The organism is Streptomyces sp. NPDC025721, assembly GCF_055558595.1.
The window spans coordinates 94,173-208,115 of record NZ_JBVHMF010000013.1 but is presented as its reverse complement, the minus strand read 5'-3'; the positions used below and the strand labels follow the sequence as shown (position 1 = coordinate 208,115).

Annotated in this window: 102 protein-coding genes, 1 tRNA gene and 3 pseudogenes (2 of these 106 running past the window's edge); 47 read left to right on the top strand and 59 right to left on the bottom strand. The window is 70.5% G+C overall.

The window, feature by feature from the left end; all coding sequences use genetic code 11:
• A protein-coding gene (locus tag ACZ4EF_RS20385; RefSeq protein ID WP_467505786.1) for a BACON domain-containing protein crosses the window boundary here: on the bottom strand, positions 1-26 show its beginning. Its footprint begins 1,873 nt before the window's first position; only the first 26 of its 1,899 coding nucleotides appear in the window; its start codon is at positions 24-26; its stop codon lies off the left edge, out of view.
• A gap of 225 nt (positions 27-251) precedes the next feature.
• Between ACZ4EF_RS20385 and radA the strand changes: the two genes are divergently transcribed.
• Both radA and disA read left to right on the top strand, forming a co-directional pair.
• Positions 252-1,637: a DNA repair protein RadA gene (gene radA, locus ACZ4EF_RS20380; protein ID WP_355342306.1), complete on the top strand. Its 1,386-nt coding sequence runs from the start codon at positions 252-254 to the stop codon at positions 1,635-1,637.
• A 415-nt stretch (positions 1,638-2,052) separates the two neighbouring features.
• Positions 2,053-3,213: a DNA integrity scanning diadenylate cyclase DisA gene (gene disA, locus ACZ4EF_RS20375; protein WP_391049623.1), complete on the top strand. Its 1,161-nt coding sequence runs from the start codon at positions 2,053-2,055 to the stop codon at positions 3,211-3,213.
• Positions 3,214-3,321: 108 nt separating this feature from the next.
• Here the strand turns inward: disA and ACZ4EF_RS20370 are convergent, their stop codons facing one another.
• On the bottom strand, positions 3,322-4,221 hold the full coding sequence (locus tag ACZ4EF_RS20370; RefSeq protein WP_391049625.1) for a hypothetical protein: 900 nt from the start codon (positions 4,219-4,221) through the stop codon (positions 3,322-3,324).
• A gap of 139 nt (positions 4,222-4,360) precedes the next feature.
• Between ACZ4EF_RS20370 and ACZ4EF_RS20365 the strand changes: the two genes are divergently transcribed.
• The 5 genes from ACZ4EF_RS20365 (at position 4,361) to ACZ4EF_RS20345 (ending at position 9,355) form a co-directional block, all read left to right on the top strand.
• Positions 4,361-5,329, top strand: a complete 969-nt coding sequence (locus ACZ4EF_RS20365; RefSeq protein ID WP_391128120.1) for an HhH-GPD family protein — start codon at positions 4,361-4,363, stop codon at positions 5,327-5,329.
• A 459-nt stretch (positions 5,330-5,788) separates the two neighbouring features.
• Positions 5,789-6,520, top strand: a complete 732-nt coding sequence (locus tag ACZ4EF_RS20360; RefSeq protein ID WP_391049628.1) for a SigE family RNA polymerase sigma factor — start codon at positions 5,789-5,791, stop codon at positions 6,518-6,520.
• Positions 6,508-7,305, top strand: coding sequence for a hypothetical protein (locus ACZ4EF_RS20355; RefSeq protein ID WP_467505782.1), 798 nt, complete (start codon positions 6,508-6,510; stop codon positions 7,303-7,305). Before ACZ4EF_RS20360 ends, ACZ4EF_RS20355 begins: the two co-directional genes overlap by 13 nt.
• Before the next feature lie 4 nt (positions 7,306-7,309).
• The gene (cseB, locus tag ACZ4EF_RS20350) at positions 7,310-7,993 is read left to right on the top strand and encodes a two-component system response regulator CseB (RefSeq protein WP_355342294.1); all 684 of its coding nucleotides are present in this window, start codon (positions 7,310-7,312) and stop codon (positions 7,991-7,993) included.
• A 6-nt stretch (positions 7,994-7,999) separates the two neighbouring features.
• Positions 8,000-9,355: a sensor histidine kinase gene (locus ACZ4EF_RS20345; protein WP_467505780.1), complete on the top strand. Its 1,356-nt coding sequence runs from the start codon at positions 8,000-8,002 to the stop codon at positions 9,353-9,355.
• Positions 9,356-9,460: 105 nt separating this feature from the next.
• Here ACZ4EF_RS20345 and ACZ4EF_RS20340 read toward each other — a convergent pair whose 3' ends face one another.
• The gene (locus tag ACZ4EF_RS20340; RefSeq protein WP_467505778.1) at positions 9,461-11,035 is read right to left on the bottom strand and encodes an MDR family MFS transporter; all 1,575 of its coding nucleotides are present in this window, start codon (positions 11,033-11,035) and stop codon (positions 9,461-9,463) included.
• Between the two features lie 234 nt (positions 11,036-11,269).
• Between ACZ4EF_RS20340 and ACZ4EF_RS20335 the strand changes: the two genes are divergently transcribed.
• Complete coding sequence (locus ACZ4EF_RS20335; RefSeq protein WP_355342276.1) at positions 11,270-11,848, top strand: TetR/AcrR family transcriptional regulator; 579 nt, start codon at positions 11,270-11,272, stop codon at positions 11,846-11,848.
• A gap of 173 nt (positions 11,849-12,021) precedes the next feature.
• Here the strand turns inward: ACZ4EF_RS20335 and ACZ4EF_RS20330 are convergent, their stop codons facing one another.
• A complete protein-coding gene (locus tag ACZ4EF_RS20330) occupies positions 12,022-12,759 on the bottom strand; it encodes a M23 family metallopeptidase (RefSeq protein ID WP_355342273.1) in 738 nt (245 codons plus the stop codon).
• Between the two features lie 522 nt (positions 12,760-13,281).
• Here ACZ4EF_RS20330 and ACZ4EF_RS20325 point away from each other — a divergent pair.
• Positions 13,282-13,635 carry a trypco2 family protein gene (locus ACZ4EF_RS20325; RefSeq protein ID WP_391049637.1) on the top strand — a complete coding sequence of 118 codons (354 nt, stop codon included), beginning with the start codon at positions 13,282-13,284 and terminating at the stop codon, positions 13,633-13,635.
• 314 nt (positions 13,636-13,949) lie between these two features.
• Positions 13,950-14,834: pseudogene (locus tag ACZ4EF_RS20320) on the top strand (NACHT domain-containing protein); the annotation flags it as partial.
• A 1,217-nt stretch (positions 14,835-16,051) separates the two neighbouring features.
• Here the strand turns inward: ACZ4EF_RS20320 and ACZ4EF_RS20315 are convergent.
• Positions 16,052-18,571, bottom strand: a complete 2,520-nt coding sequence (locus ACZ4EF_RS20315; protein ID WP_355342267.1) for an ATP-dependent Clp protease ATP-binding subunit — start codon at positions 18,569-18,571, stop codon at positions 16,052-16,054.
• 434 nt (positions 18,572-19,005) lie between these two features.
• Here ACZ4EF_RS20315 and ACZ4EF_RS20310 point away from each other — a divergent pair, with 434 nt between their 5' ends.
• Positions 19,006-19,590: an SCO3374 family protein gene (locus tag ACZ4EF_RS20310; RefSeq protein WP_355342264.1), complete on the top strand. Its 585-nt coding sequence runs from the start codon at positions 19,006-19,008 to the stop codon at positions 19,588-19,590.
• On the opposite strand, the gene ACZ4EF_RS20305 is transcribed toward ACZ4EF_RS20310, so the two are convergent.
• The 10 genes from ACZ4EF_RS20305 to ACZ4EF_RS20260 all read right to left on the bottom strand — a co-directional run bounded on the left by ACZ4EF_RS20305 (position 19,521) and on the right by ACZ4EF_RS20260 (position 27,678).
• Positions 19,521-19,859 (bottom strand): histone-like nucleoid-structuring protein Lsr2, encoded by a 339-nt coding sequence (locus ACZ4EF_RS20305; RefSeq protein ID WP_355342261.1) that lies wholly within the window; start codon positions 19,857-19,859, stop codon positions 19,521-19,523. The two genes, ACZ4EF_RS20310 and ACZ4EF_RS20305, sit on opposite strands and share 70 nt — an antisense overlap.
• 121 nt (positions 19,860-19,980) lie before the next feature.
• A complete protein-coding gene (locus ACZ4EF_RS20300; RefSeq protein ID WP_355342258.1) occupies positions 19,981-20,499 on the bottom strand; it encodes an amino-acid N-acetyltransferase in 519 nt (172 codons plus the stop codon).
• A gap of 9 nt (positions 20,500-20,508) precedes the next feature.
• Positions 20,509-20,904: a BlaI/MecI/CopY family transcriptional regulator gene (locus ACZ4EF_RS20295; RefSeq protein ID WP_355342255.1), complete on the bottom strand. Its 396-nt coding sequence runs from the start codon at positions 20,902-20,904 to the stop codon at positions 20,509-20,511.
• A gap of 166 nt (positions 20,905-21,070) precedes the next feature.
• Positions 21,071-21,247: a hypothetical protein gene (locus ACZ4EF_RS20290; RefSeq protein WP_355342252.1), complete on the bottom strand. Its 177-nt coding sequence runs from the start codon at positions 21,245-21,247 to the stop codon at positions 21,071-21,073.
• Positions 21,248-21,307: 60 nt separating this feature from the next.
• Positions 21,308-22,087 carry a hypothetical protein gene (locus tag ACZ4EF_RS20285; RefSeq protein WP_467505773.1) on the bottom strand — a complete coding sequence of 260 codons (780 nt, stop codon included), beginning with the start codon at positions 22,085-22,087 and terminating at the stop codon, positions 21,308-21,310.
• Between the two features lie 164 nt (positions 22,088-22,251).
• Positions 22,252-23,046 carry a type III pantothenate kinase gene (locus tag ACZ4EF_RS20280; RefSeq protein WP_355342247.1) on the bottom strand — a complete coding sequence of 265 codons (795 nt, stop codon included), beginning with the start codon at positions 23,044-23,046 and terminating at the stop codon, positions 22,252-22,254.
• A gap of 6 nt (positions 23,047-23,052) precedes the next feature.
• Positions 23,053-24,111, bottom strand: coding sequence for a carboxylating nicotinate-nucleotide diphosphorylase (nadC, locus tag ACZ4EF_RS20275; protein ID WP_355342244.1), 1,059 nt, complete (start codon positions 24,109-24,111; stop codon positions 23,053-23,055).
• Positions 24,108-25,955 carry an L-aspartate oxidase gene (locus tag ACZ4EF_RS20270; RefSeq protein ID WP_467505771.1) on the bottom strand — a complete coding sequence of 616 codons (1,848 nt, stop codon included), beginning with the start codon at positions 25,953-25,955 and terminating at the stop codon, positions 24,108-24,110. Before ACZ4EF_RS20270 ends, nadC begins: the two co-directional genes overlap by 4 nt.
• Positions 25,952-26,731, bottom strand: a complete 780-nt coding sequence (panC, locus tag ACZ4EF_RS20265) for a pantoate--beta-alanine ligase (protein WP_391049788.1) — start codon at positions 26,729-26,731, stop codon at positions 25,952-25,954. Before panC ends, ACZ4EF_RS20270 begins: the two co-directional genes overlap by 4 nt.
• A 50-nt stretch (positions 26,732-26,781) precedes the next feature.
• The gene (locus ACZ4EF_RS20260) at positions 26,782-27,678 is read right to left on the bottom strand and encodes a Rossmann-like and DUF2520 domain-containing protein (protein WP_355342364.1); all 897 of its coding nucleotides are present in this window, start codon (positions 27,676-27,678) and stop codon (positions 26,782-26,784) included.
• Positions 27,679-28,442: 764 nt separating this feature from the next.
• Between ACZ4EF_RS20260 and ACZ4EF_RS20255 the strand changes: the two genes are divergently transcribed.
• The gene (locus ACZ4EF_RS20255) at positions 28,443-29,588 is read left to right on the top strand and encodes a threonine aldolase family protein (RefSeq protein ID WP_401856655.1); all 1,146 of its coding nucleotides are present in this window, start codon (positions 28,443-28,445) and stop codon (positions 29,586-29,588) included.
• A gap of 16 nt (positions 29,589-29,604) precedes the next feature.
• Here ACZ4EF_RS20255 and ACZ4EF_RS20250 read toward each other — a convergent pair whose 3' ends face one another.
• The 4 genes from ACZ4EF_RS20250 to cdgB form a co-directional block, all read right to left on the bottom strand.
• Positions 29,605-30,582 (bottom strand): quinone oxidoreductase family protein, encoded by a 978-nt coding sequence (locus tag ACZ4EF_RS20250; protein WP_467505768.1) that lies wholly within the window; start codon positions 30,580-30,582, stop codon positions 29,605-29,607.
• A 113-nt stretch (positions 30,583-30,695) separates the two neighbouring features.
• The gene (locus tag ACZ4EF_RS20245; RefSeq protein ID WP_355342358.1) at positions 30,696-31,385 is read right to left on the bottom strand and encodes a response regulator transcription factor; all 690 of its coding nucleotides are present in this window, start codon (positions 31,383-31,385) and stop codon (positions 30,696-30,698) included.
• Between the two features lie 75 nt (positions 31,386-31,460).
• Positions 31,461-32,660: a sensor histidine kinase gene (locus tag ACZ4EF_RS20240; RefSeq protein ID WP_391049646.1), complete on the bottom strand. Its 1,200-nt coding sequence runs from the start codon at positions 32,658-32,660 to the stop codon at positions 31,461-31,463.
• A gap of 336 nt (positions 32,661-32,996) precedes the next feature.
• Positions 32,997-34,661: a diguanylate cyclase CdgB gene (gene cdgB, locus ACZ4EF_RS20235; protein WP_401724372.1), complete on the bottom strand. Its 1,665-nt coding sequence runs from the start codon at positions 34,659-34,661 to the stop codon at positions 32,997-32,999.
• A 288-nt stretch (positions 34,662-34,949) separates the two neighbouring features.
• Here cdgB and ACZ4EF_RS20230 point away from each other — a divergent pair, with 288 nt between their 5' ends.
• Positions 34,950-35,468: a flavin reductase family protein gene (locus ACZ4EF_RS20230; protein ID WP_355342226.1), complete on the top strand. Its 519-nt coding sequence runs from the start codon at positions 34,950-34,952 to the stop codon at positions 35,466-35,468.
• A 78-nt stretch (positions 35,469-35,546) separates the two neighbouring features.
• On the opposite strand, the gene arfB is transcribed toward ACZ4EF_RS20230, so the two are convergent.
• Positions 35,547-35,984 (bottom strand): alternative ribosome rescue aminoacyl-tRNA hydrolase ArfB, encoded by a 438-nt coding sequence (gene arfB, locus ACZ4EF_RS20225; RefSeq protein WP_355342223.1) that lies wholly within the window; start codon positions 35,982-35,984, stop codon positions 35,547-35,549.
• Positions 35,985-36,161: 177 nt separating this feature from the next.
• Here arfB and ACZ4EF_RS20220 point away from each other — a divergent pair, with 177 nt between their 5' ends.
• The 6 genes from ACZ4EF_RS20220 to ACZ4EF_RS20195 all read left to right on the top strand — a co-directional run bounded on the left by ACZ4EF_RS20220 (position 36,162) and on the right by ACZ4EF_RS20195 (position 41,142).
• Positions 36,162-36,737 (top strand): TerD family protein, encoded by a 576-nt coding sequence (locus ACZ4EF_RS20220; protein WP_355342220.1) that lies wholly within the window; start codon positions 36,162-36,164, stop codon positions 36,735-36,737.
• A gap of 183 nt (positions 36,738-36,920) precedes the next feature.
• A complete protein-coding gene (locus ACZ4EF_RS20215; RefSeq protein WP_391049648.1) occupies positions 36,921-37,409 on the top strand; it encodes a hypothetical protein in 489 nt (162 codons plus the stop codon).
• A gap of 148 nt (positions 37,410-37,557) precedes the next feature.
• Complete coding sequence (locus ACZ4EF_RS20210) at positions 37,558-38,550, top strand: zinc-binding dehydrogenase (RefSeq protein ID WP_467505765.1); 993 nt, start codon at positions 37,558-37,560, stop codon at positions 38,548-38,550.
• A 149-nt stretch (positions 38,551-38,699) separates the two neighbouring features.
• Entirely contained in the window at positions 38,700-39,155 is a 456-nt protein-coding gene (locus ACZ4EF_RS20205) for a tellurite resistance TerB family protein (protein WP_355342211.1), read from the top strand.
• Positions 39,156-39,425: 270 nt separating this feature from the next.
• Positions 39,426-40,214 carry a hypothetical protein gene (locus tag ACZ4EF_RS20200; protein ID WP_467505763.1) on the top strand — a complete coding sequence of 263 codons (789 nt, stop codon included), beginning with the start codon at positions 39,426-39,428 and terminating at the stop codon, positions 40,212-40,214.
• 169 nt (positions 40,215-40,383) lie between these two features.
• Positions 40,384-41,142, top strand: coding sequence for a bestrophin-like domain (locus ACZ4EF_RS20195; protein WP_391049653.1), 759 nt, complete (start codon positions 40,384-40,386; stop codon positions 41,140-41,142).
• A 101-nt stretch (positions 41,143-41,243) separates the two neighbouring features.
• On the opposite strand, the gene ACZ4EF_RS20190 is transcribed toward ACZ4EF_RS20195, so the two are convergent.
• Positions 41,244-42,209, bottom strand: a complete 966-nt coding sequence (locus tag ACZ4EF_RS20190) for an endonuclease/exonuclease/phosphatase family protein (RefSeq protein ID WP_467505761.1) — start codon at positions 42,207-42,209, stop codon at positions 41,244-41,246.
• 579 nt (positions 42,210-42,788) lie between these two features.
• Here ACZ4EF_RS20190 and ACZ4EF_RS20185 point away from each other — a divergent pair.
• Both ACZ4EF_RS20185 and ACZ4EF_RS20180 read left to right on the top strand, forming a co-directional pair.
• Positions 42,789-44,198: a ricin-type beta-trefoil lectin domain protein gene (locus ACZ4EF_RS20185; protein ID WP_467505759.1), complete on the top strand. Its 1,410-nt coding sequence runs from the start codon at positions 42,789-42,791 to the stop codon at positions 44,196-44,198.
• Between the two features lie 152 nt (positions 44,199-44,350).
• Entirely contained in the window at positions 44,351-46,027 is a 1,677-nt protein-coding gene (locus ACZ4EF_RS20180; protein WP_391164061.1) for a beta-1,3-glucanase family protein, read from the top strand.
• A 74-nt stretch (positions 46,028-46,101) separates the two neighbouring features.
• Here the strand turns inward: ACZ4EF_RS20180 and ACZ4EF_RS20175 are convergent, their stop codons facing one another.
• From ACZ4EF_RS20175 to ACZ4EF_RS20160, 4 genes are all read right to left on the bottom strand, one after another.
• Positions 46,102-47,028: a phage baseplate protein gene (locus tag ACZ4EF_RS20175; protein ID WP_467505757.1), complete on the bottom strand. Its 927-nt coding sequence runs from the start codon at positions 47,026-47,028 to the stop codon at positions 46,102-46,104.
• A gap of 145 nt (positions 47,029-47,173) precedes the next feature.
• Positions 47,174-48,037, bottom strand: coding sequence for a nucleotidyltransferase family protein (locus ACZ4EF_RS20170; RefSeq protein WP_391049663.1), 864 nt, complete (start codon positions 48,035-48,037; stop codon positions 47,174-47,176).
• Positions 48,038-48,157: 120 nt separating this feature from the next.
• Entirely contained in the window at positions 48,158-48,586 is a 429-nt protein-coding gene (locus ACZ4EF_RS20165; RefSeq protein WP_188280613.1) for a hypothetical protein, read from the bottom strand.
• Positions 48,587-48,907: 321 nt separating this feature from the next.
• The gene (locus ACZ4EF_RS20160) at positions 48,908-50,038 is read right to left on the bottom strand and encodes an ABC transporter ATP-binding protein (RefSeq protein ID WP_355342187.1); all 1,131 of its coding nucleotides are present in this window, start codon (positions 50,036-50,038) and stop codon (positions 48,908-48,910) included.
• Between the two features lie 183 nt (positions 50,039-50,221).
• Between ACZ4EF_RS20160 and ACZ4EF_RS20155 the strand changes: the two genes are divergently transcribed.
• Positions 50,222-50,295 (top strand) — tRNA-Thr (locus ACZ4EF_RS20155).
• Positions 50,296-50,408: 113 nt separating this feature from the next.
• On the top strand, positions 50,409-50,744 hold the full coding sequence (locus tag ACZ4EF_RS20150) for a hypothetical protein (RefSeq protein ID WP_467505754.1): 336 nt from the start codon (positions 50,409-50,411) through the stop codon (positions 50,742-50,744).
• Between the two features lie 61 nt (positions 50,745-50,805).
• Here the strand turns inward: ACZ4EF_RS20150 and ACZ4EF_RS20145 are convergent, their stop codons facing one another.
• Positions 50,806-51,999 carry a tyrosine-type recombinase/integrase gene (locus tag ACZ4EF_RS20145; RefSeq protein ID WP_467505752.1) on the bottom strand — a complete coding sequence of 398 codons (1,194 nt, stop codon included), beginning with the start codon at positions 51,997-51,999 and terminating at the stop codon, positions 50,806-50,808.
• A 526-nt stretch (positions 52,000-52,525) separates the two neighbouring features.
• On the opposite strand from ACZ4EF_RS20145, the gene ACZ4EF_RS20140 reads away from it, so the two are divergent.
• The 4 genes from ACZ4EF_RS20140 (at position 52,526) to ACZ4EF_RS20125 (ending at position 56,179) form a co-directional block, all read left to right on the top strand.
• The gene (locus tag ACZ4EF_RS20140) at positions 52,526-52,741 is read left to right on the top strand and encodes a helix-turn-helix transcriptional regulator (RefSeq protein ID WP_467505750.1); all 216 of its coding nucleotides are present in this window, start codon (positions 52,526-52,528) and stop codon (positions 52,739-52,741) included.
• A gap of 715 nt (positions 52,742-53,456) precedes the next feature.
• Positions 53,457-54,665 (top strand): DUF3631 domain-containing protein, encoded by a 1,209-nt coding sequence (locus ACZ4EF_RS20135; protein ID WP_467505748.1) that lies wholly within the window; start codon positions 53,457-53,459, stop codon positions 54,663-54,665.
• A 472-nt stretch (positions 54,666-55,137) separates the two neighbouring features.
• On the top strand, positions 55,138-55,608 hold the full coding sequence (locus ACZ4EF_RS20130; RefSeq protein WP_467505746.1) for a hypothetical protein: 471 nt from the start codon (positions 55,138-55,140) through the stop codon (positions 55,606-55,608).
• A 322-nt stretch (positions 55,609-55,930) separates the two neighbouring features.
• Positions 55,931-56,179: a hypothetical protein gene (locus ACZ4EF_RS20125; RefSeq protein ID WP_467505744.1), complete on the top strand. Its 249-nt coding sequence runs from the start codon at positions 55,931-55,933 to the stop codon at positions 56,177-56,179.
• Positions 56,180-56,668: 489 nt separating this feature from the next.
• Here ACZ4EF_RS20125 and ACZ4EF_RS20120 read toward each other — a convergent pair whose 3' ends face one another.
• From ACZ4EF_RS20120 to ACZ4EF_RS20105, 4 genes are all read right to left on the bottom strand, one after another.
• Positions 56,669-59,338 (bottom strand): HelD family protein, encoded by a 2,670-nt coding sequence (locus ACZ4EF_RS20120; protein ID WP_467505742.1) that lies wholly within the window; start codon positions 59,336-59,338, stop codon positions 56,669-56,671.
• 409 nt (positions 59,339-59,747) lie between these two features.
• Entirely contained in the window at positions 59,748-60,692 is a 945-nt protein-coding gene (locus tag ACZ4EF_RS20115; RefSeq protein ID WP_467505740.1) for an FAD-dependent oxidoreductase, read from the bottom strand.
• A gap of 5 nt (positions 60,693-60,697) precedes the next feature.
• On the bottom strand, positions 60,698-61,267 hold the full coding sequence (locus tag ACZ4EF_RS20110; protein ID WP_467505738.1) for a cysteine hydrolase family protein: 570 nt from the start codon (positions 61,265-61,267) through the stop codon (positions 60,698-60,700).
• Between the two features lie 24 nt (positions 61,268-61,291).
• On the bottom strand, positions 61,292-62,431 hold the full coding sequence (locus ACZ4EF_RS20105; RefSeq protein WP_467505736.1) for a helix-turn-helix domain-containing protein: 1,140 nt from the start codon (positions 62,429-62,431) through the stop codon (positions 61,292-61,294).
• A 182-nt stretch (positions 62,432-62,613) separates the two neighbouring features.
• Between ACZ4EF_RS20105 and ACZ4EF_RS20100 the strand changes: the two genes are divergently transcribed.
• The 9 genes from ACZ4EF_RS20100 (at position 62,614) to ACZ4EF_RS20060 (ending at position 72,993) form a co-directional block, all read left to right on the top strand.
• On the top strand, positions 62,614-63,081 hold the full coding sequence (locus tag ACZ4EF_RS20100) for an NUDIX hydrolase (RefSeq protein WP_467505734.1): 468 nt from the start codon (positions 62,614-62,616) through the stop codon (positions 63,079-63,081).
• 15 nt (positions 63,082-63,096) lie between these two features.
• Complete coding sequence (locus tag ACZ4EF_RS20095) at positions 63,097-63,747, top strand: hypothetical protein (protein ID WP_467505732.1); 651 nt, start codon at positions 63,097-63,099, stop codon at positions 63,745-63,747.
• Entirely contained in the window at positions 63,744-65,552 is a 1,809-nt protein-coding gene (locus ACZ4EF_RS20090) for a DUF4254 domain-containing protein (RefSeq protein WP_467505730.1), read from the top strand. Before ACZ4EF_RS20095 ends, ACZ4EF_RS20090 begins: the two co-directional genes overlap by 4 nt.
• 42 nt (positions 65,553-65,594) lie before the next feature.
• A complete protein-coding gene (locus tag ACZ4EF_RS20085; RefSeq protein WP_467505728.1) occupies positions 65,595-66,170 on the top strand; it encodes a phosphoribosyltransferase domain-containing protein in 576 nt (191 codons plus the stop codon).
• Positions 66,167-67,324 (top strand): glycosyltransferase family 9 protein, encoded by a 1,158-nt coding sequence (locus ACZ4EF_RS20080; RefSeq protein ID WP_467505726.1) that lies wholly within the window; start codon positions 66,167-66,169, stop codon positions 67,322-67,324. The genes ACZ4EF_RS20085 and ACZ4EF_RS20080 overlap by 4 nt, the downstream gene beginning before the upstream one ends.
• Positions 67,321-68,460: a hypothetical protein gene (locus ACZ4EF_RS20075; protein WP_467505724.1), complete on the top strand. Its 1,140-nt coding sequence runs from the start codon at positions 67,321-67,323 to the stop codon at positions 68,458-68,460. Before ACZ4EF_RS20080 ends, ACZ4EF_RS20075 begins: the two co-directional genes overlap by 4 nt.
• On the top strand, positions 68,445-69,206 hold the full coding sequence (locus ACZ4EF_RS20070; RefSeq protein WP_467505722.1) for an SDR family NAD(P)-dependent oxidoreductase: 762 nt from the start codon (positions 68,445-68,447) through the stop codon (positions 69,204-69,206). The genes ACZ4EF_RS20075 and ACZ4EF_RS20070 overlap by 16 nt, the downstream gene beginning before the upstream one ends.
• Complete coding sequence (locus ACZ4EF_RS20065) at positions 69,199-69,786, top strand: histidine phosphatase family protein (RefSeq protein WP_467505720.1); 588 nt, start codon at positions 69,199-69,201, stop codon at positions 69,784-69,786. The genes ACZ4EF_RS20070 and ACZ4EF_RS20065 overlap by 8 nt, the downstream gene beginning before the upstream one ends.
• 126 nt (positions 69,787-69,912) lie before the next feature.
• Entirely contained in the window at positions 69,913-72,993 is a 3,081-nt protein-coding gene (locus tag ACZ4EF_RS20060) for an N-6 DNA methylase (protein ID WP_467505718.1), read from the top strand.
• 294 nt (positions 72,994-73,287) lie between these two features.
• Here ACZ4EF_RS20060 and ACZ4EF_RS20055 read toward each other — a convergent pair whose 3' ends face one another.
• From ACZ4EF_RS20055 to ACZ4EF_RS20035, 5 genes are all read right to left on the bottom strand, one after another.
• On the bottom strand, positions 73,288-74,760 hold the full coding sequence (locus tag ACZ4EF_RS20055) for a ThiF family adenylyltransferase (RefSeq protein WP_467505716.1): 1,473 nt from the start codon (positions 74,758-74,760) through the stop codon (positions 73,288-73,290).
• The gene (locus tag ACZ4EF_RS20050) at positions 74,742-75,122 is read right to left on the bottom strand and encodes a hypothetical protein (protein ID WP_467505714.1); all 381 of its coding nucleotides are present in this window, start codon (positions 75,120-75,122) and stop codon (positions 74,742-74,744) included. The genes ACZ4EF_RS20055 and ACZ4EF_RS20050 overlap by 19 nt, the downstream gene beginning before the upstream one ends.
• A gap of 13 nt (positions 75,123-75,135) precedes the next feature.
• Positions 75,136-75,621 (bottom strand): multiubiquitin domain-containing protein, encoded by a 486-nt coding sequence (locus ACZ4EF_RS20045; RefSeq protein WP_467505712.1) that lies wholly within the window; start codon positions 75,619-75,621, stop codon positions 75,136-75,138.
• Between the two features lie 175 nt (positions 75,622-75,796).
• Positions 75,797-76,318 (bottom strand): ImmA/IrrE family metallo-endopeptidase, encoded by a 522-nt coding sequence (locus tag ACZ4EF_RS20040; RefSeq protein ID WP_467505710.1) that lies wholly within the window; start codon positions 76,316-76,318, stop codon positions 75,797-75,799.
• A complete protein-coding gene (locus ACZ4EF_RS20035; protein WP_467505708.1) occupies positions 76,305-76,658 on the bottom strand; it encodes a helix-turn-helix domain-containing protein in 354 nt (117 codons plus the stop codon). Before ACZ4EF_RS20035 ends, ACZ4EF_RS20040 begins: the two co-directional genes overlap by 14 nt.
• A gap of 508 nt (positions 76,659-77,166) precedes the next feature.
• Between ACZ4EF_RS20035 and ACZ4EF_RS20030 the strand changes: the two genes are divergently transcribed.
• Positions 77,167-77,715: a Uma2 family endonuclease gene (locus ACZ4EF_RS20030; protein ID WP_467505706.1), complete on the top strand. Its 549-nt coding sequence runs from the start codon at positions 77,167-77,169 to the stop codon at positions 77,713-77,715.
• A gap of 141 nt (positions 77,716-77,856) precedes the next feature.
• Here ACZ4EF_RS20030 and ACZ4EF_RS20025 read toward each other — a convergent pair whose 3' ends face one another.
• From ACZ4EF_RS20025 to ACZ4EF_RS19995, 7 genes are all read right to left on the bottom strand, one after another.
• A complete protein-coding gene (locus ACZ4EF_RS20025; RefSeq protein WP_391164092.1) occupies positions 77,857-79,428 on the bottom strand; it encodes a DoxX family protein in 1,572 nt (523 codons plus the stop codon).
• Positions 79,429-79,797: 369 nt separating this feature from the next.
• Positions 79,798-80,757: a 23S rRNA (guanosine(2251)-2'-O)-methyltransferase RlmB gene (gene rlmB, locus ACZ4EF_RS20020; protein WP_467505704.1), complete on the bottom strand. Its 960-nt coding sequence runs from the start codon at positions 80,755-80,757 to the stop codon at positions 79,798-79,800.
• Positions 80,758-80,933: 176 nt separating this feature from the next.
• Positions 80,934-82,325 carry a cysteine--tRNA ligase gene (cysS, locus tag ACZ4EF_RS20015; protein WP_355342093.1) on the bottom strand — a complete coding sequence of 464 codons (1,392 nt, stop codon included), beginning with the start codon at positions 82,323-82,325 and terminating at the stop codon, positions 80,934-80,936.
• Positions 82,326-82,507: 182 nt separating this feature from the next.
• Entirely contained in the window at positions 82,508-82,897 is a 390-nt protein-coding gene (locus ACZ4EF_RS20010) for a PPOX class F420-dependent oxidoreductase (RefSeq protein WP_355342090.1), read from the bottom strand.
• 97 nt (positions 82,898-82,994) lie between these two features.
• Positions 82,995-83,585, bottom strand: a complete 591-nt coding sequence (gene ispF / locus ACZ4EF_RS20005) for a 2-C-methyl-D-erythritol 2,4-cyclodiphosphate synthase (protein ID WP_467505702.1) — start codon at positions 83,583-83,585, stop codon at positions 82,995-82,997.
• Positions 83,575-84,306 carry a 2-C-methyl-D-erythritol 4-phosphate cytidylyltransferase gene (gene ispD / locus ACZ4EF_RS20000; RefSeq protein WP_391164090.1) on the bottom strand — a complete coding sequence of 244 codons (732 nt, stop codon included), beginning with the start codon at positions 84,304-84,306 and terminating at the stop codon, positions 83,575-83,577. Before ispD ends, ispF begins: the two co-directional genes overlap by 11 nt.
• A 322-nt stretch (positions 84,307-84,628) precedes the next feature.
• On the bottom strand, positions 84,629-85,111 hold the full coding sequence (locus ACZ4EF_RS19995; RefSeq protein WP_033174074.1) for a CarD family transcriptional regulator: 483 nt from the start codon (positions 85,109-85,111) through the stop codon (positions 84,629-84,631).
• 544 nt (positions 85,112-85,655) lie between these two features.
• Here ACZ4EF_RS19995 and ACZ4EF_RS19990 point away from each other — a divergent pair.
• Positions 85,656-86,273 carry a DUF461 domain-containing protein gene (locus tag ACZ4EF_RS19990; protein ID WP_355342083.1) on the top strand — a complete coding sequence of 206 codons (618 nt, stop codon included), beginning with the start codon at positions 85,656-85,658 and terminating at the stop codon, positions 86,271-86,273.
• 132 nt (positions 86,274-86,405) lie between these two features.
• Here the strand turns inward: ACZ4EF_RS19990 and phoP are convergent, their stop codons facing one another.
• Entirely contained in the window at positions 86,406-87,086 is a 681-nt protein-coding gene (phoP, locus tag ACZ4EF_RS19985) for a two-component system response regulator PhoP (protein ID WP_093716893.1), read from the bottom strand.
• A complete protein-coding gene (phoR, locus tag ACZ4EF_RS19980) occupies positions 87,083-88,429 on the bottom strand; it encodes a two-component system sensor histidine kinase PhoR (protein WP_467505699.1) in 1,347 nt (448 codons plus the stop codon). Before phoR ends, phoP begins: the two co-directional genes overlap by 4 nt.
• A gap of 182 nt (positions 88,430-88,611) precedes the next feature.
• Here phoR and phoU point away from each other — a divergent pair, with 182 nt between their 5' ends.
• Positions 88,612-89,295 carry a phosphate signaling complex protein PhoU gene (gene phoU, locus ACZ4EF_RS19975; protein WP_355342077.1) on the top strand — a complete coding sequence of 228 codons (684 nt, stop codon included), beginning with the start codon at positions 88,612-88,614 and terminating at the stop codon, positions 89,293-89,295.
• A 723-nt stretch (positions 89,296-90,018) separates the two neighbouring features.
• Here the strand turns inward: phoU and ACZ4EF_RS19970 are convergent.
• On the bottom strand, positions 90,019-90,777 hold the full coding sequence (locus tag ACZ4EF_RS19970; protein ID WP_355342074.1) for a phosphoglyceromutase: 759 nt from the start codon (positions 90,775-90,777) through the stop codon (positions 90,019-90,021).
• A 92-nt stretch (positions 90,778-90,869) separates the two neighbouring features.
• On the opposite strand from ACZ4EF_RS19970, the gene ACZ4EF_RS19965 reads away from it, so the two are divergent.
• Positions 90,870-92,282 carry an MDR family MFS transporter gene (locus ACZ4EF_RS19965; RefSeq protein ID WP_467505696.1) on the top strand — a complete coding sequence of 471 codons (1,413 nt, stop codon included), beginning with the start codon at positions 90,870-90,872 and terminating at the stop codon, positions 92,280-92,282.
• Positions 92,283-92,361: 79 nt separating this feature from the next.
• Here ACZ4EF_RS19965 and ACZ4EF_RS19960 read toward each other — a convergent pair whose 3' ends face one another.
• The 3 genes from ACZ4EF_RS19960 to mshA all read right to left on the bottom strand — a co-directional run bounded on the left by ACZ4EF_RS19960 (position 92,362) and on the right by mshA (position 96,098).
• The gene (locus ACZ4EF_RS19960; RefSeq protein ID WP_467505694.1) at positions 92,362-94,104 is read right to left on the bottom strand and encodes a glycosyl hydrolase family 28-related protein; all 1,743 of its coding nucleotides are present in this window, start codon (positions 94,102-94,104) and stop codon (positions 92,362-92,364) included.
• A gap of 115 nt (positions 94,105-94,219) precedes the next feature.
• Positions 94,220-94,810: a type III secretion system chaperone family protein gene (locus ACZ4EF_RS19955; RefSeq protein ID WP_467505692.1), complete on the bottom strand. Its 591-nt coding sequence runs from the start codon at positions 94,808-94,810 to the stop codon at positions 94,220-94,222.
• Entirely contained in the window at positions 94,803-96,098 is a 1,296-nt protein-coding gene (mshA, locus tag ACZ4EF_RS19950; protein ID WP_467505808.1) for a D-inositol-3-phosphate glycosyltransferase, read from the bottom strand. The genes ACZ4EF_RS19955 and mshA overlap by 8 nt, the downstream gene beginning before the upstream one ends.
• Positions 96,099-96,931: 833 nt before the next feature.
• Between mshA and ACZ4EF_RS19945 the strand changes: the two genes are divergently transcribed.
• The 3 genes from ACZ4EF_RS19945 to ACZ4EF_RS19935 all read left to right on the top strand — a co-directional run bounded on the left by ACZ4EF_RS19945 (position 96,932) and on the right by ACZ4EF_RS19935 (position 100,659).
• Complete coding sequence (locus ACZ4EF_RS19945) at positions 96,932-97,720, top strand: methyltransferase domain-containing protein (RefSeq protein WP_467505690.1); 789 nt, start codon at positions 96,932-96,934, stop codon at positions 97,718-97,720.
• A 139-nt stretch (positions 97,721-97,859) separates the two neighbouring features.
• Positions 97,860-98,921, top strand: a complete 1,062-nt coding sequence (locus ACZ4EF_RS19940) for a C40 family peptidase (RefSeq protein ID WP_467505688.1) — start codon at positions 97,860-97,862, stop codon at positions 98,919-98,921.
• Between the two features lie 295 nt (positions 98,922-99,216).
• Positions 99,217-100,659: a PP2C family protein-serine/threonine phosphatase gene (locus ACZ4EF_RS19935; protein ID WP_467505686.1), complete on the top strand. Its 1,443-nt coding sequence runs from the start codon at positions 99,217-99,219 to the stop codon at positions 100,657-100,659.
• A gap of 68 nt (positions 100,660-100,727) precedes the next feature.
• On the opposite strand, the gene ACZ4EF_RS19930 is transcribed toward ACZ4EF_RS19935, so the two are convergent.
• The 3 genes from ACZ4EF_RS19930 to ACZ4EF_RS19920 form a co-directional block, all read right to left on the bottom strand.
• Positions 100,728-101,081: a DUF2516 family protein gene (locus ACZ4EF_RS19930; protein WP_355342053.1), complete on the bottom strand. Its 354-nt coding sequence runs from the start codon at positions 101,079-101,081 to the stop codon at positions 100,728-100,730.
• Positions 101,082-101,205: 124 nt separating this feature from the next.
• The gene (locus tag ACZ4EF_RS19925; RefSeq protein WP_355342050.1) at positions 101,206-101,811 is read right to left on the bottom strand and encodes a hypothetical protein; all 606 of its coding nucleotides are present in this window, start codon (positions 101,809-101,811) and stop codon (positions 101,206-101,208) included.
• Positions 101,808-102,284, bottom strand: coding sequence for a helix-turn-helix domain-containing protein (locus ACZ4EF_RS19920; RefSeq protein ID WP_355342047.1), 477 nt, complete (start codon positions 102,282-102,284; stop codon positions 101,808-101,810). The genes ACZ4EF_RS19925 and ACZ4EF_RS19920 overlap by 4 nt, the downstream gene beginning before the upstream one ends.
• A gap of 296 nt (positions 102,285-102,580) precedes the next feature.
• Here ACZ4EF_RS19920 and ACZ4EF_RS19915 point away from each other — a divergent pair, with 296 nt between their 5' ends.
• Positions 102,581-103,306: a HEAT repeat domain-containing protein gene (locus tag ACZ4EF_RS19915; RefSeq protein ID WP_467505683.1), complete on the top strand. Its 726-nt coding sequence runs from the start codon at positions 102,581-102,583 to the stop codon at positions 103,304-103,306.
• Between the two features lie 164 nt (positions 103,307-103,470).
• Here ACZ4EF_RS19915 and ACZ4EF_RS19910 read toward each other — a convergent pair whose 3' ends face one another.
• Entirely contained in the window at positions 103,471-103,926 is a 456-nt protein-coding gene (locus ACZ4EF_RS19910; protein ID WP_467505681.1) for a DUF6188 family protein, read from the bottom strand.
• 218 nt (positions 103,927-104,144) lie between these two features.
• On the opposite strand from ACZ4EF_RS19910, the gene ACZ4EF_RS19905 reads away from it, so the two are divergent.
• Together ACZ4EF_RS19905 and ACZ4EF_RS19900 are read left to right on the top strand one after the other, a co-directional pair.
• The gene (locus ACZ4EF_RS19905) at positions 104,145-104,492 is read left to right on the top strand and encodes a hypothetical protein (protein ID WP_355342038.1); all 348 of its coding nucleotides are present in this window, start codon (positions 104,145-104,147) and stop codon (positions 104,490-104,492) included.
• A 318-nt stretch (positions 104,493-104,810) separates the two neighbouring features.
• Positions 104,811-105,458, top strand: a complete 648-nt coding sequence (locus tag ACZ4EF_RS19900) for a S1 RNA-binding domain-containing protein (RefSeq protein ID WP_355342349.1) — start codon at positions 104,811-104,813, stop codon at positions 105,456-105,458.
• On the opposite strand, the gene ACZ4EF_RS19895 is transcribed toward ACZ4EF_RS19900, so the two are convergent.
• The 6 genes and pseudogenes from ACZ4EF_RS19895 to ACZ4EF_RS19870 form a co-directional block, all read right to left on the bottom strand.
• Positions 105,455-106,774, bottom strand: a complete 1,320-nt coding sequence (locus ACZ4EF_RS19895) for a hypothetical protein (RefSeq protein WP_467505679.1) — start codon at positions 106,772-106,774, stop codon at positions 105,455-105,457. The two genes, ACZ4EF_RS19900 and ACZ4EF_RS19895, sit on opposite strands and share 4 nt — an antisense overlap.
• Positions 106,775-106,822: 48 nt before the next feature.
• Positions 106,823-107,011: pseudogene (locus ACZ4EF_RS19890) on the bottom strand (TniQ family protein); the annotation flags it as partial.
• Positions 106,989-107,279 (bottom strand): annotated as a pseudogene (locus ACZ4EF_RS19885) (TniQ family protein); the annotation flags it as partial. The pseudogenes ACZ4EF_RS19890 and ACZ4EF_RS19885, both read right to left, overlap by 23 nt.
• A 5-nt stretch (positions 107,280-107,284) precedes the next feature.
• On the bottom strand, positions 107,285-108,553 hold the full coding sequence (locus tag ACZ4EF_RS19880; RefSeq protein ID WP_467505677.1) for a hypothetical protein: 1,269 nt from the start codon (positions 108,551-108,553) through the stop codon (positions 107,285-107,287).
• Positions 108,550-110,748 carry a helix-turn-helix domain-containing protein gene (locus ACZ4EF_RS19875; RefSeq protein WP_467505675.1) on the bottom strand — a complete coding sequence of 733 codons (2,199 nt, stop codon included), beginning with the start codon at positions 110,746-110,748 and terminating at the stop codon, positions 108,550-108,552. Before ACZ4EF_RS19875 ends, ACZ4EF_RS19880 begins: the two co-directional genes overlap by 4 nt.
• The gene (locus ACZ4EF_RS19870) at positions 110,745-111,503 is read right to left on the bottom strand and encodes a TnsA-like heteromeric transposase endonuclease subunit (RefSeq protein ID WP_467505805.1); all 759 of its coding nucleotides are present in this window, start codon (positions 111,501-111,503) and stop codon (positions 110,745-110,747) included. Before ACZ4EF_RS19870 ends, ACZ4EF_RS19875 begins: the two co-directional genes overlap by 4 nt.
• 777 nt (positions 111,504-112,280) lie before the next feature.
• On the opposite strand from ACZ4EF_RS19870, the gene ACZ4EF_RS19865 reads away from it, so the two are divergent.
• On the top strand, positions 112,281-113,513 hold the full coding sequence (locus ACZ4EF_RS19865) for a DNA topoisomerase subunit B (protein ID WP_467505673.1): 1,233 nt from the start codon (positions 112,281-112,283) through the stop codon (positions 113,511-113,513).
• Between the two features lie 47 nt (positions 113,514-113,560).
• Here ACZ4EF_RS19865 and ACZ4EF_RS19860 read toward each other — a convergent pair whose 3' ends face one another.
• Positions 113,561-113,943 carry the final stretch of an MFS transporter gene (locus tag ACZ4EF_RS19860; protein ID WP_467505671.1) on the bottom strand. Its footprint extends 1,228 nt past the window's final position, so only the last 383 of its 1,611 coding nucleotides appear in the window; the start codon falls outside the window, past its right edge; its stop codon occupies positions 113,561-113,563.

The following is a 113,943-nucleotide window of genomic DNA, read 5'->3' as shown; positions in this document are numbered from 1 at the left end:
TGGGTGGGGGTCTCCTGCCTGCTCATCACCGGGCGACGGTAGGCCCGGTACGGCCCCCGGTTCAGCTCTCCTGGCGTGCATTAATCCTTATGGGTAGTGATGCTGCCCAAAAGGGGACAGCTCCGTCATTCTTACGAGTGAACGCACGTGCGCGCGCTCGATGTCCGCGCCGCACGCCCCCTTGAGCGCCCCCGGCAGCCGCAGGAGCCGGTCCGGCCGCCTTGTCGGACCCTCCCGCTACGGTGGGCGACATGGCTGCCCGTAAGACCGTCTCGAAGGACCGTCCCTCCTACCGCTGCACCGAGTGCGGGTGGACGGCGCTGAAGTGGCTGGGCCGCTGCGGCGAGTGCCAGGCGTGGGGGACGGTGGAGGAGTTCGGCGCCGCGCCCGCCGTACGGACCACCGCGCCCGGCCGGGTGACGACGGCGGCGCGGCCGATCGGCCAGGTCGACGGGCGGCAGGCGACCGCGCGCTCCACGGGCGTGCCGGAGCTGGACCGCGTGCTCGGCGGCGGCCTGGTGCCCGGCGCCGTCGTCCTGCTCGCGGGCGAGCCCGGCGTCGGCAAGTCCACGCTGCTGCTCGACGTGGCGGCGAAGGCGTCCAGCGCGCAGGGCGCGACGCTGTACGTGACCGGTGAGGAGTCCGCCTCGCAGGTACGGCTGCGCGCGGACCGGATCGGCGCGCTCGCCGACCATCTGTATCTGGCCGCGGAGACGGATCTTTCGGCCGTTCTCGGTCACCTGGACGACGTGAAGCCGGCGCTGCTGGTGCTGGACTCCGTGCAGACCGTCGCGTCGGCCGAACTGGACGGCGCGCCCGGCGGCACCGCGCAGATCCGCGAGGTCGCGGGCGCGCTGATCCGGGCGTCGAAGGACCGCGGGATGTCGACCATCCTGGTCGGACACGTCACCAAGGACGGCTCGATCGCGGGCCCGCGGCTGCTGGAGCACCTGGTCGACGTGGTGCTCAGCTTCGAGGGCGACCGGCACGCGCGGCTGCGGCTGATCCGCGGCATCAAGAACCGTTACGGCGCCACGGACGAGGTCGGCTGCTTCGAACTGCACGACGAGGGCATCACCGGCCTGGCCGATCCGTCCGGCCTCTTCCTCACCCGGCGCGACGAGCCGGTGCCCGGCACCTGCCTGACCGTGACCCTGGAGGGCCGCCGCCCGCTGGTCGCCGAGGTGCAGGCGCTGACCGTCGACACCCAGATCCCCTCGCCGCGCCGCACCACCTCGGGTCTGGAGAACTCGCGCGTGTCGATGATGCTCGCGGTGCTCGAACAGCGCGGCCGGATCAAGGCCATCGGCAAGCAGGACATCTACACCGCGACCGTGGGCGGTGTGAAGCTCACCGAGCCCGCCGCCGACCTCGCGGTGGCGCTCGCGCTGGCCAGCGCCGCCATCGACACCCCGCTGCCGAAGAACCTGGTGGCGATCGGCGAGGTGGGCCTGGCCGGTGAGGTCAGGCGCGTCACCGGCGTGCAGCGCCGCCTGTCGGAGGCGGCCCGGCTCGGCTTCACCCACGCCCTCGTACCGCCGGACCCCGGCAAGATCCCGGCGGGCATGAAGGTGGTGGAGGTCGCGGACATAGGGGACGCGCTGCGGGCCCTGCCGAAGCGGACCGCACGGTCGTAGCGCCACGGCGTACGCCGGTACGGCCGCGGACGCCGGTGCCCGTACGGCCGTGCAGACGTCCGCGTTCGTACGGCCGTACGGCCGAGGGGTACGGCTGTACGGCCGCGGGCGCCCGGCTCGCGGGCACGGGGGAACGCCCCGCACCCCTTCCCGGAGAACGCCCGGCTCGCGGTTCCGGGGAACACCCGGCACCCGTTCGGGTTGCGCGCGGCGTACAGTCACGGAAGGCCCGGCACACGGTCGTGCGGGGCCTCGCGCGCGCTCCCGGGAGAGCCCGCGCGCCGTCGCGGGACCCCCGTAGGACCGTCGCGGGACCCTGGTAGGAGCCGTCCGGCCCGCGCCGCGCCCCCCGGAAGCCGTAAACTTTGCCCTGGTCTCGCCCATTGGGCATCCGTAGCGACCGGAGGATTGCAGAGTGGCAGCCAATGACCGGGCAGGGGGCCCTCCCCCGGCCCGAAGGGCATCGGGCGACTCCCCCGGCAGGTCCGGCGGGGTTTTCGGCGCCGACGCCGGGCTGATGCGCGCCTCTTTGAGCGCCGTCGCACCCGGCACCTCGCTCCGTGACGGCCTGGAGCGCATCCTGCGCGGCAACACCGGCGGCCTCATCGTGCTGGGCATGGACAAGACCGTGGAGTCACTGTGCTCCGGCGGCTTCGTGATGGACGTGGAGTTCACCGCGACCCGGCTGCGCGAGCTGTGCAAGCTGGACGGCGCGCTGGTCCTCGACAAGGACATGACGAAGATCCTGCGCGCGGGCGTGCAGCTCGTCCCCGATCCGACCATCCCCACCGAGGAGACCGGCACCCGGCACCGCACCGCCGACCGGGTCAGCAAGCAGGTCGGCTTCCCGGTCGTCTCGGTCAGCCAGTCGATGCGGCTGATCGCGCTCTACGTGGACGGGCAGCGCCGCGTCCTGGAGGACTCCGCCGCGATCCTCTCCCGCGCCAACCAGGCACTGGCCACCCTCGAGCGGTACAAGCTGCGCCTCGACGAGGTCGCGGGCACGCTGTCCGCGCTGGAGATCGAGGACCTGGTGACGGTGCGCGATGTCACCGCCGTCGCCCAGCGCCTGGAGATGGTCCGCCGGATCGCCACCGAAATCGCCGAGTACGTCATCGAGTTGGGCACCGACGGACGGCTTCTCGCCCTGCAACTGGACGAGTTGATCGCGGGCGTCGAGCCCGAGCGCGAACTGGTCGCCCGCGACTACGTGCCGGAGCCGACCGCCAAGCGCAGCCGTACGGTCAACGAGGCGATGGCCGAACTCGACTCGCTGCCGCAGAGCGAACTCATCGAACTCACCACCGTGGCACGGGCCCTGGGTTACACCGGCTCCCCCGAATCCCTCGACTCCGCCGTCTCGCCGCGCGGTTACCGGCTCCTCGCCAAGGTGCCCCGGCTGCCCAACACCGTCATCGAGCGCCTGGTCGAGCACTTCGGCGGCCTCCAGAAGCTGCTCGCCGCGAGCGTCGACGACCTCCAGACGGTCGACGGCGTCGGCGAGGCCCGCGCCCGCTCCGTCCGCGAGGGCCTCTCCCGCCTCGCCGAGTCGTCCATCCTGGAGCGGTACGTCTAGACGTACCGCTGGAGGCAGCTGCCTCGGGGACCGGAAGCGCCCCGACCTCGTCCGCCGCCCACACGAAGCGGCGGACCGGGGACGGCCGGGGGGCCGGGCCCCCCGGGATTAGTCCTGGGAGAGGACGAAGGAGACCTGCTTGGCGCCGTAGCCGGAGAGCCGGGCCTGGATCAGGTAGGTGCCGGGCGCGGCAGCGCTCCCCTTGGGGGTCGCGCACTTCGGGGAGCTGGTCTTGGCGTTCCACCGGAGCGTGTACGTCGTGGAGCCGTGGGCGGGCACCTGGAGGAGATAGGAGCCGCTGCCCGCGGTGGGGCAGTCGTCGGAGGCCCAGGTGTGGGCGTTGCCCGCGGTCGAGGTGATCGTGAAGACGGCCTTGGCGGGGCCGAAGTCGACCTTGCAGGAGACGGATCCGGAATTCGCGGCGCGCAGCTCGAAGACGGGGGTCTCGTCCGGCGAGTAGGAGTTCTGGACGCTGCGCAGCGAGAGCTGGACGCTGCCGGGCGAGCAGTCGGGGAGCGTGGAGCCGGCGGGCAGTTGACCGCCCGAGCCGCCGTTGCCCGAGCCGCCGCTGGTGGCGACACCGCCGGAGGCCGCGCCGCCGGACGACGAGGTGCCCGCCGTACCCGACGTACCGCCGTCGTTGCCGCCCGAGGAACCGGCACCGGCCGAACTTCCGTCCGTGGCACCTCCGTTGGAGCCGCCATTCGAGCCGCCGTCGGAGCCGGAGGAGCCCGCGGAGGAACCGGAGGAGCCGCCGCTGTCGCCGCCCGAGGTGTCGCGGCCACCGGGGCGCCCGGTGATGTGCGTACCGGTCGGCTCGGGGCCCGGCGTGATCGTGCCGACCGGCGTGTGGGTGCCCGAGGAGCCGTTGTTGCCGCTACCGCCGCCCCCGCCGGTCGAGTTGACCAGCCAGAAGATCAGCAGGGCGACGAGCGCGAGCACACACAGCGCAACGGCCCGCCGCCGCCAGTAGATGGTCGACGGCAGAGGTCCGACGGGATTGCGCATTGAGCCCACACCCGAACTCTAGGGGAGATCACCCGCGCCTCGCCGCAACACCCGCCGCTCGGCGGCCGGTCTTTGCCGATCATCACGTTTAAGGGGACGGCCGGTCGCTGTCAGTGGCCTGTGCGAGGATCGGGAGGACATGAGCACCGACATCCGCGACGCTTCCGTCAGCACCTCAGCCCGCACGTCCCCGGCCGCCCCCGCGGGTTCGGCGGTCCCCCCGGCTCCCCCGGCCGCCGTCACCGAACTGCACGACCTGGTGATCGACTGGTTCGGCGAGCACGCCCGCGATCTGCCCTGGCGGCGGCCGGACGCGGGCGCGTGGTCGGTGATGGTCAGTGAGTTCATGCTCCAGCAGACGCCGGTCGTCCGGGTGCTGCCGGTGCACCAGGAGTGGCTGGCCCGCTGGCCCCGCCCGGCCGACCTCGCGGCGGAGTCGCCCGGCGAGGCGGTACGCGCCTGGGGGCGGCTCGGCTATCCGCGCCGCGCGCTGCGGCTGCACGCGGCGGCCACCGCCATAGCGGCCCAGCACGACGGCGAAGTACCCGAGGACCACGGCCAGTTGCTGGCCCTGCCCGGTGTCGGGGAGTACACGGCGGCGGCCGTCGCGTCCTTCGCTTACGGGCGGCGGCACATCGTGCTCGACACCAATGTGCGGCGGGTCTTCGCCCGCGCGGTGACCGGCACCGCGTATCCGCCGAACGCGACGACGGCCGCCGAGCGGCGGACCGCCCAGACGCTCCTCCCGGCCGAGGAGCCGGTCGCGGCGCGGTGGGCGGCGGCCACCATGGAGCTGGGCGCGCTGGTGTGCACCGCCCGCTCCCCCGAGTGCGGGCGCTGCCCGATCGCCGCGCGCTGCGTCTGGCGGCTGGCCGGTTCGCCCGCGCACGACGGGCCGCCGCGCCGGGGCCAGACGTACGCCGGGACCGACCGGCAGGTACGCGGCCGGCTGCTGGCCGTCCTGCGCGCCTCCACCGCTCCCGTACCGCAGGCCGCGCTCGACGCCGTGTGGCACGAGCCGGTGCAGCGGGCCCGGGCGCTGGACGGCCTGGTCGAGGACGGCCTGGTCGAGCCGCTGGCGGACGGCGTGTACCGGCTGCCGGTCTAGGGCGTACCCGCCACCGCCGTATCCGCCGCAGCGCCGTATCTGTCACCGCGCGGTATCCGTCACCGCGCCGCATCCGCTTCAGCGCCGCATCCGTCACAGCGCCGTAACCGTCACAGCTCTCCGCCGGGCACGGTCTCCGGATGATCCGGGCCCGGCGGTGCCGCGCGCCCTCCCCCGGCGGTGCCGCGTGCCCGCCCCCGTCCCCACTCCCACCTCGGCTTTCGCGGGCCGCGCCCCCTGTGACGCCTGACTCCCCGGGTCCGCAAATGCCCGTTTCATCGCAGAATGCGCCTATTCATAGCCATTCACGGCTTGCATTCCACCCGTTACAGAACCGATGGGTTGCTGTGAGGCCGCTGTGCGCTCGCGGTGGCGAAAGCCCAACATCCGCTCCGTAGCGTCCTCGATGTCGGCAGGGAACGACGACAGCGGCAGGCAGGCACGGGACGGAGTCACACCATGGCGGGGAACGGCGAGGTACTGGAGTTCGAGGAGTACGTGCGGACTCGGCAGGACGCCCTGCTGCGCAGCGCCCGCCGCCTGGTGCCCAATCCGGTCGACGCGCAGGACCTCGTACAGACCGCGCTGGTGCGGACGTATCCGCGCTGGGAGGGCATCGCCGACAAGACGCTGGCCGACGCGTACATGCGCCGGGTCATGATCAACACCCGTACCGAGTGGTGGCGGAACCGGAAGCTGGAAGAGGTGCCCACGGGCGAGCTGCCGGACGCGAGCGTGGACGACGGCTCGGAGCAGCGCGCGGACCGCGAGATGCTGCTCGACGTGATGACGGTGCTGGCGCCCAAGCAGCGGCAGGTCGTGATGCTGCGGCACTACGGCCAGCTCTCCACCCAGGAGACGGCCCGCGCGCTGGGCATGTCGACCGGTACGGTGAAGAGCACCCTGCACCGGGCGCTGGCCCGGCTGCGGTACGAACTGGAGCACGGCCGCTACGGCTACTCCCGGCTGGACGCGGTGGACCGGGACTCTGCCGGGCGTGACGCGTCCCAACCGGAATCGGCATACTCGACGCACCCGGCTCATTCGACGGACGCGACCGGACCGCTCGGCGCGGCCGCTCCGCTCGGCACGGCCGGCTCGACCGGGTCGGCCGGATCGACCGACCCGCTGGACCCGGCCGCGCTCGGCCGGGAACCGATGGAACGCATGGAGGGCGTGTGGGCCGCGTAGCCTCGACTCTCGCGACGGGCGCGCTGGCGTGCGCGTGCGTCGTGGTCGCAGGCTGCGGTGCGGCCGCCACCGGCGCCCGCCGCGAGGGCCCGGCGCCGGCCGCCACCCGGGTGAAGACCCCGTCCACCGTCGCCCCGGCGATCGTCGCCGACCAGGTGGCGCTGGCCACGATGGTGCGCAAGGACAACAGCGTCAGCGCGGACGTACGCGAGGATCTGACGCCGTGCGTGGGGGCCGGTTACCCGATGGACACCGACTCGGGCGACCTCACGGCGGGCGACGGCCCCGACCTGGTGATCAACGTGACGACGTGCGGCGACGGCCTCGGCATCGCCGCGTACGTGTACCGGATGGTCAACGGCAAGTACCAGAACGTGTTCGCGGACGAGCAGCCGCCGGTCTACGGCAGCGTCGAGGACGGGCGGCTCCAGATCATCCACGAGGTGTACAGGACCGACGACCCGGCGACGTACCCGACCGGGCAGGAGTCGATCACGTACGCCTGGCGCGGGCAGCGCTTCGTCGAGGTCGCGCGGGACTTCTCGGACTTCGGCGCGCGGACGCCGACCGTCTCGCCCGAGCCGACCTCGACCGACCCGGCGCCGCTGCCCAAGTCGGACCCGGTCGACCCCGGCGTGCCGGCGGCGGAGACCACGACCCCGGCGCCGGCCAAATCCCCCTCCTCCGGCGTGTCCGGCAGGCCGAGCAGTCCCGCCGCTCCCGGTTCGACGGCCCCGCAGATGTCGGCCGACGGCGACGCCGTCCAGCACGGCCAGGGACAATAGCCCGGTGGCCGCCACTCATGTCCTGTTCGTCGAGGACGACGACGTCATCCGCGAGGCGACGACTCTCGCGCTGGAACGCGACGGCTTCGAGGTCACGGCCGCGCCCGACGGGCTGGAAGGGCTCACGGCCTTCCGCGCCCGCAGGCCGGACCTCGCGCTGCTCGACGTGATGGTGCCGGGCCTGGACGGCGTGTCGCTGTGCCGCCGGATCAGGGACGAGTCGACGGTGCCGGTGATCATGGTGTCGGCGCGGGCCGACGCCATCGACATCGTGCTCGGCCTGGAGGCCGGGGCCGACGACTACGTGACCAAGCCGTTCGACGGCGCGGTGCTGGTGGCGCGCATCCGCGCCGTACTGCGCCGCTTCCGGGCGGCGGGCGGTGACGACGGGCTGGACGACGCGCCGCAGCTCTCCTTCGGGGACATCGAGATCGACCCCGAGGGCATGGTGGTCACGCGGGCCGGGGAGCGGCTGGCGCTGACCCCGACCGAGATGCGGCTGTTGCTTGAGTTCGCGGGCGCGCCCGGCACCGTGCTCTCCCGCGACCGGCTGCTCCAGCGGGTCTGGGACTACGAGTGGGGCGGCGACACGCGGGTCGTGGACGTCCATGTGCAGCGGCTGCGCGCCAAGATCGGCCAGGACCGGCTGGAGACCGTCCGCGGTTTCGGCTACAAGCTGCGGGCCTGAGGTCGCGTGCCGTCCCGTCCGGCGGACTCGCCGTCCGCCTCCTCGTACCCCGGAGCCCCGCGCCGCTCGCGTACCGGCCCGCGCCGCTTGCGTACCGGCCCGCGCCGCTTCGGTACCGGCCCGCGCTGGTTCCGTGCCGGTCTGCGCTGGAAGATCGCCGCGGCCATCGCCGTGGTGTCGGCGCTGGTCGCGCTCGCGCTGAGCCTGGTCGTGCACAACGCCGCGCGGGTCAGCATGATCAACAGCACCCGTGACGTCCAGGACGAGCGCGTCCAGTCGGCGCTGCGGATCTACGAGACGACCGGGCGGCTGGTCTTCTACGCCAAGATCGACGACCCGGAGCTGCCGCGCGAGCTGAAGGAGTTCGCGGCCAAGGGGCAGCGCGCCACGTATGTGCAGGACACCGGCGGTCACCCGATGGTGTGGGCGGAGACGCCCGCCGCGGACGGCCGGGTGCTGTCGCTGAAGACCGGTTTCACCGACCGCTACTCCGTGCTGGACGACCTCGACCAGGCGCTGGTGGCCGGGTCGCTCGCGGTCGTCGTCGGCGGTACGGCGATCGGCGTGCTGATCGGCGGCCGGATGTCGCGGCGGCTGCGGAAGGCGGCGGTCGCGGCCCGCAAGGTCGCGGACGGCGACACCGAGGTACGGGTGCGCGAGGCGATCGGCGGCCGGCGCGTACGGGACGAGACGGACGAGCTGGCGCGGGCCGTGGACGCGATGGCCGACGCGCTGCAACTGCGGCTGGAGGCCGAGCGGCGGGTGACGGCCGATATCGCGCACGAGCTGCGGACGCCGGTCACCGGTCTGGTCACCGCCGCCGAGCTGCTGCCGCCCGGCCGCCCCTCGGAGCTGGTGCGCGACCGCGTGCACGCGCTGCGGACGCTGGTCGAGGACGTCCTGGAGGTGGCGCGGCTGGACGGCGCCGCGGAACAGGCCGACCTCCAGGAGCTGGTGCTCGGCGAGTTCGTCCGCCGCCGCGTCGTGGCACTGGCGCCGGACGCCTCGGTCACGGTGGCCGAGGAGGCCGTCGTGCCCACCGACCCGCGCCGCCTGGAGCGCATCCTCGGCAATCTGCTCGCCAACGCCGCCCGGCACGGCGGCGCCCCCGTCGAGGTGGTGGTCGACGGCCCCTATCTGCGCGTCCGCGACCACGGGCCCGGCTTCCCCCCGGACCTCCTGCGCGACGGCCCCAACCGCTTCCGTACGGGCTCCGCCGCCCGCTCGGGCGGCGGCCACGGCCTCGGCCTGACGATCGCCACCGGCCAGGCCCGCGTCCTCGGCGCCCGCCTCACCTTCCGCAACGTCCCCGCCGAGGACGGCGGCGGCGCGGTCGCGCAACTGATGCTGCCCCGCGAGTAGCCGTGGGTCCGGCACTTCGCGGGGCAGCGGGTCCGGCCGAGGAGCCGGGGGGAGCGGGTGGCCAGCGGCCGGGGGCCGGGGGCCGGGGCCTTGCCGGTCAGATGATCAGATGGCGTCGGCCAGGACCGGGGGCTGTTCGTCCTCGGAGCTGGCGGTCTTGGGGGCCGCGGCGCGCAGCGGGGTCTCGGTGATGAACCAGGCCGCGGCGAAGCCGACGACGCTGATGACGGCGCCCCACAGGAAGACGGTGTGGGTGCCGTCGGCGACCGCGTGGAAGTACGCGTCCTTCACGGCCGGCGGGAACTTGGCGATGGTGGCCCGGTCGAGCTGGGCACCGGCTCCAGCGGCCCCGGAACCGGCTCCGGCGGCGCTGGAGGCCATGCCGTGGGAGACGGTGTGCGTGAAGAGGGCGCCGAAGAGCGAGACGCCGAAGGAGCCGCCGATCGTGCGGAAGAGGGTGGAGGACGAGGAGCCGACGCCGATGTCCTTCATCTCGACGCTGTTCTGCGCGATCAGCATCGTGATCTGCATGACGAAGCCCATGCCGACGCCGAGTACGGCCATGTAGAGGCCGGAGGTGAAGCGGCTGGTGTTGACGTCCATGGTGGAGAGCAGGAACAGGCCGAAGGTCATGAAGGCGCCGCCGACCAGCGGGAAGATCTTGTACTTGCCGGTGGAGGTGGTGATGCGTCCGGCGACCATGGAGACGACGAGCATGGCGCTGAGCAGCGGCAGCAGCAGGAGTCCCGAGTTGGTCGCGGAGGCGCCCTGGACGGTCTGCTGGTACAGCGGCAGGAAGGTCATCGCGCCGAACATCGTGAAGCCGACGATGAAGCCGACCAGCGAGATCAGCGAGAAGTTGCTGTTGCGGAAGATCCGCAGCGGCAGCACCGGCTCGGCGGCGCGGGTCTCGGCGTAGAGGAAGGCCGCGAGCGAGACGAGGCCGAGCACGAGCAGGCCGATGATCTGCGCGGAGCCCCAGGCGTACTGCGTGCCGCCCCAGGTGGTGAGCAGGACCAGCGAGGTGATCGCGACGGTGAGCAGCGACGCGCCCCAGTAGTCGATACGGCCCGAGCGCCGCTTCTTCGGCAGGTGCAGCACGATGGTGACCATCGCGAGGGCGACGACGCCGATCGGCAGGTTGATGTAGAAGCTCCAGCGCCAGCCCCAGTTGTCGGTGATGCTGCCGCCGACGAGCGGGCCGCCGATCATGGCGATGGCCATGACACCGGCGATCATGCCCTGGTACTTGCCGCGCTCGCGGGGCGGGATCATCTCGCCGATGATCGCCATCACGCCGACCATCAGACCGCCGGCGCCCAGGCCCTGGACGGCGCGGAAGCTGATGAGCTGGTCCATGGTCTGCGACATGCCGGAGAGCGCGGAGCCGAGCAGGAACAGCACGATGGACGTGAGGAAGATGCCCTTGCGGCCGTACATGTCGCCGAGCTTGCCCCAGATGGGGGTGGAGGCGGCGGTGGCCAGCGTGTAGGCGGTGACGACCCACGACAGGTGGTTGAGCCCGCCGAGTTCGCCGACGATCGTCGGCATCGCGGTACCGATGATCATGTTGTCGAGCATCGCGAGCATCATCGCGATCAGCAGGCCCGCCATGACGACGCGCACACTGCGCTGTCGCGGCTCCGCCTTGACGGCGGCGGCGGTGTCGGTCTGGGACATGGCGGTGGGTCCTCCCCCGGTGAGGGCGGTTCTCCGGGTCCGGCGACACTCACTTCGCCGTCCGCTTACTTGCCGCCCGGCTAGCTAGGTACGGAATGAAGGTACGGGCGTAACTAGCCGGGCGTCAAGTAAGTGCGTAGGGTTTGACCAAGGCCGTACCGTCATGCCCCGTACAGCCCGTCGAGCCGGTCGGGCTCCGTCTGCCCGACGCGAGCGCAGCAGGAGTGCACAGCCATGGTCACAGCGCAGACCCGCCGCGGCGACACCCGCCGCCGCATCCAGGACGTCGCCCTCGAACTCTTCGCGGAGCAGGGCTACGAGAAGACCTCACTGCGCGAGATCGCCGAGCATCTGGACGTCACCAAAGCGGCGCTCTACTACCACTTCAAAACCAAGGAAGACATCCTCATCAGCATCGCGCAGGACCTGTCGAAACCGGTCGACGCGCTGATCGCCTGGGGCAACGAGCAGCCGCGCACGCTGGCCACCAAGCAGGAGGTGCTGCGCCGCTACAGCGAGGCGCTGTGGGGCGCGGAGGCGCTGTTCCGGTTCTTCCAGGAGAACCAGGCCACTGTGCGCGAGCTGAGCATCGGCGAGTCCTTCAAGGGCAAGATCGGCTCGCTGAGCGGGCTGCTGAGGGAGCCGGAGTGGCCGATGCCCGCGCAGGTGCGCTGCATGACCGCGCTCTTCGCCATGCACGCCGGGATGTTCGCGATGCGCGACATCGAGGGCGATCCGGCCGCCAAGCGCGCCGCCATTCTCGACGTCGCGCTCGACCTGGTCGCCCAGGCGGAGGCCGAGGCGGGGGTCTGAGGGGGCTGAGCTTGCGAGGGGCTGAGCTTGCGAGGTGCTGAGCTTGCGAGGTGCTGAGGGGCTCTTCCGAGGGGCCTCGCACGGGTAGAGACGGCGGCCGGATGTTGACGGCCGCCGTCTCTCTTGTACGACTGGTGGGATCAGACGTGCGTCGGACGTGCGTCAGACGTACGTCAGACGTGCACGCCGTGCGTGCGCAGGAAGTGCAGCGGCTCGACGGAGGAGCCGTAGTACGGGGTCTTGCGGATCTCGAAGTGCAGGTGCGGACCGGTCGAGTTGCCGGTGGAGCCGGACTTGCCAATCTCCTGGCCGGTGTCCACCTTCTGGCCGACGTGCACGCCGATGTGCGACAGGTGGCCGTACTGCGAGTACGTGTTGTCCGCGTGCTTGATCACGATGTTGTTGCCGTACGCGCCGCCCCAGCCCGCCGTCACGACGGTGCCGGTGTGCGCGGCCCGCACGCTCGTGCCGCTCGGCACGACGAAGTCCTGGCCGGAGTGGGTGTGCGCCCAGTGCGGACCGGCCTGCGCGTACCCCGCGCCGATCACGTAACCGCTGGTCGGGGTCACCCAGGACGCGCTGCGGGCCTTGCGGTCGGCGGCGGCCTTGGCGTCCGCGCGCTTCTTGGCGTCGGCCGCGGCCTTGGCCTTGGCCTCGTTGGCGGCCTTGGTCTTCGCGGCGTCGGCCTTCACCTTGGCCGCGGTGGCCTGCTGGCCGCTGGCCTGCTTCTGCACCACGTCGGAGATGCTGCTCGCCGTCCCGGCGGCGAGGAATCCCTCGTGCTGCGTGTCAGCGGCGATCGCCGCCGTCGAGCCCAGGGCGAGCGCCGCGACCAGTCCGCCCGTCACTACCGCGACACGGCCACGGGTGACGGACTTCGGGGCACGGTTCATCGTCGAGTTCTTGCGCATGAAGAAACAACCTCACTGAAAGGGGGGAGCAACAGGTCCGGAGATCCGAAACATCCGACTGCGGCTCGTTGCCCATCCTTGGTAACGCGGCATTCCGCCGGACCACAAGGACCCCTATTACTAAGCGCGGTCGTAGTGCCGACCTCTCGGATTCCGCCCTTCCCTTCACCCTTTTTACGTCGAATGCCCGGTACGCCCCCGCACTCAAGTCGCACCAAAACGGGCATCAAGGGCCCCGCCCCTTCACTTCCCTGTCCCCCGCCTGTGCGTGATCCACAGGCTCCGCACACCCCGCGAACCCGCCACTATTTCGCTTAGTAAGTGGCCTGGCTCACATGGGGCACATCACCTCGCCACGCGATCCGGCGAATTCCACCGGGACCAAGGACCTGTGACCGCCGCCACTTCCGCCGCCACTTCCCCGCCCCTTCCCCGCCCCTTAGAACCCGCCCCCTTCCACCAATTCGTGGCGCGGGTCACATTCCCGCCCCTATCGTGAGGCCCGGACACAAGGGGGGCTCCATGCCGGATCTGCCGCACACACCGCTCGACGCCATCGACCTGGCCGACGCCGTCGAAGCCGTCCGCCACGGCCTCGTCACGGGCGCCGCCCGCGGCGCGGGCCAAGCCGTCCGCTTCGAGGTCGGCGAGATCCACATGGAATTCGCCGTCACCCTCGAACGCGTCCGCACCGGCCACGGCGGGATCAAGGCCGTGGTCGTCGAAGCGGGCGCCGACACCGCCCGCACCACGGGCCGCACCCACACGGTCTCCTTCACGCTCCGCCCGAAGGACGCGGCGACGGGCCGGCCGGTGGAGATCGCCGCCCCGGACGAGGGCACCCTGCCGGGTGACGCGCCCCGGCCGCCCCGGTGAGCGGGCTCTTACGGGAGCGGCTGACGGTCGTCCGCAGCCGAGGCGTCCAGGGCAGCGGCTACCTGCTGACGCCCACGCTGGTCCTGACGGCCGCGCATCTCGTGGCGGGCACGGACGAGGCCAGGGTCACCGTCCCCGACTGCCAGGCGATCGGCTTCCCCTACGCCCAGCGCGACGCGAGCGGCGGCCTCGACACCGAACAGCTCACCGGTACGTACAAGCCCGGCTCGGGCCTGCTCGGCGGCCGCGACGTACTCACCGTCGACGGCACCCCGCCCGCGCCGCGCCCCGACGGCCTCTCCCCCTGGGCGGGCATGTCCGGCGCCGCCGTCTTCGCGGGTGACGTCCTGATCGGCGTCGTGACCACCGACCCGACCGGCTGGCAGCACGGCCGCGTCACCGTCACACTCCTCCAGCGCCCCTACGACGGCACGGGCCTGCGCAGTGTCCTCAGCCAGCAGGGCTTCACCCCCCTGTTCGTCCCGCCCCCCGGCCAGCTCACCGACCCCCGCTCCACGTTCGAGGCCCGCTACGCCCCCTACCTCGTCAAACGCCACGGCACGCTCCGCATCTTCGGCATCGACCTCACCGACCGCAAACGCGCCACCTGGCCCCTGGACGCCGCCTACTACAGCCTGGAGGCGACACCGACGGCCGATCCGGCCATGGAAGACCTCGCGCCGCGCGCCCACCGCCCGCTCCCCGCGGAGCAGGCGCTCGCCGGGCACGACCGGGTCCTGCTGCGGGGTGTCGCGGGCTCGGGCAAGACCACCCTCGTGCAGTGGCTGGCGGTCGCCACCGCCCGGCAGGACCTGGGCGAGCACCTGGAGCACCTGCGCGGCCTGGTCCCGTACGTCCTCCCGCTCCGTACGATCGCCCGCCGCGACCGGCTGCCCGCGCCCGCCGACTTCCTGAGCGCCGTCGAGGTGCCGCTGAGCCCGCCGTCGCACTGGGCCGAGGACGTCCTGGCCGAACGGCGCGGGCTGGTCCTCATCGACGGCCTGGACGAGATCGACGAACGGTCCCGTGAGCGCGTCGGCGACTGGCTGCGCGGCCTGCTCGCCGCGTATCCCGGCAACCGCTGGCTGGTCACGTCCCGCCCGACGGCCGTCTCCGACTCCTGGCTCGCCGACGAGGGCTTCACCGACCTGACCCTCTCCCCCATGAGCCGGGGCGACATCCGCGCCTTCAGCGAGCGCTGGCACGACGCCGCCCGCGCCAGCGTCCCCGACGAGGAGCCCGAGGAGCGGGCGCGCCTCGACACGTACCAGCGCACCCTCCTCGACGCCCTCCACACCAAGCAGGACCTGGCCCGGCTCGCCACGAACCCGCTCATGTGCGGCCTCATCTGCGCCCTGCACCGCGACCGCAGCGGCTACCTCCCCACCGGCCGCAAGGAGCTGTACGACGCCGCCCTCGGCATGCTGCTGATCCGCCGTGACCGCGAACGCGATCTGGCGACCCCGCTCACCGAGGAACCGCAGATCCAGCTCCTCCAGAAGCTGGCGTACTGGCTGGTGAAGAACGGCCAGGCCGAGATGGACATCTCCGACGCCATGCGCCTGATCTCAGCCGCCCTGCCCGCGATGCCGTCCGCCGCCGCGCTCGGCGACAGCGCCTCCGTCTACTGCCACCTGCGCGACCGCAGCGGGCTGCTGCGCGAGCCCACGCCGGACACGGTCGACTTCATCCACCGCACCTTCCAGGACTTCCTGGCCGCCCGCGCAGCCGTCGAAGACCTCGACTTCGACCTGCTGGCCGCCAACGCCCACCACGACCAGTGGGCCGACGTCATCCGCATGGCCGTCGCCCACGGCCGCCCGGCCGAGCGGGCCAGGCTGCTGCGGAAGCTGATCGAGCGCGGCGACGCGGAGCCGGACCACTCAGCCCGGCTGCACCTGCTGGCGACGGCGTGCCTGGAACACGCCACAGAGCTGGACCCGCGGGTCCGCGCGGAGGTGGTGCATCGTGCGGAGAGGCTCATCCCGCCACGGACGGCCGAGGACGTCCAAGGACTGGTGAGCGTCGGCCCGCTGGTCCTGGAACTGCTTCCGGGCCCGGAAAGGCTGAGCCGCGACGAGGCCTCGGCCGTCGTCCAGGTGGCGTGGTCCATCGGTGGAGACGCCGCGGTCGTTCTTTTGGCTCGGTTCGCAGCTCACGACCGCCATCACGGAAGCGCGTTGCCCCAGGGACCCCGGCCCGGTCGACCTGGCGCCGCTCGCGGCCCTTCCCGCTCTGACCAAGGTCACGGTCACCGGCCCCGGCCCCGTCCTCGACGCCGACCGCATCCCGCGCGTGAAGGTCACCGTCCACGCCCCGAGGTGACAAAAGGGGCGGGCCCCGGACCGTTACCGCTGGTCCGGGGCCCGCCCCTTACTAGGCCGCTGTCGCGGCGGACGCTACCGCGCCGGAGGCGCTACGCGTCCTTGGTCAGATTCGGCCCGCTCGCCGTCTCCACCGGCGGGGCGTCCGCGACCGTGACCTTTTCCTCGCCACGGAACGTGAACTTGGCCGTCTCGCCCTCGCCCTCGACGTCGACCACGACGATGTGACCGGGGCGCAGCTCGCCGAAGAGGATCTTCTCGGAGAGCGAGTCCTCGATCTCGCGCTGGATGGTCCGGCGCAGCGGCCGGGCGCCCAGGACGGGGTCGTAGCCGCGCTTGGAGAGCAGCACCTTGGCGTCGGGGCTGAGCTCGATGCCCATGTCGCGGTCGCGCAGCCGCTCGTCGACCCGGCTGATCATGAGGTCGACGATCTGGAGGATGTCCTCCTCGGTGAGCTGCGGGAAGACGATGACATCGTCGACGCGGTTCAGGAACTCCGGGCGGAAGTGCTGCTTCAGCTCGTCGCTGACCTTGTTCTTCATCCGCTCGTAGTTGGACTTCGTGTCGCCCTGGGCGGCGAAGCCCAGATTGAAGCCCTTGGAGATGTCCCGGGTGCCGAGGTTGGTGGTCATGATGATCACCGTGTTCTTGAAGTCCACGACCCGGCCCTGGGAGTCGGTCAGGCGACCGTCCTCCAGGATCTGCAACAGCGAGTTGAAGATGTCGGGGTGGGCCTTCTCGACCTCGTCGAAGAGGACGACGGAGAACGGCTTGCGGCGCACCTTCTCGGTGAGCTGGCCGCCCTCCTCGTACCCGACGTAGCCGGGAGGCGAGCCGAAGAGCCGCGAGACGGTGTGCTTCTCGCTGAACTCCGACATGTCGAGCGCGATCAGCGCGTCCTCGTCGCCGAAGAGGAACTCGGCGAGCGCCTTGGACAGCTCGGTCTTACCGACGCCGGACGGGCCGGCGAAGATGAACGAGCCGCCGGGACGCTTGGGGTCCTTCAGACCGGCACGCGTGCGTCGGATGGCCTTGGAGAGCGCCTTGACGGCGTCCCGCTGCCCGATGACGCGCTTGTGCAGCTCGTCCTCCATGCGCAGCAGGCGGGAGGACTCCTCCTCGGTCAGCTTGAAGACCGGGATGCCGGTGGCGGTCGCCAGGACCTCGGCGATCAGGTCGTCGTCGACCTCGGCGACGACGTCCATGTCGCCGGCCTTCCACTCCTTCTCCCGCTTGGTCTTCGCGGCGAGGAGCTGCTTCTCGTTGTCCCGGAGCGAGGCCGCCTTCTCGAAGTCCTGCGAGTCGATCGCGGACTCCTTCTCGCGGCGCACGTCGGCGATCTTCTCGTCGAACTCGCGCAGGTCCGGCGGCGCGGTCATCCGGCGGATGCGCATCCGGGAACCGGCCTCGTCGATCAGGTCGATCGCCTTGTCCGGCAGGAAGCGGTCCGAGATGTACCGGTCGGCCAGGGTCGCGGCGGCCACCAGGGCGGAGTCCGTGATGGACACCCGGTGGTGCGCCTCGTACCGGTCGCGCAGGCCCTTGAGGATCTCGATGGTGTGCTGGAGCGACGGCTCCGCGACCTGGATGGGCTGGAAGCGGCGCTCGAGGGCCGCGTCCTTCTCCAGGTACTTGCGGTACTCGTCCAGCGTGGTGGCGCCGATGGTCTGGAGCTCACCGCGGGCCAGCATGGGCTTGAGGATGGAGGCGGCATCGATCGCGCCCTCGGCGGCACCGGCGCCGACCAGGGTGTGCAGCTCGTCGATGAACAGGATGATGTCGCCGCGGGTGCGGATCTCCTTGAGGACCTTCTTCAGGCGCTCCTCGAAGTCACCGCGGTAGCGGGAGCCGGCGACCAGGGCGCCGAGGTCAAGCGTGTAGAGCTGCTTGTCCTTCAGCGTCTCGGGCACCTCGCCCTTGACGATCGCCTGGGCCAGACCCTCGACGACGGCGGTCTTGCCGACGCCGGGCTCGCCGATGAGCACGGGGTTGTTCTTGGTGCGGCGGGACAGCACCTGCATGACCCGCTCGATCTCCTTCTCGCGCCCGATCACCGGGTCGAGCTTGGTCTCACGAGCGGCCTGGGTCAGGTTGCGGCCGAACTGGTCGAGGACGAGCGAGGTCGAGGGGGTGCCCTCGGCCGGGCCGCCTGCCGTGGCCGACTCCTTCCCGCCGGAGTAGCCGGACAGGAGCTGGATGACCTGCTGCCTGACCCGGTTGAGATCGGCGCCCAGCTTCACCAGGACCTGGGCTGCGACGCCCTCGCCCTCGCGGATCAGGCCGAGCAGGATGTGCTCGGTGCCGATGTAGTTGTGGCCGAGCTGGAGGGCCTCGCGGAGCGACAGCTCCAGGACCTTCTTCGCCCGGGGGGTGAAGGGGATGTGGCCGGACGGGGCCTGCTGGCCCTGGCCGATGATCTCCTCCACCTGCTGGCGGACCGCCTCGAGCGAAATCCCGAGGCTCTCCAGGGCCTTAGCGGCGACACCCTCACCCTCGTGGATCAGGCCCAGGAGGATGTGCTCGGTGCCGATGTAGTTGTGGTTGAGCATCCGGGCTTCTTCCTGAGCCAGGACGACAACCCGCCGCGCGCGGTCGGTGAACCTCTCGAACATCGTTAATCGCTCCTCAGAGCGGTCGGGCAGTGAGGGGTCGGTCCCCTCCCTGTCCTTCCGCATGCTAGTCCCGCACAGCGGCGCCGCTCACGTATCCACCCCCGCTCGCGCGAGGAAAGCTGCGCTACCGGCTGACGTCACTCACACAACCTCGATGGTGCGAGACGATGTTCCCGCAGGCCAGGCGAATACCCCTTTATCAAGTACGCCCGTGGCGAACGCACGCCCTCGCCTGCTCGAACACCAGCCCTTCCCACTAGGTACTTCTTACCCTCTGCCCAGGACACTCCATGCCGAAAGCGGCTGGGGAGTGCGCTAAGGGCGAACAACCTTGCGCCGTTACGGACACTTCCGGCCGACACCGAACGTGTTCACCCATCGACGGTACGTGGTCACCGCCGTAACCCCTGCCCCGGCGGGCAGTTGCACACGGCATGGGCTGGTACGAGCACGAACTGGGGTGGCCGACCACCGGGGCGCTGCCGCCGGGTCTGGTCACCGGGGTGCGGTTCGACGCGGTGGACGTGCCCGCGGAGGCGGGTCTGGCGATGCTGAACCGTTTCCCGCGGCCGGGCCAGCTCGGCCCGGTGGCGCTGGACGGCCACCGGATCCGGCTGCTGGTGGCCGCCGGATCCGCCGAGGAGCTGCCGGGGCTGCTGGAGTGGCTGGAGTGGGGCGGTATCCGGCTGGATCTGACGGCGCTGGGGTCCGGCGCTCCGATGCGAGCGCCCGCGCACCCCGAGTGGGGCCGCCGGGAGGCCGCGTACGACCGGTCCGCGCCGGTGTGGCTGCGGCCTCCCCGACCGGGGTGCGAAGTCGAGTCCACGGTGCCCGCGCTGCGTGTCACGGATGGAGCCGATGGAACGGGGGTACCCATCGGGCTCACGGCACTGGTGGCCGCCCTTGCGACGGCCTGCCACCGGATCACGCTGCGGACGCGTAGCCAGGATCAGCCGTGGGCCTTCTCGTACGCCTCACGAATGGTGGCCGGAACACGACCGCGGTCGTTGACCTCGTAACCCTTCTCCTTGGCCCACGCACGGATCTTCGCGGTGTCGGGACCGGAAGCGCCGCCTCCGCGGACCGCCTTGGTACGGCCACGACCGGCTCGTCCGCCGGTACGACGGCCACTGTCCGTGTACGGGTTGAGCAGCCCGCGGAGCTTGTCAGCATTCGCGGTGGTGAGGTCGATCTCGTAGGTCACACCGTCGAGAGCGAACGTGACGGTCTCGTCCGCCTCGCCGCCGTCGAGGTCGTCAACAAGAAGAACCTGGACCTTCTGAGCCACCGGCTTCCCTTTCATCGAAAACGGATTAACGGTAAAAGCAAAGCGCCTTTGCGGGAAAAACACAAACCCCTTGCACGAACGGGCGCCCGCGAGGTAGCGCGATCCGGACAAACCGGAACGGTCAGAGTTGCAGCAGCATGCGGCTGTTGCCCAAGGTGTTCGGTTTCACTCGCTCCAGGTCCAGGAACTCCGCGACACCCTCGTCATTGGAACGGAGGAGCTCGCCGAAGACATCGCCGTCGACCGGCGTCTCCCCGATCTCCACGAAGCCGTGCTTCGCGAAGAAGTCCACTTCGAAGGTGAGGCAGAAAATTCGGCGGACTCCCAGCCAGCGTGCGGTGTGCAGCAACTTTGCCAGCAACTGGTGGCCGACACCCTTGCCGCGCTGCGTCGGGTCCACCGCCAACGTCCTGACCTCGGCCAGGTCCTCCCACATCACGTGCAGGGCGCCGCACGCGACCACGTTCGCGTCCTCGTCCCGTTCCGCGACCCAGAACTCCTGGATGTCCTCATAAAGGGTCACTGTCGGCTTGTCGAGCAGGATGCCGTCACGCACATAGGAGTCGAGCAGCGTCCGTACCGCGGCGACATCGCCGGTGCGCGCCCGGCGGATGGTGACGTCATTCGACATGAGGGGCATGTGCGGACGCTATCGCCCTTCGGGATCCGCAGGACCGGAGGGGTCGACGGACTGGATGATGCGCAATGCGTCACGGACCGCTTCACGCTGTTCCGGAGACATCATGCCGAAGAAGTGGACGAGCGCGGCGGCCGGGTTGTCGCTCGCGGACCACGCTTCGTTCATCAGTGCGGCAGAGTATGCGGCACGCGTCGAAACGGCCTCATAACGATAAGCGCGGCCTTCCTCCTCGCGGCGGAGCCAGCCCTTCTGGCGCAGGTTGTCCATTACGGTCATGACAGTTGTGTACGCGATGGATCGATCCCGTGAGAGATCCTCCAGGACCTCACGAACCGTGACCGGTCGGTTCCACTCCCACACTCGCGTCATGACGGCGTCTTCGAGGTCTCCCAATGGCCGGGGCACATTCCGGATACTAGCCGCAGACGTTCCGCTTATCGGGACCAAACGGGTCGGACCGGCGCACGGCGCCTTGTCGGGCGCCGCGCACCGGTCCGTGGATCGGGCATGGATCTTCGGCCAAGTATCAGATGATATTGATTTTCTTGGCCGTCAAATGCCGCGGCGGGCGTCAGCGGTCCTCGGCGGAGGGCTGGCGCGCGGCCTCGGCGCGGGCGAAGGCGGCGTCCACCGCCGCGTCCTCCTTGGCCTTGTTGGCCCCGCCCTGATTCTTGATGATCGTCACGATGACGGCGATGAAGAGGATCGCCATCACCAGCGGCGGCACGATCGCGGATACGTAGTCCATACCGACCAGCGTAGCCACGCCTCCCGCGCCGCCGACGGCGGGTGGGTGCGGCGGGGCCCGTCAGGCCGAGCGGGCCTCGTCGTCCCGCTTGGGCGCGGCGGGCTTGCGGCCGGGCGGCCAGATCTCGGCGGGCGTCGGCGGGCGCTTGGGCGCGCCCTCGCCGGGCCCCGGCGAGGGGGACGGCGTCGGGGACTTCGGGCGGGGCGAAGGAGCCGGGGACGGCTTCTTCTCCGCCGGGTCCGCGGCGGTGGCGGAACGGGCGCCCGGAAGGGCGAGCAGGCGGCGCGACGTGGTCATATGGGCCTCCAGACGGAGTCGTACGTCGTTCTCTGCGAGGGTTTCGCAGCGGCGCAGCAGTGCGGTGCGCCGCCGGTACTCCGGGGTTCCGCTCGGTGCGGCACGCAGGCGGCGCAGTGCGGCGAGGTCGTCCGCGCCGGGTACGTAGCCGCCGGCGAGCGCGGCGGTGAGCCGTTCCAGATACCCGCCCGCGCTTCCGGGCAGCGCCTGCCGGTACCGGCTCAGCTCGTCCAGCAGGAACGACCGCAGCCGTCCCGCCTCGGCCACCGCGTCGTCCACGGCGTGCACGAGCCGGAGGTATTCCTGTACGTGCTCGGCGGGCCGCGCCGGTACGCGCGCCTGTGCGGCGGGGCGTACGGGTCCGCGGAGCTGTTCCGCCGGGCGTACGTGCTCGGCCGGGCGCGGCGCGAGCACGGCGTCGGCGGCGGCGGTGTCGGTCCGGCCCGCGTAAGGGGACAGGACTTCCGCCAGGGCTCGGCGCAGCACGCGCAGTTCGTCCGCGCTGAACGCCATCCCGCCTCGGTTTCCGTGTGGCGTGGGCATAGCGAAAGATTAGTCTTTAACCGGACAAATCACACGCATCCTCGCGCACTCGGGTGCGTCGCCCGCCCCGTACCGCCGCAAGCCCCCCGTACGGCCCGGAGCCGCCCCGTACCGCCGGGCGACACGGCGAGACACGCCGGGCGACACGGCGTACACCCCGGGCGCTACGACGTCTGGACGTTCCGCTCGTACACCAGCCGCAGTCCGATCAGCGTCAGCCAGGGCTCGTGCTCGTCGATGATCGACGCCTCGCCCAGGACCAGCGGCGCCAGGCCGCCCGTCGCGATCACGGTCACGTCGTCCGGGTCGTCGGCCAGCTCGCGCGCCATCCGCTCGGCGATGCCGTCGGCCTGCCCGGCGAAACCGTAGAGGATGCCGGACTGCATGGCCTCGATCGTGTTCTTGCCGATGACGCTGCGCGGCCTGGCCAGCTCGATCTTGCGCAGCTGCGCCCCGCGCATGCCGAGCGCGTCCACCGAGATCTCGATGCCGGGCGCGATGGCGCCGCCCACGTACTCCCCGCGCGCCGACACCGCGTCGAAGGTGGTCGCCGTGCCGAAGTCCACGACGATGCACGGGCCGCCGTAGAGGTGCACGGCGGCCAGCGAGTTGATGATCCGGTCGGAGCCGACCTCCTTGGGGTGGTCGACCAGGATCGGCACACCGGTCTTGACGCCCGGCTCGACCAGGATCGACGGGACGTCGCCGTAGTAGCGGCGGGTCACCTCGCGCAGCTCGTGCAGCACCGACGGCACCGTCGAGCAGATCGCGATGCCGTCGATGCCGTCGCCGAGGTCGCCGAGCAGCGGGTGCATCCCCATCAGGCCCTGGAGCAGTACGGCCAGTTCGTCGGCGGTACGGCGCGGGTCGGTGGAGATCCGCCAGTGCTCGACGATCTCCTCCCCGTCGAACAGCCCGAGGACGGTGTGGGTGTTGCCGACGTCGATGGTGAGCAGCATGCGCCCCTACGCTTCCGCTCGCCGGCCCGCGGCGTCCGCGCGCAGGTCGAGGCCGATGTCCAGGATCGGGGAGGAGTGGGTGAGGCCGCCGACCGCCAGGTAGTCCACGCCGGTCTCGGCGTAGGCGCGGGCGGTGTCCAGGGTGAGGCGGCCCGAGGACTCCAGCACCGCGCGGCCCGCGACCAGCGCGACGGCCTCCGCGGTCTCGGCCGGGGTGAAGTTGTCCAGCAGGATCAGGTCGGCGCCCGCGTCCAGCACCTCGCGCACCTGGTGCATCGTGTCGACCTCGACCTCGACCGCCAGATCGGGGAACTCCTCGCGGACCAGCTTGAACGCCTGCGCCACGCCGCCCGCCGCGACCACGTGGTTGTCCTTGACCAGCGCCGCGTCCGACAGCGACATCCGGTGGTTGACGCCGCCGCCGCAGCGGACCGCGTACTTCTCCAGCGCCCGCAGGCCCGGTGTCGTCTTGCGGGTGTCGCGGACCTTCGCGGAGGTGCCCTCCAGCACGTCGGCCCACTCGCGGGTGGCGGTGGCGATACCGGAGAGCCTGCACAGCAGATTGAGCGCGCTGCGCTCGGCGGTCAGCAGGTCGCGGGTGCGGGTGCGCACGGTGAGCAGCTTCTGCCCGGCCGCGACCCGGTCGCCGTCCTCCACGTGCCGCTCGACCTCGAACTCGTCGGTGCACACCACCGACAGCACCGCCTCGGTGACCCGCAGGCCCGCCACGGTGCCCGCCTCGCGGGCGGTGAAGTCGCCGGTGGAGAAGGCGTCCTCGGGGACGGTCGCCACGGTCGTGACGTCCACGCCCTGGTCCAGATCCTCCTCGATCGCCATGTGCGCGATGTCCTCGACCTGCACCGGGTCAAGGCCCGCGTCCATCAGGAGCTGCGCCAGGTCGGGGTCGAGGCCGCACTCCAGCGGGTCGAGGCCGTACGCGTCGTCGTACGCCTCGCCCGCGCCGCAGCCGCAGCCGTCACCGCAGCCGCCGCCGGTCACCTCGCTCGGCGGGCCGATCTGCGGCAGCGGGAGGGCGACGGGCCGGGGACGGTCGGGGGTGGTCACGAGGGCTCCTTCGGATTCCGAGCGGCGTGCGGCGGACGGTTCGCGGTACTGGGCGCGGCGTCCGGCGCGGTGCCGTTGGGGGCGGCCCCATCATCCACGATCGGAGCGGTCCCGGGGGCGCCGCCCCGGGTGTCCCCCGTGCCGCCGCCGGTCGGCGGGAAGTCCGTGCCTTCGGTGGTGTGCACCGCGAGCGTGCGGTGCGGGGTGAGGCGTACGACGAGATGCCGGCGCCACGCCCGGTCGTCGCGGTCGGGACGGTCCTCGCGCCAGTGGCAGCCGCGGGTCTCCTCGCGGCGGCGGGCGGCGGCGACCAGCACCCGGGCGACCAGGCCCAGATTGGTCGCCTCCCAGGTCTCGACGCACGGCTCGGCGGTCTTGCCGTCCCTGTCGTACTCCTCGACGGCCGCGGTGTGCAGCCGTTCCAGCGCGCCCGCCGCGGTGGCCAGGCTGTCGGCGCTGCGCAGGACGCCCGCGCCCGCCGACATGATCCGCTGCACCTCGTAGCGCGCCTCGGAGGCCAGCAGCGGGGTGTGCGCGGGCTCCGGGATGACGGGCTCGCCCGGCACCGTCGGGTCGGCGACGATGTCGGCGGCGATCCGCTCGGCGAAGACCAGCCCTTCGAGGAGCGAGTTCGACGCGAGCCGGTTCGCGCCGTGCACGCCCGTACAGGCGACCTCGCCGCACGCGTACAGGCCGGGGACGGTCGTACGGCCGAGGAGGTCGGTACGGACGCCGCCGGACGCGTGGTGCGCGGCGGGCGCGACCGGGATCGGCTCGGTGACGGGGTCGATGCCGTGGGCGCGGCAGGCGGCCAGGATGGTGGGGAAACGCTCCTCCCACATGGTGGCGCCGAAGTGCCGGGCGTCGAGGTACATGTGCTCGGCGCCGGTCTCCTGCATCCGCCGCGTGATGCCCTTGGCGACGATGTCGCGCGGGGCCAGTTCGGCCAGTTCGTGCTGGCCGACCATGAAGCGGACCCCGTCGGCGTCCACCAGGTGCGCGCCCTCGCCGCGTACCGCCTCCGAGACCAGCGGCTGCTGGCCCTCGGCGTCCGGGCCCAGCCACAGCACGGTCGGGTGGAACTGGACGAATTCCAGGTCGCTGACCTCGGCGCCCGCGCGCAGCGCCAGCGCCACGCCGTCGCCCGTCGACACCGCCGGGTTGGTGGTCGCCGAGAACACCTGGCCCATGCCGCCGGTGGCCAGGACGACGGCGCGGGCGCGTACGGCTCCGACGCCGTCGCGCTGCCCGGCGCCCATCACGTGCAGGGTGACGCCCGCGGTGCGGCCCTCGGCGTCGGTGAGCAGGTCGAGGACCAGCGCGTTCTCGACGAAGTCGATATTGGCTTCGCGGACCGCCTCGATCAGCGCGCGGGAGACCTCGGCGCCGGTCGCGTCGCCGCCCGCGTGGACGATCCGGCGGCGGTGGTGGCCGCCCTCGCGGGTCAGCAGGATCTCGCCGCTGGTCTTGTCGGTGTCGAAGTGCGCGCCGGTCGCGATGAGGCGGCGCACCGCGGCGGGGCCCTCGGTGACCAGGGTGGCGACGGCCGTCTCGTCGCAGACGCCCGCGCCCGCGACGAGGGTGTCGGCCAGGTGCTGCTCGGGGGTGTCGCCCTCGCCGAGGGCCGCGGCTATGCCGCCCTGCGCCCAGCGGGTCGAGCCGTCGTCCAGGTGCGCCTTGGTCACGACGGTGACCTTCGCTCCCGCGGCGGCGCAGCGCAGGGCGACGGTGAGGCCCGCGACGCCCGAGCCGACCACGACCACGTCGGAGGTCAGCGTCCAGCCGGGCTCGGCGGCGTACAGGCGGATGCCGGTACTCACGCTTGTGGCTCTGGTTCCGTTCATTCGGCGGCTCCGAACTCCAGCGGGAGGTTGTCGATCAGGCGGGTGGTGCCGGCCTTGGCGGCGACGGCGAGGACGGCGGGGCCCGCGTGGTCCGGCGCGGCTTCGGTGAAGTCGGCGGGGTCGATGAGGGCCAGGTAGTCGACGGCGAGGCCGTCGGCCGTGGCCAGGACGTGGCCTGCCGCCCGTCGTACGGCGTCCGGGCCGCCACCGGCCGCGTCCCGGCCCGCGAACAGGGCGCGGGACAGGGCCAGCGCGTGCTCGCGGTCCCGCTCCGACAGGTAGCGGTTGCGGCTGGACAGCGCCAGGCCGTCCGGCTCGCGCACGGTCGGTACGGCGACGATCTCGACGGGGAAGTTCAGGTCGGTGACCATGCGGCGGATCAGGGCGAGCTGCTGGGCGTCCTTCTGCCCGAAGAAGGCCGCGGCGGGCCGCGTGAGGTGCAGCAGCTTGGCGACGACGGTCAGCATGCCGTCGAAGTGGCCTGGCCGGGACGCGCCCTCGTACCGCTCGCCCATGGGTCCCGCGGTGATACGGACCTGCGGTCGGCCGCCGGGGTAGACCTCGTCGGTGGCGGGCGCGAAGACGTGGTCGGCGCCGGCCTTCTGCGCCAGCACGACGTCGGCTTCGAGGGTGCGGGGGTAGCGGTCGAGGTCCTCGTTCGGCCCGAACTGGAGGGGGTTGACGAAGACGGTGACGGTGACGAGGCCGTCGCCCGCGTAGGCGCGGGCCGCGCGGATCAGGGCGGCGTGGCCCTCGTGCAGCGCGCCCATCGTCATGACGACGGCGGCGGCCGGGGGCAGTTCCGCCGCGGTGTGCACCAGCTCGGTCACGGGGTCCCTCCATTGGCGAGGGCGCCGAGCAGCGCCTCCGCGAACTCCGGTTTCAGCATTCCGTTGGCCAGAGCGCGGTCCGCGGTGGCGCGGGCCATTCCCACGTACGAGGCCACCGTCTCGGGGGCGTGCGCGCGCAGTTCGTCCAGGTGCGCGGTGACGGTGCCGGCGTCGCCGCGGGCGACCGGCCCGGTCAGGGCGGCGTCGCCGGAGCGCAGGGCGTTGTCGAGCGCGGCGCCCAGCAGCGGGCCGAGCATGCGGCCGGGCTCGGCGACGCCCGACGCCTTGAGCAGGTCCATCGACTGGGCCACGAGGGTGACGAGGTGGTTCGCGCCGATGGCCAGTGCCGCGTGGTAGAGCGGGCGGGCGGCCTCCTCGATCCACTCGGGCTCGCCGCCCATCTCGATGACGAGGGCCTCGGCGGCCAGCCGCAGCTCGCCGGGGGCGGTCACGCCGAAGGAGCAGCCCGCCAGGCGCTGCACGTCCACCGGGGTGCCGGAGAAGGTCATCACCGGGTGCAGCGCGAGCGGCAGCGCGCCCGCGCGCAGCGCCGGGTCGAGCACGGACGTGCCGTACCGGCCCGAGGTGTGCACCAGCAGCTGGCCGGGCCGCACCGCGCCGGTCTCCGCGAGGCCCTTGACCAGGTCGGGCAGGGCGTCGTCGGGGACGGTCAGCAGTACGAGGTCGGCGCGTTCGAACACCGCGGCCGGTTCCACCAGGGGGACACCGGGGAGCAGCGCCGCGGCGCGGCGCTTGGACGCCTCGGACACGCCGGACGCCGCCACGGGGCGGTGCCCCGCCATGCGCAGCGCCGCCGCCAGTGCGGGGCCCACTCGGCCGGCTCCCACGACCCCGACGGCCAGTCGCGCCGGCCGCCCCTCCGCCTTGCCCATCTCGTCCACGCGCGCTCCGAGCCTTCCGTTCCAGTCCTCACCGGGGTACCGGACGCCTTCTCGTCAATCCTACGCGAATCCCCTCCGGGGCGGTCAGCCCGTGCGGGGTGCCCCCTGCGAGAGCTTCAGCACACCGCTGCGTCTCTTTGTCTTGTTTCTTTCCCGCCCGCCCACCCGTGCGGGTGCTTTGTCGTCTGCGGGTGCCGCCTGTGCCTGGTCGGTGCCGGGCCGGGGCACCTCCTCGAAATGCGGCTACCTGGCCCCGCGTATCCGGCACCCTTCTTGTCACCGCATTTCTGCGGGGGCACCCCGGCCCGTCCCCTCCTCGCTCGTCGGCGTCCGACGGTCCGCTGTGGTGGCGGAGGGAGGGGGGTCCCTTCGGCGAACCGTCCCGCGTCACCCGACGTCCAGCCGGGGGGCGAAAGGTCTGTCGGAAGGGCGCACCGGCGCAGGGCGGTTCGCCGGAAGGACCCCCCTCCGCCACCCCCACCGGACAGGCGGACGCCGACGTACCGGGAGGGGACGGGCCGGGGTGCCCCCGCAGGGGGACGAACGGAAAGGGGCTGGACGTCATCGAAGTGCGGGCACGTTCGTCGCCCGAGGAGGTGCCCCGGACCGGCACCGACCCAGGCACAGGCGGCACCCGCAGACGAGAAAGCACCCGCACGGGTGGGCGGGTGGGCGGGGAAAGGAGGGAGGGCGGGCACCCGCGCGGGGGGCGATAAGGCGTGGCGGGGGACCGCCCTGGAAGGGAGTATCGGGGGATGGGCGATGACGGCGAGATGCGGGAGAAGGTCGCGGCGGCAGTCGCGAAGTGCGACGGAAGGGTCCTGATGTCCGGCCCCAAGGCGACCCTTGGGGAACGGCTGGCGCGGCTCGCCGAAGAGGCGGCGACGGCGTACGACGTGACGGAACCGGTGGACATCTACGGCGACGGCGTCGTGGCCGCCCTGGAGCGCCGCGTGGCGGAAACCCTCGGCACGCAGGACGCGGCCTTCTTCCCGACGGGCACGATGGCCCAGCAAGTGGCCCTGCGGGCATGGGCGGGCCGCACGGGCAACGCGACGGTGGCGCTGCACCCGATGGCCCACCCGGAGGTGCACGAACGCGGCGCGCTGCACGCGGTGAGCGGCCTGCGCACCGTCCACCCGACGACGGAACCCCGCCTGCCGACCGCGGAAGAGATCCGCGACTTCGAGGAGCCGTTCGGCACCCTGATGCTCGAACTGCCGCTGCGGGACGCCGGTTTCGTGCTGCCGTCGTGGGACGAGCTGACGGCGACGGTGGCCGCCGCCCGCGACCGGGACGCGGTCGTGCACTTCGACGGCGCCCGCCTGTGGGAGTGCACACCCCACTTCGGCCGCCCGCTGCCGGAGATCGCGGCCCTCGCGGACAGCGTGTACGTGAGCTTCTACAAGTCGCTGGACGGCATCTCGGGCGCGGCCCTGGCCGCCTCCGCGGACGTCGTCGCGGAGGCGAAGGCGTGGCGGCACCGGTACGGCGGCATGCTGTTCCAGCAGTTCCCCGCAGCGCTGGCGGCGCTGGCCGGTCTCGACACCGTACTGCCGCGGCTCCCGTCGTTCGTGGCGCACGCCAAGCCGGTCGCGCGGGCCCTGCGCGAGGGCCTGACGGAGGGCGGCGTGCCGTGGCTGCGGGTGCACCCGGAAGAGCCGCAGACCCACCAGTTCCAGCTCTGGCTGCCGTATCCGGCCGACGTCCTGGGTGAGGCGTCACTGCGTCAGGCCGAGGAGACCAGGATCTCCCTCTTCGGCCGCGCCGTCTTCGCGGAGCCGGGCGTGCCCGGCCTGTCCATGACGGAGGTGACGGTCGCGGCCCCGGCGCTCGAATGGACCGAGCAGGACGTCAGGGAGGCGGCGGCGGCCTTCGCGCGCCGCCTCCCCCGGCCGTAGGACCGAGGCCGTCCGCTCAGCCGCCCACCCGCAGCAGCAGCTTCCCCGTGCTCCTGCGCGACTCCAGCAGCCGGTGCGCCTCCGCCGCCCGCTCCAGCGGGAATTCGGCGCTCACCGGCAGCTCCACATCGCCGTCGGTGACGGTACGGAAGGCGGCGTCGGCGATCCGCCGCAACCGCTGCGGCTCCTGCGCGGCCATGCCGAGGACGGAGAAGCCCGAGACGGACAGCCCCAGCGGATACGTGTCGGCGGGCCCGATCCGCCAGGGCTCCTCCGAACCGGCGTTGCCGAAGGAGACGAGGCGGCCGAAGCGGCCGAGCGTGCCGAGGGTGCGGCGGAAGGTCTCGCCGCCGACCGGGTCGAGGGCGATGTCGACGCCCCGCCCGCCGGTCGCCGCCCGGACGTCGGTGTCGAAGGTCGCGGCCGTGAAGACCTCGTCGTAACCGGACTTGAGCGCGTGGTCGGCCTTGTCGAGGCTGGAGACGACGCCGTAGACGGCCGCCGCGCCGCCCAGCCGGGCGAGCTGTCCCGCGACCGTGCCGACGCCGCCCGCCGCGCCCTGGACGAGCACGGTGTCGCCCTCGCGCAGCCGCCCGACCTCGTGCAGCAGCGCGTACGCGGTGGGCAGCACGCTGGGGAGGGTGGCGCCGGTGCGCAGGTCGAGTCCCGCGGGCAGGGCGAAGACGGTGGCGGCGGGCGCGAGGGCGGTCTCGGCGTAGCCGCCGCCGTCGAGGAAGGCGGCGACCTCCTGGCCGGGCGTGAAGTCGGTGACGTCCGGGCCGACCTGGCGGATCAGCCCCGAGACCTCGAGGCCCGGCCGGAAGGGCAGCGCCTCCACCCGGTAGCCCTCGGCCCTGGCCTTGACGTCGGCGAAGTTGACGCCCGCCCAGGCGACGTCGACGGTGACCTCGCCGGGGCCCGGCGAGGGCCGCGGCACGTCCGCGAGGCGCAGTACCTCGGGACCTCCGTACTGCTCGAAAACGATGGCGCGCATGTCGTACTCCCCCGTGCTGTGATCCCTACCGGTCGGTACGGACCTTCCCTGATCGGCCCGGCGTGAACCCGTATCCGCGAACCGCCGGTAACCGCTTCAGGGGTCCGGCCGCCTCAGCCGCCGGCCCGCACCAGGCCCGTCTCGTAGGCCAGGACGACGGCCTGGACGCGGTCGCGCAGGCCCAGTTTGGTGAGGATGCGGCCGACGTGCGTCTTGACCGTGGCCTCCGACAGGACCAGCTTGCGGGCGATCTCGCCGTTGGACAGGCCCTGGGCGACCAGCAGCAGCACCTCGCGCTCGCGCTCGGTCAGCTTGTCGACCTCCTTGTGCTCCTCGGCCGCCGCGGACGGCAGCATCGGGGTGAAGCGGTCGAGCAGCCGCCGGGTGGTGCTGGGCGCCACCACGGCGTCACCGCTGTGCACGGCCCGGATCGCGCCGAGCAGTTCGTCCGGCGGCACGTCCTTGAGCATGAAGCCGCTGGCGCCCGCCTTGAGCGCGGCGAAGGCGTACTCGTCCAGGTCGAAGGTGGTCAGGATGAGGACCCGCGGGCCCTCGCCCTCCCGGCGGACCGCCTCACCGCGGTCGCCCCCGCAGATGTGCCGGGTCGCCTCGACCCCGTCCATCCGCGGCATGCGGACGTCCATCAGCACGACGTCGACCCGCGTGTGCCGCAGCACCTCCAGCGCTTCAGCGCCGTCGCCCGCCTCGGCCACGACCTCCATGTCCGGCTGGGCGGCGAGCACCATCCGGAACCCGGTGCGCAGCAGCACCTGGTCGTCGACGAGCATGACGCGGATCGCCATGTGTCCTGCCTCTCGGTTGTTCTCCGTGGTCACGGCCGCCGGTCCTCGCCGGTCCCGGCCGTGGTGGTCGTCCGGCTAGCCGGTTCTCAGCGGCAGCACCGCGCTGATCCGGAAGCCCCCGCCGGGGCGCGGACCCGCGTCCAGCGTGCCGCCGACCATGCCTATCCGCTCCCGCATGCCGATCAGGCCCTGGCCCAGGCCGTCCCGGCCGCCCTGCTGGTACAGCTCGTGCCGGGCGCCGCGCCCGTCGTCCTCGATCAGCAGGTCGAGCGCCGCGTCGCCGAAGCCCAGCATGACGCTGGCGCTGGCGCCGTCCCCGCCGTGCTTGCGGACGTTCGTCAGCGCCTCCTGCACGATGCGGTACGCGGTCAGCTCGACGCCGCTGGACAGCGGTCTGGCGTCGCCCGCGACCTCGAATCTGACCGGCAGGCCCGCGCCGCGCACCTGGTCGATCAGATCGGCGAGCTGGTCGACGCCGGGCTGCGGCACGTACTCGCCGCCCGCGTCGTCGCCCGCGCGCAGCAGCCCGAGCAGCCGCCGCATCTCGGCGAGGGCCTGTCTGCCGGTGGTGGAGATGGTCGACAGCGCCTGCTTGGCCTGGTCGGGCGCGGCGTCCAGCACATACGCGGCGCCGTCCGCCTGGACGACCATCACCGAGACGTTGTGCGCCACGACGTCGTGCAGCTCGCGGGCGATACGGGCCCGCTCGGCCGCCACCGCCGCCTTGGACTGCGCCTCGCGCTCCCGGTGCAGCCGGGCCGCCCGCTCCTCCAGCTCCGCGTAGTACGCGCGGCGGGTACGGAGGCGGTCGCCTACCACCCACGACAGGGCGAAGATCACCGTCAGGAAGAAGGTCTGGAGCAGCGTCGTCCAGACCGTCGAGTACTCGTCGTGCGGCGGCCAGCGCAGCATCGACAGCGGCGCCGCCGCGAGGCCCGCCAGCAGGGCCAGCCGGGACGACCAGCGCTCGCCGTTGGACGCGCACGTGTAGATGATCGCCAGCATCGCCGCGTCGCCGGGATTGGTCTGCACGCCCAGCGCCAACTGGGTCAGGCCGACCCCGATGGCCAGCAGCAGCATCTTCTCCGGCGCACGGCGGCGCAGCGCCACCACGACCGCCAGCGCGCCGGACAGCGGCACCGCCAGCAGCCGCTCGGGGAACCTCAGGTCGGGGACTTCCAGCACCCACACAGCGCAGACCACGAGCAGGACGAGGGCCCAGAAGCCGTCGACCCACGTCGGGTGTCTGCGGAGAAAGTCGTAGATGCGCTGCACATAACCCAGCGTAGGCAACGGAACCCGTGCCGGGGTCAGCCGCTGGAGCGATCTCCCCTACTCCCCAAGGTGGACCCTCCGGCCGGGTTCCCCCACTCACCTCTACGTCCCGCCGCCCGTGCCCCGCCTCTCCGCGGGAGGGCCCGCCCCGCCCTGGGCGCGGGGAGAGCGCGCCGCCGGCCCCCACCGGCCGGTGGTCCGCAGACCACCGGACTGCCCCGCCGGGGCCGGTGGTGACCTGCGGGAGCACCGTGGCTGAGCGCGCGGTTCCTCCCCCGGCGCAACGGAACCGCCCGGGGCCGGGCCGCGAAGAGCCACGACCCGCGCGGGGAGGGGTCAGCCGGCGCGGCGGTGGCCCGTGCGGGAGCGCGAGCGCTTCTCGACGTACATGCGCTGGTCGGCCGAGTGGAGGACTTCCTCGGCGGTCATCCCGCACCCGGCCCAGCCGATGCCGAAGCTGGCGCCGACGCGGACGGCGCGCCCGTCGACGCGGATGGGCGGGATGATGGCGTTGCGGAGGCGGACGGAGAGGTCGGCGGCGTCGGCGGGCGCCAGCCCGTCGGCGAGGACGACGAACTCGTCGCCGCCGAGGCGGGCGACGGTGTCGCCGTCGCGGACGGCGCCGGTGAGGCGGCGGGCGACCTCGATGAGGACGGCGTCACCGGTGTGGTGCCCGAAGCGGTCGTTGATGGACTTGAAGCCGTCGAGGTCGCAGAAGAGGACGGCGAGGCCCTTGCCCGCGTTCTCGGGGTCGCTCTCGTCGGGCGCGGTGACGTGGGTGTGCGAGTCGTAGCCGAGGGCGCCGAGGGGCGCGGCGAGCTCCTCGGGCCCGTAGCCGTAGCTGAAGGCGAACTCGTCGGGCCCGTCGCCGGGGACGCCGAGGGCGTCGGAGAGGTCGTGGGCGTCGCGGTCCTGGGGCCGCGAACAGAGCCGGGCGGAGAGCCGGGCGCGCAGTTCGGCGCTGTTGGGCAGGCCGGTGAGCGAGTCGTGGCTGGCGCGGTGGGCGAGTTGCAGCTCGCGGCCCTTGCGCTCCTCGATGTCCTCGACGTGGGTGAGCAGGAAGCGCGGCCCGTCGGCGGTGTCGGCGACGACCGAATTGCGCAGCGAGGCCCAGACGTAGCTGCCGTCGCGCCGCGCGAGCCGCAGTTCGGCCCGGCCGCCCTCGGCGGAGGTGCGCAGCAGCAGGCCGACGTCCTCGGGGTGGACGAGGTCGGAGAAGGAGTAGCGGCGCATGGTGGAGGCGGAGCGGCCCAGGAGGCGGCACAGGGCGTCGTTGGCGCGCAGCAGCTTGCCGTGCTGGTCGCCGCCCATCTCGGCGATGGCCATGCCGCTGGGGGCGTACTCGAAGGCCTGCCGGAAGCTCTCCTCGCTGGCGCGCAGTGCCTGCTGGTCGCGTTCGAGCCGGACGAGGGCGCGCTGCATGTTGGCGCGCAGCCGGGCGTTGCTGATGGCTATGCCGGCCTGGAACGCGTACATCTGGAGGGCTTCGCAGCCCCAGGGGCCGGGGTGCCTGCCGCTGGTGGGCTTGTCGACGGATATGACGCCGATCAGCTCGCTGCCGACGGTCTGCGAGGAGTACATGGGGGCGTAGAGGCGGTCGCCGGGGTGCCATTCGTCGGCGAAGCGGGGCAGCGGGCCCTCGGTGTGCCACTGGGGCACGTCGTCGTCGATGAGGACCCAGCCCTCGGTGTGCGGGATGAAGCGCAGGGTGCCCCAGCGCTCGCCCATGGTGAGGCGGCGCTCCCAGGAGGTGCGCGAGCCGATGCGTCCGGCCATGAGGGCCTCGGCCGCGGCGCTGCCCGCGAAGGCGGCCACGATGAGATCGCCGTCGGGGCGTACCAGATTGACGGCGGCCAGCTCGTAGTTCAGCCCTTTGACCACGCCTTCCGCGACGGCCTGAAGGGTGTCCGCGAGACTCCGCGCCGTGTTGAGGTCCGCGACGACCTGGTGCAGCTGACGCAGGGTCGCGAGACGGACATACGGCTCCGACTCGGTGTCCATGCCTCTCTCCGCGCCCTCGACAGCAACTCCTGATAATTTCAAATCAACGGATTACACGGGCCACTGAATCACAGCGAGCTGTGCCCCAGGTACACAGGGTCAACAATTCCTCGCCCTTGTGACTCAAGTCACATCATCATGTAAGCGGTTGAACACACAACGTAGAGCCCTGGTCCTAGGACCGGCCACGGCCCACCTCCGACCGGAGCCCGATGCGCGCGATTCCTACCGCCCCGTAACGTGATGGATGTGCTTGAACCTTCACCCGGACGGCATCCTGGGACCACCATGGGCCTATCCGAGACCGTCGACCTCGACGACTTCCGCGCCGCGATGTCCCGCCTGGCGGCGGGCGTCGTCCTCATCACCGCACACGACTCGGAGGACGAGCCGCGCGGCGAGGACGTCGGCATGACCGCCACCGCCTTCCTCTCCGTCTCGCTCGAACCGCCGCTGGTGATGGTGAGTGTCCGCGAGGGCTCGCGGATGGACGACCTGCTGGAGCGGCAGCCGCGCTGGGCCGCCTCGGTCCTCAGCGAGAGCCAGCGGCACATCGCGGGCCGCTTCGCGATGCGCGGCCGGATCAGCGACCGGCTGCTCTTCGAGGACATCTCGTACTACCGGGGCGAACACTCCGGCGCTCCCGTGCTCGGCGGCGCGCTCGCGATACTCGAGTGCGAGACGCAGCAGCGGGTGCCCGCCGGTGACCACACCCTGGTGGTGGGGCGGGTGCTGACGGCCAGGACGCCGAGCGCCGACGGCGGGCCGCTGACGTACTTCCGCGGCCGGTACCGCTACCTGCGCTGAGCCGTGGGCTCCCGCCCGCGCCGAGCCGTGCGCCGTATACCCGGGTATACGGGTCCCCGGTTACCCGAGGCGGTCCGCTCAGTCCCAGCCGCCGCCGCTGCGGCCCCGCTTGGTCTGACTGCGCTGCTTCTTCACGCGCAGCCGCCGCTCGTTGATCCCGCGCGGGATCTTCGTGGCGCGGCGCGCCTTGGGCGGCGGCGCCGTGGCCTGCGCCAGCAGCGCGGCGAGGCGGGTGAGCGCCGTCTCCCTGTTGCGCCACTGCGAGCGGTGCTCGGACGCCTTGACCGTCAGTACGCCGCCGGTCAGCCGTCCCGCGAGCCGTTCCAGCGCGCGTTCCTTCCACACCGGGGGCAGCGACTCCGTACGTGCGAGGTCGAAGCGCAACTCGACTTGCGAGTCGGAGGTGTTCACATGCTGACCGCCCGGCCCCGAGGAACGCGAGAAACGCCACAGAAGCTCGGCCTCCGGCACGGAGACCGAACCGCGAATGAGAAGTGGCCCGGACATGTGTCCCATGATCCCGCGTCCGGGGCCCGCGCGTCACGGGGTTTTCGACAGCGGCGCAACAGTTTCGGCGGCGGCGCAACAGCACAGTTGCAGGATTACTGAACCGTACGATCCTGTGACCGCGTTCTGGGGAATGACGGTAGTTTCGTCGGAGTACCTATGACAGACCACAAAAGGGGACTCCTCATGGCTGTAAGCCTGTCCAAGGGCGGCAACGTCTCACTGACCAAAGAGGCGCCCGGCCTGACGGCCGTGACTGTCGGCCTCGGCTGGGACGTGCGGACGACCACCGGCACCGACTTCGACCTCGACGCCAGCGCCATCGCCGTGAAGGTGGACGGCAAGGTCTACTCCGACGGCCACTTCGTCTTCTTCAACAACAAGCAGACCCCGGACCAGACCATCGTCCACACCGGCGACAACCGCACCGGTGAGGGCGACGGCGACGACGAGGCGATCAACGTCAACCTCGCGGGCCTGCCCGCCGACATCGACAAGATCGTCTTCCCCGTCTCGATCTACGACGCCGAGGCCCGCAGCCAGAACTTCGGCCAGGTCCGCAACGCGTACATCCGCATCGTCAACCAGGCCGGCGGCGCCGAGATCGCCCGCTACGACCTGAGCGAGGACGCGGCCACCGAGACCGCCATGGTCTTCGGCGAGCTGTACCGCAACGGCGCCGAGTGGAAGTTCCGCGCCGTCGGCCAGGGTTACGCCTCCGGCCTCGTCGGCATCGCGACCGACTTCGGTGTGACCCTCTAACACACGGGTCACCGTCAGAGCCGCCCACCGCACGGCCCCCGCCCCGGACGCTTCCGGGGACCGGGGGCCGTTCGCGTGTCCGGGCGCAGGTTCTCCCGTGTCCGCCTGTCCGCCTGTCCGGGTGTCCGGGTGTCCGCCTGTCCGGGTGTACGGGCCCGCACGCGCGGGTGACACCATCGGTGGGTGATCGACCTCGGATACGCCCTTTCGCGCCGCTTTCCCGACCCGCCGCAGATGGATTACCGGACGGCGGATGTGCGGACCCTGCGGCACGATCTGTTCTGCGGGGATGTGTATGTGGCCGAGGGCGAGCGGGAGTTGTCCACAGGCTGGGGATGGGTGCCGGTGCTGGACTTCGCCTGGGCGTTGTGCGACATCGTGGAGGAACTGGACCGGGACCCGGCGGGGAGCAGAGCGGCGCGGCCGCAATATGCGGAGTTCGACTTCACGGAGTCGGCGGACCGGCTGAGGTTCGTACGGCGTTTCGGCTATGTGGACGTGACGGCCGACTGGGTCGAGGACGAGCCGCCGTTGTCCTTGCACCACGCGGAACTACGGCGGGAGGCGCGGGATTTCCTGCACGATGTGGTGGCCGACCTCACGGATATGCACGAGGGCCTGGACGGAAATCCGGTGATCTGGGATCTGCTGAGCCGTTTCCCGCGGGTGTGAGGCGGGTGTGAGGCGGATGCGGGACGGGCGTGAAGCGGATGGTGTGAGGCGGTCACGGAAGTGAGGGCGCCGCTTGACCTCAAGTCCGCTTGAGGTTGTTGGCTGGGGTCCGCACGCGCCGCGCCCGTACCCCGACAGGAGACCCGCCATGCACGCCGTACGACTGCACGCCTTCGGCCCTCCGGAGAATCTGCGGTACGAGGAGGTGCCGGACCCCGTGCCGGGCGCGGGACAGGTGCGGATCGCGGTCGAGGCGGCCGGAGTGCACCTGGTGGACACCACACTGCGGGCCGGGAAGTACGAGGGCGGCCCGATGCCCGCGCCCGAACTGCCGACGATTCCGGGCCGGGAGGTGGCGGGCACCGTGGACGCGCTCGGGGACGGCACCGATCGGGCGTGGCTCGGCCGCCGCGTCGTCGCGCACCTGGGTATGGTGCCCGGCGGGTACGCGGGGGCCGCGGTCACCGACGCCGCCCGGCTGCACGCGCTCCCCGACGGCCTGGACGCCGCCGCGGCCGTCGCGATGATCGGCACGGGCCGTACGACGGTGGGCATCCTGCGGCTGGCGGAACTGCGGGCGGCCGACACCGTGGTGGTGCTGGCCGCCGCGGGCGGCATCGGGACGCTGGTGGTGCAGTACGCGCGGCAGCTCGGCGCGACCGTCGTCGGCGCGGCGGGCGGCGCGGAGAAGACCGAACGGGTCCGCTCGCTGGGCGCGGGCCTCGCCGTCGACTACGGGCGGCCGGAATGGACGCGGGAGGTGCGGGACTTCCTCGGGGGCGCGGGCGCGACCGTCGTCCTCGACTCCGTGGGCGGCGGCCTCGCGCGCGCCGCGGTCGGCCTGCTGGCGCCCGGCGGCCGGCACCTCGTCTACGGCTGGTCCTCGGGCGAACCGCTGCGTTTCGCCGACAGCGAACTCGCCGAGCGCGGCATCACCTCGCGGGTCGTCGTGGGCCCGGCCCTCCAGAAGTTCACCGGCACCCCGGAAGGGATGCGCGCGCTGGAGACCGAGGCGTTGGCGGCCGCCGCCGACGGCCGGCTGCGGCCCGCCGTACAACGTTTCCCGCTCGCGGACGCCGCCGGGGCGCACCGGGCGCTGGAGTCGCGGGCGACGATGGGCAAGGTCGTCCTGATCCCGTAGCCGGGACTTCGGGCGGGGGACGGCGTACGGCCCGCACACGCGCTCGCCGGGTGCCGTCTTTCCGTCTTGGGAACTCCTTTACGCTCCCCGAGAGTTCTCAGATCGCGTACGGACCACGTACCGAACCCCGCCCGAGGAGAGACCCGCTCATGGCCCTGTGGGACCGCTTGAAAGACTCCACCAAGACGATGCAGACCCAGCTCAACGCGAAGAAGAACGACCTGAAGAGCGGGGCCTTCCGCGATGCCAGCATGGCGATGTGCGCGCTCGTGGCCGCCGCCGACGGCTCCGTCGACCCGTCCGAGCGGCAGCGCGTCGCGTCGCTGATCGCGAGCAACGACGTGTTGCAGAATTTCCCGGCGCCCGACCTCCAGCGCCGTTTCGAGGACTACCTGACCAAGCTCACCGCCGACTTCGCCCTCGGCAAGGTGGCGATCCTCCAGGAGATCGCCAAGGTGCAGAAGAAGCCGACGGAGGCGCGTGCCGTCATCCAGATCGGCATCGTCATCGGCGGCGCCGACGGCGACTTCGACAAGACCGAGCAGGCCGTCGTGCGCGAGGCGTGCTTCGCGGTGGGCCTCAACCCGGCGGAGTTCGACCTCTGACCGGCCCCGCGTGACCGGGGGTCTCCGTCACCGGGGGCTTCCGCGACCGGGGTTCGTGGTCCGGTCGAGTTCGCGATCCGGCGCCCCTGCCTCCGGCGGTGCGCGGCCTGGTGACGGCCGCGCCGCCGGGCGGCACATGCCGCGTGCCCATTTTTGGCCATATTGGGCTGTTCGAATGACATGACCCTCCGCGTCCCCATATCTTCATGCTGATACCAGCGGAAACCGGTACAGCACTGCGCGCCACCGGGCGACTCCTGGGGAAGCGAGGTGCTGACCGTGCCGGTGGAGGGCTCCGCGTGCCGCGCGGCGGCCGTGGCGGTACGAGCCGTCACACCGGTCGCCGTCGCCGTCTTCGCCGTCGCTGTCTTGGCAGGCGTCGTGGCCGGGGCGGGCCGGGCGTCGGCCGCGACGGAAACCGGCAGCGGCGAGGAAGCCGGGAGCGGCGGGCACCAGCCGGTGACCGTGGCGGTGTGCGTCGACGGCAGGATCATCAGCCGACTGCTGCATCTGGATGTCTCCTTACGGCTCCCGGTGGGCCGCCTCACCGTGAAGGTCGGTGAACCCTGCGGCCCGAGGCCGCCGTCCGGCGGGGGCTCGCCGACACCCACGCCGACGTCGTCCCCGACCCCCACCTCTTCCCCCTCCCCCACGTGCACCCCCACCGCGGCCCCGACGGCCTCGGGCCCCGTAGCCGTACCGCCGCCCGTGACGCAGCCGCCCACGAATGGCGCGGGCCGCCCGACACCGTCCCCCGCGGGCTCCGCGCCCGTTCCTCCCCCGTCCGCAGCGCCCGCCGACGCCGCGTCCGCCCGGCACCGTACGGCCGCCGCGTCCGGCGTACGCCCGGCCGCGCCCTTGTCACCGACACCGTCGTCGGCCGGGGACGACGACGCGAAGCCGCGCGGCACGGACGCCGAACCGCCCTTCGGCGCGCAGCCGCCGCCGTCGCCCGGCCCCGACGAGAGCGTGTCGCGCTGGTGGCTGCTGTCGATGCTGGCCGTCCTGTTGCCCGCCGCCCTCGCGGCCCTGCCGCGCTTCGTCGCACGTCGCCGCTGACCTCGGGTCGTCCGGAGCGGTCACGTCGCCCAGAGGTCGCCTCGTCCAGAGGTCACCTCGTCCAGAAGTCACGTCGCCCAGAGGTCGCCTCGTCCAGAGCAGGCGCGCACCCGCGCGCACCGAACCACCTGAGACCTGAGCACCGCCGTACCGAAGCCCCAGGAGTCGTATGTCCATGTACGTCGTCTCGCTGCTGTCCGTTCTCGGCGGTGTCGCCTTCGCCGTCCTGCTGGGCCACTTCCTCGGCCAGGAACAGCGGCTGGCGAGCGTCGAGTTCAACGGTCAGGCGCTGTCGCTCATCGGCGGTGTCCTGCTCAGTTCCTTCATCCTGCTGACCGGTTTCCAGGTCGCCGGCAGCTGGTCCGCGCTGAGCACCGCGCGGTCCCGTACGTACGACGAGGCCAGGGCGCTGGGTGACACGTACTGGGCGGCGGGCGGTCTCGCGAGCCCCGACCGCGTCAAGGTGCGGGCGCTGCTGCGGCAGTACACCTCCGACGTCAGGACCGTGGAGTTCCCCGAACTCGCCCACGGGCACACCAGCCCCGAGGCATGGCATGCCCTCGACCAGGTGCGCGCGGCCATCGGCGCCGCCGCGCCCGGCCACCAGACGGCGAAGTCCGCCGCCACGACGGCGCTGGCCACGGTCTACGAAACGCGCACCGACCGCGCCGCCGAGGTCAAAGCGGGCATGCCCCGGATCACCTGGCTCGCCATGCTGGTCGCCGGCGGCTTCCTCATCGCCTTCCCCCCGGTCCTCGGCCTCACCGCCACCGCCCGCCATCTCGTGGCCCTCTGCTTCGTGGGCGCCGCCATCGCCTTCGCCATCTGCCTCACCGCCCAGCTCAACCACGCCTTCCAGCACCCCTTCGGCGTCCGCGACACCGCCTTCACCTTCGCCGAGTCCCGCTTCCACCAAATGGACGGCTGACGTCCTGCGGACGGCTCGCCGCCGCGAGCGCGCCTCAGCCGTAACGAACGGCAGCCCGTTGCCGCGCGGGTGGACGGCGGGGGCGCTTCAGGGGGCGGGGGTCACCACTGCACGTCCGCCACCAGGGGGCGGTGGTCGGAGAGGGGGGTCAGGGGGGCGGTCGCCGAGGTCAGGGCGGGGCGGACCGAGGAGGGCGGGACGCCGTGGGCCAGGATGTGGTCGAACTGGACGAGGGGGCGGTGGGCGGGGTAGGTGGGGGTGCGGGCGAGGTCGTGCCAGCGCTCGCGGCCGGTGGCGGCGAGGACGGTCCTCGGTACGGCGCCGGTCAGGTTGAAGTCGCCCAGGAGCAGGTAGGGGCGGGGCAGGTCGGCGATCCAGCGGCGTACGGCGGCGAGTTGGCGGGCGTTCCAGCCGGGCACGAAGGACAGGTGCAGGGCGACGGCCGTGAACGGTCCGCCGTTGCCCTCCAGTACGGCGGCCAGCACGGCCCGCGGCTGGTCCCGTACCCATACGAGCCCCGGCCGTCCGGCCACCCGCAGCGGCAGTGCGAAGGGCGCGGGTGCGAGCCGCCGGGCCCGCCAGTGCCGTACCGGTAGCCGGGTGAGCAGGGCGACCCCGTGCGCGGGCGCATCGCCGTACGCCTCCACCCCGCCAGCCGCGCCCGCGTCCGTATCCGTATCCGTATCCGTATCCGCACCCGCACCCGCACCCGCACCCGCACCCGCACCCGCACCCGCACCCGCACCCGCACCCGGTGGACCGTAGACCCGGAGGTCCGGCGCTTTCGGGTCCAGAACCCATCCCTCGCCCGGGACGGACCGGCCGTGGACGGCGGAGGCGAAGCGCCAGTGCGCGGCGCCCATCGCGTCGGCCGCGACCCGCGCCTGGTCGATCCGCCCGGACCGTTCCTGTGCGCGGTCGACCTCCTGGAGTGCCACGACGTCGGCGTCCAGCGCCGCCACGGCCGCGCCCAACGGCTCCCCCGCCGCCTCCCCCACCCCGAACGCCACCGGTCGCCCCCCGGTCATCGCCTGCCCATGCAGCACGTTAAACGTCACAAAGCGCACACTCCGACGATAGCCACACCCCCGGTGACCAGCAGCGCCCGACCGGGGCGGGCCGTATCCGCGAGTCGGGTGCCGCGAACCGCCCGACGCGGACCGAGCCGTCGGTGAACCGGCGGACCGAGCCGTCGGTGAACCCCCTGCCGGTCGGTCGCCCCCCCCGGTGCGCGGACTCCCGCGAGATCACGGACCCGCCGGAGGCCAACAGCCCGCCCTCCCAAGGCCGTTGGAGCCCGGCCCGGCGCCGGGCCGCCCCGCGGGCAGCGTTCCGGCCACCGCGGCCGGCCTCGGTCCCCCCACCCCCGGACAGCAGCCCAGAGAGCGCTCTCACCACATCTTGACGGCAGCGCATGTACACGGGTTCAATCAACTTCGCTCAGTTGTCTACACCACCGGACGCCCCGCCTCCGCGCCGCGACCGGTTCACCGCCGCGCCCGTTGCACCCCCGCTGCATCCGCCGCACTCGTCACACCCCGCCGTACCACCGCATCCGCCGCCGTATCCGCGGCACCGCTCCCGCCTCCGCGTGTTCCCTGGCAACTCTTCCCGTCCGCCGATTGACGGACCGTCAGGAGCTCTCCGTGACCCACCGCTCATCCCCCCACAGCAGATCCCCGCGGTCGGCCTCGCGCGCCCGCGCCTTCTCCGGACCCGCCGCATTCCGCGCCTTCCGCGCCTTCCGCGCATGGCGCGCATGGCGCGCATGGCGTCAACTCGCCCTCGCCACAGCGCTCGGCGCGCTCGCCGTGTTCGCCGTCGGCACCCCGTCCGCGGACGCGGTCACCGTGCCGGGCGCGCCGTCCGGCTGGACCACCGTCTTCAGCGACGACTTCGCCGGCGCGGCGGGCAGCGCGCCGAACGGGTCGAAGTGGACGTACGACACCGGCCCCGGTGCGAACTTCGGGACCGGCGAGATCGAGACGATGACCAACTCGACCAGCAACGTCCACCTGGACGGCAACGGTCACCTCAACATCACCGCGCTCGGCAGCGGCACCAACTGGACGTCGGGCCGCATCCACACGCCCACCGCGGTCGCGGGCGCCCCGGCGGGCGGCAAGTTGCAGGTCACGGCGTCGATCCAGCAGCCCAGCCCGGCCAACGGCCTCGGCTACTGGCCCGCGTTCTGGATGCTCGGCCCCGGCCAGTGGCCCGAGAACGGCGAGATCGACATCATGGAGGACGTCAACGCCCTCTCCCAGGTGGCGGGCACGATCCACTGCGGCACGTACCCCGGCGGTGTCTGCAACGAGGGCAACGGCATCGGCAGCGGCCTGCGCGCGTGTTCCGGCTGCCAGAGCGGCTTCCACACGTACTCGATGATCCTCGACCGGACGAACACGTCCAACGAGTCGATCACCTTCTACCTCGACGGCGCCTCGTACTTCAGCGTCAGCGAGGGCCAGGTCGGCGCGGCCACCTGGCAGGCGGCGTACGACCACAACCTGAACATCATCTTCGACCTCGCGATGGGCGGCGGTTTCCCCAACGGCGTCTGCGGCTGCACCTCGCCGAGTTCGGCGACGACGTCCGGCGGGACGATGAGCGTCGGATACGTGGCCGCGTACACGACGACCGGCGGCGGTACGACCCCGCCGCCGTCCGGCGGCAAGGCCATCACCGGCTACGGCGGCCTGTGCCTGGACGACCGCGCGTCGAGTACCGCCAACTACAACCCCGTCCAGGTCTACACGTGCAACGGCACGGCCGCGCAGCAGTGGACCGTCGTGGAGGCGGGCAGCACCCTGCACGTCCTGGGCAAGTGCCTCGACGTCAACGGCGGCGGCACGGCCAACGGGACGCTGGTCGATCTCTACGACTGCAACAACACCGGTTCGCAGGTGTGGATACCGCAGTCCAACGGGTCGTTGTACAACCCGCAGTCCAACAGGTGCCTGGACGACACCGGTTGGTCGACCACCGCGGGCACCCAGGTGGAGATCTGGGACTGCACGGGCGGGGCCAACCAGGTCTGGCACCTGCCGTCCTGACGGTATTTCAGCTCTTGACGACCTGAGGCCCCGACGGCCTACGGCACTCCAGGCCCCAGGTCCTGACGTTCTTCCAGGCAGTCCCCCCACGCGAGCCGCCGCCCCGACGCACCGACGGCGACGGCCCGCCTGCCACCTCCAAGGAGGAGTACGTGGTCTCCAGACGATCCTTCGTCACCGCGGTCGGCGCGGGCGCCGCCGCCGCGAGTTCCCCGCTGTGGGCGCGCGGCCTGACGTCGCGGGCCGCGGCGGCCGGTCCGTCACTGCCCGTCTCGCTGAAGAACAACTCGGGCAACGGCACGGTCTACGCCTACATCAGCGGCTCCGACAGCTCCGGCTGGCCCGGCTTCGTCACCTCGTCCGGGCACTTCCAGCGGCTGCCCAGCCCCTCGTCCGTCCTGACCCCGATCGCCGACTTCTCCCTCCAGTTGGGCGCCTCGGGCTCGGCCGCCACCACCTTCACGCTCCAGGACTACGTGATCGGCGGCCGGGTCTGGTTCTCGGTCGGCAAGAAGATCCAGTTCTACGTCAACCCGCCCGGCGGCAACGGCGGCGTACCCGGTCTCGTACAGCCCGGTTTCACCAGCAGCGACCCCAACTGGCTGACCAACTGGACCTTCTGCGAGTTCACGTACAACAGCGCCAACCTGTACGCGAACATCAGCTACGTCGACATGGTGGCGCTGCCCGTCTCCATGGCGACGACCGGCAGCGGCGGTTCGCAGTCGGTCAGCCCGCTGCCCTCGGGCGCGCTGGCCTCCATCGCCTCCGGGCTCCAGGCGCAGCACGCCGCCGACGGGGCGCCGTGGGACAAGCTGGTCGCCACCGACTCCTCGGGCGCCGCGCTGCGCATCCTGGCGCCCTCGCACTCGCCGACCGACTTCGGCGGGTACTGGAACAACTACCTGAACAGCGTGTGGAGTTACTACCAGTCGCACACGCTGACCATCAACGGGCAGGGCGGCATCGGCTCGTACTCGGGCACCGTCTCCGGCAACACCCTGGTCTTCTCGGGTCTGAACACCAACGGCGTGCCGTTCACCAAGCCCAGCGCCGTCGACATCTTCGGCTGCGCCAGCGGCCCGCTCTACAACTCCGGCGGCGACGCCCGCGGCGCGGTCGCCGCCCGGCTGGCCGCCGCCCTCAACCGCAGCTCGCTGCTGGTCGGCGGCGGCAACAACCAGCCCGACGGCGTCGCGCCCTCCGCGTACTACACGGACGCGACGACCAACCACTACGCGCGGCTCGTCCACAAGTACGCCAACGTCGGATACGCCTTCCCGTACGACGACGTCGGTCCCACCGGCGCCGCTCCCGTCGACGGTCACATCCAGGACGGCGCGCCGACCTCCTGGACGGTCTCGCTCGGTCCCGGCGCGGGCTCCGGCACCACCCCGCCGCCCGGCGGTGGCGGCACGGGCGCCTACTCGACCGTCCAGGCGGAGTCCTACAGCGCCCAGAGCGGCACCCAGACCGAGGCGTGCACCGACTCCGGCGGCGGCCAGGACGTCGGCTACATCTCCAACGGCGACTGGCTCAAGTACGCGGCCCTCGACTTCGGTTCCTCCTCGCCCTTGCAGTTCACCGCCCGCCTCGCCTCCGGCGCCGACCCCGGCGTCAGCGGCGCCCTCCAGGTCCGCCTCGGCAGCACCACCGGGACCAAGATCGCCGAGATCGACTTCGGCAACAACGGCGGCTGGCAGAACTGGCAGACCGTCCCCGCCAACGTCACCGCCTCCGTCACCGGCACCCACGACGTCTATCTCGTCTTCTCGTCCGGCTCCTCCGCCGACTTCCTCAACATCAACTGGTTCACCTTCACCCACTGATCCGGGTCCGTCCCTCAGCCTCCGCCGGGTCCGGGCCGCGCGATGTGCGGCCCGGCCCCAGCGGGTGGGGAACGTCAGATCAGGACGTTCTTGTAGTAGACGCTCGCGTAGCGGGTGGAGCTGGTCATGGAGGGGCGGGAGGCGAAGCCGAAGCACAGGCGCGGGTTGTCGTTGACGGTCCGGTAGACCATCATCCCCTCGGGCTCGCGGTAGAAGAGGGTCTTGCCTGCCGCGGTGAAGGAGCGCTGGACGACCTTGCCGGTGTTCATGTCGGTGGCCGTCACGTAGGAGTTGATGTCGGCGGGGTCCTCGTGCCCTGTGCCGTCCAGCGTGTAGAGGTAGTTGTCGAGGAACGTGTAGCCCTGGAAGGTCACGGAGCCGTTGCCGAGGGTGGGTTGGGCGAAGTGCGCCAGCGGGGTGGAGAACTTGCCCGCGGCGGCGTCGGCGAGCGAGAACAGGCTGTAGTGCATGCCGCCGCTCTCGCTGCGACGGACCAACAGCCGTTTGTTGACCGGGTCGGTGGCACAGGAGATCGTCTTGCTGCCGGTGAGGAACTTCTTCACCGACGACGGGGTGCCGCCGTTGACGAATTTGAAGCGGGCGAGCGCCGTGCCGCGACCGGCGTCACTGTGCTGGTCGGAGTCGCACTCCATCCAGATGTAGGACGCGGTGCCGACCGGCTCCACCCCGATCGACACACCGTGCCCCGCGTTGCTGACGTGCATGTGGCCGGTCAGGCCGCCGCTGATGCTCAACTGGTTGACGCACAGGTCGTCGCCGTCGCTGCCGTTCTGGATCTGCGCGATGTACAGGCGCCGGTTGACGTTGTCGTAGGCCATGCCCTGCATCGCGTGGTGCGTCTCGTGCAGCGACACCCCGCGGAACCGCTCGTACGACGGTTGCGACAGGTCGAACCGTTGGGAGGCCGGGACGTCGGCCGCTGCCAGTGACTCGCTCAGCGCGACGCCCGCGCCGACTCCGAGCAGGCCGGTACCGGCCACTTTTAACGCCGTGCGGCGCGAGAGGGATCGCGACAGTGATTTCGACATTGCGCCACCCTGGCACCACCCTTCACACCCCGCAATGCCCAGGGCGGAGGCGGGGCGGGCGGTCAGACGGCGGCGGGCGGCTGCACGGGGCGATCGGTCAGACGGCGGCGGGCGGCTGCACGGGGCGGGCGCTGAGTTCCTTGGCCGCCTCCGTGAGGTCCTTGGCGGTGTCGATGGCCCGCCAGTAGGCGCCCTGGGGGATCGGGAAACCGGCCAGCCTCCGCTCGCGGGCCAGCCGCGGGAAGGTGGTGCGCTCGTGGTCGCCCCGGTCCGGGAGCTGGGCGGTGAAGCCGGGCGCGAAGACGTACACGCCCGCGTTGATGAGGAAGGGCGAGGGCGGGGCCTCGATGAAGTCCAGCACCTGGCCGAACTCGTTGGTCTCGACGGCGCCCCACGGGATACGGGGGCGGGCCAGCGCGAGGGTCGCGATCGCGTCGCGCTCACGGTGGAAGGCGGCCATCTCGCGGAGCGAGAAGCGGGTCCAGATGTCGCCGTTGGTGGCGTACCAGGCTTCGTCGGGCCGGGGCAGCGAGGCCGCCGCGTACTTCAACCCGCCGCCGCGGCCCAGCGGTTCGCGCTCGACGACCGTGGTCACGTTCAGCGGCTGCGGGGTGCCGTCCAGCCACTCCTGGAGCACCTCGGCGAGGTGGCCGCAGGACACGACGGCGTCGGTGACGCCCTCGGCGGCGAGCCACGCGAGCTGGTGCCCGATGATCGGCGTCCCGGTGCCGGGGATCTCCACCATCGGCTTGGGGCGGTCGTCGGTGTACGGCCGCAGCCGCGAGCCCTGGCCGCCGGCCAGGAGCACGGCCTGGGTGACCGGCGCGGCGTCGTGGCGCGAGGCGTCATCCGGCGCGGCCGCGTGGCGCGAGGCGTCATCCGGCGCGGCGGCGTGGTGCGTGGCCTCGGCGCGCGAGGCGTCGTGGGCGGTCGAGGGGGAACGGTCGTCGGCGCGCGTCATGCAGCGCACCCTATGCGAAGGCGGCGTACGTCCCGCACCGGGCGGGCCGTACGCCGCAAGGGGTTCCTCGCGCGTGCCGGTGGTGGGAGGCGGCCGGAGAGGCCGCCGTCAACAGCGATGTCAGCCGACCGAGGCGACGCCCGTCGCGAAGGCGGTGTCGCACACCGGGCGCGACCACGCCTGGGCGCGCTGCGTGGCGCCGTCGTACTTGGCGACGGCGGCGCGCCCCAGCGACCGGGCGATCGACGCGCAGTACCGTGCGAGCGACGGCTGACGCGCCATCTCGACCTGCAACTGGGTCAGAGCGGCGCCGGGGTCCTTCTCCTGGAGTTCGTCCAACAGACGGCGGCGCAGCACCTCCTGCGGTGCCTTGGAGGCATCCTGCGCGGCAACCTGCTCCTTCGTCTTCGCGGATGCGGTGAGCACCTGCGAGTCGGAGGAGGAGTCCGCCCACGGGACGCGGGTGACGGCGAGCGTTCCCGACAGCACGAGAACGACCGGAAGAACGAGCGCGAATGTCTTGCCGAGACGGCGAGCTACCTGGTTCACGCATCGGATCGTAGCGACTGGTGATGATTTGGCGACATTTAGTCACCCTGACGAGGGAGTGAAAATCTCGGAGAGGGTGTTCGGGTGTTGACGAACACACCCGAAAGGCCGGATATGCGTATGTATTTGTCGACAACGTGTACGGATGGCGGGGGTGGGGGTGAGGCGGGGCGCGAGGCGGCGACGCGGCTCAGGTAGCGGCGGCTCACGTACCGGCGGCACACGTACCGGCGGCACACGTACCGGTGGCACACGGCGACGGCCCGCCGGTACGTGAGGAGTCACGTACCGGCGGGCCGTCGGCGTGGAGGAACCGGTGGATCAGCGGTTGTCGGTCAGGCGCTCGCCGGAGGAGGTGGCGAAGACGTGCGTCTCACCGGCGCGCGGCACGACGTGCAGCACGGAGCCCTTCTCGGGGATCGCGCGGCCGCCGACGCGGATGACGACGTCCTTGTCCTCGTCGCCGACCTTGGCCGAGCCGTACACGTAACCGTCGGCGCCCAGCTCCTCGACGACGTTGACGGTGACGGCGAGACCCGCCGGGCCCTCCTTCGTCAGCGCCTTGGAGCTGTCGTTCTCGGAGACGATGTCGAAGTGCTCGGGACGGACGCCGACGGTGACCGTACGGTCGCCCTTGTCGGACGCGGCCTGCACCGCTTCGCGCTCGACGTTCACGACCGCGTTGCCGAACTTCACGCCGCCGTCGGTGATCGGCACCTCGATGAGGTTCATCGCCGGGGAGCCGATGAAGCCGGCCACGAAGAGGTTCGCGGGGCGGTCGTACATGTTCCGCGGGCTGTCGACCTGCTGGAGGATGCCGTCCTTGAGGACCGCCACGCGGTCACCCATGGTCATGGCCTCGACCTGGTCGTGCGTCACGTACACGGTCGTGACGCCCAGACGGCGCTGGAGGCTCGCGATCTGCGTACGGGTCTGGACGCGGAGCTTGGCGTCGAGGTTCGACAGCGGCTCGTCCATGAGGAACACCTGCGGCTCACGGACGATCGCGCGGCCCATCGCGACACGCTGGCGCTGACCGCCGGAGAGCGCCTTCGGCTTGCGCGCCAGGTACTCGGTGAGGTCCAGGATCTTCGCGGCTTCCTCGACCCGCTTGCGGATCTCGGCCTTGTTGACGCCCGCGATCTTCAGGGCGAAGCCCATGTTGTCCGCGACGGTCATGTGCGGGTACAGCGCGTAGTTCTGGAACACCATCGCGATGTCCCGGTCCTTCGGCGGCAGGTGCGTGACGTCCCGCTCACCGATCCGGATCGCACCCGCGTTGACGTCCTCGAGACCCGCGAGCATGCGCAGGGAGGTCGACTTGCCGCAACCCGAGGGCCCGACGAGAACCAGGAACTCGCCGTCCCCGACCTCGATCTCCAGGCCGTCCACCGCGGGCTTGTCGCCACCGGGGTAGATGCGGGTCGCCTTGTCGAACGTGACAGTTGCCATGACTGATTACAGTCCCTTCACCGGCAGGAACGTGCCGGACGATCCGAGTAAAGGAAGGATTGGTCCAGTCCACACTGTGTGAACCTTCCCGTGACGCTACCTTGCCCCCCGCCCCTTGTCACCAGCCCCCGCCCCCCACTTTCCCTCCCACCCCCCGATCCGTGCCCGCTACACTTCTCCTGCGCCTCCTTAGCTCAGCTGGCCAGAGCACCGCTCTTGTAAAGCGAAGGTCGTCGGTTCGAATCCGACAGGGGGCTCTCTGTTTGTGCTGGTCAGGTGCCCTACCGTCCTTGTGGGCGGTGGGGCGCTTCCCGTCCGGCACACATTCAGCACACATCGTGTCCCGGACGGGGTGGGGAGGAGGCAGGCGGTGCCTCCCAAGGACGAGCTGGCGAAGCGGCGGTACGACAAGCTCGTGGACCGGGTCGAGACGCTGGTGCGCGCGTCACTGAAGCCGGAGTACCAGGGGTACGGCGGTCAGCTCGTCCTGAACGCCGAGGACATCGAGGAGCTGGGCAGCTCGCCCGACGAGATCCGCCGGGCCGCGCGAGCGGTGGGCCGGCGCCTGGGCTGGAAGACGGTGACCCGTGAGATCGACGGCCGGCTCTTCGTCCTGGACGACCGGGAGCCGCCGCAGGCGGTGCGGGACTTGATGGCGCGGCGCGCGACGGACGCGCTGGACGCCTTCTTGGGCAGGGACGACTGACGGACGCCGCCCTCGCTCGGGAGTGGGGACGACGTCCGGCAGTGAGTGGGTCGGACGGTTGTCAGGGCGGTAGCGCGTTCTCCTCTGTCAGGGCGGCCAACTCCTCGGCGGCCTTCCTGGCTTTGCGTTCCGCCTTGGCGGCCTTCGCCTGGGCCTTGGCGAGGATCATGTTCCGGCGTTTGTGCATCTTCTTGGAGACCTCGTCCAGCCGGTCGGGAAACAGGTGGCCGTAGACGTCGAGCGTGAGAGTCGCGGACTTGTGGCCGAGCATGGTCTGGACGACGTTGACGTCCGCGCCGCTCGCGATGGCGATCGAGGCGGCGGTGTGCCGCAATTTGTGCGGGGTCAGTTGGAGGTGGCCGAGGTCTGCCGCCCCGACCGCTGGGTCGAAGAAGCGCTGGCGGAAGTTGCGGATGCGGAGCGGGCCGCCGTGCGGGGCGGTGAACAGCAGCTCGTCGGGTGCGTGTTCGGCGACGTAGGCCGTGAGGTCGTCCACGAGGAACCGGGGTAGCGGGACGGAGCGTCGCTCGTGGTTCTTGGGCGTGTCCAGGTAGAGCTTGCCGCCGTCGTCCGCGTACGCCTCGGCGATGTAGGCCCGGCGTGCGCCGAGGTCCACTCGGCCGACCTTCAGCGCGGACGCTTCGCCCCAGCGCAGTCCAGTGTAGGCGAGTAGCCGGATGAACAGCCCGTACTCGCCCGCTGCTTCAGCGAGCGCTTCGACCTGTACCTCGTCGAGGTAGACGTGATCGGTGGGGGCGACTTTCGGAAGCGGGACGCCGGCTGCCGGGTTGAAGGCGATCCGGTGTGCCTTCACCGCGAAGCCCAGCACCCGGCTGAGGACGACGTACGCCGTGCGGACGCTGCGTGGGCTCAACTTGCGGCCTTCGGTGGCTTCCCCGGAGAGCAGGTCGGCGAGCCATTGAGCCACGTCGTCGTAGCGGACCCGGTCGAGCGGGGTGCTTCCCCACTTGGGGAGGACGTGGACGTCGAGCACGTTGCGGTAGCGGTTGTGGGTGGAGCGCTTCAGGTGGACCTGCGCGGCGAGCCAGGACTCGGCCACCTCCGCCAGCCGGGCTCGTCCGGCGGACGGGTCGCGGTATGAGCCGTCGCCGAGCCGCGATTCGATCCGCGTCCGCTCGGCCTCGGCGTCCACCTTCCGCTGGACCGTCTTCATCTTCGGCTTGCCGTCCGGGCCGTACCAGCGGACCCGGTATCGGCCGGGCGGGGTCCGTCCTGCCTGCCTCGCTTTTGCCACGGCCTGGGTATAGGCGGCGTGGTCGGCGCGATCCTCTATCCAGACGCGGGCCATCAGGCACCGGTCCGGTGGTGCGGGGTGTTCGTTATGAACAAGCGGTTCTGCTCCCTCTGTATTCGGTTCACGAGCTTGGTAAAGGTACCCGTCGCCCGCTCCGTTGAACATTGGTTCAGGCTTTTTCTTTTTCGCATCCGGGTGCCTGGTCACAGTGTCCGGGGATGAATTTACGACCCCGTTAAGCCTGTCGTTTTGTTGGCGGCACATTCCGTGCTAGCTTCCCGCGCCAGAAGTTCTGGAGCGGCATGTCTCCTGGTGAGGTGATGTGATGGGGCGGCTGGTCGGCGGGTTTGAGTTCTGTACGGTACCTCTGGTCCGGCCGCCGGTCGGCATCCTTCACGATATTTCAGAGCCAAGTGCCGAATTATTTGGTCGGCGGCCTTTCTGCTCCTACGGTTGTGTCCTTCCCGGCCGCTCGTGGCTGGGTTCTGTAACGGCCGCCGTTCGGCGGAGGAGAAAGCGAGAAGGATTGCAGAAGGCGAAGAATGATGCAGCAGGGGTGCGGCGTGCGCTGGCCACTCCGGTGGAGGTGTCGGAGTTCCTGGGCGTGCCGGTGGCCACCCTCTACCAGTGGCGGCACCGGGGCATCGGGCCGAAGGTCCACAAGCTCGGGCGGCACCTGCGCTACCGCTGGACGGAGGTCGAGGCATGGGTGGACGGCCAAGCGGTCGACCTGGCGGCGTGACCCATACCGCCGTAGCGAGCCGATACCGGAGGGCACGGCGACTACCCAAGGAACACCAACGATCGACCTGGGTGGGGACAGGCTGCCGGCCCGTACCCCGCCCTTCGAGGAGTAGTGATGCATGCACGGTAGGAACCCAAGCGCCGGAGGCGCATCCACGAGCCAGGCATGGCCGCCGGTGGCGGTACCGGGTGAGCCGGGACGCGTGACCAGCGGACCACTGGCCGAGGTCAGCAGACCAGTCCGCGAACCGTCCGCCGTCCGGCAGACCGCAGACAGAGCGGGCGGACCGTCCGCCGGACCAGCTCAGGGGACCAGCGGGCACCGGTCCCCTGACGAGCCCACCGGTCTGGCCGGGAACCGAACCGCGAATGGGCGGTCCGCGGACCAGCACACCGGTGAGCGGTCCGCCGCCGGACCAGCGAGCGGACCGGACCGGGAGGCGGACCATCCATGGTCCCCGCAGGTCACGGCCTCCGAGGCAGCGGACTACGGTGGTCCGGGACTCGCAGGGCTGACCGGAACTTCGGGTCAACGGACCGGAAGCGGCGCCCCCGGCGGATCAGCGGGACCGGACCCCGCGCTGCCGGACCAGACGAGCGGACCAGGCGGACCGGACCGCGGACCGGTGGACCAAGCTGGCGGACCGGGCGAGCTGCGGACCGGATCGGCGGACGAACGGCCTCCTGGTCCCGGAGCAGCGGTCCAGGCTGCCATGGACCGAACACTGGGTGAGGGTTCCGGACTGCTGGACGAAATCCGTTCCGCCGTAGCCCGGTACGTGGTTCCGCCGAGTCCGGAGGCGTTGGACGCGATCACGTTGTGGATCGCGGCGACGCATCTTCAGCCGGCGTGGCAGCACGCGCCGCGGCTGGCGATCGTGGCGCCGACGAAGGCGTGCGGGAAGTCGCGGCTGCTTGACGTGCTCCTGGAGACGGTCCATAACCCGTTCATCACGGTGAACTCGTCGCCATCGGCGATCTTCCGGTCGATCACCGAGAAGCCGCCGACGCTGCTGGTGGACGAGGCCGACACGATCTTCGGCAGCGCGAAGGTGGCGGAGAAGAACGAGGAGATGCGCGGTCTGCTCAACGCCGGCCACCAGCGCAACCGCCCGACCACTCGGGTCACGGGGGCGGAGCACAAGCCGATGCAGTTCCCGACGTTCGCGATGGCGGCGATCGCAGGGATCGGCGACCTGCCCGACACGATCATGGACCGGGCCGTCATCATCCGCATGCGCAAGCGCCTGGAGAGCGAGCACGTCGATGACTTCCGCACCCGCACCGCCATCCCGTTCCTGCACGCAGTGCGGGACCGGCTCGCCGACTGGCTGGCACCACTGCTGGACCAGGCGTCCGACCTGGTCCCGGCGATGCCGGTCCGCGATCGGGCCGCGGACACGTGGGAGCCGCTGGTGGCGGTCGCCGACCTGGCCAGCGGCGAGTGGCCGCAGCGGGCCCGTACCGCATGCCGGGTGATGACCGAACGGGAGAAGGGCAACGAGCAGGACCGGGGCGCCAAGGTCCGCATCCTGGCCGACATCCGGGCCGCGTTCGCCTCCCACGGCGACCCGCCGCTGCTGGCCACTGCGGAACTGTTGGATTCCCTGAACGCTGACCCGGAAGCCCCCTGGCACGAGCAAGGACCAGCCGGGCTGACTGCCCGCAAGCTCCAGATGCTGCTGGCGGGCTACGAGATCCATCCCGCCAACCGCCGCTTCTCCGACGGCCAGCGCCGCGGCTACGCGCGGGCAGACTTCACCGACACCTGGAACCGCTACTGCCCCCTGCCCGACAACACCGCGCCTCCTGGGCGTGATGCCCAGGCCGGTCCAGCCCCAGGATCGGCGGCCATGCCCAAGGCGCCGGGTTTGGGCCTTCCTGTCCCGCCGCCCTCGCCTGGTACGGGTCCGCGCCGCTGACCGGCGGCTGACCCTCTGCGACCCGCATCACCCGTCCCGCCGCAGGTCAGCGCGGGACGGGTGGCCCGGCTGTGACGGGTCGACCCGTCACAGCACAGTGACCCGTACCTGGCCTGACCAGCCCCGCAACGGGTGGGACACGTCGCTGACCGTCAACCCACCGGCCCGACCGAGAGGAGCAAGCAAGATATAGCGAGAGCATTGCTCTCGCAGGCCCCCGCGAGCGGGAGCAAGATATCGGCGAAGCTACTCTTCGCCGCTGGCGAAGGCGCCTTCGCTGAGTCCCGCCCCGGGGGTGGCGGGACGGGACCTCTTGGAGGTCCCTGGGCCAAGCAGTGGCCGACCCTCCCCCCTGAAATCAGCGCGCGAAGCGACCTTCCCGTCGTCCGCCCGACGCGACGCGTCCGCCGCGCCACCCACCGAGCACGCCGCAAAAACGCACCCGTCCCTGAATCACCCCGCAAGGAGTTCCTTGACCCACCGCAACATCCGCCTCGACGTCGTCACCCTGCTCTGCGACACGGACTTCCGCCTCCGCCCCGACACCAACAGGTGGTCACACCAAGACGGTCGGCCCTTCACCAAGGCCGAACAGACCCTCGCCTTCAGCGCCACCCGGCAGGAGTTCATGATCGCGGCTGACCAGATCAACCGCGAAGTCGCCTACCACCGCGAGTACGAGGAAGCCGTCGAGGCACTGCCCAAACTGCTGCTTCCCTACTTCGCCGACCTCCCCGACGGCTCCACGGTCAGCGACGTCCTGCCCCTGATGAGCGACCAGGACCGGACCGCCTACGACCGGCTCCGCGACATCCTCGCCCCGACGGCTACCTCTTCGCCCCGACGGACGAGTAGCCCAACTGCCACGCCTACTGGCCAGCCGCCAACTGCTCGGCATCCTGCAGGTGCAAACGGCCAGGATGGCAGTCGTCCTTTGGGATGACTGCATTCCCGTGGGGGGGCTGATGAGCTCTTTGAATTTCCCCACCCGGCGCTCAGGGTTCCGCAAACCTGCTCACCTCGTCTCCCCACCCACGGCGCGCTGGCCCGCGGCCGTGGTGCGGACGGGTGTGGAGCGCCCGGCAGTGCGCGAGCGGTGCTCGACCCGGTCGGCGACCCCTCCCGAGTGGCATTCGAGGACGGCGCGGCGGCCTGCACCGCGGATGGTCAGAAGGCTCGCACTGCCTTGCGCCGAGCAGGGGCAGGTTGCGGCTTAGACGTGGCATGATCCCCCCACCGTTATGAATCGTGGGGGGACCATGCGCTTGACGAGGGAAGTGCGCCAGCAACTTCTAGACCAGAACGAGGGCTTCGAGCTGGAGACCAGCTACGAGGGGAAGAACTTCCGCGAGTACCGGCGGTACCGGATCACGGGAGGGGAATTGAGCATCCGCTCCAGCGGCAAGACTTCATGGGCAGACAGTCGCTTCGACAACGATGAAGTCGCCACTGACGAGCAGACGCACCGGTTCTTGCGGGAGCATCTGGCTGAGCTGAACACCGATGGTCTGTAGGGGAATCTTAAGTCGAACGCGCAGCCGGCCCCGTACCGAAGTCTGGTGCGGGGGCACTGTTGGCCGCTTCCTGGGCCGCAACGACCGCAGCCAGATCACTCGCGTCTTCGACTTCGGCTTCGAACACCCCAACAGCTGCCAGGACGCCTAAGTCGGACGCCGCTGGATCGACAGCATCAGCGTCTCGCACACCCTCGACGGTATGCTCCGCGTCTACTACTTCGACAACACCCGACTGTCACAGATCACTAGGGGCCGTCAGTCTTCAGGTCGGCGGCCCCTTAAGCATGCTCGTAGTCCCCCTTCCCCACGGCGTCCAAATCCGGAACAAGTGAGGAAGAGGGGCAGCTCTGGCCGGTTTCAAAGAGTCTCATCAGGGCGCCGCACCACAGTTCTGATCGTGCCCTCTGGCGGCCCTGCGACAAGACAGCCAGACACTTCGATGTCTGCGCACACAGTGGTATCGCCGCTTATTGACGACCCAGCAGATCACCCATGGCCGGGTACGACGATGTGCGTCTCAGCGCCCTGCCAACTCCCGTCCCACCAGATCACGGAGACGCCGAACGCCCCTTCTACGGCCGCGATCGCCCAGGGTTCGACCGGGGCCGCCGCGCACACGAGGAAGGTGCGGTCGATGGCCCGGGCCAGACTGAAGCGGATCTCCGTTGTGCGCGTCGCCGCCTCGCGCAGATCAAGGTAGGTCGGCTGCTCGGCGCGGAGGACCTCGAAGAGGCGGGTGCCGGTGTCGTCGGAGCAGATGATGTCCGCGGTGATGTCGTTCTCGGGTTGCCCGTTTTCCCAGAGCTGGGCGAGGAGCCGGTGCCGCAGCCGCTCGTGGACGGCCTCCCGGCGGTCGGCTGCGACCGCCGCCTGCAGGAATTCCTGGAAGCCGGATGACGGATGGGAGGTGGCCGATGCAGCAAGTGGGGACGACATGGCAGCTGGTTTTCCCTCGGAGACGGAAACGGCAGGGCGGTCGACTGAGGGGACGGGCGCACTCGGAGTCGGAGGGATACCCCCGAGTACAGCGGGGAGAGCGGCGTGGTGGACGACACCGAGTGTCTGGGTGCAGCGCGTCAGCGCCACGTACAGAGCCCGGGGTCCGGAGGGTGTGCCAGCCGCGATGGCAGCGGGTTCCACCACCACGACGTGGTCGAACTCGATGCCCTTGGCCTCCGCTGGGTGCATGACGGGTACGGGCGTGGCTGGCGACGCCTGAGCGAGCGCTTCCCGCAGGGCGGCCGTGAGCGTGGCGTCCTGCGGGGCGATGACGGCGGTGGATCTCCCGTCCCGCAATTCGGTCAGGCCTATGACGTGCAGTGCAGTTGCCTCCGCGAGCAGGTCGGGGTCCGTCACTTGTTCTATGGTGACGGTCTGGCTGTCGCGCCTGGGACGGACGGACGACGCTACTGGCACGCGGGGTGCGGCGATTCGGGCGAGGGGTGCGACGAAGTCGGCGACCTCCGGGGGCAGCCGGAAGCCGGTCTTCAGGACCTCGACGGTCCACGGCGAGCCGCCGGTGAGCAAAGTGATCAGCTCGCGCCACGACTGATATGCGTGGGGTCCGGAGCCTTGAGCCAGGTCGCCGAGTACGGTGAGCGATCCAGAAGGACAGCGGCGACCCAGGGAGCGCGCCTGCATGGGCGTCAGGTCCTGTGCCTCGTCAACCAGGATGTGGGCGTACCTCCGACGGCCGTCGGATCCGTTGAGTTGCCAGTCCAGTTCATCGAGGCACACGAGATCGGAGGCGGTCCACGGGGATTTCCCAGTTCCCGAGTGCCGGAGCTCGGCCAGTTCCTCTGTGGTGAGGAGCGGCGCGGCGTCTTTGAGAAGCCGCCGACTTTTTAGGAGCTTGGCGTAGACATCGGCGGAGTTCAGCCGTGGCCATACTCGCTGGATGAAGGCGGTGACCTCTTCGCTCGCGAGGATGTCCTGGGGAGTTGCGGTCGGAACGGAGAGCAGGAGGTTGCCCGCGAGGCGCAGCCGGAAGCGGCCCTGACGGACATTGAAGGGACCGGTCTCGCCCATCGCCTCGCGGGCGAACGCGAGCAACGGGGCGACGTCGGTCTCGTACCGGCGGCCCTTGCACGTGAACCAGAACGAGGTCCGATCCCCATGAGCGTTCTCGACCAGGAGCGGGCCCACGCGTGAGCGGAGCGGCTGGCAGTGGGCTTCGACGGCGCGGCGCAGTGTGTCCGCCATCCGATCGTCACCCTTGACGAACTCCGCCTCGGACGAGTCCGCCGCTGTAGCCTTCCGGCTGCTGTCGTCGGCCAGGAGTCGGTCGAGGGTAATCGTCGTCACAGCTCCGCCGCCCAGAGCGGGGAGGACCTGTCCCGCGTAGTCGAGGAATTTCTGGTGGGGGCCGACAACGAGGACCTGGTCGGCCGTGCAGTGTTTGTTGTCGAGCAGCCACATCACCCGATAGAGGCCGACAGCCGTCTTGCCGGTTCCTGGACCGCCCTGGATGACGAGAGCGCCGGGGCGCTGGTGGGCCACTAGCAGGAGCTGTTCGCGTTGCACCGTCTCGACGATGTCGCGCATGGCCCCGTCACGCGGCAGGTTGAGATCGTCGGTCAGCAAATCGCGTAGCGAGGGGCCGGCCGCCTCATCGGTCGGCGCCGGATCCGCCTCCGCCCGGACATCCTCTGCCAGGCTGGGTGTCTCGGACGGCAGAGCGCCTACGACACCCTCGTTTTCCCCCGCCGCGGATAGGAACTCTGGTTTGTAGTCACTCAGCAGAAGTTCATCGAAGTAGCCGCTTACCCGACGCGGTATCCGTTGCGTGAAGCGGAGTTGACGCCGCAGCACGACCTCACCCGGATCGTCCTCGGTCGCCAGGCGCCATTCGACTGCGGCCTGCGCGGCTGAGGACACGACGATCAGATCGCGGACTTCGCTCCACACAGCCTGCCGTCCGATGAGGAACGACTCGTCGGTGCGCGTGCCGACACGCATGAACACCAGGGGGTTGCCGCGGTGTGCCCGCCGGTCCGCCAAAGTGCTCGGTGCGCCCGGTGCGGGCATTTCGTTCTGCTGGCGGTAGTCCGCGTCCACATCGGCGTCACTGATTCCACGCTGGTCAAAGCACGCGTACGCGAGATCCACACCCTGCTGTTCCTGTGCTAGAACTGCGCCCCGCTGGAAATTCGCCATACGTGCGCCTCACTGCCCCTGCTCGGTGGTGATCGCGAGCGGCATCGTCCGCGTCTCGCGGTGATCGTAGATTCCGCCGCACTTCCTCCGCCCGGAAAATGCGGAATCGCTATGAGGTTGCCCATGATCCGAAGCGAGAGCCACGATGGGTATGGCCGAGTCCGCTCTGCTGGGCGTACTACGGCCGCCGGGCCGAGGGACTGCTGTGATCAGCGGCGGATCGGCACGGTCTCGACTTACGCGTTCATCGCGCTCAGCCTGCGGACCGAATGGAGCAAGGACACCTGGGCGTAGACGAAGAGAGAGTCGATCGGGACGTCCTGTCCCCCTCCTTGAGGAGGAGGACCATCGTCTGGGTTCACCCTGCTGGCAGAAAAGGGGCGATCGATGGTCTGGTGGTATCGCCACCTCAATGCGTGATGCGCCGCCACTCTGCGGTCGGCAGGCTCTGCTGAGCGTAGTAGGCGCGGAGGGCGGCTTCGCTGCCGGAGCCGGTGGCGGTCATGATGCGCTGGAAACGGGAGGATCGGAGGTCTCCTGCGCTGAGGATGCGGGGGTGTTGAGACTCGGACGGGCAGTAGCCGGTGCTGTCGGGAATGACGGCGCCTGGTGGGGGTGCGGGGGCGCTGCCCAGGTTCAGGTAGACGGCGTGTGCGGCCTTGCTGCCGGATTGCCCTTGTCTGTCCGCCCATTCTGCGGTGAAGGCGGCGCCGGGGGTGGGACGTACCGACAGGCTCGTCACCGGCAGCAACGTCACGCGGGGATCGTTCCGTACCTCGTCGACCTTGTATTCGTCGCTAGGCGGGTACGCCACCACGACCGTGAAGGAGTGCGCGGGGTGGGCCCGCAGGAAGGTGCCGAGCGGGCGGTCGGCGCCGAGGACAAGCAGCGGGCCAGGCCCGCTGTCGGGGATCTTTGCTCCCCAGAGGGTGGGCAACAACGCGTCCTCGGCGACCGTAAGCCAGGACACGTCGGCCGCCGACAGCGGACCTACGCCGGTGGCCACGACCGCGTAGGCCGCAGTTAGCCGGCGGCCGGTGTCGAGGGTGACGGCGGCGTGTTCGTCGGAGGCGTCGATTCCGGTGGCGCGTACGCCGAGCTCGACCTCGCAGAGGTCGGTGCGGGCGAGGTCTTTCGTGATGGCGGCGGCCAGCTCGGGGCCGCTGGTGTGGCCGCCGGCGACGTTGTTGACCGCCGCGATGTGCTGGAGCTTGCCGCACAGCGCATCCTCCGCCTCAACCAGGACAGACCGCATGCCGACGCTCGCTGCCATCAGAGCCGCGGCGCAGCCCGCCGGGCCTCCGCCGACGATGATCAGGTCGAAGTGGCCGTCGGGGAGAGGGGTGGCTGCCATGACGTCTATTCCAGCACCGGAGCGTGGAGCCGCGGGGCAAGTTGCCGTAGGACGTCGTCCGTCGTGACGAGCTGTCGACGGCCGATGAGGCGGCGCGCCACGACGAGACCAGCGTCGTGGACGGCGGGGCCGGCGTCGCTGGCGGAGGCGTCGGTGACGATCCACGGCGAGTGCCCGCGCTCGAAGGCGTCGGCCGCGGACTTGAGGACGCAGCTCTCGGTGGCGATGCCGCAGAAGACGAGATCCGTCCACCCGGCCCGGTCGATCAGCGCGGCGCCTTCCTCGGTATAGAGCGAGTACGCGGGCTTGTCGATCACGGCGTACGCGGACGCGGCGTGCTCCGCCAGCTCGGCGACGATGTCGGTTTCGGGGGCGTGCTGGAGCCGTGACCAGTCGAAGAACCGCTCGAAAGGGCTGTCAGCGTAGTTGAGGTAGCGGGTGAAGACGACGGGGCGCCCGGCGGCCGACCACCGTTCCACCAGTCCGGTGACGACGGGGACGACGTGTCGGCTGTGGTGGTTGGTGAAGCCGTTCTGCATGTCGATGACGATCAGGGCCGCGTTGTCGATGTCCATGGCTGCGGTGTTCTCCTGTCGTCGTCAGCCGACGCTGTCCCGGAGGGCGTCCTGCGCTGCGCGCAGTCGTTCTGCGAGACCGCTTGTCTTCATGATGGCCTCTCGCATGAGGCAGTGCTGCGCGGTCTCCTGGGCGCGTGCTGTCGTGAGGCGGGAGTATCCGGCGCGTAGGAAGCGCCAGCCGAAGTCGTCGGGGGTGGAGGGATCCTGGCCGTCTTCGACAAGTGTCTGGATCTGGCGGGAGAAGCACCACAGCGCTTGGACGGTGAGTTCGCAGGCCACGAGCTCTTCGATGGTGAGGCTGCGCTCGCTGGAGTGGGCGGCGTAGGCCACTCCGGACCAGCCGGCATAGCCGGTGGAGACTCCGCGGACACCGAAAGAGACGATGTCCGGGTGGTCGAAGCCGGATGCGAGGAGGGATTCCTCGACGGACTGGTGGAGCGGGGAGGCCCCCGACGGTGTGCCGCGATCAACCAGCACGGACGGTGTGGACAGCAGCCTGAGAGCAGCCTCGAACTCGGAGCCCGCCGCCCAGGAACCGGACACCACCCAGTACAGCGAGAGGACGTACTCCGGGTTGACCTGGGTTCCGGGGCTCAGGTCCAAGAGGTCCCGGAGCTTGGCGCCCGCCCAGGGCAGGTCGGACGCGTAGGAGCGGTACCGCCAGACGGCCAGCTCGGTGAGGGACTGCGGTGTCCGGGGCTGTACGAGATGGAAGACGACGACCCCGCAGGCGAAGGCGTGGAGCGTGCACGCGGTCTGCCCGTCCGGATGATCGACGCGCGCCGATGACGACTCCAGCCAGGTGTCGGCCGACGTCTCGCTCATCTCGGCTCGTAACCGCTGGGCGTGCTCGGCGCCGATGAACACGGGCACGAACTTGTGCGAGTCCACGCGTATCTGCCCCGTACTCGGGGCCACGGCCACCGGTCGCCCCAGCGCCTCGGCGAAGCGCGCACGGACCTCGTCAGAAGAGCGGGCAAGAGCCGTGTCGAGCATGGCCTGCGAGTCGGGGCGCGGGCAGTAATCGTCCCCGCCCGCCTCCCACTTGGAGATGACCCGGTCACTGACACCCAGGTGTCCGGCGAAGTCGCGGATGCTCAGCCGCATCGCCGCGCGCAGCAGCCGCGCCTCGCTGCCGGACCAGCTCTGCACGGTGACCATGGCCGGCCCCTCCCCCGCGACACGACGAAATACCCAGCGTAACCAGTTGTGTTCAGCAGCGGTACGGCGTTGGTGCGGCATCCGTACATCACGTAGAGGCATCCGCGTGCAGCATGCTGAATTCCCCGCGATCGGCTCCGGCTGGTCCGACGGACAACACCGCGCCCCAGGGAGACCTCGCCATGCCCGACATCATCAAGCGCAACGCCCGCGCCATCCTGCTCGACGACGACGAGTTGGTCCTCATCAAACGGACCAGGCCCGGCCGCGAACCGTACTGGGTCACTGTCGGCGGAGGCGTCGAGGAGGAGGACAAGAGCATCGAAGCCGCCCTGCACCGTGAGGTGTTCGAGGAACTGGGCGGCAAGCTCGACGGCGCCGAGTTGGTCCACCTGATCACGGACGAGCTGGAGAACGGCATCGGCGTGCAGCACATCTTCGCCGCGCGCCTGGCGAGCATGGATCTGTCCGTGCGGACGGGGACCGAGTTCGCCAAGCCGGAGCGCGGCGGGTACGAGATCGTCCGCATCCCCTTCACGGCCGAGGCGGTCCGCGGGCTCGACCTCATGCCGCCGGAGTTGGCCGATTTCGTTGCCGGCAACATCGACGCAATCGTCTCCGTCCTCGACACGCCCATCCGGAAGAGGTGACGGTCGATGGGGGACATGCCTGACTTCATCAGCCTCAACGGACCCGACAACGTGGGTAAGACGACACAGTTACTGCTCCTGGCCCGGCGCTGGGAGGGGTTTCAGGCGCTGGGCGCCGTTCACGAGCACGACCCCGAGCCTTGGAAGAAGGCCGCAGCGGACGACTACGCGAACTGGTGGTTCGACAAGGCCACGACCGTGGAGTTGACCTCGCTGCTGGTCAACGGCCACGCCAAGCGTGCCGAGGCGCGCGAGTCCGGCCGTACCGGGCTGCTCGACCGTGGCCTGCCCATGCTGATGGCGGTGTCGGCGGCGACCAGCGTGGTCAAGGAAGGACTCTCGGCGCGCGAAGCTCTGTGGACGGTGCGCGAGATAGCCGGACCGATCCCCGTACCGCATGAGATCTCGGTTCTCCTCATGCCCTCGCTCGAACCGGAACGCAGCTACGCGATCACCAGCGCGCGGGAAAGGCGCCCGTGGACGGGGGTCTACCCCTCCTACCAAAGGGTGCTGCACGAGATCTTGCTCCGCCAGGCGGAGGAAGGCGCGTACGACTTGGTCGTGGACTGCGAGCACCTCGAACGTGGCGACGTCCAACGGCAGATCGTTGAGGACCTCGCTTTCTCCTTGCCCGCTGGCGAATCTGACGAGGACGGCAAGCGATGACCCACACCCCCAGCACTCCTCCACCGCTGATCCTCCCGCCGGGCTTCTCCCGCGCAGCCGCGACGCTGCCCGACAAAGACCTCCGTCGCTTCGACGACGCCATCACCCGCCTGCACGCGGTCAACGGCCGCCTGTGGAGAGCCGAGGACCAGGTTCGAGCCACCGGACTCCCGGCCGAACGAGTCGCCGACTGCAAACGGGAGATCGACCAGCTCAACGCCGAGCGCAACGCCCTCGCCGAGCGGGCTGACGAGACCCTCGGGGCCGTCGTCGGTGCCGTGCGGGCAGAAGCGCCACTGCACACCGAGACCCTCGCATCCGTTCTCGACCGGCTGTCGGTCCTGACGCTGCGCATCTGGCACAGCGAACGGGCCTCGGACCGCGACGACTTGGGGAAACGCCGCCTGCCCGCCCTCCACACGCAGCGGGAGGAACTGTGGGCTGCGCTGGACTCCCTCGTCGCTGATGTCCTGGCCGGCACCCGACGCCTTCCGATCGCCGCCCGCCACAAGCTGTACGGCACGGATGCGGCAACGGCCACGGAGATCACGCCGAGCCCACGCCTGGTCCGGGTGATCGCCTTCGGCGGGTTGAGCGAGTGCGGCAAGAGCACCAGCGCCGAGTTCGTCCACCGCGCGTGCGGGGCCCAGAGATTCAAGATCGGCTACCTGCTGAGGCAGGCCGCCGCACGCCACGCCCTCGCCGATCCGTACGCCCTCTCATCCCGTCGCCAGGCCGAACTGCTCTTGGATGAGCTGAACCGCTTCGCTGACACTCACCTGGACAACCGGCTGGTCACCATCGAGTCCGTTCACGACGAGGCGTCGATGGCCGAGCTGAAGCACCTCATGGGCGACCGGCTGCGGATCGCGTACCTGGACGCACCCTTCGCCGTACGAGTACGCCGCTCCGGCATGGCGGCGCACGCAGTCGCCGCCAAGGACGAGATCAAGATGAGCCGGGGAGCACATCAAGTGGCCGCCCTCGCCGACCACTTGATCGACAACTCCGGCAGCATCCTTGACCTGCGCGCCCACCTGCACCGCATCGCCGCACCAGCCGTCCCCGCCAAGCCCCGTATGGCCACACCGTACGGACTCGGCTTGCCCGGATCCGTGGCCGCCGCGACCTCCGACCTCGTTGACGGCCTGCGCTCGTACGGCCGGGACGTGCACCTGGTCGCCCTCACCGGCAGCCCTGGCGGAGGCAACTGGATCGCCGGCTGGTCCGACCTCGATCTGCTGGTGGTCGCCGAACACTCCGCCGCAGAGGCGGTCGGCAGAGCGCTTCACGAGTACAAGCAGGTGCTGGGCGGAGCGGCCGCTGTCAGCCTCACCCTTGCCACGCCGCATGAACTACTCGCTCGACGGCTCACGCCTCGGGTCGCCTTCGCCCTCCACGAACTTCAGGCGGACCGCCCCGTCCTGTACGCCGATCCCCTCCTGGAGCTGCCGCATGTCTCCTCCGCCGAACTCGCTCTGGCAGCCGTTCACGAGTTGCCCCAGGTGATCCTGACCATGCGCCGCCTTCGCGCCGAGGCGGGTCGGGGCTCCTTGCGCCAGCTCTACAAGCACCTCGTGCTCGCCTGCCGCCTTCTGCTCCGCGAGCACGGCATGTGGGAGACGGGCCCCGACCGGATCCTCGCCGCATCCGTACACCTCCCTGGCATGCCGGCCTTCACCGTTCCGACGCTGGCCGAGACGGCGGCCGCCTGGCGTGACGGCGCCCGCGAACAGGTGCTCGCACCGATCACCTCGGCGGTTGACGCACTCCTCGCCTGGTACGCCGCCCAGCTCGCCGCCTGACCTTCCGCACTGCCCCACTCACCCGACACCGGGAGCTTCGCCATGCCCGAAACCCTCACCGTGCCACCCTTCTCGGCCCGCATCGTCGAACGGCTCAGCGTCGGCCCCAACAGCCGCCGCGAGCGCGTCATCCACTCACTCGACGGGCTGGAGAGCGCCGTCCATCCCGACGTGCTCGCGTCGGTCGGCGCGCAACTCTGGCAGCGCGTCCTCGCCGAGATCCCCGGAGCACTCAGCACCGTGGACTTCCTCCTCGGCCTGGACGCGGGCGGCATCCTGCCGACCGTCTCGCTCGCCTCAGCAGCCCAACTCCCTTACAAGATCGCCTGGAAGCTCCATCTGCCGCTGCGCGGCGCCGTCCGTTTCAGCGAGCCGCACGCGATGCGTACCGACGTCTTCGCCTACGGAATCACCGGCGGCCAGCGAATGCTCCTCGTCGACGACGAGATCACCACTGGCCGCACTCTCGCCGACCTGACGCGTCGGCTCCGCGAAGCCGGGGCGCAGCCGGTTGCGGCGGTCTGCCTCGTGGAGGACACGACTCAGGGCGCTCGTGCGCTGCTCGCCGACCTCGGCATCCCGCTGATCGCGCTGACCACGATCGGGGAGGAGCGGTGACGGCGGCGGTATCGACCGGCGTCCGCTTCTGCCCTGGCGGGGAGGTCGTCCCCGCCGACGCTGTGCACACCACGCCGCTCGGGTACGACCGGGACCGGATCGACGTCGGGTCACCGCTGCCGGTCCCGGTATCCGCGGAACTCGTTGACCGGCTGGGCGAATGCGACGGAGTGCTGGTGTCCTTCGACGGCAAGCTCGGTGACTCCCTCCTCGCGCTCTCCGTGGTCCGGGCACTGTCCGACTGGCTCACGCTCAGATCCGGTACGAACCCGCTGCCGGTCGCGGCCGAGGGGCCGTACGCCAAACTGCTCGCCCACAGCGGCCTGATCACCGATCCCGCCGGCCCGCGAGGCAAGTTGGTGGTCATCGGCGACCGGGAGTCCGTCGAACTCCACCGGAAGGACGCGCACGTCAGCGTGCTCTGCGATCCGGCAGCCCCGCCCTGCTGGTCGACCGACGGCAGGGCCTACGCCGATATGCCCGCTCGCTACTACCTCGCGCTGGAGCGTCGCCTGGGGCTCAGGCTGCCCGCCTCCGTTCCCTTCGCTCCCCAACTCACCAGCGGAGCAAGCCAAATCGGGAGGCAGTTGGAGGCGGCAGGCTGGTTCGACGGCCTGACCATCGCCGCCATCACCGCAACGAGTTGGCCGGAGCGCAAGGACTACACGGCCGGGCGCTTCACGGAGGTGGCCGCGCGGATCGCCGAGGCTCGGCACACCGGCGTACGTCTCCTGCTCGTGGGCGGCGCGCACGACGGCTGCGTGCGGGTCACCGCCGCCGATGCCGGTCATGGCGTGCGCGCTCTGCATCTGGACGGACTCCCGGCGAACGACCTGGCCGACGTCTTCCCCCGCTGCGACCTCGTCCTGGGCAATGACACCGGCCTCACCCACCTCGCCGCCCTGACCCGTACGGCCGAGGGCTGCGGACCGCCGGTGCTCGGCCTCTACGCCCGGCACGCGCACAGCAAGTGGCGTACGGGATGGCCGCACCACCATGCCGTGGCCACACCCTTCTCCGACCGCATGCACCAAGGCGACCTCTGCCCCGTACGCGACGCCATCGCCCCGGCTGCCGCGGACCACCTCGACGCGATCACCCCGGCTGCGCTCGCCCGCGTCTGCGGCGAACTGCTGGGCGGAGCCGAAAAATGACCGCCGAACCCCGTTGGCGGCTCGGTCCGTTAAGGCGAGCCACACGCAACGTCCTCCTCCCGCTGAATGTCCACGGCCGCCCGCTGCTGATCAAGTACACGCGCGACTGCGACGAGGCACGCCAGGAAATCCGGGGCCACGCACTCCTGCTCGGCCGCTACCCCGTCCCAGCCCTCCACGCCCACCTGCGCGTACCCGGCGGATACCTGCTGGCGTACGAGCGGCTGCCCTCCGGCCCCGACCGAGGACTGCTGCTCGACCTGCTGAACACGGACGCGCCCACCGCGGAACTCCACCAGTACATGAATCAACTCACCGCCGCGTACCGCGACGTCATCCTGGCAACCGCCCAGGAAGTGCCTCCGGCTGACGTCGTCCGCAAGCTGTACTGGGACCGCGCCGCACCGGGCGGGCGCCTGGACGCGTACTACGAGGACACCGACTTCTCCGTCGCCGATGGCATCATCGACCTGCCGATCACACGCCTCGCCGAATACGTCCCGGTGATCAACGGCCAGCCGCTCAGACTCGGTTGGACGGCTACGTTACGGCGGCTGCGCAGCCACTTCCAGCAGGTCGAACCGGTCTGGGCCGCCCTGACCCAAGGCGACCCCACCGACGTCAACCTCGCCCAACCCTTGGCCTGGCTCGACTACGACACCGCCGGTCTCAACAGCATCCTCGGCGAGTTCGCCAACTTCCTCTGGTACGTCACTGCCCTCGGCGGCTGGCTGGTGCCGACCTACAACCCGGCCGCCTTCGCCGACCACCCCGCCACATTCCGCCGCGTGGAGGCCAACCGGCCCCAACTCCAGCAGGCGTACGCCAACCACTCCGCCCGCACGATCCACATCGACTACACCGCGCGCCTCTCAGCACCCCGTCGAACCGCAGCAGCCGCGTACTGGAACCACCTCGTTCAACCCGTCGCGGACAAGCTCTGGCCTGGCGAAGACCTCGGCGGACTCCTCCGCCCCTACCTGGCCATGCGCATCCTCGCCGTCTACAACCTGGCCGACCTCGCCCCGGGCGACCGGCTTCTGGTCCTGGCACGCCTCGCCGAGGCCATGAGCCCGACCTTTGACCCAGCCACCTACTTCTCCGCCACCGAGGAGGCACCATGCGCGGCCCCCTGAACGGGCGCACGGCCCTGGTCACCGGAGCAACCGGCGGCATCGGAACCGCCATCGCCCGCCGCCTCGCCGCCGATGGCGCCGCCATCGTCATCGCCCACCTCGGTGACTGGGACACTGCCCAGGCCCTCACCGAGGACATCACCAACGACGGCGGAACCGCCCGCCCCCTGGAAGCCGACCTACGAGAACCCCGCGCCATCCACACCCTGTGCACCCAGGCCCACACACGGCTGGGCCCCATCGACATCCTCGTCAGCAACGCCGGCGCCTACCCCCGCACCACCTGGCCGGAGACAACGCCCGACGTGTGGGACGACATGCTGGCCACCAATCTCACCAGCCACTACCTGCTCGCCCACGAACTCACCCCCGGGATGGCGGAGCGCGGCTGGGGCCGCATCATCACCCTCGGCTCCGTCCTCGCCACCACCGGCCGCCACGACCTCGCCGCCTACATCAGCGCCAAGGCCGGCCTCGAAGGACTCACCCGCGCCCTTGCCCGCGAGCTCGGACCCTCCAGCATCACCGCCAACTGCATTGCCCCCGGCTCCATCCACGTCCCCGCCGAAGAAACGGTCGTCACCGACCCCGAAGCCATGACCACCCGCCAACTCGCCCGCCAGTGCATCCAACGCCGCGGCCGCCCCACCGACATCGCCGCAGCCGTCGCCTTCCTCGCCACCAACGACGCCTCCTTCATCACCGGCCAAACCCTCCGCGTCGACGGAGGCTGGCTCCTTGGCTGACATCTGGCTCATGCGCCACGCCGCCTACGAAGGCCACCGCCCCGGCCACCACGCCCCACCCGACGCCCCCCTCTCCGCCGAAGGCCGCGCCCAAATCCACCGCGCCCTCCCGCTCCCCGCCGAGATCACCGCGATCGTCACCAGCCCCCTCCTCCGCGCCCGCCAAACCGCCGACCTGCTCGCCGACCTCACGGGGATCCCCGTCATCGACAGGAGCCCGCTCCTGGCCGAGTGGCGCGCCCCGAGCATCGTGATCGGCCACACTCCCGCGACCTACCCACCGGAATACGTTGCCTGGCGCGAGCAACGCGAGGCCAACCCCTCACTGGCCTGCGAAGACGGCGAAAGCCTTACCGAGTTGCATGAGAGGGCAACCGGCTGCGCCGGCTACCTCGCCGCCGCAGCCGAGAGGCAGAAAGCAGGTGCTGTCCTCGCCGTCTCCCACAAACTGCTCCTGGGCGTCCTCACGGACCTGTCGGCTGGCCCCAGGGCATTTAATGCCGCCACCCAAGCGGCTTGGCCCTTCGTGGGATTGCTTCCTCCTGCCTACTTGGAACACGCACCGAAAGAGGCTCGCTGAGCCAGAGACCACGACGCTGCTTCGTCTGCCAGGACTGTGCGGACACGCACCGCCTGCACGATAATGGGGGCGGGACCACGTATCCCTCGTTGCCCCATGCACCTTGATGCCGTTGGAGCTCTCGCCGTGACGCTCTCCGCCCCTTCTTCGCCTACCGCGCTCGAAACCGTGTTTAAGCGGGTGATAGAGCGCAAGGCCGTCCGCGCTGAAGCGACACTGCAGGCGGACATCCGTCAGTTCCTGCTGGATGCGGACCTCAATCTCGGCGAGCAGGATCTCTTGACCCCTGTGCTGGAAGCCCAGGTGGGCGACGGCACTGGTCACCGCATCGATATTGAGATGGGTGCGACCGTCGTCGAGGTCAAGAAGGACATCAGCCGCCCAAAGATCCGCAAGGACGCGGTCGAGCAACTGGCGAAGTACGTGCGGGCTCGTACAGAGCAACGTGAGCGGCGGCACGTCGGCATCCTCACTGACGGCGCTGACTGGCGTGCCTACGCGCTGGTTAACAACGAGTTGAACGAGGTGAACCGTCTCGATGCGCGGGAACGCAACGTCAAGGCACTGGACCTGGTCCGCTGGCTCGAAGGCGTCCTGGCGACGTCCGAGGGTGCGGTACCCACGCCCGATGCCATCGCGACTCGTCTTGGAGCGGACAGCGTCGCCCACTCCATCGACAAGGCCGTCCTCGCTGCGCTGTACGAAGAGAATAAGAGTCTTCCGACCGTTCGGCTGAAGCGTGACCTGTGGGCGCGTCTGCTGCGGAGCGCCTTGGGCGCCCAGTTCGAGAACAGCGATGACCTGTTCATCGAACACACGCTCCTGGTAAACACAGCTTCGATCATCGCCCACGCGGTGATGGGCATCGATGTGAAGGACACTCCAGCCGCCTCACTGGTCAACGGTCAGTTGTTCACGCAGGCGAGGATCGCGGGTGTGGTCGAGTCGGACTTCTTCGGTTGGCCGCTGGAGACGGAGGGCGGCGAGGGCTTCGTCCAAGACTTGTCTCGTCGCCTCGCTGGCTTCGACTGGTCACGGGTCGAGCACGACGTCCTGAAGGTTCTGTACGAGTCGGTGATCGCCGCGGAGACCCGTAAGAAGCAGGGGGAGTACTACACGCCGGACTGGCTGGCGGAAGCGACGGTGACGGAGGCTGTCTCCGACCCGCTGGCCCAGCGGGTCATGGACCCCTCATGTGGTTCTGGCACGTTCCTCTTCCACGGAGTCAGACGCTACCTGGCCGCCGCGCAGGAGGCTGAGTTGCCATTGCGCGAAGCGCTGGACGGCCTCCACGACCATGTTGCGGGCATCGATCTTCACCCTGTCGCTGTGGCGCTGGCCCGCGTCACCTACCTTCTCGCCATCGGCCGGCAGACACTTACGTCTGAGGAGCGCGGCCCGATAAGCGTTCCCGTTTATCTGGGCGATAGCCTCCAGTGGGACCAGCGCACTGATCTCATCCACCATGGCCACCTCGTCATCCAAACCGGTACGGGAAATCAACTCTTCACCAACGAACTGCGCTTCTCCGAAGCCTTGCTCCATGACGCCAGTCGATTCGACTCGATTGTCAACGAGCTCGCCGACAAGGCGGCAGACCCGCACCGGGCTAAAGGCAAGTTTCCCTCCCTTGTCGCCCTCTTCAACCGGCATGGGGTCTCCAACACGGACGACCGGGACGAGCTGACAGAGAACTTCCGCGTCCTGTGCGAGTTGGTAGACGAGGACCGCAACCACATCTGGTCCTACTACGTTCGAAATCTGGCCCGCCCCATGTGGCTGTCTCGCGCCGAGAATCGTGTCGATGTTCTTGTCGGTAATCCGCCCTGGCTCTCCTATCGGCACATGCCCGAGGACATGCAAAAGACCTTCAAGGCGATGATGCAAGACCGGGGCCTGTGGAAGGGGTTCGAGGTCGCTACCCATCAGGACCTGTCGGGCCTATTCATTGCCCGCGCGATCCAGCAGTACCTGCGTGTGGGCGGTTCGTTCGCTTTCGTCGTGCCCAACCCCGTGCTGGATCGTCCCTACTGGACCGGATTCCGCAGCGGAGATTGGGCTGACCCTGACCACCCCGTCAAGGTCGACTTCACTGGCTCCTGGGACCTGCGCCGATTGCGTCCGCACTTCTTTCCTCGTGCCGCCGCCGTCATCTTCGGCCGTCGGCGTCCCGTCGCTATCGGGCAACAGGGCAACGATGCTGTGCCACTGCCCAGGCAGACCGAGATCTGGACCGGGAAGATCGCCAAGAGTGCCGCTCGCTGGGAACACGCCAAGGGCTGGATCACCCGGAAGGTCGGTGAGCTGCGCTATCCCAAGGAAGGGTTGATCAGCTCGCCGTACCGCGACCGGTTCGAGCAAGGGGCTACCGTCGTCCCCAGGGTCCTCTTCTTCGTTGAGGAACAAGCTGCCAGTCCCCTCGGTCTCGGCGGCGGTCGAGTCTCAGTCCGCTCCCAGCGCAGCACCCTGGAGAAGAAGCCCTGGAAGGGGCTCCCCGACCGGGAAGGATCAGTCGAAAAGCAGTTCGTCAGGCCCGTCCTGCTCGGCGAGCATGTCGTGCCGTACCGGATCATGGGTGCCGACAAGGTCGTCCTGCCCATCGAGGGGACGAAAACCCTCATGGAGGGTGAGCATGATCACCTCGACCGATACCCAGACCTGGCGAAGTGGTGGCGCGACGCCGAACGACTCTGGGATGACAACCGATCCAGCGAACGGCTCTCACTTGCCGAGAGGCTTGACTTTCGCAGAGGGCTGACCGATCAGCTTCCTGGCGCGCCTCTACGGGTGGTGTACGCGAAGGCCGCCATGTACGTCACGGCTGCGCTGGTCGATGACCCGAATGCGGTCATCGACCACAAGCTGTACTGGGGCACTGTCGCAACTCAGCAGGAGGGTATGTACCTGCTCGCGGTGCTCAACGCGCCGTACGCGACCGAAGCAGTGCGCCCGCTCATGTCCTACGGAAAGGACGAACGAGACATCGACAAGGCCGTATGGGAGCTGCCTATTCCGGACTTTGATTCGGCCGACGACAAGCACGCTCGAATCGCGGAGATCGGTGAGGCAGAGTATCAGCGGATCGCGGAGCTGAAGTTCGAGGGCGGAAAGAGCTACATCCAGATCCGCCGCGCCTTGCGCGACTTCCTCCTCAGCTCCCCCGATGCCGAGGAATTGGATCTACTGGTCACTGAACTCCTCGGCTGAGTGGCGTCCCGCACTTCAAAGATTCCGACCCCGTGGTCAACCCTGGAGGGCGGGTAGGGCGGGTCCGTTGCCCGACAACCGGCCTAACTTGCGGGAGCGCTGCGTGAGCGGACCGGCTCGGTATGAGAAGGGACTCGATGCCACGCAAATCCTGACCATACTCCTCAGATCAGTGGTGAGAAGATTCTGCTGCATAATTCGACACTGCCTGAGATGATCTTGCAGATCTTTGGGCGGCGGGTTATAGGACAAGTCGATAAGTCGGCGGAGATGTTGTCGCGGGGCGACTTGGTGTCAGGTGGTGTGGTTCCTCGTGGGCAGGGGGAAGTTGGGGCCCAGGGCGAGGCGGCCTGATTCGGAGCACTCGGTGCACTCAGGGTCGATGCGGGGAATGTCGGATCGGGTGCGTTGGGGTGCTGCCGGGGCCAGCGGGTGGAACCGGCGCCAGCGGGCCTGGTAGTCCGTCGGCAGGAGGCCGGTGACGGTGTGGAGGTAGTCGTCGACGGCGTGGGACGCGGCCACGGCGTTGAGGGTGATGACGCTGGGGGCGGGTACGTCTTCGTCGTCGACGTAGCGCTGGCGGCGTTGCTGCTCGGCGGTGAGGGCTTCTTCCTGGAGCCGGGCGGGGTTGATCAGGCCGTTGCACCACAGGCAGGACTGGCCCGGGATGAGAGGGCGTACGACGCTGAAGATGTCGGTGATGGCGCCGTCGGGTTGGGTCTGCACCTTCGCACCGACCTGCACGCCGGGCACGAGGTACTGGTGGACGATTGTGTTGGTGACCAGCCGTGCTTGCATCGAGTCAGCCGCGAGGAACAGGTAATCGCAGTCGGCAAGGCGCATCGCGGTCGAGTTGTCGGTGATGTCGGCCTGTAGCGGGGTCACGCGGATGGCCGGGTTGGCCTGGCGGGCCACGCGTGCGGCCAGGTCGACTTTGGGCGTGGCGTGCCTGCGCCCCCATGCCTGCAGGAAGCGCGGGCGCGAGGGGTGGGTCATCCAGGTGTGGGCATCGCGGCGGCGGGCGCCGACGAGGCGGGGCAGGTTGGTGCGGTCGACCCGGTCCGGGTCGATGATGACGAGTTCGCCGACGCCCAGGCGGGCGAGGTACTCCACGATGAGGGATCCGGCTCCTCCGGCGCCGATGACGGCCACTTTCTGGCGGGCGAGGATGGCCTGGCCCCGGTCGCCGAAGATGCGGCTCTGCCGGTCGTAGAACGGGTCGGCCGTCGCGGGTGGCACGGGTGCGGCCCGTAGGGACATCGCCGGGCATCCTGTGATCACGGCGTGGTCGAGTTCCGCGCGCCGCCCGCCGGGTAGCCACAGGTCGCCGGCGACGGCTGCGGAGGAGAAGACCAGGCCGCCGGCCACGGCGCAGGACGCAGGCCCGAGGATGTCGAGCAGTGCGGGGTATCCGCGGGCGTGGGAGGCCAGGTCCGTGGAGGAGAACGCGACGCGGTCGCTTCCGCCGTGGCAGTGGACCGCTAGGTAGGCGAGGTTGCGGGTGCGGCAGTCCCGGATGCGGTCACCGACGAACTGTGGTGTCAGCATGCGGTGTCCGCGCTGGCCGGGTACGTAGTCGACGCCGTCGCGCGCAGGATGGAGGGTGCGCGCGAGCAGGCGGGTGCCACGGGGGGTGGTGATCACGCTCGCGGCGATCACCGCGCCGTGTTCGTCGCCGTCGCCGGGGAACAGGTGCGCGTGCAGATCGGCGGCCATGGCCGGCGGCAGGCGCAGCGTCCACGGCCCGGTCAGCGGCTGCGCAGCCATGCCAGGACCTTGTGGAGTTTGATGACGGCGGTGTCGGTTGCCGGGTTGAGGTGGTTGGAGCGGCGGGAGATCTGCACGGCTGGCCTGTTCTCGAAGGTCGTTGCGGTCATGGCCTCACCGAGTGTGGTGCCGTCGGTGCGGGCCAGGTCGCCGCGTACGAAGTGGGGGTAGACGTCGGAGTACGGGTACTGGAAGGTGATCCGGAAGCCGATCCAGGTGGACCGCTGCTCGTACTGAGCACCGGGGTCGATGTCCTCGACGAAGACGACCGCGCCGCCGTCGCTTTCGTCGCGGACGTTGATCTGGATGCCGGGGAAGGCCGCACGGACCTGCTCGACGGCGATGCTGACCAGGGGGGTCACCGGTTGCCGCCGTTCAGGAGTTGTCGTCGCCGGCGACGGCGGTGAACACCGAGTGCTTGTTCACCGTAACCGGGTCGGTGTCGCCGATGATGCGCGTCTCGCCGGAGGGCAGTTCCTCCGAGAGTTGGAAGCCGGTGTCGATCTGCACGCCCTGGGCGATGGCGGCCTCCTTGATCTCCAGGCCCGTCACCCGGTGCCCCTTGACCTTCACCGGCTTGTTGTTGACGGTCACGGTGACGGTGCGGGCCTTGCCGCGCGGCTCGGTGTAGAACCGCATGCCCGGGACGAGGCCGAGCGTCTCATCGGTGCGCAGGAGGCGGTCAGGCGCGTCAAGGACGTCCAGCCACACCTCCCGGTCCTCGGGGATCGCCGGCCGCGGCAGGCGCCGCAGGTCGGCCTCGGTCACCCGCCGCTCGGGCGCTGCGTATTCGTGGCCGTCGATGAAGACTCGAACCTGGCGGTGCTGGAGCCCGGTCTCGTTCTCAGTGGCGTCGGACATGGTCCCTCCCAGGGGAGTTGTCGCAGGTAACACCTGGAACCGGTGGTTCCTGATCTAGGACAGCACTTCTGAAGCGTGTCACGCAATCTTTTAAAGGGACAGTTTAACTGTCGTAGGTTCGCACAAAAACAGGGACCGCTGTGTGCGGCCCCTGCTGCCGTGGTGTCCGGTGGTCTCAGTGGGGGTCGGAGATGACGCCCAGGTTCGTCAGCCGGTTGTTCATGGCCACCCGGCTTATGTTGAAGGTGCGGGCCATTGATTCGACGAGGTCTTCTGCGGTCAGGAGATCCGATCTCCTGACCTCCTGGCGGACCATTTTTTCCGGGGCCAGGAGCGCTGCCGCGAAGCGGTTGGCCTCGATCTCCTCGCGGTCCGTGGCAGTACTGGACAGGCCGTCGCGGCGGTTGATGCTGACGCGCGCCCCTGTGTCGAGGATCAACGGCCGGCCCCGGTGAAGAAGAAGATGGCCGAGTTCGTGCGCCACGGTGAAACGCTGCCGCACCGGTGCGTGATCAGCGTTCACACCGATAACGTTCTGGTCTTCTCCGCGCAGCAGCATGCCGGAGACATCGCTGGTCATCTTCTCTGGAATTACGACGACGCCGAGCTGTGCGGCCAGCCAATGCGTATCTACTGGCGGTGCCACGATGCCGAACCGCGACAGCAGTTCCGCAGCCGCCGTGTCAGCTCTGGCCATCGCGGCCCCGCATCCCTTGTGCCGCCGATGCCACAGCTTCCACGACATCCACCAGATGTGCAGGCAGGCCGTGGGTGGGGCCTGTTTCAATCAGGGACGGCAGCAGCTGCGCCGGCTCTACCCCCAGAGCCGCAGCCAGAAGGGCCAGTCGGTAGGGGGGAGGCGCCTGCGCGCCCGACTCGATATTGGTGATCGAGCCCCGTGTGAGCCCGCTCTGGCGTGCCAGAGCCTCCTGTGTCAGCCCTGCGCCTCCCCGTGCGGCCCGGACCCGCTGCCCGATTCCTACATTGAAGTCGTGCTCGTCCACGCCACTCCCACTAAATGTCAGTCTCGCTGTCATCCCAAGGTAGTGCAGACCGCATAACCGCCACCACAGCGCCTCGGCCCGCAGTCGGAGCAGCCAGCCCCATGGTGACCCGCAAACGGTCCTACGGTTCGGTTGCTGGGCTTGGGCCCCGTCGGCTTCTCAATCAGCAGGCCGCCACGTTCGGCGGCTTGCTCCTGGCAGCACGGATTCAGCACACATGAGCCTGGAAACCGACGCGAACTGACGGCAACCGGTGAACGGTCTTTTGGCTGGTCAGCGGGTCGATACCCGCATCGCCGCAGGCCAGCCACCCGCCCCGAGGGAACTTGTAAAGCGAAGGTCGTCGGTTCGAATTCGACAGGGGGCTCTCTGTGGAGCCCGGCCCAGACAGGATCTGGGCCGGGGTTCTGCGTTGGCGGATGCGGTCGGCCGGGCGGGTGTGGAGAGTCCCGGTCGGAGCCCGTCAACGGTGCGGGCTCTGGGGCGTCAGGTCGGGCTAGGCTGGGAGACCGGTCGGCCCGTTCATGGGAGGCACAGCGGCATGGACCCGCAGCGCTTCGCACTCCTTGATGAGGCCCGCAGGAGTCTGCCGGACGGGTTCAAGACCGAGATCTCCGGCGACACGATCGTGATGATGGTCGGCCTCCCTGGCATCCACCAGCGCAATCTCCTGGTGGTAAGGCGCCAGTTCGACGCACACTGCCCTGGCGACCTGCTGCCGAGCGAGAACACCGACCTCGTCTCTCCCGGTGTGGGCAAGAGCCGCAACCCCGATCTGACGTACCTGCCCGCTGACGTGCTGGAGACCACCGACAATCAGGTCCCCGCGGAGAGCGCGGCCATCGCCGTCGAGCTGGTCTCGCCGTCGAACCCTGAGAACGACTGGGTGGGCAAGGTACGGGACTACCCGATGATGGGAATCCCGCTGTACCTCGTGGTCGACGCGAGGCTGAAGACGGTCACGCTCTTCAGCCATCCCGACGGCAGGAAGTATCACCGTCGCGAAGACGCCGACTTCGGTGAAAGCCTTCGCGTCCCGCAACCGTTCGGCTTCGACCTGGACACTGGGACGCTGCTGCCGTACTCGTGAGGTTCTTTCCCGCGCAGAGGTCCGCGCGTGGCGGTCCACAGGACGCAGAAGCCGGCGGGCAGGCTCGGGCCCGGGGGGATCGGCGCGGCGTGAGGACCGCGCCCTCTGGGGCGGGGGCGCGGTCCTGGGGGTGGGGAAGGGTCAGGAGGTGCGGGTGGGGGACGGGGAGGAGGGGTCTCCGAGGACGTGGAGGCCGAGGAGGCCGCCGATGGCGCCCTGGGTGGGCTTGGGGGCCGGGGCAGACGGGGCGGGAGCCTCCGGCTGGGAGGGCGGGGCGGGCGGCGGGGCCTGCGAAGTCCCGCCGGAGGAACCGCCGCTGGAGGAGGACGTCGAGCCGCTGGTCGGGCGGGAGCCCGCGGAGTGGCCGCCGCCGGTCGACGAGGAGGACGTGGACGACGAGGACGTCGGCGCCTTGGACGTCGGCTGCCCCTTGGCCTTCTTCTTGTCCTCGCCCTTCTTCTTGGACTTCGGCGACGCCGACGGCTTCGGCGACGCGCCCTGCGGCCCGCTGCCGCCCGAGACCTCGGGCAGCGGGGAGCCGGGCAGATTGTTGGTCGGGATGACCGTCGGCCGCTGCGGCCTGTCGTCGTGCGTGCTGGACGCGCGGACGGCGGCGCCGAGCACCGAGCCGATCAGCAGCGTCAGACCGGCGATCACGGTGGCGAGCACCGTGCCGCGCCGCAGCACCCGGCGGCGCAGGTCCCACACCGTGACGCGCGGGCCGAGCCGCCGCCAGGCGTCCCCTGCGAGGTGACCGTCGATGGAGTACACCGGCGCGCCCGCGATGATCAGCGGGCTCCACGCGGCGAGGTAGATGAAGTCCGGGGCGTCGTACACCGGGACGGTCCGCCAGCTCACCGTCACCAGCAGCGCGATCGACAGGCCCGCGCCGAAGAAGGCCGCGACACGCTGCCACAGACCGCAGACGGTCAGGACGCCGACGACCACCTGGAGGAAGGCGATGCTCAGGCCCGCGCCCACCGGGTGGTTGAGCGCGGCGTCGCGCAGCGGCTCCGCGAGGGCCCACGGGTGCAGCGAGTTGAGCCAGGTGACCATCGAGCCGCGCTTGCCGCCGTCGAAGTAGACGGGGTCGCAGAGCTTGCCCATGCCCGCGTAGATCGACACGAAGCCGAGGAAGATCCGCAGCGGGAGCAGCACGATGCCGAGGTTCATCCGGCGGTCGGGGTACCAGGCGTGCTTGGCCGGTTCGCCGTTGCGGGTACGCGGCCTGCGCTCGGCGCCGTCGACGGACGAGGAGTCGCCGACGTAGCCCACCCGCTGCTCGTCGGAACCGCCGTCCGCGCCCTCGTCGTACGCGCCGGTCGCCGGGCGTACGCCGCTGAGCAGGCCGGTCGGCGACTGCGCGCCGCGCTGGCCCACGACGGTCGGCACGGGGGGCGCCGCCGTGGTGTCGTCGATCCGCGGCAGCACCTGGGTGGCCGCGCCGGAGGAGTTCGCGCCGCCGGCCACGCCCGCGCGGCGGACCGCCTGGAGCAGTTCCCCGGCCGCCGGGTCGCCCGGCGTGGAGCGGCCCGACCACACCACCGGCGACAGCTTCCGCCGCCCGGCCGCGCCGGGCCGCGCTTGCGTCACGACGGGGATCTGCGCGGTGTCGTCGAGGCTGAGGGCACGGCCCGGGGTCGCGCCGAGCTGCACCCGGAAGCTCGCGTGATTGACGATGACCTGGGCGGGATCGCTCGGCACCCTGGCCATGCTCAACGGAGCGGGCTCGTCGAAGCCGGGCAACCCTCCCCCCGTAGGAGTGCGGGGTGTTCTGGTGTCCACACTCATCTAACCGAGTGACGGACGTTTAGGACACTGCCTCCGCGCCCCCACGATGTCCGAGACCCGTCAACGCCCGGTCAGCGCCCCGGCGATGACGATTCGAAGACGCGTCCGAGAACGCCTCAGGAAGTGTCACGGGGCTGCTCAGAGCCTGCGCCGCGCAGGCTTTTCAGACCCGGCGCCACGACCCGGCGCCACGACCCGGCGCCACGACCCGCCACAGACGCGGCGCCACAGCCCCGGCGCCACGACCACAGCTCAGGCCCGGCGCCACGACCCCGGCGCCACAACCACCGCTCAGGCCCTGCGCCGCGACGCCTCGTACAGCACAACACCCGCCGCCACACCGGCGTTCAGCGACTCCGCCGCGCCGCCCGGCATCGGAATCCGCACCAGCAGGTCGCACGTCTCGCTGACGAGCCGCGACAGACCCTTGCCCTCGCTGCCCGCGACGATGACGACGGGCCCCGACAGGGCGCCCAGCTCGTGCAGTTCGAGGTCGCCGTCCGCGGCCAGGCCGACGACGGTGAGCCCGGCCTTCTGGTACGACTCCAGGGTGCGGGTGAGGTTGGTGGCGCGCGCCACCGACACCCGCGCCGCCGTACCCGCGGACGTCTTCCACGCACCGGCCGTCATCCCGGCCGCGCGCCGCTCGGGCACGACGACGCCGTGCCCGCCGAAGGCCGCCACCGAGCGGACGACGGCGCCGAGGTTACGGGGGTCGGTGACACCGTCGAGCGCGACGATCAGCGGGTCCTCGCCCGCGTCGTGCGCGGCGGCGGCCAGATCGTCCGGGTGCGCGTACTCGTACGGCGGGATCTGGAGCACCAGGCCCTGGTGATTCAGGCCCGCGGTGAGCCGGTCGAGCTCGGGGCGCGGGGCTTCGAGCAGCGGTACGCCGCGGTCGGTGGCCAGCCGCAGCGCCTCCCGTACCCGGTCGTCGTTCTCGATGAACTGCTGGACGTACACAGCTGTGGCCGGGATGTCGGCGCGCAGCGCCTCCACCACCGGATTGCGGCCGACGACCAGCTCGGAGGTCGACTTGGAGCCGCGGCCCGACGGGCGCCGGGACTGCGAGGAGACGGCCCGCTTGGCCGCGGCGTTGGCGACGCGGTTCTTCTTGTGGCCCTTGCGCGCCTCCGCGGGCGGCGTCGGGCCCTTGCCCTCAAGGCCCCTGCGCCGCTGCCCGCCGCTGCCGACCGTGGCGCCCTTTTTGTTGGATGTACGGCGGTTCCTGCGCTGGCTGTTCCCGGCCATGGGGCACTCTCACTTCGCTTCGGTCATGCTCGCCGGACATGGGTCCGGCGTACGGATATACGGGTCGGGTCGGGTCGACGGGTCGGGCCCGTCGGCCGGGGCCGCGGAGGCGATCCGCCACGAGGCGGTCCGCCACGGAGGCAGTCGGCCGCTGAGGCGGTCGGCCGCGGGATCGGTCAGCCGCGCAGCGTCCAGCGCGAACCCGTCGGTGTGTCCTCGATCTCCAGACCCGCCTGTACGAGCTGGTCGCGGATCGCGTCGGCGGTCGCGTAGTCCTTGCGGGCGCGGGCCGACTGCCGCTGTTCGAGGACCAGCCGGACCAGGGAGTCCACGACGCCGTGCAGGTCGTCGCCGCGGTCGGCGCCCGTCCAGTGCGCGTCGAGCGGGTCGAGGCCCAGCACTCCGAGCATCGCACGGACCTCGGCCAGACGCGCGACCGCGGTCTCCTTGTCGTCCGCCGTCAGCGCGCTGTTGCCCTGCCGGACGGTGGTGTGGATCACGGCGAGCGCCTGCGGCACTCCCAGGTCGTCGTCCATCGCCTCGGCGAAGGCGGGCGGCACCTCGGCGGCGGGCTCGACCGGCCCGGCTTTCTCGATGACCCGCTGCACGAAGCCCTCGATCCGCGCGAAGGCGGACTCCGCCTCGCGCAGCGCCTCCTCGCTGTACTCGATCATCGACCGGTAGTGCGGGGTGCCCAGGTAGTAGCGCAGCACGATCGGCCGCCAGCGCTGCACCATCTCGGAGACCAGCACCGAGTTGCCGAGCGACTTGCTCATCTTCTCGCCGCTCATGGTGACCCAGGCGTTGTGCACCCAGTAGCGGGCGAACTCGTCGCCGTACGCCTTGGCCTGCGCGATCTCGTTGTCGTGGTGCGGGAAGATCAGGTCGATCCCGCCGCCGTGGATGTCGAAGACGCTGCCCAGGTACTTGTGGGCCATCGCCGAGCACTCCAGGTGCCAGCCGGGACGGCCGCGGCCCCACGGGGTCTCCCACGACGGCTCGCCGGGCTTGGTCGACTTCCACATCGCGAAGTCCCGCTGGTCCCGCTTGCCGGTCTCGCCCTCGCCCTCGGGCTGGCGCAGATTGTCCAGCTCCTGGTTGGACAGCTCCAGGTACTCGGGGAACGAGCGCACGTCGAAGTACACGTTCCCGTCGGCCTCGTACGCGTGCCCGCGCTCGATGAGGCCGCGCATCATCTCGATCATCTCCGGTACGTGGCCGGTGGCGCGCGGCTCGTACGTGGGCGGCTGGCAGCCCAGCGCGTCGTAGCCCGCGGTGAAGGCGCGCTCGTTCTCGTACCCGATCGCCCACCACGGGCGGCCCTGGTCGGCCTCCTTGGCGAGGATCTTGTCGTCGATGTCCGTCACATTGCGGATGAACGTGACGTCGTAGCCCCGGTAGCGGAACCAGCGCTGGATGATGTCGAAGTTGAGCCCGGACCTGATGTGCCCGATGTGCGGGGCCGCCTGCACGGTGGCGCCACACAGGTAGATCGAGACGCAGCCCGGCGTGAGCGGGACGAAGTCACGGACCTGGCGCGCGTTGGTGTCGTACAGGCGAATAGTCACTCCACAAGGGTAGTGGCCCGGAGCGGGTGCCTTGTGCGGTCTGACACAGGGCACACACAACGGTGACAATCGGCTGTACGGCGACCCCCGCGCCCCGGCCCCGCCCGGCTGGACGGCGGCCCGGCTGGACGGCGGCCCGGCTGTACGGCGGCCCGGCTGTACGGACGGCGGCCCCGCGCGGCTCAGCCGTGCTCGACGATCCGGTCCGCGCTCACCCGTACGACGACACGCACGTCCCCGGGCTCGTCGTTGCCGTACTCCTCACCGGTGTACTTCCGGCTCAGCGCGTTGATCAGGTCGTCGCCGCCCTCACGGGTGAGGGTCGCCGTGCCCCGGATCTCCAGGTACTTGTACGGGTTGTCGACCGGGGTCACCAGCACGGTGGTGCGGGGGTCCTTGAGCAGATTGAGGTGCTTGCGACGGCCTTCCTTGGTGGAGACGAGCACGTCGTCACCGTCACGCGTCACCCACACGACGGACAACTGGGCCTGGCCGTCGGGCTGGAGGGTGGCGATGGTCGCGAAATTCTTGCCGTCGATCAGGGCGCGGGCGGAGTCCGGGAGGGCGGCCATGAGCGGGTCCTTTCACATGCCGGGGCGGTGATCTTCCGGCTACGCAACGTGCCGGACGGGCGGAGAATTCCCTCACCCGCCCGCGGGTTTTCCTCGCTCACTCGTGCGGGTGAGCGCGGACCACCAGTGCCGTCGCGACGGCCGCGAGGCCGTCGCCGCGGCCGGGGAAGCCCAGGCCGTCGCTGGTGGCGGCGCTCACCGAGACGGGGGCGCCGACCGCCGAGGTCAGGACCTTCTGGGCCTCGTCGCGGCGGCGGCCGATCTTGGGGCGCTTGCCGACGACCTGGACCGCCACGTTGCCGATGACGAAGCCCGCGTCGCGCACGATCCGGGCGGCCTCGGTGAGCAGGGCGGTCCCGGAGGCGCCCGCCCACTCGGGCCGGTCGGTGCCGAAGTGGGCGCCGAGGTCACCGAGCCCGGCGGCGGAGAACAGGGCGTTGCAGGCCGCGTGGGCGACGACGTCGGCGTCGGAGTGCCCGGCGAGCCCCGACCCCTCCCCCTCCCAGAGGAGTCCGGCGCACCACAGCTCGCGCCCTTCCTCGAAGGCGTGGATGTCGGTGCCGATGCCGACCTGGGGAAGCACGTAGCCGGGCGGCAGGCCGGAGCCGGGCAGACCGGAACCGGACGGATCGCCGCCGGGCAGATCGGACCCGGACACCCCGTGCCCGAGCGGGCCGTCAGTAGCCATCGGTGGCCCTCCTGCGGGCGAGTACGGCCTCGGCGAGTACGAGGTCCAGCGGGCGGGTGACCTTGAACGCCTCTTCGTGGCCCGGCACGACCAGCACCGGTACGCCGAGCTGTTCGACCATGCTCGCGTCGTCGGTGACATCGCGGGTCACGGTGGCGTGCGCCTTGGCGAGCGTGCCGCGGTCGAAGCCCTGCGGGGTCTGGACGGCGCGCAGGAGGGCGCGCTCCGGGGTGCCGGTGACCAGATGGGTGACCGCGTCGACGCTCTTGACGGTGTCGGCCAGCGGCAGCGCGGGGACGACGGCGGGGGCGCCGCCGCGTACCGCCTCGACCACGCCGTCCACGGTCTCCACCGGCACCAGCGGGCGGGCCGCGTCGTGCACGAGGACGACGTCCACGTCGTCGGGGAGCGCGGCGAGGCCGAGCCGTACCGACTCCTGCCGTACGTCACCGCCGGGGACGACCCGTATGTCGGTGGACTCGGGCAGGCCGTGGGCGTCGAGCAGCGCCCTGACCTCGGGGACGCCCTCGGGCGGGGCGACGACCACGATCACGTCGACGGCGCGGGCGCGGGCCATCGCGCGGACGGCGTGCACCAGGATGGGCACCCCGCCGAGGGTGCGCAGGGCCTTGGGCGCGCCGGGGCCGAGCCGAAGTCCACGGCCGGCGGCGGGAATGACTGCTGCGGTACGCAGGTTTGTGTCCTTGTATGAGGTGGGTATCGCCTGGGAGTACCCCCAGCCGAGGTTGGGGACAGTGCCGGGCAAGCGCTCACCGCGGACCCCTTCCGTGAAGTCCGCGGGGATGTGCCACGCCCGGTACCGCCTGGTGGGCGGTGCCGTATGTCTCCGGCCGTATGTCTCCGTACGCGGGCACAAGCATGCCGCAGCACCCGGTCGTCATGCCCGACCGGGTGCCGCGGTAATTCCCTCGGGTGGTGTTTCCGGGGGCAGTGCGTCGCCGTACGTCACGGTCGGCGTGGCCACGCCGATTGAGACGAGAAACGAGAACCTCGATGGCACGTGGTGGGCGCGCGCGAGGATCTTAGGACGCGAGAACCTCGTCGAGCAGCGCCTCGGCCTTGTCCTCGTTGGTGTTCTCCGCCAGAGCGAGTTCGCTGACCAGGATCTGCCGGGCCTTGGCGAGCATGCGCTTCTCGCCGGCCGACAGGCCGCGCTCGCGCTCACGACGCCACAGGTCGCGGACCACTTCTGCGACCTTGATGACATCGCCGGAAGCGAGCTTCTCCAGATTTGCCTTGTATCGCCGGGACCAGTTGGTGGGCTCCTCGGTGTACGGCGCGCGCAGCACCTCGAAGACCCGGTCCAGACCCTCCTGACCGACCACGTCGCGTACGCCGACGAACTCCGCATTGTCCGCGGGCACACGTACCGTCAAGTCGCCCTGGGCGACCTTGAGCACCAAGTAGGTCTTGTCCACGCCTTTGATCTGGCGAATTTCGATTGCCTCGATCAGCGCGGCCCCGTGATGGGGATAGACCACGGTGTCGCCAACCTTGAACGTCATGTGACAGGTACCCCTTCCGTGGCTATCCAGGGTAACACGGGAACGCCCTCATCTGAATGGCGTTTTCGCAGGTCAGAGCATATCTCAGGGCTTGACAACGGCCCCCGGGACGTGCTGGAGCATGCCTCCCGCGCGAGGTATCCGCAGGTGGGAGCAGGTATACGGGGAGGCTGAAACGTCGCCGTTACAGGCTCTACCGCCGCCGAACAAGGGGCAGTACGTCCCTATTTGTCGCTCCCGGACGAGTGGATCATCGCTACTCCGTTCGGGAACCTGCCCGCAGATGATCCAATTTTGCACAGTCGTGGAACAACGGCGGAACACTCGCGGAAAACCGGCCGCGCCGATCATGAACGACGTCGGGTAATCACGTCGGGGGAATGCGGAATGCAATGGGTACGCGCACCCGGCCCGCCACCGGGCGGGTGAACCGCGCGGGTGAGCCGGGCTCCCAGGGGCCACCCGGTGCGCGGGCGCGTCAACGGCTCGGTAATCTAAGGCCGCTGGAAGATCTTCCGAATCTGATCTAGGAGATGCCGCCGCCGTGGTCCGCAGCTTCCGTCGCGGCGCCCTCGCCGCCGTTTTCGCGCTCTCGCTCGCCCCGCTCGCCGCCTGCGCGGCCGGGAACGACGCGCAGACCCTGAAGGTCCAACCGGACAGCGACTCCGTGACCCACGGCGTGATCAAGGTACAGAACGCCGTGGTGCTCACCCAGAGCGCCGGCAACGGACCCGCGACGGTCTCCGCGCGCCTGTTCAACAACGGCGACGACGCCCAGACCCTCCAGTCCGTCCAGCTCGGCTCGACCAGGGTCACGCTCGCGGACAAGGACGGCGGCCAGACCGTCAGCGTCCCCGGCCACGGCACCGTGCTCCTCGGCGGCAAGGGCAACCCGTCCGCCGTCGTGGACAGCGGCACCGAGGCGCTGCGGGACGGCGACGTGCAGAACGCCGTGTTCGAGTTCAGCTCCTCCGGGCCCGTCGCGATCCAGCTCAACGTGATCCCGGCCACCGGCGACTACCAGCAGTTCGGTCCCAGCTCGCTGCCGACCACCCAGGCGCCGACGCCGAGCACCACGCCGACCGGTTCTGCCACGCCCACCGGCTCGGCCACGCCGACGGACACCGCGACCCCGACGGGCACCGCCACCCCGACCTCCTGAGGTCGGTTTTCGGACAACCTGAAACGGCCCGGTGGCACACTCGCCACCGGGCCTTTCCCGTATACGAATCCGGGACGCGCTCTGCCGTCCGCGCGCTGTGTCAGGGCCCGGGTCCAACGCCCGGACCCGGGTTTACGGCTCGAACTTGTAGCCCAGGCCGCGGACCGTCACCAGATAGCGCGGCGCGCCCGGGTCGGGCTCGATCTTGGCGCGCAGCCGCTTGACGTGCACGTCGAGGGTCTTGGTGTCACCGACGTAGTCGGCGCCCCAGACCCGGTCGATGAGCTGCATACGGGTCAGGACGCGGCCCGCGTTGCGCAGCAGCATCTCCAGCAGGTCGAACTCCTTGAGCGGGAGGTCGACCTTGCCGCCGGAGACGGTGACCACGTGCCGGTCGACGTCCATCCGGACCGGACCGGCCTCCAGGGCGGCCGGGGAGATCTCCTCGGGCTCGCCGCGGCGGCGGAGCACCGCGCGGATGCGGGCGACCAGCTCCCGCGAGGAGAACGGCTTGGTCACATAGTCGTCCGCGCCTATCTCCAGGCCGACGACCTTGTCGATCTCGCTGTCCTTGGCGGTCACCATGATGACCGGGACATTGGACTTCAGCCGGAGCTGGCGGCAGACCTCGGTGCCGGGCAGGCCCGGCAGCATGAGGTCGAGCAGTACCAGGTCGGCGCCATTGCGCTCGAACTCGTCCAGCGCGTCGGGCCCGGTCGCGGATATGGCGACCTCGAAGCCCTCCTTGCGGAGCATGTACGACAGCGCGTCGCTGAAGGACTCTTCGTCCTCGACGACGAGTACGCGTGTCACGGAAGGACCTCCGGGGCGGGGATGTGTTCGGGGAGAGAGCGGAAGAGCTGTTCGTCCGACGGCTCGTCCAGCGACTCCTGGTCGGAATCGAGTTCGGAGTCGCGGTCGGAGTCGGGATCGGAGTCGGGGTCCGCGTCCGCCTCGGCCACAGGATCGGTGCCGGGCGGCAGTGCGCGGTCGCGGGCGATCCCGGCTTCGGGAAGCCGCAGTGTGAAGGTGGAGCCCTGACCCTCGGCGCTCCACACGGTGACTTCCCCGCCGTGCGAGGCGGCCACGTGTTTGACGATGGACAGCCCGAGCCCGGTGCCGCCGGTGGCCCGCGAGCGCGCCGGGTCGACCCGGTAGAAGCGCTCGAAGACCCGGTCGCGGTCCTTCTCGGAGAGGCCGATGCCCTGGTCGGTGACGGAGATCTCAATGAGATCCCCGCCGGGTGCGTTGATCCTGCGCCCCGCGATGCCGACCCGCGTACGGGCCGGACTGTAGTTGACAGCGTTCTCGACGAGATTGCCGAGGGCGGCGGCGAGCTGGCCCCGGTTTCCCCATATGTGCAGGTCAGGGGTGGTTCCGGTAGCCATGGTGATCTGTTTGGTGTTGGCCTGGTGACGGCAGCGGTCGACGGCCTCGGCGACGAGGTCGTCCACGGCCACCGGCTCGGCGTCGTCGAGCAGGTCGTCGTCCTGGACCCGGGAGAGGTCGATGATCTCCTGGACCAGGCTGGTCAGCCGGGTGGCCTCGATCTGCATCCGGCCCGCGAAGCGGATGACCGCCTCGGGGTCGTCGGAGGCGTCCATGACGGCCTCCGACAGCAGGGAGAGCGCCCCCACGGGGGTCTTCAGTTCGTGGCTGACATTCGCCACGAAGTCACGGCGGACCGCCTCGATCCGCCGGGCCTCGGTGAGGTCCTCGACCAGCAGCAGCACCAGCCGGGAGCCCAGCGGGGCGACCCGCGCCGAGACCGCGAGACCCTCGCCGCGGCTCACACCGCGGCGCGGCAGGTCCAGTTCCACCTGCCGTATCTCGCCGTCCCGCCGGGTCTCGCGGGCCATCTGCAGCATCTGGTCGACGGCCAGCCGGCCGCCGCGTACCAGCCCGAGGGCGTACGCCGCCGAGCTGGCCTTGACCACCGTGTCGCCCTCGTCCAGGACGACGGCGGAGGACCGCAGGACCGAAAGTACGGTGTCCACGCCCGGCGGCAGCGCGCCGGTCATGTTGTCGGGCCGCATGGCCGTACGGGTGGGGCGGGCCTGTTCCCGCTCGCTCCAGCGGAACGCGAGCACGGCGATCACACCGGTCAGCAGACCGGCTATCGCACTGGCTGCGGCGACTGCCGCGTTCACGTCCATAGCCCCAGGTTAGGTGGGTCGCGCAAGCGATCCACAACCCCGGAAGCTACCTCTCGGATGCTCGTTGCCAAGAGTTCACCTTCACGTGGGGAGTGGTTCACTCAGGGTGTGCGGTCGGTACGCGTACGCCCATCAGCGTGGCAGCGTGGAGGAGAAACCTCTGTTCGGACGGAAGGAAAGCGATGCGGGACGCATATCACGAGGAGCTGGACTCGATCGGTGACGGTCTGGTCGAGATGGCCCGGCTCGTCGGCTCCGCGATCGGCCGCGCCACCACCGCGCTGCTCGACGCGGACCTGAAGGTCGCGGAGAGCGTCATCGCCGCCGACGAGAAGGTCGACGAGATCCAGCGGGAGCTGGAGAACCGGGCGATCACCCTGCTGGCCCGGCAGCAGCCGGTCGCCACCGACCTGCGGATCGTGGTCACGTCGCTGCGGATGAGCGCGGACCTGGAGCGGTCCGGCGACCTCGCCCGCCACGTGGCCAAGCTGGCCCGCCTGCGCTTCCCCGAGTCGGCCGTGCCGCGCGACCTGCACAGCACCATCCTGGAGATGGGCCAGCTCGCGCAGCGCCTGGTCGCCAAGGCCGGCGAGGTCATCGTCAGCAAGGACGTGGACGACGCGCTCCAGCTCGAAGCGGACGACGACCGCATGGACGAGCTGCACCGCACGCTCTTCCAGCACCTGCTGGACGACCGCTGGAAGCACGGCATCGAGACGGCCGTGGACGTGACGCTGGTCGGCCGGTACTACGAGCGCTTCGCCGACCACGCCGTGTCGGTCGCCAAGCGCGTCGTCTACCTGGTCACCGGTGAGCACGCGGACGAGATGACGCCGCAGACGCCGTCGGCGGTGGAGGGCGCGTAACGCCGTCCGGCGCGGGCGGGGGTCATTCGCGGCGCGTCGCGGGCCGGTGGCGGCGCGGAGGTCTTTCGCGGGGGCGGGGGTCTTTCGCGGCGCGCGGGCCGGTGGCGGCACGGAGGGCTTTCGCGGCGCGCGGGTCGGTCGCCGCGCGTAGGGCGCGTAAGGCATTCGGGGGAGGCCGGAGTGCGCTCGTGCGCCGGGGGTGCGCTATTGAAGGGCGCGGCCGGCGCGGAGTTCACTGGTGGGTAGGCAAGCCTGAGGAGGGTGTACTGATGCAGGAATCCCCCGTCACGCCAACTCCCGTACGCGACCAGCCGTCTTCCGACCACGCCCCGCGGCCGCTCCGGACCCCGCTGCCGCTGGTCGCCGCGTGCGGCTGCGGCTCGGGGTGCGGCTGTGGCTGTCAGTCCGGCGGCGCCTGCCAGTGCGGAGGCTGCACCGGCTGACGCCCCGTCCGTCCCGACTCGTCTGATCCGTACCGTCCCGTCGCACCAACCGTTCACACGGACGACGGCCCGCGCTTCCTGACGGACGCGGGCCGTCGTCATGCCCGGCCAACGACGACGGCCGCGCCCTCGGACCGCCCTTGTGAAGACTCGGAAGGCTCCGTCGAGGTCCTGCCGGCCGACGGGCTGCTCGGCCGCCGACCCGCCGTCGACCCGTGAACGACAACGCCCCCCGTCTGCGGGAAAACCCGCGGACAGAGGGCGTGGCGGTGCGAGAGGACTACTTCTTGCCCTGGTTCTTGACCGCCTCGATGGCGGCTGCCGCGGCGTCGGGGTCGAGGTAGGTGCCGCCCGGGTTGAGGGGGCGGAAGGAGGCGTCGAGCTGGTAGGAGAGGGGGATGCCGGTGGGGATGTTGAGGCCGGCGATGTCGGCGTCGGAGATGCCGTCGAGGTGCTTGACCAGGGCGCGCAGGGAGTTGCCGTGCGCGGCGACCAGGACGGTGCGGCCCGCGAGCAGGTCGGGGACGATGCCGTCGTACCAGTACGGGAGCATGCGCAGGACGACGTCCTTGAGGCACTCGGTGCGCGGACGCAGCTCCGGCGGGATGCTCGCGTACCGCGCGTCGTCGCTCTGCGAGAACTCGGCGCCGTCCTCCAGGGGCGGCGGCGGGGTGTCGTACGAGCGGCGCCACAGCATGAACTGCTCCTCGCCGAATTCGGCGAGGGTCTGCGCCTTGTCCTTGCCCTGGAGCGCGCCGTAGTGCCGCTCGTTGAGCCGCCAGGAGCGGTGGACGGGCACCCAGTGGCGGTCGGCGGCCTCCAGGGAGAGCTGCGCGGTGCGGATCGCGCGCTTCTGGAGGGAGGTGTGCACCACGTCGGGGAGGAGACCGGCGTCCTTGAGCAGCTCGCCGCCCCGGACCGCCTCCTTCTCACCCTTGTCGTTGAGATTGACGTCCACCCAGCCGGTGAACAGATTCTTCGCGTTCCACTCGCTCTCGCCGTGGCGGAGCAGGATCAGTTGGTACGGAGCAGCAGCCATGGGCCCGAGCCTAATAGAAATCCCCTGGCGCCACCCGACCGCCCTCTGTAATATTCTCCAGCCGGTAGAGGTCATTACACAAAGGGGTCGCGGTGACGGCGTTCAGTCGGGCGGTACGGGAGACGGTGAGCGGTCTTCCCCGCCAGTTCTGGTGGCTGTGGACCAGCACCCTGGTGAACCGCCTCGGCGGCTTCGTCGTGACGTTCCTCGCCCTCTATCTCACCGTGCAGCGCGGCTACTCCGCCTCGTACGCGGGCCTGGTCGCGGCCCTGTTCGGGCTCGGCGGCGCCGGGGGCGCGGTGCTCGGCGGGGTCCTCGCCGACCGGATCGGCCGCCGCCCCACACTGCTCGCCACCCAGCTCGGCGCCGCCGCCACCACCGCGGTGCTCGGCTTCGTGACCAACCCGCTGGCCATCGCCGCCGTCGCGACCCTCGTCGGCCTGACCAGCAGCGCCTCCCGGCCCGCGCTCTCCGCGATGATCGCCGACCTCGTACCCCCGAAGGACCGGGTGCGTGCCTTCTCCCTCAACTACTGGGCGATCAACATCGGCTTCGGCGTCTCGGCCGCCGCCGCGGGCTTCATCGCCTCCGAGGGATACGTGTGGCTGTTCGTCGGCGACGCGCTGACGACCGTGCTGTGCGCGGTGGTCGTGTACGTCAAGGCGCAGGAGACGCTGCCGGTGACGGCGAAGGTGACGTACGTGGACGGGAGGACGGTGAACGGGAAGGCGGTGAGCGGGAAGGCTGGGAGCGGGAAGGCTGGGAGTGGGACGACGGCGAGCGGGACGACGACGAAATCCCGTCCCCGTAAGGCGACTTCGCGGCGCGCTGCGGACTCCACCGACATCCGGCTCTCCGACGTCCTGCGCGACCAGCGCTTCATGGCCCTGGTCGGCCTGACCTTCCTGCTCGGCTCGGTGATGAACCAGGCCAACTCCACGCTCGCCGTCGACATGGGCGCGCACGGCCTGTCCGCCCGCCAGTTCGGTGTCGTCATCGCCATCAACGGCCTGGTGATCGTGCTGCTCCAGATCCCCGTCACCCGGCTGGTGCGGCGGTACGGCAACGCGGCGCTGCTGGGCGTCGGTTCGCTGCTGATGGCGTGGGGCTTCGGCCTGACCGTCCTCGCGGGCTCGGTCGCCCTCTACTCGCTGACCGTCGTCGTATGGACCCTCGGCGAGATCGTGCACGCCCCCGCCTCGATGTCGGTGGTCGCCGACCTCGCCCCGGCCACCGGCCGTGGCCGCTACCAGGGCATGTACACCCTGTCCTGGTCCGCCGCGGCCTTCGCCGGTCCCCTGGTCGGCGGCGTCACCCTCGACCAGCTCGGCCGCACCACCGTCTGGCTGGGCTGCGCCGTCCTCGGCACGCTCGCGGGCGCCGGTTACTACCTGCTGCTGCGCGGCCGTTCGGCCGCCCCGGTCCTGCCCACCGCCCCTGTGGCGGCCGGAGTCGAAGCCCAGGCCCCGGCTCCCCGCGACGCCCCGGAACAGGTCGGCGGCTGAGCGCCGCGGGCCGTTCGCCGACCGGGACACCAGCCGGGACGCCGACAGGGCCACGAAGGCGCTCGACCGGAAGCCCCGGTCAGCGGCGGAGCCGCAGAGCGCGCTGCGCCTGGTAGAGGTTCGGCGGGTCGATCCCCGGGGTGCCGTAGGACTCCAGGCGCGAGTGCAGCGGGCCTGTGAAGTCGGGGACGTCGATCTGGCCGAAGGGGGTCACCGTGGAGATGCCGACGGTCGCGCTGTAGGGCGCGATGTCGTCGATCTTGACGCAGCCCGCGCGGCCGTTGGTGACGGTGACGTTCCAGTGGGTGAAGCGGGCGCCGTACAGCGGTCCGGCGGAGGCGTCGCCGCCGTGCTGACCGTCGTTGGAGACGGTGATGTCGGTACGGACGCAGGCGAACGGCAGGCCGCGGTGGGTGTCGAAGGTGCCCATCTCCATCCGGCCGCGCGACCAGACGTTGTACGACGACAGGCCCTCGGCGTTGATGCCGTGGAGCTGCGTACCGGACGGGGCGGGCACGGTGCGCCGGTCGATCGCGAAGTCCTCGACGAGGTTGTCGTGCGAGCCCTCGCGGCAGGCGTACGGGTGGTGGCTGCCGCGCCCCGAGACGCGGGTACGGCGGAAGGTGGTGGCCTTCGCCGCGACCATCAGGAAGCCGTTGTCGACATCGACGGCGTGCACGTCGTCCACCCAGCAGTCCCAAGTGCACTGCGCGACCAGCCCGTTGTACCCCTTGTCGAGCAGGTGCGGCGACTGCGGTGTGGGCGTCATTTGGATGGTCAGGCCCTCCACACCGGAGTTGACCAGCGGCTCGACCATCGTGGTGATCCTCGGCCGCCACAGCAGCCGGGTGTCCAGCGGCAGCGGCCGGTCGAAGGTGACGCGCCGTCCCCGGACTTCGGTGATCAGGGCCGGCCATTCGTAGGGGACGTACGAGAGCAGCTTGCTCTTGTCGGACCAGTCGTACGTGGCCGCGCCGTCGACGTCGCCCGCCATGTGGTCGAGCAGGCCGTGCGCGGGGTCGTCGGCGTATTGCAGCAACACGCGTGCGCCGGGCCGCAGTTGGCGGGCGCTGTCGACGGTGACGCTCCAACTGCCCTGAGCGGCCTCCTCGGTGACGGTCGCGAGCGTCCGCCACTGGTCGCGCCTGTTGCCGGTCCAGCCCTCGAACGGCCAGTCCTTGGCGCGGATCGCGTCGGTCAGGGAGGCGTAGCGGTCGGCCGGGCACATCCAGACCAGGCCGCCCGCCCAGGACCACGACGACTTGTCACCGCCGTACCGGCTGCCGTACGGGCCGATGAGGTCGGTCAGCGACCTGGTCGCGTACAGCACGGTGCGTCCGCTGCCCGCGCCGCGCAGGGTGGTGTTGCTCCAGCCGAGCCGGATGACGTCGTCGATGCGGTACGTGCCCGGCGGGAGGTGGACGGTGCCGCCGCCCGCCCGGCCGACCTCGCGCAGGGCGCGGTTGATGGCGGGGGCCGCGTCGGCCGAACCGTCCGCCTTGGCGCCGTAGCGCAGGACGTTCGCGCGGACGGGGTGGCGGCGGAAGCGGCGGGAGCCGCCGCCGTAACCGGCGCGGGCGACGTACGGGATCTGCGGGTGGGTGTACGGGGTCGCGGTGAACTCCCGCCAGAGGGTGAGGGGTTGGCGGCCCCCCTGCCCGGACGGGTCGACGGCCGCGTCGGCGGCCTTCGCCGTACCGCCGAACGCCGTACCGCCGAACGCCGTACCGCCGAACGGCGTGCCGCCGAGCGCCGTCGCGGCTGCCGCCGCCGAGGTGACCGGGACGCTCGCGGTCAGCAGCTTCCTGCGGCTCATCGCCATGCTTCCACCCTTCACACGTAGGCCGCTCCCACATATCTGAACGTGGTTCAGATCTACGACTGACGTGAGGGTGTCATGTGGTACGGACCAAGGGGAAGGGGTCGTGCGGTGATTCTTAGGACTGACCTTCGGTCAGGTGAGTGAACGCGTCCAGATTCCTGGTGGACTCGCCGCGCGACACCCGCCACGCGTACTCCTTGCGGATGGAGGTGGCGAACCCCAGCTCCAACAGCGTGTTGAAGGAGCCGTCCGCGTTCTCCACGACCGCGCCGAGCAGCCGGTCGACCTCTTCCGGCGTGACGGCGGCCAGCGGGAGGCGGCCGTTGAGGTAGACGTCACCGAGCCGGTCGATGGCGTAACTCACCCCGTACAGGCGAAGGTTGCGCTCCAGAAGCCAGCGGTAGAAGGCTTCCTGGTTCTCGTCGGGGTGGCGGACGACGAAGGCGTTCAGCGACAGGGTGTGGGCGCCGACCAGGAAGGAGCAGGTGGTGGAGAGCTTGCGGGTGCCCGGCAGTTGGGTGACGTACGTGTCCGGGCGCGGCGACTCCCACGGCAAGTCGGCTTCGCGCAGGGCCTGTTCGAGCGCGCGGACGGCTCGCGCCCGGAGGTCGCCGCGCGGGGCGTCGGGGGTCGCGCCGCCATGGGCACCGTCATGGGCTCCGTCGTTGGTGTCACCGTTGACGTCCACCGGGGTCTCCTCAGCCATGCGCCGATCGTAGGTGACGGCGGTGTTCGGCCTGCGCAGCCGCGTACACCTCGGTGGTGTCGGCCGCGGCCTTCCCCCAGCCGAACTCCCGCGCGTGCTGGGCCGCCGCCGCGCCCAGCGAGTCGCCGAGCGCCGGGTTGTCGATGAAACGGCGCAGCACCCGCGCGTAGTCCCGGGGGTCGTGCCCCGGTACGAGGAAGCCGGTGCGGTCGTCCGCCACCGCGACCGGCAGCCCGCCGACCGCCGCCGCGACCACCGGCGTACCGCACGCCTGCGCCTCTATCGCGACCAGCCCGAAGGACTCGTTGTACGACGGCATGACCAGGACGGTCGCCGCCCGGTACCAGTCCGCGAGCCGCTCCTGGTCCACCGGCGGCTGGAACCGTACGACGTCGGACACGCCGAGCCGCGCGGCCAGCTTGTGCAGCGCCTCCGGCTTGGCCAGACCGCTGCCGCTGGGGCCGCCGACGATCGGCACGAGGAGGCGGTCGCGCAGCGTCGGGTCCTCGTCCAGCAGCACCGCGACGGCGCGGATCAGCACGTCGGGGGCCTTCAGGGGCTGTATCCGGCCCGCGAAGAGCGGGATCACCGCGTCCTGCGGCAGCCCGAGGCGCCGACGGGCCGCCCCGCGGCCCGGCTCCGGGCGGAAGCGGTCCAGATTCACGCCGGGGTGCACGACCGCGACCTTCGAGGCGGTCGCCTCGTAGTACCGCACCAACTCGTCTGCTTCCTCGGCGGTGTTGGCGATCAGGCGGTCGGCCGCCGCCACGACCTGCGTCTCGCCGATCACCCGCGCGGCGGGCTCGGGACAGTCGTCCTCGGCCAGCGCCGCGTTCTTGACCTTGGCCATGGTGTGCATGGCGTGCACCAGCGGCACGCCCCAGCGCTGCGCCGCCAGCCAGCCGACGTGGCCCGAGAGCCAGTAGTGCGAGTGCACCAGGTCGTAGTAACCCGGGCGGTGGCCCGCCCACGCCTGCATCACCCCGTGCGTGAACGCGCAGAGCTGCGCGGGCAGCTCTTCCTTGGCCAGGCCCTCGTACGGGCCCGCGTCCACGTGCCGCACCAGCACACCGGGGGCCAGCTCGACCGCCGGGGGCAGCGCTCCCGTGGTGGCCCGCGTGAAGATCTCGACCTCCACGTTCAGGTCGGCGAGGCGCTTGGCCAGCTCCACGATGTAGACGTTCATGCCGCCCGCGTCGCCGGTGCCCGGCTGGTGCAGCGGTGACGTGTGCACGCTCAGCATCGCGACTCGGCGTACGCGGCGGCCTCCGGTGCGGCGACCCCTCATCCCCAGCGCGTGCTTGTGCTTCTGCGCACCGCGCAGCGCGGCGAGCCGGGACGACGTCTGCTGGGTCACCATGCGTTCCTTCCGAAGGCTGTACCCCCGCGTTCAACCATGGGGAACGCCGGAACTGGCGGTTCCATTTCCTTGTTGCCGAAGCGTGACCTTGGGGGGTGGGTGGTGTCTTGGTCTTTTTGTCTTTTTTTCCCGCCCGCCCACCCGTGCGGGTGCTTTCTTCGTCTGCGGGTGCCGCCTGTGCCTGGTCGGTCCCGGCCCGGGGCACCTCCTCGGGCGACGAACGTGCGGCCACCTGCGCCTGCTTCTGCCCCTGCCCGTTCGTCCCCCTGCGGGGGCACCCCGCACCGACCCCTCCGGTCCGTCGGCGCCCGCCTGTCCGCTGTGGCTGAGGGGGGAGGGGGTGGGTGGGGGCCCAGGCCCCGCGCGACCGACCGTCCACCCGGGTGGGAGGAGGGCGGGCGCAGGTAAGCCTGGCGGCGGTGGCCCACCCGTGGGGGCGGCGAGTCAGGGCATGGGCGGGCGGGGTCGGCGGACTAGCTGGAGGGCACCCCCGGGGCCGGGCGGTGACGCGGGGCGGCTCGCCGAAAGACCCCCCTCCCCCGGCAACCCCCACCGGCAGGCGGACGCCGACGAGCGAGGAGGGGACGGGCCGGGGTGCCCCCGCAGAAATGCGGTGACAAGAAGGGCACCGGATACACGGGGCCAGGTAGCCGCATTTCGAGGAGGTGCCCCGGACCGGCACCGACCCAGGCACAAGCGGCACCCGCAGACGAAGAAAACACCCGCACGGGTGGGCGGGCGGGAAAGACTAGAGTCGAGGAATGCGCGGCATGGTGGGGGTGGTGACCAGAGGAACCACCGGGCCCAACCGGCTGCGCCGGATGGACCGGTGGATCGCCACCGCGCTGGAAGCGGAACTGCGGCGAGCCGACCACCCCGTCGTCGTCGACCTCGGATACGGCGCCGCCCCCTGGACAGCGGTGGAACTCCTCAGCCGCCTCCAGGCGGTAAGAGAAGACGTCCAGGTCGTCGGCGTCGAGATCGACCCGGCCCGCGTCGCGGCAGCGAAACCGTACGAGCGCGACAACCTGAGCTTCATGCACGGCGGCTTCGAGGTCCCCCTCCCCCACGGAAGCCGCCCCGTCCTGATCAGGGCGGCGAACGTCCTGCGCCAGTACGACGAAAGCGAGGTCGCCGCCGTATGGACCCGGCTGCGCGGCCGGCTCGCCCCCGGCGGCCTCCTCGTGGAAGGCACCTGCGACGAGATCGGCCGCCGCCATGTCTGGGTGGCGCTCGACCCCGAAGGCCCCCGAAGCGTCACCTTCGCCACCCGCCTCGGCTCCCTCGACCGCCCCTCCGACCTGGCCGAACGCCTCCCGAAGGCGTTGATCCACCGGAATGTGCCCGGCGAATCCGTGCACGCGTTCCTCACCGCCTTCGACCGGGCCTGGGCCTCGGCCGCTCCCCTGTCCGCCCTGGGCGCGCGCCAGCGGTGGATCCGCGCCGTCACCTCGCTGCGCGCGGACGGCTGGCCGGTCGTGGACGGCCCCGCCCGGTGGCGCCAGGGCGAGGTCACGGTCGCCTGGCCCGCCCTCGCCCCGCACGCGTAACGCCCTCTCGCCCTTCCCCTTTACGGCTCGCCGTGCCACCATCCGCCAAGATGTGACGGACCGTCAGATAAACCCTGCGTTCAGCGGCGCGAGGAGCCGCGCGAACAGCCACCGCGCCCGTGACGTGAGGGAGGCTCGGATGACCCGCGGAATCCGAAGCGGCGCCTGCGCGGCAGCGCTCACGGCGCTCACGGCGCTCACCGCCACGGTCGCGCTGACCACCGCCACCGCCACGGCCCCGGCGCAGGCCGCACCCCCGCGCACCGTGGCCCGGGTCAGAGCCGAGGTGGACGCGCTGTACCGGCAGGCGGAGGCGGCGACGGACGCGTACAACGCGGCCGGGGAACGCGTACGGGCCCAGCAGCACGACCTGGTGGCGCTGGCGGTGGCCATTGACCGTACGCAGACACGCCTGCGCACGCTCACCGCGCAGGCGGGGGCGCTGGCCCGCGCGCAGTACCGGGCCGGCGGGGTGCCGGACACGCTGCGGCTGGCGATGTCGGGGGACCCCGACACCTTCCTGTCGGACGCGGGACTCGCCGCCCGCGGCGCCCGCGCGGCGAGCGCCACGCTCGACGCGCTGGCCGACACGCGCGGGAAGCTGGACGGCTACGCGCACGCCGCCACCGAGCGGTGGCAGCAACTGGTCGACGCGCAGCGGACGGCGGCCGGGGCGCGGCAGCGCGTACGGGCCAGGCTCGCCGAGGCCACCGCGCTGCTGGCCACGCTCAAGGAACAGGAGCGCGTCCGGCTCGCGCGGCTCGAGGACGAGGCGGCGTACCGCGCGCAGAGCGACTGGCTGGCGACCGGTGACGCGAAACGCCTGGTCACCGCCGCGTCCACGGCGTCCTCCGCCGCGGGCCGCCGCGCCGTGGCCTTCGCGACCCGGCAGATCGGGAAGCCGTACGTGTGGGGCGCGGCGGGCCCGTCCTCGTACGACTGCTCCGGGCTCACCTCCCAGGCGTGGGCGGCGGCGGGCCGTCCCATCCCGCGCACCTCGCAAGAGCAGTGGGCGCGCCTCCCCCACGTGCCCGTGGACCGGATGCGCCCCGGCGACCTCGTCATCTACTTCTCCGACGCCAGCCACGTCGGCATCTACGTCGGCGGCGGCGCGATCGTCCACGCGCCGCGCCCGGGGCGGGACGTGGTGGTGGCGGGGGCCGGTTCGATGCCGATCCTGGGGGTCGTACGACCGGGTTGATGACGGTTCGCGTACGTCTGGACGGAGGGAGACGTGGGGCGCGGAGGGATACGTGGGCGGGTACGCGTACGGGCGGCGGTCCGGATGCGGGCGGCGGTCCGGATGCGGGTCGCGGCGGGGGCGGGGTTGTGGCCGCCCCGCGTGACCTTGGTCATGTGCGGATCAACACATCCACCGCGAAATCCCCTGCTGACCGCCGCATATGACGCTGACGGTTCACTCTCTGCCCTCCCGTCACCTTGCCTCCAGCCACTAGGGTCTCCGGAGATCCTCGGGGGAGGGAAGGAGTCGCTTGATGTCCGCAGCCCAACGCGGCACCGATCGGCCCTCAGCCACCGACGAGACGCGCGGGGCCGAGGGCCCCGCTGCCGTACCCGGATCAGGGACGGCTTCCACGGCCGGGCCCTCGCCCCTTTCCGTACCGCCGTCCGTACCGACATCGGTCGCCGTGCCGGGATCCGTCCCCGTACCGCCGTCCGCACCCGTACCGGCGTCCACCGCCGTACCGCCGTCCACCGCGCCGTACACGGAGTCCGGCGCCCTCTCGCTGCCTCGGCAGCGGCAGGATCCGGGCAGCGGTCCCGCGATCTTCACGCTGCTGGTCATCGGCGAGGACGCGACGGACGCCTTCACCGCGCCGTGGTTCCAGGAGGGCGGCGGGCCGCGGATCCGTATCCTGCGGGCACGTAATCTCACCGCGGCCGGCCGTCTGCTCACCGACGACGTGCACTGCATCCTCCTCGACCTGCCCGACGTGCTGGACGGCCTGCGGCAGGTGCTGCGGCTCGCGCCCGGCACCGCCGTACTCGTCCTGACCGACGGCGTGGACGACGGGCGGGCCGCGGAGGCCGTACGGGTCGGCGCCCAGGACCACCTCGCGCGGCACGAGGTCGACGCCGGGACCGTCACGCGCGCCGTCCGCTACGCCGTCGAGCGCAAGCGCGCCGACCTCGCGCACCGGCAGCTCACCGAGACGAAGCTGCTCGCGCAGGAGAACTCCCGGCTGGAGCGCGGCCTGCTGCCGACCCCGCTGCTGGACGGCGCGAGCCTGCGTTTCGCGGCGCGTTACCGCCCGGGGCGCAGCCGCGCCCTGCTCGGCGGCGACTTCTACGACACCGTCCGCGCCCCCGACGGCACCGTCCACGCGATGATCGGCGACGTCTGCGGCCACGGCCCGGACGCCGCCGCCCTCGGGGTCCAACTCCGCATCGCCTGGCGTGCGTTGACCTTCGCCGGGCTCGGCGGCGACGCGCTGCTGCGTACGCTCCAGCAGGTGCTCGAACACGAGCGGTCGGACGACGAGATCTTCGCGACGCTCTGCACCGTCGACATCGCGCCGGACGCGCGCAGCGCCGATCTGCATCTGGCCGGACACCCGGCGCCGCTGCTCTCGACCCCCGGCGCTCCCGGCAGCGTGCCGGAACTGCTGCCGTACACGGAGGGCGGCCCGGCGCTCGGCCTGCTCCCGGATGCCCGCTGGCAGCGGATACCGGTACGGCTGCGCGGCGAGTGGAGCCTGATGCTCTACACCGACGGCCTGATCGAGGGCCGGATCGGCCAGGGCACGCAGCGGCTCGGGCAGGACGGGATGGTACGGATGACCGCCCGGCTGCTGGCCGAGGGCCTGCGCGGCGAGGAACTGCTCGACGCGACGCTCACGGAGGCGCGGGAGCTCAACGGCGGGGAGCTGACGGACGACGTGGCGGTCGTGCTGCTGGAGCGGCCGAAGCGGATCTGAGGCCGGTGCGCTGGGGGCCGGTCCACTGGGGGCCGCCCGCCCGGTGGATACGGCCCGGTGGGTACGCGTCAGCCGTTGTACGGGCCGTACGGGCCGTCGCTGCTGCTGCCACCGCCGCGGCGCCGCCGCAGGCCGCCGCCACGGCGCGGTCCGGTGATCTGCCGTACGGCGGGGCGTACGTCCACCATGTACACGATCACGGCGACCAGGCCGATGACCGGCAGGAACGACAGCACCGAGAACAGCTTCATCACCACGGCCGCGATGCCGAGGATGATCAGCCAGAACGCCTTGGTGTTCTTGTCCGCCGCCCGGTACGCGTCCTCACGGCGGATCGCCGCGTCGACGAAGGCGAAGGCCGCGAAGAGGAAGAGCGCCCACGACACCAGGCCGAGCACCCCGAAGAACCCCGTGATCAGCACGCCGTCCACCGCCCTTGTCGCTGTCGGCCGGCACCGTGCCGACCGTCCGCTTGTCGCCCGCCCAACCGTACCGGCTCCTGCACGAACAACGGGCCGGGCTCGCAAAGCGTGCCCGGCCCTCGCCTCACTCCGCGGACTTGTCGGTCGCCTTCTTCGCGCCACTCGGCTTGCGGGGCGTGGTCTTGCGGGCGGCCGGCTTGTCGCCGGACGTGTCGGCGGGCTTCGCGGCCAGCCGGTCGCCGATCGACTCGGTCAGCGGCTCGTCGGCCGGGATGTCCGCGAGCTTCACGGCCGGCGGGATCTCCATGATTTCGTCGGCCGCGCCGCCGCGCCACTGAGCGACCGCGCCCTTGCCGCGCTCGGCCAGCTCGTCGTACGTCTCGCGCGCCTTGACCGCGTACTCGGCGGCCCGGCCCACGCCCTGGAGCGCCAGGTCCTGCACGGACCCGCCGATCTTCTTCAGGTCCAAGTCGATGCCGCTGATCGTCTCGTTCAGCCGCGTCTGCGCCTTGGTCGACGCGTCCTTGGCCTGCGCGGTGACCCGCTGCTGCACGTCCTTGGGGTCGGTGCCGCGGATCTTCTCGATCCGCTCGGGCGCCTGGTCCTTCAGCTTCTCCAGCAGCGCGGGCACCTCGCGGAGCTTCGCCGCGGCGAGGTCCGCCGTACCCGCGACCGCGTACAGCGGGGTCGGGTTGCGCAGGCTCTTGACGATGTCGTCGGTGATGGTCATTTCTCGGATTCCTCCCGTACGAGTGTCGGAGACGAATCCGCCTCCACGTTCTTCCGCTCTTCTTCGGCGTTCTTCTGTTCTTCTTCGGCCTGTCGTGCGGCTTCCTCGGCCTTGGCGGCCGATTCCGCGGCGGCGTTCTCTTTCCTGAAGGACTCGTAGATCTGGATGAGCACCTGCTTCTGCCGCTCGTCGATCGACGGGTCCGACATGATCACCGCCGGCACCTCCAGCTCGTCCCGCTCCCGCGCGTCGAGCATCCCCGCCTGCACGTAGAGCGTCTCCGCCGAGATCCGCAACGCCTTCGCCAACTGCTGCAGGATCTCCGCACTAGGCTTCCGCAGCCCGCGCTCGATCTGGCTCAGATACGGATTCGACACACCGGCCGCCTCCGCCAACTGCCGCAGGCTGAGCCGCGCCCCCCGACGCTGCTCCCGCAGGTACTCCCCGACGTTGCCCACCTTCAGCGAAGCCATGCCTCCACCTTCCCCCACCCCGCTAACTTTTGCAAGCACACCGCTTGCAACAGTGACCCTCCCAGCTGTGATTGGTCGAGGTAGTTGTCACTTGGTCGCGGCAACTGTCACCTCCGGCTGGGGTCCTGCCTGCATGTTGCGACTTTTCGAGATGGTTGGCGTGCATGATCAGCTCGGTCGTTATGCGTCCGTATGGCGGGTTTGCGTGAGGTTCGGCGGGTTGCACGCGAGGTGGTCGTGCAGCGGCACGATATTTCCGTAGCTTCGGCCGATGCCCGCAGGTCAGACTTGTCACCATGGAGAGTGTGATCGCTCGGCTGGTGGGTGAGCTGGATGCGGATTCGAGCGAGGTGGCCGAGGACGCCCAGCATGGGCTGACCGCCATGGGCCCGCAGGTGCTGGATCGGCTGATCGAGGCGGCGCCCGGTCTGGGTTCGTTCGGGCAGCTGTGTGCCATCGAGGTCTTCTCCGCGCTGGGAGATCCGCGTCCGGGAGACGCTCTCGTCCGCATGCTGAGCAGTGACAACACGGTGGTCCGCCAGTGGGCAGCCGAGGCCCTGGCCGAGCTCGGGATCCACCGCGCGGTGCCGGATCTGCGGCAGGCATACGAGAACTTCCGGCGAGGCGGTGAAGCCCCCGATCACAGTGAGGGGGTGGGACTGCGCCGGGCACTCGCCGAGCTCGATGCACGCAGTGTCGTCCTTCCGCCTGCCGCCGCCGGACTGCGTCGCCACGTGGAGCACTTGGATCCAGCGTGGCCGACAGCGTGCCTTGCCGAAGTCGTCGACGATCTCGCTGCCCATGGCCAGGCAGTGCTCTACTTCCAGGTCTGGCAGGTCAGGGACGGCGGAGGGGCTTTCGGCGGTGGGGGGCCAAGCATCGACTGGGATGTCGACCGACAGAAGCCATGGCCGCAGATCGTCTCCGAATGCCGGGATTGGGCTCTGCTCGCTGCCGATGCCACTGACAAGGCTGCCCATCTGGTCGCGACGATCTGCTGGATCGGTGCGGAGGACCTCTGAGGACGCCGGGGCGGACGTGCCAACTAACTCGACCATTCCATGCCAACTACAGCGAAAACTAGAATCCTGCTGCCCAGGTCAGCCCTCAACTACCTGCCCACCATCATGAAAAGTCGCACATGTCGAGTGCGATGTTGTCCCGTCGTACTCCAGCTGGCAGATTCTCAATGCTCTGCAGACCGAACTTGCGGATCCTCTTTCGCTGCGGAGGCGGGCCAAACGCCGAGGTCGCCTCCCGGCAGGGACACGAACCGCCATCCTCCAGGGCCTGTGATTTGCCACGCCTCGAACGCCGCATCGGTTGGACACGTCAGATGCGTGCCATTCTCGAACACCATTCGAAGCGTGCCGGACTTGAAGGCGACCGCAGAGACGACCTTCGTCCCGAAGAGCGAGAGGGCTGCGGCCACGTCCTGAGTCTCCGGCACCAGAAGCACGCCAGGATTGGTGTGGGCCGGCCCGGATGAGAGCCGAGCAGGCGTTTCGAGTACGACTTCCCAACCTTCGTCGAGGACCAGCGTGAGGCGGTAGTCGACAGTGATCCCAGCAACGCCCCACCCTCGGAGATTCAAGATCCACCGGTCATCGTGTTCGACCGGCTCTGCTTCGGCATTCGTCACCCCACCATGGTGCACGGTCCAGCCGAGGGCGAACGGTCATCAGGGATCCTGCGGAAGCCACGTCTGTTGAGAATTCGGCGAGGTGTGTTCTAGATCCACTTGGCGAATCAGCAGCTCAGCCCAAAATCCAGAGACAGCTCGGATAGGACGGGGCAGATGTGTGCGGCACGTAGTCTCGCGGGATGCACTCCCACAGGAGCTTTGAGAACCCGCCCGCCATGACTCATGCGGTCGTGGTCGAGACGTTGGAGCGGGCTCTGCATGACCGCGTGCACGAGGCCGAAGCAGCGACTGTCCTGGTCGGGAGCGCATTGAACGACGACGATGGAGACTTCGTCGAACATTGGTGCGTGCAGGTTGGGACACGGGCTGTGCCGGGAAGCCCGCTGCTCGGGCTGGCCGGACTGTGCCTGGGTCACACTGCTCGACGCTTCGGGCGTCTCAGCGATGAGGCTCTCGCCCTGGTGAAGTCGCTGGCGGTGCGAGCCGAGGTGGACGCGTCAGACGTGGATGGTCGAGCCCTCGATGGCTATGACGACGTCCGGAGCTTCTTGCATCTGTGGTGATGCCGGCTGTTGTCATCGCGATCCGGGCTGCGTTCGCGCTGCTCACGAGTGCATTGAGGTGCCTTTCGGCGGCTTTGCGGCAGCAAAGGCCTCGTGCGGCAAAGGGGGAGGCGTGACCGGTCAGTGCGGACTAGGCTCCGGTTCGTGTCCGAGTCAGCCCGTGATCCGGGATTGGAAACCTTGATCAACCAGCTCCAGCCAGGACCCGTGAGGACGGTGCAGGTCGTCGGATTCGACGGGACGGATCTCCTGGTGCGGCTCGTAGATGCCGAAGGAGAGGAAGCCGAGGTTGGTCGGGTCCCTCTGCATGAGGCGTCGATGCGTCGGGCGGAGCATCCATCCGAACTGTTCGAGGTCGGCGAGGAAATCGAGGCCGAAGAGATCGGGCGTTGGCGCGAAGGTCAGCTTTACCTCTCTGCGAGGGCGTGCGAGGTTCCGGCTCTCCGGTCCTTTCTCGTCGCGATGGAACGAGGGCGGGTCGTCACTGGGACGGTCTCCGAGGTTCACAACTTCGGGGTCTTCGTTCGCCTCGATGGTGAACCGGACGGTCTGTGCACCGGCTTCATCCGGGTGCCCGACCTGACGTGGACTCGGATCAATCACCCCTCCGAAGCGGTCGAGCCAGGCCAGAGGGTCACCGCTGAGGTGATCATTGCCGAGACGCGGTCCGGGCAGGTCGTGCTCTCGCTGAAGGCCCTGCAGGAAGATCCGCTCATTCAGTTTGCGGATCAGGCCGGCCGGGTTCTCACTGGGCCGATCACCAAGATCATTCCCTTTGGGGTGTTCGTGCGGCTCGCTCCGGGGGTTGAGGGGTTCCTTCACCTCTCGGAGTTGGCTGACGAGCCGGCCGAGACCCCTCATGGACTTGTCGATGAAGGCGAGCTGATCACAGTGAAGGTCGCCGAGGTCGATCTTCAGCGTCACCGGGTGCGCCTGGGGGCTGTTGCCGGTGGGAGAGGTTTCTAGCCGGAGCGCGGGCTGATGCCCGAGTCGATCTGCTTGCTGAGGGTGTCGCTATGTTGGAGCAGGAGTCCGCGTAGTGCTGTGTAGTGGTTCATGCGGCTGCGGGCGAGCTTGGCCCAGGTGCTGCTGCGTTGGCTGCTCCACAGCCTGCGGAGGTCTTCGGGCTGTTCTTCCTCGATTGCTCGCGGTGCGAAGAGGGGTTCACCGCATGTGACCTGCGCCCAGATGAACGCGGACGCCTCCTGGCGCATCCGGTCGTCCAGATTGGGCTGGAAAGGTCCGGGGACCGGCGGCAGGCGGTCAGTGATCTCTTGCCAGGCCTCGTGGGTCAGACTCCAGCGGTGGAGTGCCCCACGGCGCCTGCGGTAGTTGAGGGGGGAGGAGACGGCGTCGAAGTTGTTGGCAAGTTCGCGTAGAGCCTGGATGAACTGCTCCGGTCCGTGATCGTCCATCCACCGGTGGAAGCTGACCGTCGTGCTGTATCCGTAGTTTTTGGGCTTGATGCCGAGGTAGGCGGCTGCGTTGTTCATGGAGCCGCCAGCTGCCCACTGGACGAGGATGACAGCCCCGCGGCGGCGCATGGACTTCGCATGGGGGCCAGGTTCCAGCGGTCGGAGGTAGTGGTCGAACCACTCCTGCTCCAGGAACGCGGGGACGTTTTCAGGACTGTAGCCGATGGTGGGGTCAGGGCTTCGGGCTCCTTGAGGACGGTCGATCCGGTAGGAGCGTGTGGTCGGTGCGGCTGCCTGTCGCAGACGTTCCGAACAGGAGGACCGGTGTCGCTCGAAAACTTGGGACCAGCGACTTCTGCTGGGGGGCCCGTTCAAAGCTGCCCGTGTGTGCTGGGCCAGCACTTCGTCGAGGTCGGCGGTACTGAGCAGTGCCGACGCGGCGACCAGCAGTCCTGCTGTCGCGATTGGGTCTATGGGTGGTCTGTCGAGTGTGGGCCAGGTACTTGAGCGGAGTGTCCGGACGTGGTCGGCGACTGCTTCGTGAGCAACGGGGGCGATCATGTTCCGGCTGGCTGGCCAGATGCTGCAGAGGAAGGCGGTGGTCACGCGCAGGTCGGTAAAATACGAGGCGGCTGCCCTGGCTGTATGGCTGGGGCTGAGGAGGCCGAGCAGTTGCTGCTGGGCCTCGATCATGTTGGTGCTGGGCGGCGGCCAGGGGGCGGCGGCTCGGTCCAGGCGGGCTCCGCAGGAGGGACCTTTCCTGCCTTTGCGTGAGGTCGGGTTCTGGCCTTCGAGCGCGATCGGGAATCGGCACTGGTCAGGGCGGAGGGTGTGGTCTGCGGCTTGAGGGATCAGTTGGACAAGCATGCGCTGGAGTCCGTGAGGCTGTCGGCAGCGGTGCCGCAGGAACACCTTGTGGGTGGGGCAGATGAAGGTGATGGGTAGGAGCCAGATCTTCTTCCAGGTCCCGCCGAACTGCTGCTGGACGGGACTGCCGTCGCCGGCGAGGCATTCCGGGCAGTAGCGGGGGGAAGTCGTTGAACAGCCAGTTCTCCCGTATGCCCCGGGGGTCCCGGGACTCGAGAGATCGGGCGATGGGCGGATAGCGGCTCCGCCAGGGACGGAGTGTCAGCTCGGTGGCCTCGTCCTCGGTCAGCCGAGTGGCATGGGCGAAGCGGTCGATGTCCAGGTCGAGCAGGAGCCGGCGCCCCAGCGTCGTGTCTGTCGGCCGTCTGACGACGCCCATCAGCCGTGCCAGCCGGATGGGGGAGATCTGCAGGCGGTGGGCCAGGCGGAGGAGGAAGCCGACGAGGGACTCGTCGGGCAGGGGATCCAGGCTGCATGGCAGGGGGACGAGTCCGAGGCGGTCCACCGGGGTCACCCGGCCCGCTCCTCGAGTCCGCCGGGTTCAGTGCCGCCGCTTTCGGCGTCACCGTCAGCGGTCCGCGGGCCTTTGTCGTCGTAGACGCGGTTGCGGGGCCGTCTGGGCTTGGGTACGGCGGGCTGCGGGGGGAGTTCGGGAATCTCGCCAGCGCTGGCGTCGCGGCCGGGCAGGCCCTCGACGCTGATGGCGACCTGGTCCATCAGTTCGATGGTCAGTTCCTCGTGGCCGCTGTCGATGGCCCGTTCGATGGAGTCCTCGATGAGGCATTCCATCAGGCCGACGACGCCGCCGGTGCGGTCGCGGATGTAGTCGGGCATGTCGCCGGCGGTGAGCATGCCGGGGACGGCGTCGAACAGGCAGATGTGGTCCTCGATGCCCTTGAGGTGCTTGAGGAACGCGAGCTCGTCCTGCGGCGTCTCATAGGGGAACGGGCCGAGGTCGACCATGGTGAAGCGCCGCAGGTGCTGGGTCCTCTCGCCCTGGCTGGCGGGCGCCCCGTGCTGGGCGGGCATGATCCAGTCACCGGTCCGGGAGTCGAGCACCGCGCCTTGCAGCAGTCCGGAGGCCGGGACGTCGACGCCGATCAGGACGAGCGTCGCGCTCATGTCCATGAAGCCCTTGAGCATGTCGAACACGTCCTGGTCGTCGCGCCTGTGGAGCTTGAGCCTCGTAATGTCGTCGAGCAGGATCGCGCGGGTGCCGTGCGCGTGAACGTGCCGACGGACGGCCCGGATCAGGGCCGGCAGGTCCATGCCCCTGTGGTCGGCTCCGTAGAAGTCGAGGATCGCCTTGCAGGTGCTCTTCGGCTTCGCGGTGACCGGGGTCTGGACGTAGGCGACGGGAATGTGCAGGTCCCGGGTGCCCGCGAGCGCGTCCGGGTTGATGTCGTGGTGCTGGTCCCGCCAGTACTCCTCGAACCACGCGGCGACCTCGCAGGCCGTCTCCGTCTTACCCTGGCAGCCGCCGCCGTTGATGATCAGCCCGCGCCGGGTCGAGGGCCTGACCTTGAAGGCGCCCAGCCGCAGCCGTGAGCGCATGACCCGGGAGACGGCCTGGGTCATCGGCGTCTCCTGCAGCGGAAGGTTGCTGTTCGTCACGTCCCGGTGCAGCAGGTAGTCCTCCTGCTCGGCCGGGCCCAACCGCGCGAACTCCTCGCGGGACAGCCGTCGGGCCGGCACGAAGCAGTGCCGGGTGCGACACCAGCGCTGCCAGCCGGCCGCGGTCTGCCGGTCCTCGGGCTCTGGAAACCGGAACGGTGTCACTGTTCTCCCTCGCTGGCGTCGGCTACTGGTGGGAGGGCGAAGAGGTTGCGGCGGCGGACCTCGTCGCCCAGGCGGGGCGGTGCCTCCAGCGGGCCGTCCAGTGCCGCCTCGCGCCTGCGTCGCCGCTCGTCGCCGCCCGCCGGGGTGCGACGCGGAACCGGAGCCGGACGTGCGGGAAGTTGAGGGCGGTCGGCTGCCGCGGCCCGGGCCTGCGCGCGTTCACGGGCGACCTCGATGCGTTCGGACCTGGTCATCTGGGTCGCCCACCGGTCTACGGGGTTGACCTTGTGCATCAGGGCGAGCAGTTGCGGTAGCAGTTCCTGGTCGGTCCGGGGCTGCAGTCCGGCTGCCTTGACCTTCCGCAGCAGTTCGGAGACGCGCTTGTCGCCGAAGGCGGGGACCACGTCGTCCGGCGGCAGGCCGGTCCAGCGCAGGGGGTGCCAGTCGTGGTTGAGCGGGTCCTGGAAGAAGACCGTGCGCCGGTCGCGGGGGTCGCGGTGGATGATCCACGCGGTCTGCCGCTGGCCGCCGCGGCTCGACCGCTCGCCCCGGTAGGGCCGCAGGGCCGGGCCGTCATACCAAAGCCCGCGGACCTTGACGCCGCGGTGCTCGTCGACCTTGTGGACCGCGTGCTCGGGGAGGATCTTGTAGTAGAGGTCGGGGGACGGGATCTCCAGGGCGAAGCCCCCCTGCGAGAACGCCGCGGCCAGCAGGGAGTTGGGGCTGTGGTCCCCGCCCGGGTCCCAGTGCGGGGCGTGGTCGGACAGTCGGCGCCTTTGCCAGGTCCCCACGATCCAGGTCGCGATGACGTACTCAAGCTCGGGGACGGTCAGCACCGCGTCGCCCTCGGGGTCCGCGCCGCGATCGGCGACGTCGACGCCGGTGTAGCCGGGAAGCCACTCGAAGAGCAGGGACCTGATGCTTCCGAATGCGCGTTCGAAGCAGTTCTTGTCCTCCGGACGAAGGACGCGTGAGGGAAGGATGTTGCAGCCCAGGTCTTCCTGGACCTGCACCAGGTGGTGGTTTCGATAGACCGATCCGTGGTCGGTGGTCACCGTCTCCGGCTCGAAGAACGGCAGGCCGGCGACCTCGTGCCCGGCGAACTCGGCGACCACCGCTGCTGGGAGCCCCGGGTAGGGCCACTCCATCTCCTTGCCCCAGTCGTCGCGCATGGGAAGCGGCAGCATCACGTCCCGCAGCAGCATCGCGACGTCCACCGAGGTGTCGGACACCAGCGTCAGGCGGAATGCGCAGATCGAATGTGTGTAGGCGCAGAGCGCGATGGTGAGGTGGACTTTCACCGGCTCGTCGTAGACGCTCTCGCGGACCATCACCGGCAGCACCGTGGTGTCCAGGGCGACCACCTTGCCGGGGCGGTCGATCAGCACATAGCCGTGGCCGTTGTTGGAGACCAGGTCGATGGCCTGCTCGTTGCGCTGCCTTCCCCGGCCCGAGCCGAACCACTCCCGCCAGACCCGCCGCAGCACCGGGTAGCTGGGGACATCCTCGGGCTCGGTGCCGAACCGCTCGTGCATGTACTGGGTGATCAGACGGACCTTGGTGGCCATACTGACCTTCGACAGGTGCCGGGTCTCCTGCCGGACGGCCAAGACGGCCTCGCGGACCTCCGCCGTGACCGACGGGTGGCCGCCGCTCTCGCGCAGCCACCGGTCGTCCGCGCAGCCGATCAGGCCGTCGCGCCGCCGCCGGTTCTCCCAGCGGATCAGCGTGCGCACCCCCACCTGGTCCAGGGCCAGCGCCTTCGCCTCCATGCGGCCCATCGCCTCCAGTTCGGCGACCTTCGCCAGCCGGCGCTGAGTCAAGAAGGTGGTGTCCGGGTCGTACTGAGGCTTCGGCTCGCCGGACTCGGGCCGTAGCGGATCCCCGCTGCGATAGCCCGTGTTGGTCTCCATCAGGTGCGCGAACCGAAGTTTGACCAGCGTCAACTGTCTTGAAGTCAGGTCGCTCAAGGTCTTGGGCTGCCGTCCCCGACCCGCTCCTTCGGCCCCGGTCCGTGAGGAGCTGTGGCAGTCGGGGTGGTGGGCGAGGAAACGGAACGTCACGCACTGCCGGCTCCCGTCCAACGCCACCAGGTGGACCCGTCCCGTGTGGGGCTCGCCGCGCTCCACCCGCCACTGGACGCCGTCCAGCACCAGTTCGGCACCCACCGACACGTCCATCGGCACCCCGGTCACTGCCCCACCTCGCCCAAGGAGATCACGGACCCGTCGCCCAGCGGCTCGCGCAGGTCCACCCCCAGCCGCCGATGCCACAGCAGATGCAGAAGCTGAGCCCGGGCCACCGGCTCGAAGGCACTGGACGCCGCCAACTCGCCGAACGTCCGGTCGCCCCGGCCGACTTGATCCAGCAGGACCGGCCCCACCCCCAGCGGGTCCTTCTTCGGGCGCCGCTGCGACGAGAACCAGTCCAGGGTGACCATCACGTGAGGCAGCCATCCCGCCGCGACTGCGAAATCCCAACCGCATGCCCTCGCCGTCTCGGCCGCCGCCGCGAACGACTCCCGGTCCGAGTCCTCGATCAGCGCCGCGGGCCGGACATCGATCAACCACACCCCCGACCGGGTCCGCACCAGGTAGTCCGGGGTGTGGTCGCGCTCCCCGGCAGCACAGGTGAAGCGGATCCGAAGCGGCTGCGAGACGATCTCCGTGACCTGCGCGTCGAAGTCCAGGGCCAGCAGCAGCTTCGACTCCTCCAGACTCTCTGAGCCGTGCAGCCGCCCCGTGCTGACCATGAACGGCAGGCCGGGACGGTGGCGCTGGCCCCGGCGCCAAGTGAACCCCCTCATCGGCTCCAGCCCAGCCAGATTTCCCCGCACCACCCGGTCGAGCGGAGCGGAGGCACCCTCCCCGTCGCCCCGCCAGGTCACCGACCACCGACCCTGCCACCCCTCGCCCAGGTCCAAGCCGCTGCGGCCGGACGCGAGCTCCACCGGGACGAGCAAATCCACCCATGAACAGGAGTGCGACCACAACGCGCCCGGGCTGCCCGCCGCCGGCACGCGCGCGACGCCGGATACCGGCTCAGATAGCTCTATCCCGCCAAGAAACCAGCCCGGCGGCCGACACTGGGCCAAAGCCCGATCTTGGTGACAACACGCACGAAAAGTGCGCGCCAGTGACAGATAGAACGACTAAACGGTGGCAACTACAGCGATCAGAACGACCGGAAACCTCAGGTCGGCCACCGCTCCAGGTGACAGGTATCTCGACCAGTCACACCAGCCTCACCGACTGCTCCCCCTGCCCCCGATGCCCCCCTGCGGCCGGTACGTCCGGGGCCGGTGCTGTCAGGGCCGGGAGATAGCGTTTTCGGCGACACCTGGACCCTGGAGGCCACTTTGAGCTGGGACCTTCTCCTTCTGCCGCTTCCTGCGGACATCCCGTCGGTCGGCGAGCTCCCCGAGGGCTACCGCGACCGGGTTGCCGGTGACTCGCGGGGCGGTCGCTGACGGCCGACCGGAGAGAGCGGCGGCCGGATGCGCGATGGGGGAAATGGGCGCCTCGGGGGCGACGGGGAGGGGGGATTGAGGGGGCTCAGACGGGGTTTGGCCGCGCTTCCGGCGAGGGTGGGGAGTCGTGGGCCGGGAGGGGGCCGGGGGGCGGGCAGCGGGGCGGGCACGGGTTCGTCGCGTGGCGGCTGACCTGGTGTTTTACGCGGATTCGCCTAGGCTGGGGGGCTCGGGTGGACGCGGTCGGAGGGGGATCTCGTGAGTCGGGGCGGCGCGGAGGACGGCAGGGAGAAGGCCGGCGCGGAGGAGGTCCGCTGGCGGTACGAGGCCAGCGACATCACGGTGCTGGACGCGAGGGAGACCATTCGGCGGCGGCCTGGCATGTATGTCGGGACGACCGGCCGACGCGGGTTGCATCAGATGGTGTTCCAGGTCATGGGCCGGGCGGTGGACGAAGTGCTGGCCGGGCGGGCCGGGACCGTGGACGTCGTCCTGGGACCCGGCGGCGAGGTCAGCGTCGCCGACGACGGGCCGGGGGTCCCGGTGGAGGTCGCGGAGGACGGCGACGGCCTCGAAACGCTGCTGACCCGCACGGCCGGCAGGCCGAAACCCCCCGGTCGGCACTGCGCGGTCCTGGAGCGGGCGGGCTTCGGGCCCTTCGTCGCCAATGTCCTGTCGAGCAGCCTGACGGCCGAGGTACGGCGCGACGGGGTCCGGTGGGTGCAGGAGTACGAGCGCGGCGGCGCGATCGCGCCGCCGACCGTCGTGGGACCGGCGGCCGGCACCGGGACCACCCTCAGCTTCCGGCCCGACCCGGAGATCTTCCCGACCACGGAGTGCTCGTTCGCCGCGCTCGCGGACAGCTTCAGGGAGCTGGCGTTCCTGAACAGGGACCTGGAGATCTCGCTGACCGACGCGCGGTCACCGGGCGAGCAGCAGTCGGTACGGTTCCGGTTCCCGTACGGGGTACAGGACTTCGTCGTCTTCCTCGACAGCCCCCACGGTCATGACGACCCCGACGCCCCGGCCCGGACACCCCTGCACCCCGACGTCATCGCCTTCGCCCGGGAGGACCCGCGGATGGAGGGGACGGCCGAGGTGGCCCTGCGGTGGTGCTCCTCCCCCGACGAGCGCATCCGGAGCTTCGCCAACAGCGGGCCCACCCGGAACGGCGGCGCGCACCTGGCGGGCTTCCGCGACGGACTCGCGCTCGCGGTCAACGCCTTCGCCCGCGAGCGGAGGCTGCTCTCGGCGGCCGATCCCGATCTCGGCGGCGACCGGATCGGCCAAGGACTGACCGCGGTCGTGTCGGTGAAGGTGGACCATCCCTGTTTCGAGGACCCGGTCCACGGCACGTTGGGCAACGCCGAGGTGCGCGCCTGCGTGAGGGAAGCGGTCAGGGAGCACGTCGGCAGGTGGGCGGAGGAGCACGCGGACCGGGCCGCGGCCGTCGTCGGGCGGATCGTAGGGGTCAGCGGGCGGGCGGGGTGAAACGGTCGTGGAGACCTCCGGACCCGACCGCCGCCGACGCGCCCGCCTCACCGGTCTGAGCGACGAGTCCGGCTCGGAAGAAGGAAGTAGGCGAGGAGGAGGGTCATGACGGCTACGCCGGCCCACATGGCCTGTTGCCAGCCGTCGACGAAGGACTGCTGGGCGGCGCGGACGAGGGCGGGGGCGGTGGGGCCGCCGGTGGCGTGGGCGGCTTCGACGGCGTTGGCGATGCCTTCGCGGGCGGTGGCGGCGGTGGCCGGGGGCACGCCGTCGAGGCGGGGGCCGATGGCGCCGCGGTAGCCGGAGGAGAGGAGGGCGCCGAGGAGGGCGACACCGAGGGCGGTGCCGAATTCGCGGGTGACGTCGTTGAGCGCGGAGGCGACCCCTTGGCGTTCGCTGGGCAGTGAGCTGGTGATGGCCTCGGTGGCGG

Coding starts and splice junctions, on each gene's coding strand:
- ACZ4EF_RS19945 (WP_467505690.1), top strand. CDS start 96,932: ATGCGCGGCATGGTGGGGGTGGTGACCAGAGGAACCACCGGGCCCAAC.
- ACZ4EF_RS19900 (WP_355342349.1), top strand. CDS start 104,811: ATGCGTCGGGCGGAGCATCCATCCGAACTGTTCGAGGTCGGCGAGGAA.
- ACZ4EF_RS20135 (WP_467505748.1), top strand. CDS start 53,457: ATGGACCGAACACTGGGTGAGGGTTCCGGACTGCTGGACGAAATCCGT.
- ACZ4EF_RS20360 (WP_391049628.1), top strand. CDS start 5,789: ATGGCGGGGAACGGCGAGGTACTGGAGTTCGAGGAGTACGTGCGGACT.
- ACZ4EF_RS20045 (WP_467505712.1), bottom strand. CDS start 75,621: ATGTCCGACGCCACTGAGAACGAGACCGGGCTCCAGCACCGCCAGGTT.
- ACZ4EF_RS20055 (WP_467505716.1), bottom strand. CDS start 74,760: ATGGCTGCGCAGCCGCTGACCGGGCCGTGGACGCTGCGCCTGCCGCCG.
- ACZ4EF_RS19940 (WP_467505688.1), top strand. CDS start 97,860: ATGACCCGCGGAATCCGAAGCGGCGCCTGCGCGGCAGCGCTCACGGCG.
- ispF (WP_467505702.1), bottom strand. CDS start 83,585: ATGGCTACTGACGGCCCGCTCGGGCACGGGGTGTCCGGGTCCGATCTG.
- ACZ4EF_RS19905 (WP_355342038.1), top strand. CDS start 104,145: ATGACTCATGCGGTCGTGGTCGAGACGTTGGAGCGGGCTCTGCATGAC.
- ACZ4EF_RS20090 (WP_467505730.1), top strand. CDS start 63,744: ATGACCCACACCCCCAGCACTCCTCCACCGCTGATCCTCCCGCCGGGC.
- ACZ4EF_RS19915 (WP_467505683.1), top strand. CDS start 102,581: ATGGAGAGTGTGATCGCTCGGCTGGTGGGTGAGCTGGATGCGGATTCG.
- phoU (WP_355342077.1), top strand. CDS start 88,612: ATGCGGGACGCATATCACGAGGAGCTGGACTCGATCGGTGACGGTCTG.
- ACZ4EF_RS20245 (WP_355342358.1), bottom strand. CDS start 31,385: ATGGCGATCCGCGTCATGCTCGTCGACGACCAGGTGCTGCTGCGCACC.
- ACZ4EF_RS20335 (WP_355342276.1), top strand. CDS start 11,270: ATGGTCACAGCGCAGACCCGCCGCGGCGACACCCGCCGCCGCATCCAG.
- ACZ4EF_RS19895 (WP_467505679.1), bottom strand. CDS start 106,774: ATGCTTGTCCAACTGATCCCTCAAGCCGCAGACCACACCCTCCGCCCT.
- ACZ4EF_RS20290 (WP_355342252.1), bottom strand. CDS start 21,247: ATGGACTACGTATCCGCGATCGTGCCGCCGCTGGTGATGGCGATCCTC.
- ACZ4EF_RS20365 (WP_391128120.1), top strand. CDS start 4,361: ATGAGCACCGACATCCGCGACGCTTCCGTCAGCACCTCAGCCCGCACG.
- phoR (WP_467505699.1), bottom strand. CDS start 88,429: ATGGACGTGAACGCGGCAGTCGCCGCAGCCAGTGCGATAGCCGGTCTG.
- ACZ4EF_RS20205 (WP_355342211.1), top strand. CDS start 38,700: ATGGCCCTGTGGGACCGCTTGAAAGACTCCACCAAGACGATGCAGACC.
- arfB (WP_355342223.1), bottom strand. CDS start 35,984: ATGGGACACATGTCCGGGCCACTTCTCATTCGCGGTTCGGTCTCCGTG.
- ACZ4EF_RS20100 (WP_467505734.1), top strand. CDS start 62,614: ATGCCCGACATCATCAAGCGCAACGCCCGCGCCATCCTGCTCGACGAC.
- ACZ4EF_RS20170 (WP_391049663.1), bottom strand. CDS start 48,037: ATGACGCGCGCCGACGACCGTTCCCCCTCGACCGCCCACGACGCCTCG.
- ACZ4EF_RS20085 (WP_467505728.1), top strand. CDS start 65,595: ATGCCCGAAACCCTCACCGTGCCACCCTTCTCGGCCCGCATCGTCGAA.
- ACZ4EF_RS20255 (WP_401856655.1), top strand. CDS start 28,443: ATGGGCGATGACGGCGAGATGCGGGAGAAGGTCGCGGCGGCAGTCGCG.
- ACZ4EF_RS19995 (WP_033174074.1), bottom strand. CDS start 85,111: ATGACGTTCAAGGTTGGCGACACCGTGGTCTATCCCCATCACGGGGCC.
- ACZ4EF_RS20195 (WP_391049653.1), top strand. CDS start 40,384: ATGTCCATGTACGTCGTCTCGCTGCTGTCCGTTCTCGGCGGTGTCGCC.
- ACZ4EF_RS20105 (WP_467505736.1), bottom strand. CDS start 62,431: ATGGTCACCGTGCAGAGCTGGTCCGGCAGCGAGGCGCGGCTGCTGCGC.
- ACZ4EF_RS20250 (WP_467505768.1), bottom strand. CDS start 30,582: ATGCGCGCCATCGTTTTCGAGCAGTACGGAGGTCCCGAGGTACTGCGC.
- ACZ4EF_RS20270 (WP_467505771.1), bottom strand. CDS start 25,955: ATGAACGGAACCAGAGCCACAAGCGTGAGTACCGGCATCCGCCTGTAC.
- ACZ4EF_RS19925 (WP_355342050.1), bottom strand. CDS start 101,811: ATGACCATCACCGACGACATCGTCAAGAGCCTGCGCAACCCGACCCCG.
- ACZ4EF_RS20110 (WP_467505738.1), bottom strand. CDS start 61,267: ATGGACATCGACAACGCGGCCCTGATCGTCATCGACATGCAGAACGGC.
- ACZ4EF_RS20300 (WP_355342258.1), bottom strand. CDS start 20,499: ATGCCCCTCATGTCGAATGACGTCACCATCCGCCGGGCGCGCACCGGC.
- ACZ4EF_RS20210 (WP_467505765.1), top strand. CDS start 37,558: ATGCACGCCGTACGACTGCACGCCTTCGGCCCTCCGGAGAATCTGCGG.
- ACZ4EF_RS20120 (WP_467505742.1), bottom strand. CDS start 59,338: ATGGCGAATTTCCAGCGGGGCGCAGTTCTAGCACAGGAACAGCAGGGT.
- ACZ4EF_RS20230 (WP_355342226.1), top strand. CDS start 34,950: ATGGGCCTATCCGAGACCGTCGACCTCGACGACTTCCGCGCCGCGATG.
- ACZ4EF_RS20010 (WP_355342090.1), bottom strand. CDS start 82,897: ATGGCCGCCCTCCCGGACTCCGCCCGCGCCCTGATCGACGGCAAGAAT.
- ACZ4EF_RS20115 (WP_467505740.1), bottom strand. CDS start 60,692: ATGGCAGCCACCCCTCTCCCCGACGGCCACTTCGACCTGATCATCGTC.
- ACZ4EF_RS20070 (WP_467505722.1), top strand. CDS start 68,445: ATGCGCGGCCCCCTGAACGGGCGCACGGCCCTGGTCACCGGAGCAACC.
- ACZ4EF_RS19920 (WP_355342047.1), bottom strand. CDS start 102,284: ATGGCTTCGCTGAAGGTGGGCAACGTCGGGGAGTACCTGCGGGAGCAG.
- ACZ4EF_RS20330 (WP_355342273.1), bottom strand. CDS start 12,759: ATGCGCAAGAACTCGACGATGAACCGTGCCCCGAAGTCCGTCACCCGT.
- rlmB (WP_467505704.1), bottom strand. CDS start 80,757: ATGGCCGGGAACAGCCAGCGCAGGAACCGCCGTACATCCAACAAAAAG.
- ACZ4EF_RS20035 (WP_467505708.1), bottom strand. CDS start 76,658: ATGACAGCGAGACTGACATTTAGTGGGAGTGGCGTGGACGAGCACGAC.
- ACZ4EF_RS20315 (WP_355342267.1), bottom strand. CDS start 18,571: ATGTTCGAGAGGTTCACCGACCGCGCGCGGCGGGTTGTCGTCCTGGCT.
- mshA (WP_467505808.1), bottom strand. CDS start 96,098: ATGAGGGGTCGCCGCACCGGAGGCCGCCGCGTACGCCGAGTCGCGATG.
- radA (WP_355342306.1), top strand. CDS start 252: ATGGCTGCCCGTAAGACCGTCTCGAAGGACCGTCCCTCCTACCGCTGC.
- ACZ4EF_RS19960 (WP_467505694.1), bottom strand. CDS start 94,104: ATGGCGATGAGCCGCAGGAAGCTGCTGACCGCGAGCGTCCCGGTCACC.
- ACZ4EF_RS19935 (WP_467505686.1), top strand. CDS start 99,217: ATGTCCGCAGCCCAACGCGGCACCGATCGGCCCTCAGCCACCGACGAG.
- ACZ4EF_RS20340 (WP_467505778.1), bottom strand. CDS start 11,035: ATGTCCCAGACCGACACCGCCGCCGCCGTCAAGGCGGAGCCGCGACAG.
- ACZ4EF_RS20160 (WP_355342187.1), bottom strand. CDS start 50,038: ATGGCAACTGTCACGTTCGACAAGGCGACCCGCATCTACCCCGGTGGC.
- panC (WP_391049788.1), bottom strand. CDS start 26,731: ATGACGATGGGCGCGCTGCACGAGGGCCACGCCGCCCTGATCCGCGCG.
- cdgB (WP_401724372.1), bottom strand. CDS start 34,661: ATGGACACCGAGTCGGAGCCGTATGTCCGTCTCGCGACCCTGCGTCAG.
- ACZ4EF_RS19955 (WP_467505692.1), bottom strand. CDS start 94,810: ATGGCTGAGGAGACCCCGGTGGACGTCAACGGTGACACCAACGACGGA.
- ACZ4EF_RS20310 (WP_355342264.1), top strand. CDS start 19,006: ATGGGCTGGTACGAGCACGAACTGGGGTGGCCGACCACCGGGGCGCTG.
- ACZ4EF_RS20095 (WP_467505732.1), top strand. CDS start 63,097: ATGCCTGACTTCATCAGCCTCAACGGACCCGACAACGTGGGTAAGACG.
- ACZ4EF_RS20220 (WP_355342220.1), top strand. CDS start 36,162: ATGGCTGTAAGCCTGTCCAAGGGCGGCAACGTCTCACTGACCAAAGAG.
- ACZ4EF_RS20260 (WP_355342364.1), bottom strand. CDS start 27,678: ATGGGCAAGGCGGAGGGGCGGCCGGCGCGACTGGCCGTCGGGGTCGTG.
- ACZ4EF_RS20280 (WP_355342247.1), bottom strand. CDS start 23,046: ATGCTGCTCACCATCGACGTCGGCAACACCCACACCGTCCTCGGGCTG.
- ACZ4EF_RS20040 (WP_467505710.1), bottom strand. CDS start 76,318: ATGGCCAGAGCTGACACGGCGGCTGCGGAACTGCTGTCGCGGTTCGGC.
- ACZ4EF_RS20075 (WP_467505724.1), top strand. CDS start 67,321: ATGACCGCCGAACCCCGTTGGCGGCTCGGTCCGTTAAGGCGAGCCACA.
- ACZ4EF_RS20285 (WP_467505773.1), bottom strand. CDS start 22,087: ATGCCCACGCCACACGGAAACCGAGGCGGGATGGCGTTCAGCGCGGAC.
- ACZ4EF_RS20325 (WP_391049637.1), top strand. CDS start 13,282: ATGCCGGATCTGCCGCACACACCGCTCGACGCCATCGACCTGGCCGAC.
- ACZ4EF_RS20370 (WP_391049625.1), bottom strand. CDS start 4,221: ATGCGCAATCCCGTCGGACCTCTGCCGTCGACCATCTACTGGCGGCGG.
- ACZ4EF_RS20030 (WP_467505706.1), top strand. CDS start 77,167: ATGGACCCGCAGCGCTTCGCACTCCTTGATGAGGCCCGCAGGAGTCTG.
- ACZ4EF_RS20025 (WP_391164092.1), bottom strand. CDS start 79,428: ATGGCCAGGGTGCCGAGCGATCCCGCCCAGGTCATCGTCAATCACGCG.
- ACZ4EF_RS19970 (WP_355342074.1), bottom strand. CDS start 90,777: ATGGCTGCTGCTCCGTACCAACTGATCCTGCTCCGCCACGGCGAGAGC.